The sequence below is a fragment of the Pantoea sp. SGAir0430 genome, from assembly GCF_043549295.1.
In genome coordinates this window covers 3,612,103-3,727,445 of record NZ_CP039427.1, presented here as the reverse complement: position 1 = coordinate 3,727,445, position 115,343 = coordinate 3,612,103, and the positions used below count along the sequence as shown (strand labels likewise).

Annotated in this window: 98 protein-coding genes and 4 tRNA genes (1 of these 102 running past the window's edge); 32 read left to right on the top strand and 70 right to left on the bottom strand. The window is 56.7% G+C overall.

The features are described from left to right. Positions 1–317 precede the first annotated feature (317 nt). The 38 genes from E7738_RS17500 to E7738_RS17315 form a co-directional block, all read right to left on the bottom strand. A complete protein-coding gene (locus E7738_RS17500) occupies positions 318–524 on the bottom strand; it encodes a hypothetical protein (RefSeq protein WP_238561540.1) in 207 nt (68 codons plus the stop codon). 5 nt (positions 525–529) lie between these two features. Continuing rightward, the gene (locus E7738_RS17495; RefSeq protein ID WP_394515881.1) at positions 530–4,936 is read right to left on the bottom strand and encodes an RHS repeat-associated core domain-containing protein; all 4,407 of its coding nucleotides are present in this window, start codon (positions 4,934–4,936) and stop codon (positions 530–532) included. 2 nt (positions 4,937–4,938) lie between these two features. Beyond that, positions 4,939–5,379 carry a DcrB-related protein gene (locus tag E7738_RS17490; protein ID WP_058771505.1) on the bottom strand — a complete coding sequence of 147 codons (441 nt, stop codon included), beginning with the start codon at positions 5,377–5,379 and terminating at the stop codon, positions 4,939–4,941. A 134-nt stretch (positions 5,380–5,513) separates the two neighbouring features. Beyond that, positions 5,514–6,440 (bottom strand): hypothetical protein, encoded by a 927-nt coding sequence (locus E7738_RS17485; RefSeq protein ID WP_394515880.1) that lies wholly within the window; start codon positions 6,438–6,440, stop codon positions 5,514–5,516. Positions 6,441–6,533: 93 nt separating this feature from the next. After that, positions 6,534–6,935 (bottom strand): hypothetical protein, encoded by a 402-nt coding sequence (locus tag E7738_RS17480; RefSeq protein WP_394515879.1) that lies wholly within the window; start codon positions 6,933–6,935, stop codon positions 6,534–6,536. Then, entirely contained in the window at positions 6,926–7,615 is a 690-nt protein-coding gene (locus E7738_RS17475) for a hypothetical protein (RefSeq protein WP_394515878.1), read from the bottom strand. The genes E7738_RS17480 and E7738_RS17475 overlap by 10 nt, the downstream gene beginning before the upstream one ends. A gap of 276 nt (positions 7,616–7,891) precedes the next feature. Then, entirely contained in the window at positions 7,892–8,254 is a 363-nt protein-coding gene (locus E7738_RS17470; RefSeq protein ID WP_394515877.1) for a hypothetical protein, read from the bottom strand. Further along, the gene (gene tssI, locus E7738_RS17465; RefSeq protein ID WP_394515876.1) at positions 8,251–10,731 is read right to left on the bottom strand and encodes a type VI secretion system tip protein TssI/VgrG; all 2,481 of its coding nucleotides are present in this window, start codon (positions 10,729–10,731) and stop codon (positions 8,251–8,253) included. Before tssI ends, E7738_RS17470 begins: the two co-directional genes overlap by 4 nt. A gap of 1,035 nt (positions 10,732–11,766) precedes the next feature. Next, a complete protein-coding gene (locus E7738_RS17460; RefSeq protein ID WP_394515875.1) occupies positions 11,767–12,840 on the bottom strand; it encodes a hypothetical protein in 1,074 nt (357 codons plus the stop codon). A gap of 15 nt (positions 12,841–12,855) precedes the next feature. Continuing rightward, complete coding sequence (locus E7738_RS17455) at positions 12,856–13,302, bottom strand: hypothetical protein (RefSeq protein ID WP_394515874.1); 447 nt, start codon at positions 13,300–13,302, stop codon at positions 12,856–12,858. A gap of 22 nt (positions 13,303–13,324) precedes the next feature. Continuing rightward, complete coding sequence (locus E7738_RS17450; RefSeq protein ID WP_394515873.1) at positions 13,325–14,392, bottom strand: PAAR domain-containing protein; 1,068 nt, start codon at positions 14,390–14,392, stop codon at positions 13,325–13,327. Between the two features lie 22 nt (positions 14,393–14,414). Further along, complete coding sequence (locus E7738_RS17445) at positions 14,415–16,373, bottom strand: type VI secretion system Vgr family protein (protein WP_394515872.1); 1,959 nt, start codon at positions 16,371–16,373, stop codon at positions 14,415–14,417. Between the two features lie 16 nt (positions 16,374–16,389). Next, positions 16,390–17,847 (bottom strand): serine/threonine protein kinase, encoded by a 1,458-nt coding sequence (locus tag E7738_RS17440; RefSeq protein ID WP_394515871.1) that lies wholly within the window; start codon positions 17,845–17,847, stop codon positions 16,390–16,392. Positions 17,848–17,876: 29 nt separating this feature from the next. Beyond that, on the bottom strand, positions 17,877–20,486 hold the full coding sequence (gene tssH / locus E7738_RS17435; RefSeq protein ID WP_394515870.1) for a type VI secretion system ATPase TssH: 2,610 nt from the start codon (positions 20,484–20,486) through the stop codon (positions 17,877–17,879). A 54-nt stretch (positions 20,487–20,540) separates the two neighbouring features. Then, positions 20,541–21,587 (bottom strand): type VI secretion system baseplate subunit TssG, encoded by a 1,047-nt coding sequence (gene tssG / locus E7738_RS17430; protein WP_058771453.1) that lies wholly within the window; start codon positions 21,585–21,587, stop codon positions 20,541–20,543. Then, complete coding sequence (gene tssF / locus E7738_RS17425; protein ID WP_166711078.1) at positions 21,584–23,458, bottom strand: type VI secretion system baseplate subunit TssF; 1,875 nt, start codon at positions 23,456–23,458, stop codon at positions 21,584–21,586. The genes tssG and tssF overlap by 4 nt, the downstream gene beginning before the upstream one ends. 2 nt (positions 23,459–23,460) lie before the next feature. Then, positions 23,461–24,036 carry a type VI secretion system baseplate subunit TssE gene (tssE, locus tag E7738_RS17420; protein WP_021506795.1) on the bottom strand — a complete coding sequence of 192 codons (576 nt, stop codon included), beginning with the start codon at positions 24,034–24,036 and terminating at the stop codon, positions 23,461–23,463. Then, positions 24,026–24,850 (bottom strand): type VI secretion system accessory protein TagJ, encoded by an 825-nt coding sequence (locus E7738_RS17415; RefSeq protein ID WP_166711080.1) that lies wholly within the window; start codon positions 24,848–24,850, stop codon positions 24,026–24,028. Before E7738_RS17415 ends, tssE begins: the two co-directional genes overlap by 11 nt. Positions 24,851–24,866: 16 nt before the next feature. Continuing rightward, a complete protein-coding gene (locus E7738_RS17410; RefSeq protein ID WP_058771450.1) occupies positions 24,867–25,844 on the bottom strand; it encodes a hypothetical protein in 978 nt (325 codons plus the stop codon). A 10-nt stretch (positions 25,845–25,854) separates the two neighbouring features. Next, positions 25,855–26,646: a PP2C family protein-serine/threonine phosphatase gene (locus tag E7738_RS17405; RefSeq protein ID WP_021506792.1), complete on the bottom strand. Its 792-nt coding sequence runs from the start codon at positions 26,644–26,646 to the stop codon at positions 25,855–25,857. Further along, entirely contained in the window at positions 26,643–28,463 is a 1,821-nt protein-coding gene (gene tagH, locus E7738_RS17400; RefSeq protein WP_215481524.1) for a type VI secretion system-associated FHA domain protein TagH, read from the bottom strand. Before tagH ends, E7738_RS17405 begins: the two co-directional genes overlap by 4 nt. A gap of 309 nt (positions 28,464–28,772) precedes the next feature. Beyond that, the gene (locus tag E7738_RS17395) at positions 28,773–29,285 is read right to left on the bottom strand and encodes a lysozyme inhibitor LprI family protein (protein ID WP_247656276.1); all 513 of its coding nucleotides are present in this window, start codon (positions 29,283–29,285) and stop codon (positions 28,773–28,775) included. Between the two features lies 1 nt (position 29,286). Continuing rightward, entirely contained in the window at positions 29,287–29,661 is a 375-nt protein-coding gene (locus E7738_RS17390) for a hypothetical protein (protein WP_132464419.1), read from the bottom strand. A gap of 58 nt (positions 29,662–29,719) precedes the next feature. Then, on the bottom strand, positions 29,720–30,277 hold the full coding sequence (locus E7738_RS17385) for a hypothetical protein (protein WP_125311665.1): 558 nt from the start codon (positions 30,275–30,277) through the stop codon (positions 29,720–29,722). Between the two features lie 11 nt (positions 30,278–30,288). Continuing rightward, positions 30,289–31,146 carry an N-acetylmuramidase domain-containing protein gene (locus tag E7738_RS17380; protein WP_132464416.1) on the bottom strand — a complete coding sequence of 286 codons (858 nt, stop codon included), beginning with the start codon at positions 31,144–31,146 and terminating at the stop codon, positions 30,289–30,291. 63 nt (positions 31,147–31,209) lie between these two features. Then, on the bottom strand, positions 31,210–31,692 hold the full coding sequence (locus tag E7738_RS17375; protein ID WP_125311693.1) for an Hcp family type VI secretion system effector: 483 nt from the start codon (positions 31,690–31,692) through the stop codon (positions 31,210–31,212). A gap of 314 nt (positions 31,693–32,006) precedes the next feature. Beyond that, the gene (tssC, locus tag E7738_RS17370) at positions 32,007–33,503 is read right to left on the bottom strand and encodes a type VI secretion system contractile sheath large subunit (protein ID WP_058757164.1); all 1,497 of its coding nucleotides are present in this window, start codon (positions 33,501–33,503) and stop codon (positions 32,007–32,009) included. A gap of 2 nt (positions 33,504–33,505) precedes the next feature. Continuing rightward, positions 33,506–34,033 carry a type VI secretion system contractile sheath small subunit gene (gene tssB / locus E7738_RS17365; protein ID WP_021506786.1) on the bottom strand — a complete coding sequence of 176 codons (528 nt, stop codon included), beginning with the start codon at positions 34,031–34,033 and terminating at the stop codon, positions 33,506–33,508. 79 nt (positions 34,034–34,112) lie between these two features. After that, positions 34,113–35,123 carry a type VI secretion system protein TssA gene (gene tssA, locus E7738_RS17360; RefSeq protein WP_058780967.1) on the bottom strand — a complete coding sequence of 337 codons (1,011 nt, stop codon included), beginning with the start codon at positions 35,121–35,123 and terminating at the stop codon, positions 34,113–34,115. Between the two features lie 17 nt (positions 35,124–35,140). Then, positions 35,141–35,854: a type VI secretion system-associated protein TagF gene (tagF, locus tag E7738_RS17355; protein WP_021506784.1), complete on the bottom strand. Its 714-nt coding sequence runs from the start codon at positions 35,852–35,854 to the stop codon at positions 35,141–35,143. Positions 35,855–35,868: 14 nt separating this feature from the next. Further along, the gene (gene tssM, locus E7738_RS17350) at positions 35,869–39,498 is read right to left on the bottom strand and encodes a type VI secretion system membrane subunit TssM (protein ID WP_058780940.1); all 3,630 of its coding nucleotides are present in this window, start codon (positions 39,496–39,498) and stop codon (positions 35,869–35,871) included. Between the two features lie 3 nt (positions 39,499–39,501). After that, a complete protein-coding gene (locus E7738_RS17345; RefSeq protein WP_021506782.1) occupies positions 39,502–40,743 on the bottom strand; it encodes a DotU family type VI secretion system protein in 1,242 nt (413 codons plus the stop codon). Positions 40,744–40,762: 19 nt separating this feature from the next. After that, a complete protein-coding gene (tssK, locus tag E7738_RS17340) occupies positions 40,763–42,103 on the bottom strand; it encodes a type VI secretion system baseplate subunit TssK (protein ID WP_058771443.1) in 1,341 nt (446 codons plus the stop codon). Positions 42,104–42,111: 8 nt separating this feature from the next. Continuing rightward, on the bottom strand, positions 42,112–42,606 hold the full coding sequence (tssJ, locus tag E7738_RS17335; RefSeq protein ID WP_394515868.1) for a type VI secretion system lipoprotein TssJ: 495 nt from the start codon (positions 42,604–42,606) through the stop codon (positions 42,112–42,114). Positions 42,607–42,628: 22 nt separating this feature from the next. Next, positions 42,629–43,225, bottom strand: coding sequence for an SH3 domain-containing protein (locus E7738_RS17330; protein WP_088516709.1), 597 nt, complete (start codon positions 43,223–43,225; stop codon positions 42,629–42,631). 865 nt (positions 43,226–44,090) lie between these two features. After that, on the bottom strand, positions 44,091–44,771 hold the full coding sequence (gene yjjG / locus E7738_RS17325; RefSeq protein ID WP_021506777.1) for a pyrimidine 5'-nucleotidase: 681 nt from the start codon (positions 44,769–44,771) through the stop codon (positions 44,091–44,093). 20 nt (positions 44,772–44,791) lie between these two features. After that, the gene (gene rimI / locus E7738_RS17320; protein WP_058776442.1) at positions 44,792–45,232 is read right to left on the bottom strand and encodes a ribosomal protein S18-alanine N-acetyltransferase; all 441 of its coding nucleotides are present in this window, start codon (positions 45,230–45,232) and stop codon (positions 44,792–44,794) included. Then, positions 45,204–45,614 (bottom strand): DNA polymerase III subunit psi, encoded by a 411-nt coding sequence (locus tag E7738_RS17315; RefSeq protein ID WP_031279565.1) that lies wholly within the window; start codon positions 45,612–45,614, stop codon positions 45,204–45,206. The genes rimI and E7738_RS17315 overlap by 29 nt, the downstream gene beginning before the upstream one ends. 106 nt (positions 45,615–45,720) lie before the next feature. On the opposite strand from E7738_RS17315, the gene rsmC reads away from it, so the two are divergent. The 4 genes from rsmC to E7738_RS17295 all read left to right on the top strand — a co-directional run bounded on the left by rsmC (position 45,721) and on the right by E7738_RS17295 (position 47,216). Then, complete coding sequence (gene rsmC / locus E7738_RS17310; RefSeq protein WP_058776440.1) at positions 45,721–46,752, top strand: 16S rRNA (guanine(1207)-N(2))-methyltransferase RsmC; 1,032 nt, start codon at positions 45,721–45,723, stop codon at positions 46,750–46,752. A 144-nt stretch (positions 46,753–46,896) separates the two neighbouring features. Beyond that, positions 46,897–46,983, top strand: a tRNA-Leu gene (locus tag E7738_RS17305). A 31-nt stretch (positions 46,984–47,014) separates the two neighbouring features. Continuing rightward, positions 47,015–47,101 (top strand) — tRNA-Leu (locus E7738_RS17300). Between the two features lie 28 nt (positions 47,102–47,129). Continuing rightward, positions 47,130–47,216: transfer RNA gene (locus tag E7738_RS17295), tRNA-Leu, on the top strand. Positions 47,217–47,305: 89 nt separating this feature from the next. Here E7738_RS17295 and E7738_RS17290 read toward each other — a convergent pair. Continuing rightward, positions 47,306–47,590: a DUF1435 domain-containing protein gene (locus tag E7738_RS17290; protein WP_058780936.1), complete on the bottom strand. Its 285-nt coding sequence runs from the start codon at positions 47,588–47,590 to the stop codon at positions 47,306–47,308. Between the two features lie 229 nt (positions 47,591–47,819). Here E7738_RS17290 and E7738_RS17285 point away from each other — a divergent pair, with 229 nt between their 5' ends. The 3 genes from E7738_RS17285 (at position 47,820) to E7738_RS17275 (ending at position 50,416) form a co-directional block, all read left to right on the top strand. After that, positions 47,820–48,914 carry a GGDEF domain-containing protein gene (locus E7738_RS17285; RefSeq protein WP_021506772.1) on the top strand — a complete coding sequence of 365 codons (1,095 nt, stop codon included), beginning with the start codon at positions 47,820–47,822 and terminating at the stop codon, positions 48,912–48,914. A gap of 147 nt (positions 48,915–49,061) precedes the next feature. Then, the gene (gene fhuF / locus E7738_RS17280) at positions 49,062–49,856 is read left to right on the top strand and encodes a siderophore-iron reductase FhuF (protein WP_088516711.1); all 795 of its coding nucleotides are present in this window, start codon (positions 49,062–49,064) and stop codon (positions 49,854–49,856) included. A gap of 95 nt (positions 49,857–49,951) precedes the next feature. Beyond that, positions 49,952–50,416, top strand: a complete 465-nt coding sequence (locus tag E7738_RS17275; RefSeq protein ID WP_058757173.1) for a YbaK/EbsC family protein — start codon at positions 49,952–49,954, stop codon at positions 50,414–50,416. Here the strand turns inward: E7738_RS17275 and E7738_RS17270 are convergent. From E7738_RS17270 to E7738_RS17255, 4 genes are all read right to left on the bottom strand, one after another. Continuing rightward, positions 50,413–51,633, bottom strand: a complete 1,221-nt coding sequence (locus tag E7738_RS17270; RefSeq protein WP_021506769.1) for an MFS transporter — start codon at positions 51,631–51,633, stop codon at positions 50,413–50,415. The two genes, E7738_RS17275 and E7738_RS17270, sit on opposite strands and share 4 nt — an antisense overlap. Positions 51,634–51,862: 229 nt before the next feature. Continuing rightward, complete coding sequence (locus tag E7738_RS17265; RefSeq protein WP_021506768.1) at positions 51,863–52,846, bottom strand: nucleoside hydrolase; 984 nt, start codon at positions 52,844–52,846, stop codon at positions 51,863–51,865. 12 nt (positions 52,847–52,858) lie between these two features. After that, positions 52,859–53,881 (bottom strand): LacI family DNA-binding transcriptional regulator, encoded by a 1,023-nt coding sequence (locus E7738_RS17260; protein WP_394515867.1) that lies wholly within the window; start codon positions 53,879–53,881, stop codon positions 52,859–52,861. A gap of 75 nt (positions 53,882–53,956) precedes the next feature. Then, a complete protein-coding gene (locus E7738_RS17255; RefSeq protein ID WP_125310877.1) occupies positions 53,957–55,345 on the bottom strand; it encodes an MFS transporter in 1,389 nt (462 codons plus the stop codon). Positions 55,346–55,930: 585 nt separating this feature from the next. Between E7738_RS17255 and E7738_RS17250 the strand changes: the two genes are divergently transcribed. Continuing rightward, entirely contained in the window at positions 55,931–56,485 is a 555-nt protein-coding gene (locus tag E7738_RS17250; RefSeq protein ID WP_021506764.1) for a histidine phosphatase family protein, read from the top strand. Positions 56,486–56,500: 15 nt separating this feature from the next. On the opposite strand, the gene E7738_RS17245 is transcribed toward E7738_RS17250, so the two are convergent. Next, entirely contained in the window at positions 56,501–57,454 is a 954-nt protein-coding gene (locus tag E7738_RS17245) for a YncE family protein (protein WP_394515866.1), read from the bottom strand. Positions 57,455–57,869: 415 nt separating this feature from the next. Here E7738_RS17245 and E7738_RS17240 point away from each other — a divergent pair, with 415 nt between their 5' ends. Then, positions 57,870–58,889, top strand: coding sequence for a glycosyltransferase family 32 protein (locus tag E7738_RS17240; protein WP_058771435.1), 1,020 nt, complete (start codon positions 57,870–57,872; stop codon positions 58,887–58,889). Here the strand turns inward: E7738_RS17240 and E7738_RS17235 are convergent. Continuing rightward, positions 58,863–59,786, bottom strand: coding sequence for a LysR family transcriptional regulator (locus tag E7738_RS17235; RefSeq protein ID WP_394515865.1), 924 nt, complete (start codon positions 59,784–59,786; stop codon positions 58,863–58,865). The genes E7738_RS17240 and E7738_RS17235 overlap by 27 nt on opposite strands. Positions 59,787–59,906: 120 nt before the next feature. Between E7738_RS17235 and E7738_RS17230 the strand changes: the two genes are divergently transcribed. The 3 genes from E7738_RS17230 to E7738_RS17220 all read left to right on the top strand — a co-directional run bounded on the left by E7738_RS17230 (position 59,907) and on the right by E7738_RS17220 (position 63,768). Further along, positions 59,907–60,296: a tautomerase family protein gene (locus E7738_RS17230; protein WP_021506760.1), complete on the top strand. Its 390-nt coding sequence runs from the start codon at positions 59,907–59,909 to the stop codon at positions 60,294–60,296. 210 nt (positions 60,297–60,506) lie between these two features. Next, positions 60,507–62,807, top strand: a complete 2,301-nt coding sequence (opgB, locus tag E7738_RS17225) for a phosphatidylglycerol--membrane-oligosaccharide glycerophosphotransferase (protein ID WP_127834570.1) — start codon at positions 60,507–60,509, stop codon at positions 62,805–62,807. A 196-nt stretch (positions 62,808–63,003) separates the two neighbouring features. Beyond that, positions 63,004–63,768, top strand: a complete 765-nt coding sequence (locus E7738_RS17220) for a hypothetical protein (RefSeq protein WP_394515864.1) — start codon at positions 63,004–63,006, stop codon at positions 63,766–63,768. Positions 63,769–63,793: 25 nt separating this feature from the next. Here E7738_RS17220 and E7738_RS17215 read toward each other — a convergent pair whose 3' ends face one another. Further along, a complete protein-coding gene (locus E7738_RS17215) occupies positions 63,794–64,504 on the bottom strand; it encodes a GNAT family N-acetyltransferase (RefSeq protein ID WP_021506757.1) in 711 nt (236 codons plus the stop codon). Positions 64,505–64,609: 105 nt separating this feature from the next. On the opposite strand from E7738_RS17215, the gene E7738_RS17210 reads away from it, so the two are divergent. Beyond that, positions 64,610–66,061, top strand: coding sequence for a MocR-like pyridoxine biosynthesis transcription factor PdxR (locus E7738_RS17210; RefSeq protein ID WP_058771431.1), 1,452 nt, complete (start codon positions 64,610–64,612; stop codon positions 66,059–66,061). Here E7738_RS17210 and E7738_RS17205 read toward each other — a convergent pair. From E7738_RS17205 to E7738_RS17190, 4 genes are all read right to left on the bottom strand, one after another. Continuing rightward, complete coding sequence (locus E7738_RS17205) at positions 66,051–66,545, bottom strand: RcnB family protein (RefSeq protein WP_058771430.1); 495 nt, start codon at positions 66,543–66,545, stop codon at positions 66,051–66,053. The genes E7738_RS17210 and E7738_RS17205 overlap by 11 nt on opposite strands. A 39-nt stretch (positions 66,546–66,584) precedes the next feature. Further along, positions 66,585–67,922, bottom strand: coding sequence for a serine hydrolase domain-containing protein (locus E7738_RS17200; RefSeq protein WP_241493868.1), 1,338 nt, complete (start codon positions 67,920–67,922; stop codon positions 66,585–66,587). A gap of 111 nt (positions 67,923–68,033) precedes the next feature. Beyond that, positions 68,034–68,816 carry a MetQ/NlpA family ABC transporter substrate-binding protein gene (locus tag E7738_RS17195; RefSeq protein ID WP_152390451.1) on the bottom strand — a complete coding sequence of 261 codons (783 nt, stop codon included), beginning with the start codon at positions 68,814–68,816 and terminating at the stop codon, positions 68,034–68,036. 18 nt (positions 68,817–68,834) lie between these two features. Continuing rightward, entirely contained in the window at positions 68,835–69,854 is a 1,020-nt protein-coding gene (locus tag E7738_RS17190) for an isopenicillin N synthase family dioxygenase (RefSeq protein WP_394516351.1), read from the bottom strand. A 206-nt stretch (positions 69,855–70,060) separates the two neighbouring features. On the opposite strand from E7738_RS17190, the gene E7738_RS17185 reads away from it, so the two are divergent. Next, positions 70,061–70,744 carry a YecA/YgfB family protein gene (locus tag E7738_RS17185; protein ID WP_058771427.1) on the top strand — a complete coding sequence of 228 codons (684 nt, stop codon included), beginning with the start codon at positions 70,061–70,063 and terminating at the stop codon, positions 70,742–70,744. A 49-nt stretch (positions 70,745–70,793) separates the two neighbouring features. Here the strand turns inward: E7738_RS17185 and E7738_RS17180 are convergent, their stop codons facing one another. Both E7738_RS17180 and E7738_RS17175 read right to left on the bottom strand, forming a co-directional pair. Then, a complete protein-coding gene (locus E7738_RS17180; protein ID WP_283342706.1) occupies positions 70,794–71,747 on the bottom strand; it encodes an alpha/beta fold hydrolase in 954 nt (317 codons plus the stop codon). Positions 71,748–71,817: 70 nt separating this feature from the next. Next, entirely contained in the window at positions 71,818–72,957 is a 1,140-nt protein-coding gene (locus tag E7738_RS17175) for an MFS transporter (RefSeq protein ID WP_223815712.1), read from the bottom strand. A 323-nt stretch (positions 72,958–73,280) separates the two neighbouring features. Between E7738_RS17175 and E7738_RS17170 the strand changes: the two genes are divergently transcribed. Next, complete coding sequence (locus E7738_RS17170; RefSeq protein ID WP_058757190.1) at positions 73,281–73,901, top strand: TetR/AcrR family transcriptional regulator; 621 nt, start codon at positions 73,281–73,283, stop codon at positions 73,899–73,901. Positions 73,902–73,934: 33 nt separating this feature from the next. On the opposite strand, the gene E7738_RS17165 is transcribed toward E7738_RS17170, so the two are convergent. From E7738_RS17165 to E7738_RS17155, 3 genes are all read right to left on the bottom strand, one after another. Then, complete coding sequence (locus tag E7738_RS17165; RefSeq protein ID WP_058776427.1) at positions 73,935–74,981, bottom strand: DUF1176 domain-containing protein; 1,047 nt, start codon at positions 74,979–74,981, stop codon at positions 73,935–73,937. A gap of 79 nt (positions 74,982–75,060) precedes the next feature. Further along, a complete protein-coding gene (locus tag E7738_RS17160; RefSeq protein ID WP_283342707.1) occupies positions 75,061–76,239 on the bottom strand; it encodes an arabinose transporter in 1,179 nt (392 codons plus the stop codon). A gap of 44 nt (positions 76,240–76,283) precedes the next feature. Further along, a complete protein-coding gene (locus tag E7738_RS17155; protein ID WP_125310897.1) occupies positions 76,284–77,153 on the bottom strand; it encodes an SDR family oxidoreductase in 870 nt (289 codons plus the stop codon). Positions 77,154–77,481: 328 nt separating this feature from the next. Between E7738_RS17155 and E7738_RS17150 the strand changes: the two genes are divergently transcribed. Then, positions 77,482–78,564 carry an ImmA/IrrE family metallo-endopeptidase gene (locus tag E7738_RS17150; RefSeq protein ID WP_215800646.1) on the top strand — a complete coding sequence of 361 codons (1,083 nt, stop codon included), beginning with the start codon at positions 77,482–77,484 and terminating at the stop codon, positions 78,562–78,564. Further along, positions 78,561–79,052 carry a DUF4411 family protein gene (locus E7738_RS17145; RefSeq protein ID WP_283342709.1) on the top strand — a complete coding sequence of 164 codons (492 nt, stop codon included), beginning with the start codon at positions 78,561–78,563 and terminating at the stop codon, positions 79,050–79,052. The genes E7738_RS17150 and E7738_RS17145 overlap by 4 nt, the downstream gene beginning before the upstream one ends. Positions 79,053–79,066: 14 nt before the next feature. Here E7738_RS17145 and E7738_RS17140 read toward each other — a convergent pair whose 3' ends face one another. Beyond that, entirely contained in the window at positions 79,067–79,957 is an 891-nt protein-coding gene (locus tag E7738_RS17140; protein ID WP_283342710.1) for a LysR family transcriptional regulator, read from the bottom strand. A 90-nt stretch (positions 79,958–80,047) separates the two neighbouring features. Here E7738_RS17140 and E7738_RS17135 point away from each other — a divergent pair, with 90 nt between their 5' ends. After that, positions 80,048–80,827 carry an NAD(P)H-dependent oxidoreductase gene (locus E7738_RS17135; RefSeq protein WP_283342711.1) on the top strand — a complete coding sequence of 260 codons (780 nt, stop codon included), beginning with the start codon at positions 80,048–80,050 and terminating at the stop codon, positions 80,825–80,827. 37 nt (positions 80,828–80,864) lie between these two features. Here the strand turns inward: E7738_RS17135 and E7738_RS17130 are convergent, their stop codons facing one another. Next, a complete protein-coding gene (locus E7738_RS17130) occupies positions 80,865–81,194 on the bottom strand; it encodes a DUF1493 family protein (RefSeq protein WP_031279551.1) in 330 nt (109 codons plus the stop codon). Between the two features lie 143 nt (positions 81,195–81,337). Beyond that, the gene (locus tag E7738_RS17125; protein ID WP_394515863.1) at positions 81,338–82,216 is read right to left on the bottom strand and encodes an AraC family transcriptional regulator; all 879 of its coding nucleotides are present in this window, start codon (positions 82,214–82,216) and stop codon (positions 81,338–81,340) included. Positions 82,217–82,402: 186 nt separating this feature from the next. On the opposite strand from E7738_RS17125, the gene E7738_RS17120 reads away from it, so the two are divergent. Together E7738_RS17120 and E7738_RS17115 are read left to right on the top strand one after the other, a co-directional pair. Beyond that, on the top strand, positions 82,403–83,176 hold the full coding sequence (locus E7738_RS17120; RefSeq protein WP_394515862.1) for a type IV toxin-antitoxin system AbiEi family antitoxin: 774 nt from the start codon (positions 82,403–82,405) through the stop codon (positions 83,174–83,176). Beyond that, positions 83,169–84,086 carry a nucleotidyl transferase AbiEii/AbiGii toxin family protein gene (locus E7738_RS17115; RefSeq protein WP_394515861.1) on the top strand — a complete coding sequence of 306 codons (918 nt, stop codon included), beginning with the start codon at positions 83,169–83,171 and terminating at the stop codon, positions 84,084–84,086. Before E7738_RS17120 ends, E7738_RS17115 begins: the two co-directional genes overlap by 8 nt. A 200-nt stretch (positions 84,087–84,286) precedes the next feature. Here E7738_RS17115 and E7738_RS17110 read toward each other — a convergent pair whose 3' ends face one another. The 6 genes from E7738_RS17110 to E7738_RS17085 all read right to left on the bottom strand — a co-directional run bounded on the left by E7738_RS17110 (position 84,287) and on the right by E7738_RS17085 (position 93,500). Next, complete coding sequence (locus E7738_RS17110) at positions 84,287–85,813, bottom strand: DUF2235 domain-containing protein (protein WP_394515860.1); 1,527 nt, start codon at positions 85,811–85,813, stop codon at positions 84,287–84,289. Between the two features lie 138 nt (positions 85,814–85,951). Beyond that, positions 85,952–86,284 carry an endoribonuclease SymE gene (symE, locus tag E7738_RS17105; RefSeq protein WP_031279549.1) on the bottom strand — a complete coding sequence of 111 codons (333 nt, stop codon included), beginning with the start codon at positions 86,282–86,284 and terminating at the stop codon, positions 85,952–85,954. A 235-nt stretch (positions 86,285–86,519) separates the two neighbouring features. Next, on the bottom strand, positions 86,520–87,908 hold the full coding sequence (locus E7738_RS17100) for a restriction endonuclease subunit S (RefSeq protein ID WP_021506736.1): 1,389 nt from the start codon (positions 87,906–87,908) through the stop codon (positions 86,520–86,522). Beyond that, entirely contained in the window at positions 87,905–89,494 is a 1,590-nt protein-coding gene (locus E7738_RS17095) for an N-6 DNA methylase (protein WP_021506735.1), read from the bottom strand. The genes E7738_RS17100 and E7738_RS17095 overlap by 4 nt, the downstream gene beginning before the upstream one ends. Before the next feature lie 72 nt (positions 89,495–89,566). Then, positions 89,567–93,079 (bottom strand): type I restriction-modification system endonuclease, encoded by a 3,513-nt coding sequence (hsdR, locus tag E7738_RS17090; protein ID WP_282954849.1) that lies wholly within the window; start codon positions 93,077–93,079, stop codon positions 89,567–89,569. Between the two features lie 336 nt (positions 93,080–93,415). Continuing rightward, a tRNA-Leu gene (locus tag E7738_RS17085) sits at positions 93,416–93,500 on the bottom strand. 249 nt (positions 93,501–93,749) lie between these two features. Between E7738_RS17085 and E7738_RS17080 the strand changes: the two genes are divergently transcribed. Beyond that, positions 93,750–94,265 carry a DUF2501 domain-containing protein gene (locus E7738_RS17080; RefSeq protein ID WP_262257119.1) on the top strand — a complete coding sequence of 172 codons (516 nt, stop codon included), beginning with the start codon at positions 93,750–93,752 and terminating at the stop codon, positions 94,263–94,265. A 114-nt stretch (positions 94,266–94,379) separates the two neighbouring features. On the opposite strand, the gene E7738_RS17075 is transcribed toward E7738_RS17080, so the two are convergent. Continuing rightward, positions 94,380–95,759, bottom strand: a complete 1,380-nt coding sequence (locus tag E7738_RS17075) for a MocR-like pyridoxine biosynthesis transcription factor PdxR (protein ID WP_262257118.1) — start codon at positions 95,757–95,759, stop codon at positions 94,380–94,382. 120 nt (positions 95,760–95,879) lie between these two features. On the opposite strand from E7738_RS17075, the gene E7738_RS17070 reads away from it, so the two are divergent. From E7738_RS17070 to E7738_RS17050, 5 genes are all read left to right on the top strand, one after another. Further along, positions 95,880–96,305 (top strand): GNAT family N-acetyltransferase, encoded by a 426-nt coding sequence (locus tag E7738_RS17070; protein WP_262257117.1) that lies wholly within the window; start codon positions 95,880–95,882, stop codon positions 96,303–96,305. Positions 96,306–96,316: 11 nt separating this feature from the next. Next, positions 96,317–96,922: an FMN-dependent NADH-azoreductase gene (locus tag E7738_RS17065; protein WP_058771403.1), complete on the top strand. Its 606-nt coding sequence runs from the start codon at positions 96,317–96,319 to the stop codon at positions 96,920–96,922. Positions 96,923–96,934: 12 nt separating this feature from the next. Further along, the gene (locus tag E7738_RS17060) at positions 96,935–97,414 is read left to right on the top strand and encodes a carboxymuconolactone decarboxylase family protein (RefSeq protein ID WP_021506730.1); all 480 of its coding nucleotides are present in this window, start codon (positions 96,935–96,937) and stop codon (positions 97,412–97,414) included. A gap of 95 nt (positions 97,415–97,509) precedes the next feature. Further along, positions 97,510–98,145 (top strand): hypothetical protein, encoded by a 636-nt coding sequence (locus tag E7738_RS17055; protein WP_166720531.1) that lies wholly within the window; start codon positions 97,510–97,512, stop codon positions 98,143–98,145. A gap of 385 nt (positions 98,146–98,530) precedes the next feature. Further along, positions 98,531–99,208 carry a MarC family NAAT transporter gene (locus E7738_RS17050; protein WP_021506728.1) on the top strand — a complete coding sequence of 226 codons (678 nt, stop codon included), beginning with the start codon at positions 98,531–98,533 and terminating at the stop codon, positions 99,206–99,208. Positions 99,209–99,320: 112 nt separating this feature from the next. On the opposite strand, the gene E7738_RS17045 is transcribed toward E7738_RS17050, so the two are convergent. From E7738_RS17045 to E7738_RS17035, 3 genes are read right to left on the bottom strand one after another with little or no spacing between them, the layout of a single operon-like run. Continuing rightward, entirely contained in the window at positions 99,321–100,571 is a 1,251-nt protein-coding gene (locus tag E7738_RS17045; protein ID WP_058776587.1) for a c-type cytochrome, read from the bottom strand. A gap of 4 nt (positions 100,572–100,575) precedes the next feature. Further along, the gene (locus tag E7738_RS17040; protein WP_021506726.1) at positions 100,576–102,345 is read right to left on the bottom strand and encodes a GMC family oxidoreductase; all 1,770 of its coding nucleotides are present in this window, start codon (positions 102,343–102,345) and stop codon (positions 100,576–100,578) included. Between the two features lie 32 nt (positions 102,346–102,377). Further along, on the bottom strand, positions 102,378–103,109 hold the full coding sequence (locus tag E7738_RS17035; RefSeq protein WP_031279537.1) for a gluconate 2-dehydrogenase subunit 3 family protein: 732 nt from the start codon (positions 103,107–103,109) through the stop codon (positions 102,378–102,380). A 525-nt stretch (positions 103,110–103,634) separates the two neighbouring features. On the opposite strand from E7738_RS17035, the gene E7738_RS17030 reads away from it, so the two are divergent. The 3 genes from E7738_RS17030 (at position 103,635) to E7738_RS17020 (ending at position 108,180) form a co-directional block, all read left to right on the top strand. After that, positions 103,635–105,209, top strand: a complete 1,575-nt coding sequence (locus E7738_RS17030) for an ABC transporter substrate-binding protein (RefSeq protein ID WP_376738788.1) — start codon at positions 103,635–103,637, stop codon at positions 105,207–105,209. Between the two features lie 167 nt (positions 105,210–105,376). After that, positions 105,377–106,879 carry a helicase HerA-like C-terminal domain-containing protein gene (locus tag E7738_RS17025; protein ID WP_211727369.1) on the top strand — a complete coding sequence of 501 codons (1,503 nt, stop codon included), beginning with the start codon at positions 105,377–105,379 and terminating at the stop codon, positions 106,877–106,879. 23 nt (positions 106,880–106,902) lie between these two features. Next, positions 106,903–108,180: a DUF445 domain-containing protein gene (locus E7738_RS17020; protein ID WP_141496420.1), complete on the top strand. Its 1,278-nt coding sequence runs from the start codon at positions 106,903–106,905 to the stop codon at positions 108,178–108,180. A 116-nt stretch (positions 108,181–108,296) separates the two neighbouring features. Here the strand turns inward: E7738_RS17020 and lptG are convergent, their stop codons facing one another. Both lptG and lptF read right to left on the bottom strand, forming a co-directional pair. Continuing rightward, positions 108,297–109,373: an LPS export ABC transporter permease LptG gene (gene lptG, locus E7738_RS17015; protein ID WP_021506721.1), complete on the bottom strand. Its 1,077-nt coding sequence runs from the start codon at positions 109,371–109,373 to the stop codon at positions 108,297–108,299. Next, a complete protein-coding gene (gene lptF / locus E7738_RS17010) occupies positions 109,373–110,473 on the bottom strand; it encodes an LPS export ABC transporter permease LptF (protein ID WP_031279533.1) in 1,101 nt (366 codons plus the stop codon). The genes lptG and lptF overlap by 1 nt, the downstream gene beginning before the upstream one ends. Positions 110,474–110,740: 267 nt before the next feature. Here lptF and pepA point away from each other — a divergent pair, with 267 nt between their 5' ends. From pepA to E7738_RS16995, 3 genes are all read left to right on the top strand, one after another. After that, entirely contained in the window at positions 110,741–112,252 is a 1,512-nt protein-coding gene (gene pepA, locus E7738_RS17005) for a leucyl aminopeptidase (RefSeq protein WP_021506719.1), read from the top strand. Positions 112,253–112,678: 426 nt separating this feature from the next. Beyond that, positions 112,679–113,137 carry a DNA polymerase III subunit chi gene (locus tag E7738_RS17000; protein ID WP_021506718.1) on the top strand — a complete coding sequence of 153 codons (459 nt, stop codon included), beginning with the start codon at positions 112,679–112,681 and terminating at the stop codon, positions 113,135–113,137. A gap of 5 nt (positions 113,138–113,142) precedes the next feature. Further along, positions 113,143–115,343, top strand: the 5' portion of a protein-coding gene (locus E7738_RS16995; RefSeq protein WP_058757216.1) for a valine--tRNA ligase. 655 nt of this gene lie beyond the right edge of the window; 2,201 of the gene's 2,856 nt are visible here — the first part of the coding sequence; its start codon is at positions 113,143–113,145; its stop codon lies off the right edge, out of view.

Below are 115,343 nucleotides of genomic sequence, written 5' to 3'. Positions count from 1 at the left end.
AACATGGACGCGTGCTTTTGCCCTGCCCACGCGACCGCCCAGCCATGACCTTCCCTATCTGTACTCCTAAATACTACCAGCCACGCTTTGAACGGCAACCCGTGCACGGCAGCTTGCTGTTCGCCGGGCACGGCCGGCACAGAGCCCACTGGTGATGCCACTACCACTTGGATTTACCGGGGGTAGCGGCTGCATGTGGCGAAGTTCGGGGTCAGTAAGAAGTTAACCATGCAGGTTGAACAGGGCTGTCTGATCCTGACGGCAGGCAGCTAAAATAAAAAGCCGGAAGGATCTTTAGGATCGCTTCCGGCTTTTTCTCAGCAATAGTGGAAATATATATCACTTATTAAATCGCCATCTGCCTGTTCGACAGTGACTGCTTTAACTTTATTAAAGTCGGCTAAAATCCCTTTTACTGGAACATCATCTCTGGATATATATTCATAGAAAGGTTCTCTTTCATTCTCAGGTACATATTTATTTATCAAATAAATAAGATTTTCTCTTAACTCTTTATCTGTCATAGCATTTACTCTGGAAGAATACTGACTTTATCAAAGAAAACAGAATAGCCTTTTTCTGTCGGCAATAATTGTAATGCACCACCTCTACCATATTCTGGATATGCGCTAGTGAAAAGCTCATACCCGGGCCCTTTATCGCCGTTGGCAAGTGGAACCTTAACTTGTGGAACGCCATTCTTGTAAAGCTGTAGCGTATCAAACTCTCCCAATAATCGGGCATCACTCCACGAATCAGGATTACCTTTTTCATAGAAAATTTGATAAGCATCTCTGGCCTCACTACCAGTTTTATATTTTGTATAACCAAAATAGCTTAATGGTGCCGACTTATTTTCTATCGTTTGTTTAGCAAATTTACTGTTCATATAACGATATGCAGTTGAAGGCATCGTCGCACTTGGTCCATCAGGCCCGACATAAAAATCAGGTTTACACTTATTCAGCCCCAGCGGATCTATCCAGCTGAACGCATTCGGCGCATAAGCATACAGGTTTATCCCACCCGCCAGCCCTATCGGGTCCTGCTGCGTAAACCGCGCACTGTCCGGATCGTAGTAACGAAACAGATTGTAGTGCAGTCCGGTTTCACGGTCCAGGTACTGGCCCTGCATACGCAGGTTCTGGTCGTAGCCGGGCAGTTGCTGATGAGTTTCGCGCAGCAGTTTGCCCCATGCGTTATTGATGCCTTCCCAGCTGATGCGGCCTTCGCTGTCTGTCAGGCGTTCCGGCATACCGTTAGCGGCATTGTGGAACCAGAAAATCTCCGCGCCCTCATTGCCGTCAATACGCGCCAGCGGTTCATAGCTGTTTGCGTCGCTGTATACGTAGGTCAGTGGCACTTCGTCGTGTATTTCCTGCAGCAGACGAAAACCGTCCCAGACGAAGCGGGTGAGGGTCGCTGCTCCGGCCGGCTTGCCGTGCAGCAAACGCTGCACGCGCTTGTTGATGCGGCGCCCGAGCGGATCGTAGCGGAAATTCACCTGCACCTGAGGCTTGTTGCGATCGCGCGGTTCGCTGACAACTTCGATCAGGCGATGCTCGTCATCATAGCGGTAGCGCCAGCGCGTCTGACCGTCATCCTTTTCACTGGTGCGACCGTGCACGTCGTAGCGCCAGCGGATGCCGTTCAGCTGCGTAACACGGTTATGCGTTACCGCTGCTGCCGCGCTGCGGTCCAGCGGATTACCCGCGCCATCCCAGCGCCACGTATCATTACCAGGCTGAGCACCTTCCTGCGCCAGCAGGCGGCCCGCGCTGTCGTAGTGCCAGAGCGTCTGGCTGAAAGGATTGTCGTCGCGCTGTTCGCGGATCAGGTTGTTGCCGTAATCGAAATCACGCCGGCGTGACCAGCGGCGCGGTGCCGGGCGCTGTGCCTCACCGTCGAACACATCGCGACGCACCAGCCGACCCAGCCGATCATAATCGCTGCGCGTGGTCAGTCCGCCCTGACTGCGGCTCAGCTCGCGGTGCAGCGTATCACGCGTAAATTCGCTGACCGGCAGGTTATCCAGCGCGATGCTCAGCAGATGGCCGCTGCCGTAATACAACTGTTTCAGCTGGCGGCCATCCGGCAGCGTCAGCGCAGTGCAGTTGCCCAGCGCGTCGTACTGCCACGCCAGACTGCCCTGATCGCCCTGCTCCGCAATCACGCGACCAGCTTTGTCATACGCGAAGGTAATCGCCTGCTCGGCTTCACGGCTCCACTGGTTTTCCCCCAGTGGCAGATGCTGCGCCACGCTTGCCAGCTGGCCCGCCTCGGTATAGTCATAGCGCGTCTGGCCTTCCGGGGTGATGCGCGCCATGAGTTGCCCTGCCGGGCTGAAGGCAAAGCGGTGCGTAATCGCCTGCGGGTGACCGGCGGCGAAAGTGCGGGCAACTGCGCGTCCGGCGGCATCGTAGTCGTAGCGAGTTGCCACACCGTCCAGCCCGATCTGCGCCAGCAGCAGCGAATCTGCGCCCCATTCGAAGTGGTAGCTTTCACCGTTTTGATTTTGCAGCGAGATTAAACGTCCACGGCTGTCCCAGCGGCGCTGCACCTCTTCGCCCTGCGCGTTTCGCGAGAGAGTCAGTCTGCCGGCCTGGTCGTAAGCGAATTCGCTGCGTTTACCGTCTGCCGAGGCATACGCCACTGGCAGACCACGTTCGCTCCACTCCAGACGTTCTTCCCAGCCTTCAGCACGTTCCATCTGCCGGGGCCGCCCGGCGGCATCATAGTAGTATCGCGTTTCTTCGCCATCGGCTGCTGTAACACAACTAATCCAGCCCAGCGGATGATAACGGTAACGCGTAGTCTGGCCGGAGCAGTCCGTCTCGCGAATGACCTGCCCGGCATCGTTATATTCACGGCGATAGCGATTGCCCGCCGCATCAATCTCTTCAGTGATCAGCCCAAACTCATCGCGCAGATAACGCGTGCTGTGCCCGAGCGCATCGACCACCCGTTCCAGTCCGTGATGGATATCGTAGTAATAACGGATGGCAGCGCCGCCAGGCTGGGTGATGACGCTGGGCAGGGCACGATGCGTTAACCACTCTGTGGTCTGCGCATTGCCATCAGCATCCTGCTCTTCAATGCGGTTACCGAGCTCGTCGTAGGTAAAGTTCACCGCATGGCCGAGCGGGTCAATACGGCGCGTCAGCAGTTCATTGTCATCCCACTCGTAGCGCCATTGCTCGCCGCGCTCGTCGATGTAGCAGGTAATCAATCCCTGTGCATTCCAGTGATGCTCGCGCTGCTGACCATCGTAGGTAGAAACGCGGGTAATGCCCGCCGTGAGATCGTACTGCATACGGCAGCCATCGCCGCTGCTGGTGCGACTTTCTATCACCCGCCAGTGATCAAACAGCTGCCAGCAATACTCGCTCTCCAGCCCGCCCGGCAGGCGGTGCCACACCATCAGGCCATCCACGTTATAACGGAAACGGCGCGTTTCAATGCCTGCCGCATCGGTGACGCTGGCAAGCTGGCCATTATCATCAAAGCTCCAGTGCATCAGCGGCCAGTGCTGTTCACCGTCAAAGTGACTGGCAGCGGTAACGCGTTGCGGATGGCGTTCGTCGTTGTAGTGCAGCGTCACGTCAATCGCCAGCGGTTCATCATGGATGCGCACCAGCCGGCTCTGCTCATCCCAGCCCATCTCCAGCGCGTTGCCGTACTCGTCGCTCAGCGAGGCGAGACGCAAGAGCTGCGGGTTTCTGGCGGTGGGTTTGTACAAGCGCCAGACCGCGCCGTCATCGTCAGCGATTGCCACGTCACCGTGCGCATTGCGTCGCACCATCAGTCCTTCGCTGATGCTGTAAAGCACCTCTTTTTCACCGGGCAAGGCAAAACGCAGTTCGCGGCCGTTGTCATCAAACCAGGTGGCCTGATTGCCTTCCAGCGTCAGATAGCTGTCGAACACCGTCGACCAGCCACGGCCAAACAGGCCGACGCGCTGCGTCAGACTGTTATAGCTGCGCTGCCAGCGCAGGGGAAAACGTCCCGGCAGCGAGAAATCACGCTCGGCATCATCATTCAGCACTTTCACGCCGGTAGCGGCATGTACCGGGTGTAGCGCGGAAAATATCGCGTTGATAGACATATCGGCCAGCATGCCGCCGCCCGCCATTGCCAGCGCACACGGCATATTTTTCAGGATCTGACCAGGGCGACCGCGGATCAGCGACAGGCCGATCATCGCCAGCGCCAGTCCCGGCTGTTTGCCGCTTTTGATATCCCGCACCGTTAGCGTTTCACCGCCAATGATGACGTTGGCTGAAACATCATCGCTGATGGTCGCGCCACAGGTGGTGCGATCTTTAGCACGTGCCGCCGGCTGGCCGTTGATGAATACGCTTTTAGATCCTTCGGCGAGATACTGTGGCCCGCTGTGTTTCTCGCACGCAACTTTATCCTGTTCCAGCGGCGAGGTACCTGCGGCAGCGGAGGCAATCGTCGGCTGCCACATCGCCCCGGCGAACTGGTCGGCAACCGCCAGCAGTTTGCCGGCATAGTCGGCAAAAAATCCGGCCGACTGCGCTTCCGGTGGCGGCGTATCGCCTGCCGTCAGTTCACCTGCCGCGCGAGCCGCCGCTAAGCCATTGATGATCACATTATCCGAACCGCTGGCAATGACACCCGCAGGCGACGGCGGGAACAGCATGTCGCCAATGCCATCCGCAGCCGCGCTGATGTCGTCCGTGATACCTGCCACATTCGCCACCGCACCCGCGATGATACCGCTCAGCAGACAGCTACTGCCTACCGCCGCCAGTGCACCCACGCCAACCAGCGGAGCGGCTACGGTAGCCACACCGGCAACAATCGCGCCCATCGCGGCGTAGACCGCACCTTCAGCGACGATACTGGTGATATCGGCGAAAATACTGGAATGAATGATGTCATCGCCCTGGCGGGCCGCGTGCTTATCCATAATTATCCCTTCCGTGGGGCGTTAAGCGTCAGGCTCTGTTTGAAGGCATGCCAGCGTGCCCCGTCTTCTTCATCAAAAGGCCGCATGGCTGAAAAAGTAAATATCATCAACGTATTGGTTTCAGGCACGTTTACTGCCAGCTGACGTTGCCACAGTGCCTGCCCGTTGCGATCAAAAGCCGTTTCCACTTCGATGGCGCGCAACGTGTTGTCGGCTCCCGCCAGCACGCGTGTAAATTCGCTCTGCTCTACATGGCCCATCTGGCTGCGCAACGTATCCCACTGACGGTGAAACTCCTGCTCAAAATCGCTGCCTTCAGCGATTGGCCCACGGCTGACGATCAGCGCCAGCCCGGTAGCTTCATCGCGCAGAATATTCATGCTGGTGTCCTGCCAGCCAGCCGGAAACAGGGCGAACGCGCCCTCGTTGAATTGGTAGTGCATGTTGGATATCCGTTAGAGGAATAAATGAGGATGGATCTATGTGGAATCACTTTAGCGAAACGAACTTAATTAAACCGCTCCATCGCCAGCAGATAATTTCATTTGCATATGAGCTAGTAATTAATATTGACACACTACGCATCATTAAAAACCATCATAATATGACTTATGCGATGTTCTTCAATCTGAAATAAGAGACGCTTTCCATCACCCTCGTAATAAATCCAGTATTGATCATCACTGTCATCAACAGCGCCTTTGCCATAACGACGCTGCAGAGCGCTTTCGCTGTCACCAACTGAAACACCTCTGTACGTTTTGATTCCCGGCGAATTAAGGGTGATTTGCGCTATGATATAGCTATCACTGTCGCGATGCTCTTTTTCCCAGTTCAAATTGGAAGAGTAAATATCAAAACCTGGATATTTATACTGATAATAATGATAATTTCCGGCTTCTGAAGGTCTGTCGCCAGCGTAGCTTTCAGCAATCGGCACTCCAGCGTGCTGCTTTGTCAGATTATCCCATTCGTCTCCCAGTGAGACACGATAATGATTGATTTCCACACTGAAGTCGGAGGCTGAAAGAGGTTTACTGGTACAGTTTACTTGTAAGTTACCTGCAGAGTCCCCCGCAGGGTCGCTATTGAAACGCTTTGCCCAGGCAGCAATATCCGATTGCAAATTTTTCTCAGTATTGTCATTACATCGATAACTTATTTTGCCCGTATTAGCATCTGTCCATGCAGCATAGGTCCTGCCATCAGGTTGTATTACAACGGCTGAAGCCTGTTCCAGGTAGAGATCTCTTAACCAGCCTTCCACAAACAATCCGCCTGCTGATGTCAGGTGCGGTTCACCATACACATCAAAGTTTTGACTGAAGGTATCGTAATCAGGACCCAAAATGCTCTTTAGCTTCAGCAGTACATCTTTGTTGCTAAAAACGGATGAAACTTTATCAAGGCTATTATAATCAGACATCACTACGTCTGCTCTGGCTGACATCATGCCGAAAGCCATAACTGCCACAACACTAAATAAAGCTAATTTTATACGCATCAACTTACCCGACAAGCCGAATTTTAATAACACTCACAGATGTTCGTTCCGGATGATAAAGCCGACTAAAAGAGCAATAAAACCCCGTAGGAATTACTTTTTAACTGGATGAAAAACTCCGTTATCAGATCCTGCATCAGTTAACAAAGAATAATTTTTCTTATCGACTTTAAAACGAAAAAGATGTACAGAAGTATTTGGGTCTCCACCACAAATAGCATAGCGTTTATCCTCTCGAACATCGATAATGAAATATTTACTGTCAGAGACATCATCATAATCATATGCTAAACAATGATCGCGTAATAACGATAGCTTATTATCCCTGATAGCTTTATGTACCGTCAGGACAGTAATATCTTCATCAGTTTGAAGTACATTTTTAGTTTCATAATGGATATTACTTTTAGCTGAAAGAACAGAATAACTAAAAACGGCACAAGAAAAAAACAAGATACACTTTAAGAAATACGATCTGGACATTTTTATTCCCACTTACCATCCTGTGATAGCAATACCTTTTTGCCTCTTGATACCGTCAGCGTCAACGGCTCAAAATTAATGCCATACTCTATATTTCCATTATTGAAAATCATACCAACTGCTTTGGCTGCATCAGGGGAATCAATTGTGTGGCCGGTAAGTGAAATCTGGCTACCATCGCTATTTCTCATGCCATAATACTTTAATTTTTTACAACTGGTATAAAAATTCCCACAGTTATTTACAAGAGTCACGGTGAATCCTGATGTCGAAAAAACCCTACTTTTTAACATTACATTTCTATTTGGCTCTATCTTTTTAAGGGAAAAATCCTTGGGAGCATAAAACTCACCATGGCTCGGCAGTACAATTAAATGCCAAAGCATGGCGTTATTATTTAATGTCAACTCAGCCTCTCCATTTTTACCACCAAAGACAGAGTCAAATTTCACATTAGCTTTATTATTCTTCACAATGCCATGTAAGTTATTCTCATCACCATCAGGGCAATCAATACGATTACCACTATTCGTAATGTAGCAGTAGCGCCCAACCACCTTCCCATCAACTTGCCTGAGCTTGATATTTAACGTGGAATAATCGGAGCTATTTTCATTACCCACAGCACCAGACCACTCACCGTTGAAATCTACCGCAGCCCATACAGGAGCCGCAAAAGAAAGCAATATCATTGAGAAAAAACAGGCCTTTTTTTTTGGAAAATATATTTATTAATCATATTCGGAAACGATATTAATATGGGATCCAGCTAACCTTGCCTTCGAAATTTAATCTGTACGCTGTTCTCCAACACATAGAGAAGTTTATATTTCAGTAATTATCGGGCTTATTGTAGCTATATAATCCACCCAAAATAGAAAACCCCTATGATTGCCAGCGCACTTTATTGTATATAAAAGCGATTCCCTGACCCTCCCCCTGGCAGCCCAGGAGGTTGAGCAAAATAATTAATTGGGATTGTTATAGTCAGGAGCCAAACCCTTGTGGGTTGCAAGCAATCTGTCTTTTTTAACCCAGCCCATGACTTGATCACCATCGTTAGTGAGGTACATAACCCGATAAAATCCATTCTGCTCAACATATGCATAAAGATCATCATTTGGCACAACAAATGTCCCTTTTAATAAACACTTTTCATCAGGCGCTGAATAAAACTGCAAATGTCCTTTCCCTCCGACTTTGTACAGATTATCAGTATTATCAAACCGGACCCCGTTAGAAATCCCTGATTTATCTAATTTTGCACAAAAATCATTAGCTGAAGCTGCCAGGGGCAAGGCAATAATCATCGCCACTAAAAACTTAATCATATCATCCCTCTACCTTTCATAATCCCGATGAGTTTTTTAGCATACTCCGGATCTGTTGCATAGCCTTTCTCTTGTAGCCCCTTCGCCCATTCAACAGGATCTGAAGATTTGAAAAGACTACTGTAACGTTTATTATCCATCAAAAACTGACCATGTTGTTCAATACTCTCTTCAACCGAGCCATAAGTTGCAAAGCTATCAACAATTTTGATTTTCTTACCGTTGACATACTCGTGCGTTACGGTTTCCGCAGCATTTTTAGAACCAAATGATTTTATTCCAAAGATATTGTTACTACTTGTATTCGTTTTCTTATCAAATGGAACCAAATCTCCCCAGCTTGATTCAAGGATCGCCTGCGCCGTAGTGACTTCTGCCGGAACGCCCGTTTTCTTTTCACTGATCTTAGCTGCAGCGTAGACCTTATCAAAAAAAGCTTGTTTATCTGCTGGTAACGGGCGTGCTTTGCGAGCCGGGTGATTTGCTACAGGTGCAGCGGTCGGCTTAGCGGCAGCAGAGACTGCAGCTTTCGGCGCAGCCGGAGCCGCCTGTCCTTTCTGTTTAGGGGGGAACAGGTTCTCAACCGCTTTACTGATATTCTGTTTGTGATCGGCACCAGGCGCACCGGTGCCGGGCTTTGCACCGTCAGTATTCAGGTTCAGCTTGCCGCCGGACGTTGTAATGTGGCCATCGCCCTGCACGAAAATATTGAAGCCTTTACCGACAATATTAATGTGACCGTTAGCGTTGAGTTCAATGGCGCTTTCACCGCACTCCAGACGCAGTTTGGTGCCGGATCCCAGAACATAGGTATCAACTGCTGCATCCATCTTGCCTTGTCCGGTCAGGAGCTCCTCGCCGCCTTTGATACCGTGTACACGGTTGGTCTCAACGCGGTACAGCTCATTGCCGCCAGCATAATGGCTGTGGTTATTGGCAACTGAGTGGCTGGCATCGTTTTTAACGTGCGTATCCATGTTTTTCTGCGCCTGGATCCAAAGATGCTCCTCGCCCGCCTTGTCCTCGAAGCGCAGCGCGTTTGCCGTGTCCGCCGTGCCGTCCTTCGAACGGCTTAAAAAGCCCATCTGCGTCGCCGCCGCCGGCAGCGCCCACGGCGGCATGCTCGCCTCGTTGTACACGCGACCGATGATCAGCGGCCGGTCCGGGTCGCCGTTGATGAAGTCCACCACCACCTCGTCGTTCACCCGCGGGATCTGCACCCCGCCGAAGCCCTGGCCCGCCCACGCGCTCGACACCCGCACCCAGCACGAGCTCGTGTCGTCGCCCTTCGCCAGGCGGTCCCAGTGGAACTTCACCTTCACCCGGCCGTAGCGGTCCGTCCAGATTGACTCTCCCGCCGGGCCCACCACCTTCGCCGTCTGCGGCCCGTGCGTCTTCGGCCACGCCGTCGCCGGTTCCGCCCGGTACGTCACCGACGACGGCAGCACCGTGAACGCGATGTTGTGCCGCGCCCCGCCGCCGCCGCTCGCGTACCCGTTCTCCTCAAAGTCGTACCGCGCCGACGTCACCAGGTACTCTCCGTTGTCGCTGAAGTGCGGCGCGTTCACGATGCCGAACCGGTACCCCGGCGCGATGCCCGTCGCCGTCCCCGTTCCGCTCACGCTGTGGTGCGCAACCTGCCACACCTCCTGGCGGATGCGCGTGTAAAACTCCCCGTGGCTGTGGTCGACAAAATGGCCCGGCCAGTCGTACACGTCCACCGCCCCCGGCACCGGCGACACCGGGTTCTGCCGCGCCTGCAGCATCCACGCGTTCGGCTTGCGGAAGTCGTAGTCGTCCGTGCTGTACATCCCCGGCGTCACGCTCTCGCACAGCGACCACTGGCTGATGCCCTCCTCCGTCACGCTCCCCCCCGACGCCGTCACGTGGTACGGTATCGTCTCATAGCCCGCGAACGCCTCGTGCTGGTCCGCCCCGTCGCACAGCACCATCACGTGACGCTCCGCCTCGTGGCGGAACCAGTAGTAAATCCCCTCCAGCTCCATCAGCCGGCTGATGAAGTCGAAGCTGCTCTCCTGGTACTGCACGCAGTACTCCCACACCCGGTAGCTGCTGCCCAGCCGCGTCTCCACGTTCACCCCGTTCTCCTGCAGCAGCGTCTGCACTATCTGCGGCACCGTCTGACCCTGGAATATCCGCAGGTTGCGGTCCCGGCGCATCGGCCACAGGTCCGGCTCCACCCGCAGCTGGTACACCGCGTAGCGCGTCCCGCTCAGCTCCTCGCTGCGCACCGCCACCCGCGTGATTTTGCCGTTGAGGTAGCGCGGCGACAGCAGGCTCTGCGTCGGCAGCGTGAACGTGACCGGCTGCCCCAGCAGCGCGTGCCGGTCGATGCGCGCGTCCGTGGCCAGCAGCTCGGCGTTCAGCTCAAACGACTGCGACAGCGCCTCGGCGCCGGTGAGTTTCCAGAACAGCAGGCCGTCCATCGGCAGCTGCGCGGTGATGCGTGAGAACATAAGCAGATTCCGTAACTTATTTAAGTGATTGAGTCATCGGGGGAGGTTAAACACCGGGGAGTGAAATGCAGCATATAAGTATTACGCTAAAAATTAACGAGCGGTCTTATAGTGCTTTTTTCTTATTTCATTTTGAGGATATGCCCGGTGAGACAGGGTAATGTTCCGCCCACGGTCAAATGTAGAGGCGATATAATTTCCACTGGACAGATATCTGACGAGCTCTGACTCTGTAGTTTCAAATTCTTTAGATGTCAGATGGACAGGATTACAAAATCAACTCCGGCGCACTGACAATTTACAGTGTCGGCGAAAAAAAATTCTTTAGCGAGCCGCTCTAAATTATAATTTCCCAACGTACTCAGGGCCCACCATCGCCGGCGATACACTAACGCATCATATATGAAATAGATGAAAACCAACCTGATCATCATTAAAACACATGCTCACCAACCTAAGGAGAATGCTTTTAGAATTATGGCAATACATTTATCCTTAAGCATTACTATCTTCCAGGAGAAAAAATTCTTGCTTATTTTTCTTTGTGGTAACTTGTCTAACCATTTTTAATGAACTCTAGAACAACCATTTAAAGACACTACTATTTCCCCTGCTGTAGCAGCAACGCTATCAGCATCATCATATGGTGCCACCTCTGATTTTAAGCTTTATTGTTTTACTCAGATCATCACCAACAGCTAATTCCAGAAAAGCGCCCCATTGTCCGATATAATGCATCAGCGCTTGTATTTAACTGAGGGTGCTTTTATATTAATCAGATTGATTTAGAGCATCCTGTCCTTTCAGAGAAAGAGGGCTCATCTTTTAATTACAGGTAGGAGGTGATGATATCGATTGATGTACTGATTAATACCATCATCAGACTAATGTAAGTCAATCATTATTCCATCAACAAATTCACTGTCAAATCTGAAATTTACTTATAGCTACATGTAAATTAAGCTTGATGAAGATCCATATTCTTTCATAACATTAAACTCCATTTCAAATAAGCTTGATAAAATATAGTTTTAATCAAGCATTATCGATGCGCAAAGAAGAAAGGATAATCTCAAGGCAACGCTTATTAACTTCGAAGTGATAATCAGAGTGATTACGACGTTTCCCTACCAGCTCAACATAGCACCATAAATTCCCTAGCTCAAAAATATAACTCTGATAAAAAGCACGTACTTTTTCCTCAGAACTCAAAATTTCTCCCTTACAGGTTGACAAGCTCGTACCAAGTAAAGGATTGATTTCATTTGGTATAATAATTAACTCATCTGCTTTAAATGTTACTTCGGATATATTATCTTCAAAGCGAGCAGTTGAAACTCTGAAAACATCCTGCTCAGTGAATACCATTTCTCGCGAATAAAAACAAAGATTTATCACTCCAAAATTAATATCTCCAAATGTATGCTCAACCACCAAACGTGTTTCTGTTAACATCCTAACTTGCCAGGAATCTGGTATTTTAAAAAAACTTTTTTTAGAATTACTAAGATTGACTGTCTTAAGGAGCTCAGCTAAGTCCAGGTTACTGCGATCCATCAAATCCCAGTTCACTACTGTAAAATAAATATCATTAGCAAGTGCCTTATAATCATGCGCTGCACATGCTGCTTTGATAAGAAAATAATTACCTCCGCCGAGCTCAGGATTGTAATCTTTCTGCACTGTAAAACGGGAAATAACCTTATCTCCAGAAGAGTGGATTTTGAGTGTTAACACATCTGCAAAAATCCCACTACCTGATGGGTTTGTAATTAATCGTTGATTTAATATTTCCTCCCCCATTAACTCAAGCTTATTAAATAACCAATCTGCAGGATTCATCTCCCATTGATAGTGTTCATATGCCGCCCATACTTCCATGTAAGGACGTGAGTCGGTTGATACATAGCGTCCGAGATTTGTCAGGCCAACTTCTGTAATATATTTTGGCGATAGTTCTGCGGGTTTCATACGCTTCGGCAAAACAACCCAGTATTGAAGCATTTTCTTTTCAGCCGAAGTATATAAACACTTCCAATAGTCCGCTTCTATATTCTCTAAACTCAAAGTCGAGACCGTTGGAAAAATATAGTCATGTTCAATGTTCATAAAACCCCTTTCATATCAGCTAATATCGCCAAACCAAATACCGTAAAACATAAGAATGCATCCTAAAGATGCAAGTGCTTTGATCAGCATTTGTACTTTAGACCAAACCCTCTCAAAAAAAACTGTTATCCTGAAATAATTCTCAGAAGTATTGTTTTTTTTATGGAAATTAAGAATGATTGAAAACATTGCATTGAGCATAACAACCAAAAATTTACATAACAGCATGGTAATAAATGATGCGGGAATAATTACAGCTAAAGAGCGTGCCGTTTCCCTTTCCATTAAAGGGGTGAACTTTGAGATTCCGACCAAAACAAAAACCAACAAAAAAGCCCCGATCAGCACACTGAAAAACATCCCAATGAAATTACGCCACTCTTTTTTATTAAAGTGATCTTTTCCATTCCAAAGATAGAGCAATGTTAATATTAAGAACATTAAAAAACCTATCCATTTCATTACTAAACCACCCTTTTAAAACTTAGCCACCAATCAAAACTGTAACACAACCTGTAGTAATTGTCCCGTCAGCCTTATCAGTTGCATTAGGATCTTTGATTTCCTCATCATCACCATATAAATAGTCAAAGAAATCAATTATAGGTTTGAATGCTACTTTTACACTCGCATCACCTTTTAAACCAATTAGTGCTGCAACCCCACCAGTTACCCTTACGTTAGCTGAATAGTCGGTATTGTCCCAGAAAGCACTACCACCTAATGCTCCACCAGCTGACCCTACGCTTCCGTCAATTTTCGCTTCACCGGAAACGATACCCAATATGTCAATGTTACCTGACGCTTCACCCTTTACGCCTTTTGCTTCTGCGCCAACATCAAAAGTAAAACCGAGTCTACCATTATTACCAGTATATACTTCGCCAACAGCCTTAGCTTCCGCCGTTGCAATTGTTACATCCCCTGCAATACCGCCATATAATGTTCCTTCTTTTCCTGCAGCAACAGATCCGCCGTATTGTACACCTGTTGCAGTTGCGCTAGTATTCAGGCCATAAATGTTATTACCTCCACCGTACAGTGAACCACTAGCATTAGCGACCGCTAGCTTATTTCGCATCTCACCTCGTAGCATATTATGACTTTTCATATTACCTATTGTAATATCGGATAGTGCAAATCCTGTCGAGGCGGTGTCAAAATCACCGTTGAGATTTTTGTCCTCTATACTGGCATAAATTCCAAAAGCACGGATATCGTAAAGTTCGCCATGTATCACACCATCTTTTACGGCTTCTTTCGCTAGAGTTCCTCCCCAATATTGAGGAGGTATAGCTTTAGAAGTAATTTTCACCGGCGAATTATTGGTGCTGCATTGCGTCCCATCCCCTTCTCGAGCGAGCGGCATACCATTCACAAAAACTGTACTTGAACCCCCGATAATTACGCCACTTCCGTGAATAGAACATGATACAACATCGTTTTTCCGGGCGGCAGGAAAACCACCAATGATTACATCTGGGCTTCCGGATTGAATCTTCCCCGTATGAGCACTAGTATCTATGGTAGCTCTGGCGGCAGGTTGCCCCATAACAATTATCCTTTCGTCAAAATTAGCTATTTATTTTAACCACAGCACCTTTAATATCTGTTAGGTTAACACCACTAATATTCAACGTGTCACTAGCTTTCATATTCACATTTTCACCGCCACCCAAACTGGTTGTTTTTTCACCTTTAAAATGAGCGCTTGAATTACTTTCAGCCTTTAGCTCACCATTGGAAACTATTATTTCCATTACCGATTCCGTAATGAGGATGTAGTTTTCACCAACCTTCAATTTTATCGATTTTGCTGCTTCCAGGAGCGCATTACCTTCTGCATCCATAGTGAAAATTGTTTGGTTTTTACCGACATTAATATTATATTCGCTTCCTGTGTTATTAGTTGAAATTTCGCCTACGTTAATCTCTCTGTTACGTTTAACTGCAATATATTCATCCTGACCAACAGTTTTTTTACGATTCACACCTACATCATGTGTCTCACTGTGTTCAATCTCGGTATCCATATTCTTTTCAGCATGGATCCAAATTTGCTCATGACCTGCCTTATCCTCAAAACGAAGCACATTTGCATTATCTTTATGTCCATCCTTGCTTCTGCTATAAAACCCCATCTGCGTCGCCGCCGCCGGCAGCGCCCACGGCGGCATGTTCGCCTCGTTGTACACGCGACCGATGATCAGCGGCCGGTCCGGGTCACCGTTGATGAAATCAACAACAACTTCATCACCAACGCGCGGGATCTGCACCCCGCCGAACCCCTGGCCCGCCCACGCGCTCGATACCCGCACCCAGCACGAGCTCGTGTCGTCGCCCTTCGCCAGTCGGTCCCAGTGGAACTTCACCTTCACCCGGCCGTAGCGGTCCGTCCAGATTGACTCACCCGCCGGGCCCACCACCTTCGCCGTCTGCGGACCGTGCGTCTTCGGCCACGCCGTCGCCGGCTCCGCCCGGTACGTCACCGACGACGGCAGCACCGTGAATGCGATGTTGTGCCGCGCCCCGCCGCCGCCGCTCGCGTACCCGTTCTCCTCGAAGTCGTACCGCGCCGACGTCACCAGGTACTCTCCGTTGTCGCTGAAGTGCGGCGCGTTCACGATGCCGAACCGGTACCCCGGCGCGATGCCCGTCGCCGTCCCCGTTCCGCTCACGCTGTGGTGCGCAACCTGCCACACCTCCTGGCGGATGCGCGTGTAAAACTCCCCGTGGCTGTGGTCGACAAAATGGCCCGGCCAGTCGTACACGTCCACCACCCCCGGCACCGGCGACACCGGGTTCTGCCGCGCCTGCAGCATCCACGCGTTCGGCTTGCGGAAGTCGTAGTCGTCCGTGCTGTACATCCCCGGCGTCACGCTCTCGCACAGCGACCACTGGCTGATGCCCTCCTCCGTCACGCTCCCCCCCGACGCCGTCACGTGGTACGGTATCGTCTCATAGCCCGCGAACGCCTCGTGCTGGTCCGCCCCGTCGCACAGCACCATCACGTGACGCTCCGCCTCGTGGCGGAACCAGTAGTAAATCCCCTCCAGCTCCATCAGCCGGCTGATGAAGTCGAAGCTGCTCTCCTGGTACTGCACGCAGTACTCCCACACCCGGTAGCTGCTGCCCAGCCGCGTCTCCACGTTCACCCCGTTCTCCTGCAGCAGCGTCTGCACTATCTGCGGCACCGTCTGACCCTGGAATATCCGCAGGTTGCGGTCCCGGCGCATCGGCCACAGGTCCGGCTCCACCCGCAGCTGGTACACCGCGTAGCGCGTCCCGCTCAGCTCCTCGCTGCGCACCGCCACCCGCGTGATTTTGCCGTTGAGGTAGCGCGGCGACAGCAGGCTCTGCGTCGGCAGCGTGAACGTGACCGGCTGCCCCAGCAGCGCGTGCCGGTCGATGCGCGCGTCCGTGGCCAGCAGTTCGGCGTTCAGCTCAAACGACTGCGACAGCGCCTCGGCGCCGGTGAGTTTCCAGAACAGCAGGCCGTCCATCGGCAGCTGCGCGGTGATGCGTGAGAACATAATAAATCCCTGATGATTAACTGTGTGGATCGAGCAACCAGACGCCTTCTTCGCTGATGGTCAGCGTTTGCTCGCGCGTGCCGCCCTGGCCGCTGATGGCAAAGGTATAATTGCCTGGCGCCAGTTGCAGCGCGGCAAAACCGTTGGCGGCAGGCACCAGCGCCTGCGGTTTGCCATTCACCTGGACGCGTTCGCCCTGCTGCAGCTTGATGTAAACCTGCGCTACCGGCTCCGGCGGCGGAGCAGGTTGCGGCTCCGCTTCGCGCGGTTTTTCCGGCGTTACCGCTGCCGTTGCGGCTGGCGCTGACGGCGCTGAAGGTGAAACTGCCGGATCAGCAGCTGGCGCGCTGTTTTGCACCGTCTCTGCCGGCGCCGCAGGCTCATCGCCTCCGGACATCAGCAGCCCCACGCACAATCCCACCAGCACGCCCGCGGCCACCAGCCCCGGCAGCGCAAAGCGATGGCGCAGCAGCGATTTCACCGGCGAAAGCGTTTCGGCTTCGTTCGCGTCTTCCACCGGCACCAGCATGGTGCCCGGTCCGCTGATTTTGGCGCTCAGCAGCGGTTCCGGTTCGCGCTCTGGCAGCGCCATCAGCCCGGCAAAAGCATCAATATCCTGCGGCCGATCTTCCGGTTTGAGCGCCAGCGCGCTGTCTACCGCCGTCAGCAATGCCTGGGAGTAGCCCGGCAGGCGGCGCGCGGCCAGCGGCTGGTAGTTATCTTCGATGCTGCGCACCACGCTCACCGGCGGTGGCGCCCCGGTGATCAGCGTATGCAGCACCGCGCCCAGCGCGTAGATATCCGTCCACGCGCCCTGTTCGCTTTCGTCGTTATCGCTGTATTGCTCGATGGGCGCATAGCCCGGACGCAGCATGGTTTCGCTCTCATCCGAGAGGTTGCCAATGGTTTTACGCGCGGAGCCAAAGTCCAGCAGCACCGGCTCGCCGCTGCTCTGAATCTGGATGTTATCCAGCGAGATATCGCGGTGCAGGTAACCGGCGTCGTGGATGGTTTTGATCGCACCCAGCAGCGGCGGCAGCAGGCGACGAATCCAGGCTTCATCCACCAGCTGCGGATTGCGCTCGCGCAGGTTCGATAAGGTGGTGCCGCTGTAAAACACCGTGCCCATATAAGCGGTGTCGTTCTGCACCCAGAAACGCAGCACGTGCAGCAGATTTGGATGGTTGAAGCGGGCCAGCAGGCGCGCCTCCTGAATAAAGCTGTTCAGCCCGGCATGAAAGGTTTTACTAAAGCGTTCGCTGCGCAGCACCAGATTCAGATCGTCGCTGCGCACTGCCAGCGAAGCAGGCATAAACTCTTTGATGGCGATATCACGCTCCAGCTGATGATCCCAGGCACGATAAACAATGCCAAAGCCGCCACCACCGATCACTTCTTTAATTTCAAACTCATTGAAACGGTAACCCACCGGCAGAGCGTTGGGTACGTTGAGGGGATTATCGTGTTCCGACATTTTCGAAAACTCTCTGATCACTAACGGCTTTAGACATCGAACTGGCAAACAAACTCGCCCTGCTCACAGCGTACCTGCACGCGACGATAGCGTTCATCGCGGGCGTGGGCGCTGAGCAGCATCTGGCTCATCTGCGGCAACAGGGTATTGGTAAGGATGGCGTCGACCATGCGGCCACCGGACTCCACTTCCGTGCAGCGCTGCACGATCTGGCTGATGACCGAATCGTCAATCTGCGCGCTGATGCCGTGGTTGTCGGCGAGGCGCTGAACGATACGGCCCAGCTGCAGCCGGACGATTTCCGCCAGCATCGCGTCGCTCAGCGGGTAATACGGCACCACCAGCAGGCGACCCAGCAGCGCTGGCGGGAAGACCTCCAGCAGCGGTTTGCGCAGTGCGGTGCTCAGCGCTTCCGGATCCGGCATCAGCTCCGGATCGGCACACATCGCACTGATCAGCTGCGTACCGACGTTGGAGGTCAGGATAATGATGGTGTTACGGAAGTCGATGTGGCGCCCTTCGCCATCCTCCATCCAGCCTTTATCGAACACCTGGAAGAACAGTTCGTGCACATCCGGATGCGCCTTCTCGATCTCATCCAGCAGCACCACGCTGTAGGGACGACGCCGCACCGCTTCGGTCAGCACGCCGCCTTCGCCATAGCCCACGTAGCCCGGCGGTGCGCCTTTCAGGGTGGAAACGGTGTGGGCTTCCTGAAACTCGCTCATGTTGATGGTGATGATGTTCTGCTCGCCGCCGTACAGCGACTCGGCCAGCGCCAGCGCGGTTTCGGTTTTGCCGACGCCGGAGGGACCGCACAGCATAAAGACGCCGACCGGTTTGTTCGGATTGTCGAGGCGCGCGCGTGAGGTGCGCACGCGTTTGGCGATCAGATCGAGACCGTGCCGCTGGCCAATCACGCGCTGGTTGAGCGTATCGGCGAGATTGAGCACCGCGTCGATTTCGTTTTTCACCATGCGCCCCAGCGGAATCCCGGTCCAGTCTGCGACCACGGCGGCCACCACGCTGGCATCCACGGCGGCAAACAGCAGCGGCGCTTCGCCCTGCACCTGCTGCAGCTGCCGTTGCGTCGCGTCCAGCTCATCGCGCAGCGCGGCTTCACCCTCCGTCACGCAGCGCGCCCGCAGGGCAATCAGCTGATCGACCAGTTCACGCTCCTGCTGCCAGCGCTGCTGCAGCGCATCGCGCTCGGTTTCCAGCGTCGCGCGCTGGGCGGCAACCGCCTGCGAACGCGCCGCATCGCCCAGCCCGACTTTGCTTTCGCGCTCAATGATCTCCGCTTCAATCTCCAGCGCGGCCAGACGATGCAGGCAATCTTCCAGTGCCGCAGGCTGTGCGCCCTGGCTCACCGCAACGCGTGCGCAGGCGGTGTCCAGCAGCGCCACCGCTTTGTCCGGCAGCTGGCGCGCCGGAATGTAACGATGCGACAGCTTCACCGCCGCGCTGACTGCCTCATCCAGCAGCAGTACCTGATGGTGCTTCTCCAGCGCGCTGACGGTGCTGCGCAGCATCAGAATCGCTTTGGCTTCATCCGGCTCCTGCACCTGCACGGTCTGGAAACGACGCGTCAGCGCCGGATCTTTCTCAATGTACTTCTTGTATTCGGCCCAGGTGGTGGCACCGATGGTGCGCAGCTGGCCGCGTGCCAGTGCCGGTTTCAGCAGGTTGGCGGCATCGCCGGTGCCCTGCTGGCCGCCGGCACCGACCAGCGTGTGGATCTCGTCGACGAACAGCACAATCGGCGTCGGGCTGGACTGCACTTCATTAATCAGCGCCTGCAGGCGCGCTTCAAATTCGCCTTTCATGCCGGCACCGGCCTGCAGCATGCCGATATCCAGCAGCCACAGCTGCACATCCCGCAGCGGGGCCGGTACGTCGCCAGCGGCAATACGCAGCGCCAGGCCTTCAACCACCGCGGTTTTGCCAACGCCCGCTTCGCCGGTCAGCAGCGGGTTGTTCTGCCGGCGACGCATCAGAATATCCACCATCTGGCGGATCTCTTCATCACGGCCGGTGACCGGATCGATGCGTCCTTCGCGTGCGCGTGCGGTGAGATCCTGCGCGTACTGCGCCAGCGTGCTGGTGCTGGCTGCCGGTGCGGCACTCTCGGTGCCCGGCTGTGCCACCAGCGCCTGCTGTGCCTCTTTACTGCTGGCGAGCAGCGTGTCGAACTGCTCCAGCAGCGCATCAGCATTGATACGGCCAAACTGGCCGGAGATGCCTTTCAGCACGCTGGCGAGGTTGAAGGTTTTGAGCATGCCAATCAGCAGATGGCCGCCGCGAATGCGCGTCGCACCGTACTTCAGCGAGGCGTAGACCCAGGCGCGCTCGACGGCGCTGTCGATGTGTTCGGCGAGATCGGAAACCGCGCTCGCACCTCGCGGCAGGCGGTCGAGCGCCGCGACGATATCCCGCGTCAGCGCGTTTTCATCCAGTGAAAAATGGCTGATCACCCGCTGTAAGTCGCCATCCTGCTGCTGCATCAGCTGGTGCAGCCAGTGCACCAGCTCAACATAAGGATTGCCGCGCAGTTTACAAAAGGCGGTGGCGCTTTCCAGCGAGGTAAATAACAGCGTATCCAGTTTGCCGAATAACACGGCACGGCTGATTTCTGACATATCGGGTCTCTTTAATGAAAGAAGCAGGCTGTGTAACAGGGAAAAGCGATTGGGCTAGCTTGCGGCTGCCTCAACCTCAAACATGAAATCTTCGCGATCCTGCGGCTGTGGCGCGTGTCCCAGCCAGCTGGTGTAGCCCAGCCGGGCATTGCCTCCCAGCGTGACGCTTTGCACCTCTTCCGCCGCCAGGATCAGGCTGAGGTCCCACTGCATCTCGATGCCGAGATAGTGACGCACCCAGTCGCGCACTTCGCGTGCGCCCGGCGCATCTGGCAGAAAGTGGGCATACTGCTGCGCGCTCAGCGGACCGAGCCGCAGGCGAAAACGGTGCTGCACATCGCGCACCGCCACGCCAAGGAACGCCGATTCGCCCAGCCGCGGCATCTGGCGTCCGGCCCCCAGCCGCGCCTGATCGCGCGCGTCCAGCGTCAGCCACTGCGGCACGTTCTGTGCCAGCTGCACCGGTACACCAAAGTAGTGACGCAGAATGCGCACCAGCCCTTCAGCGTCGTGACCGTGGCGGCTAAGATGGCCGACCAGCATCAGCCGCGCATGCAGGCTGAGCGAACTGGCCTGCTGCTGCGCCGGTAAACCGATGCCAGCCAGACAGGCAAGGTAATCGACAAAGCGGCGGTTATCGGCGCGATCCAGCGAGACGGCCGGCTGCGCATCGGCCCAGGCGCGATAAAACAGCAGCGTGGCGCGATGGTGAAAGATGTCGGCAAACGCCGCCAGGCTGTGATCCTGATGGTGCACGATGCGCTCGTGCACATATTCCGTCAGGTGGGTCGGCAGCGGACCGTTGGGGCCAAACAGCCCAAAGCTGTAAATCGCCACGTCATGGCGCGCGTCCTCTGCGCGCGGCTGCACGCTGGCCAGCGTTGCCGGGGCAAACGCCAGCGACGGTTGCTGACCAATGCGCAGCGCTTCGAACTTCGGCAGCGGCGCACGTCCCAGCGGATAGCGCTGGCCGCCCTGCGCATCCAGCCGGCGCAGCAGCTGAAACAGATCGTAGCGCCACGGTGCCGCCATCACTGCCTGCCAGAAATCGTCCGGCAGCCGCTGGGCGCGCTGCAGCGGAATGATCTGCGCCTCGCTCATAGCAGCGCCTTCCTGCCCATGCGCGGCGGCCAGTAGCCCACCTCGCCGCGCTGCTGGCTGTTGAGGGTGAATTCGGTAAAACTATTCAGCGCCACCAGCCGGCTGCACACGCGTTCCAGCACGCTGCCGAGCAGCCACGGGCTGGCACCGGAGAATGCCTGTTCGTCGACCTCCAGCGTGATGCTGACGCCGCGCGCAAACACCACCGGGCCCGGTTCCGGCACCCGGCGATTGACCGCGCTAAGCTGGCAGTGGCGAATACCGTCAATCTGGCGCGCCACCGCCGCTTCGGCGAGATTAGCGTACAGGCTCAGCAGCTGGCGCAGCGCGGCGGCGCCCTGGCCGTCGCTGCTGTCCATCAGGCTCAGGTAGTTCATCTGCAGGTGACTGATCAGACGCCACGCGGAGAGCCCTTCGGCTAGCGCCGGACGCGGCGGCGTCGGGCCTTTACACAACTTCAGCTGACCGACCGGGATCGAATCCGGCATGACGAAATTGCCCTGCTCCTGCTGCAACAGCATCAGCGGCAGATCGCGGCTGGTGCAGAGCACGTCTGCCGACAGGTAGCGCATGTCGTCGCGCCACGGCGTGTGATGCTCATCCACCAGCGACAAAAACACTTCCGAGCCGATATAGCCGGTGCGCGTGCCGTAACGCTGCGCCTGCTCAGACAGCGTGCGCTGCTCACGGCGCAGCGAGAAATAGGCACCGTAATCGCCGTCGTCGCCGCTGAAGGTGCTCCAGAACGGGCGGAATAACTGCTCTTCGCGCTTGCCCTCAACGGTGGCGAACAGCCGCTGCACCGAGTGCACTTCGTAGTCCAGCGGCCGGATGTTATCCACTACCAGATGATATTCGTGCTGGCTGTCGCTGACCTTCAGGCGCTCGGCCGTTTTGGGAAACAGGTTGATCACCGGCGTGCAGTGCAGTGCCAGATGGCTGCTGTCCACCACGCTTTCCAGCGCGCTGTCAGCCTTATCCAGCAGGATGATAATGTCGAATTCCTGCGCGTTATCGCAGCGGCGCAGAAACGGTGCCAGCTGGCTCAGGCTGATGAACTGGAAGCGCGCCGGAAAGGCAAAATACTCCTGCAGCAGCCGGTAGCCGTCGAAGTTACGCAGATCGTCCGGCAGCAGCGCCTGCTCTGGCGCAAAGCCCTCCTGCTGTAGCGCCTCATCCGGCAGCACCTGACGCAGCGGCTTGTGTTCGACTGATTGCAGCACGATGCTGACGCGGTGCTGCATCAGCAGCTCCAGCAGTTTCTGTGCCTGAATGTCCGGGCCGCTGAGATACAGCATTAAATCGGCGACATTCAGCTGGCTGAGCGACGAGATGCCTTCGCAGGCGATACGCACGCGCAGCGCGCTGGCGGCACCGCGACCGCTGAGCTTCAGTTCGCCCAGCGGCAGATCGCCCGGCACGCCGCCGAGTGAAACGTCGCTGATGCGCAGCGGATGCAGCGTGACATCGTGCGCCGTGGTGTAGCTGCAGGTGACGCCGCTTTTTTTCAGGTGCTGGCTCTCCATCATGGTGCCGCGCGGCACGTGGAAGCCATTACTGATGTCGCCTTTGCGGCTGTCCGGCGTGAGCTGTGCAATCGCCATTGACGGCGTAGGTGACAGATAAGACGGTGCAATCATCTCCAGCAGCCGCTGCGAGAAGCGCGGGAACTCGGCGTCCATTTTGAGCTGCACGCGCGAAGTCAGGAAGGCAAAGCCCTCCATCAGCCGCTCAACGTAAGGATCGGCAACTTCGATGCCGCGCATCCCCAGCCGCCCGGCGACTTTCGGATAGCGCGCAGCGAACTCCGCGCCCAGCTCACGCAGATAGGCCAGTTCGCGGTTGTAGTAGTCGAGCAGTTTGCTGTCCATGATTAACCTGCATCCAGTAGTTCAAAATGACCGCTTTCCAGATCAACCTGGGTGCGGAACAGAAACTCCAGCGGATAAGGCACGCACCACAGGCGGCCTTTGATCTCAATCGATAACACGTTGTGCAGGCTGAGCGACTTCAGATCGCTGACGCAGCGTACCTGCAGCCCCTGCGGCAGAATGCGCGGCTCAAAGTGCAGAATGGCATCGGTCATTTTGCGCTGCATATCCTGCCATTCGATGTCGGAGATGTTCTGTCCGGCCAGCGGCGCCACGCCAAAATTCCACACCGAGCGCTGCACTTCACCAAAGGCGCTGAGATCCTGCTGGGCTTCGTTGTTGATGGTGTTAAACAGCCACTGCAGATCGCGCAGCACGTGGCGGCGCAGCGTGCTGTGGGAAATCAGCGTGGTGTTGCTGGCTTCGCTCTGCTTGTCCGGCGCGTTGTCAGTCAGACGATCGAGTAACGAGGATTGCAGCTTGTCGCGCGCGGTTAGCGCGTCGCGATTTTTACGCGCGCGGAAACCGCCATGCAGCTGGGCATAGCCGTCGTTGTGCGAGCTGTTATCACGGCTCATCGCTGCCGCCTGGCTGGAACGTCAGCTGCTGCAGCGTCAGCAGCGGATACTCGCCGCTGTCGCTCAGCCACAGCTTCTGCCCATGGCCGGTAAACTGACTGTCATCGTGGCCCAGCGGCTGCCATTCCGTGACGCTGGCGCGCAGATAACGCTCATCCGCCCCCGGCAGCAGCGGATAGCGCACCGGGATCTGGCAAATCTGCTCGCTGCCATCCACCAGCTGCACGCGCGTATGGCGCCAGACCAAATCGGTCACGCTGGCAGGCGCCTGAAATTCCATCTCGCGGATCGCGGCGAACGGAATCCAGTAGTAGCGGCCGTTGGCGATGGCTTCGCACACCGGCCCGAAGCGGCTGTCGCCGTCCATCAGCCACGCGAAGTCTGCCGTCTGTTCCTGCTGCTGCAGCTGACCCGGATTGGCTTCGGCCTGCGCCAGCGCGGCGGCACGTTGCTCAGCCCCCTGCGCGAAGTCACCGCGGATGTCGGCGCTCAGCGCAGCCAGCAGGGTTTCACACCACGCCCACGCGCTGCCCGGCAGTTGCGGCTGCGCCTCGCCGCGCAGTACCGCTTCACGCTGCTGCTCACCGGCAATGGCCTGCTGCAGTAAGGTAACGGTCGGCTGGGCCTGGGGCGTCAGCGCCAGCCATGATTGCAGCTGGGTTTGCGCGCGCGTCCAGTTACCCGCCAGGCACAACAGCTGCACAAACGCCGCGCGCAGGTCGGCATTGGCCGGGCTGGCCTGAATCTGGCGGGTGATATCGGCGAGGTTATCGGCCAGTGAGGCACTGGCCAGGCGCGATTGTAACGACTCCATGCAAGCTCCTTTTGCGTTAGTTGATGGTGCGGTAAACCGCGGCGGCGGGATCTTTCAGCTCCGGATGCAGCTGCTCTACCAGCTGGACTTTCAGCGGTGCGCTGGCGCTCAGCCACGGCGACCACACTTTGCGCACTTCCTGCAGTCGTGCGCGTAGTGCGCTCTCATCGGCGGCATCGCTGGCGGGCATCTGCACCACCACCTGATCCGGTGCCTGCCAGCCGTTGAACTGGCTGCTGAACGGCAGCACCAGCCAGCTGTCTGGCGACTTCTCGTTGCTCAGCACCATGCGTTCGCTGTTGACGGTGGTGATGCTGAGCTCGGCGCTCTGCTGTTTGTTATTCAGGCCGGCAATCGGGAAGCCCTGCAGGAACGTCACCACTACGCTTTTCGCCGCACCGTTGCCCATCTGCGTCAGGCTGCTGCGGCCGCTCAGCCAGCCATCCTGACCGCAGCTCAGCCCCTGTTTGGACGGCACGAACAGCGCGCTGGTCTGCGCCGGATGCTGCCACCAGGTGCGGAAGTGACAGCCGTCGAGCAGGCTGAACTGCAGCCACGGCGTGGTATCGGCCTGCGGCGAGTTGAGCACCGGCGCGGCAGGGGCAACCGCAGCGGTTTCTGGCTGCTGCACGGGCGCGGGCGGCGGCGTTACCACCGTTTGCCACTGCTGCGCTTTGGCAGCGCTGCCGCTGGCGATCGGGTTGCCGTCATCATCATTGAGCGCCCAGTTGAGCTGCTGCAGCGCTTTACACTGCGATGCCATCAGCCCGGCGACGCGCGGCAGAAAATCCTCCAGCGCCGCGACGTTTTTCGCGCCGTGGGTGACGATGCGCAGATCAACATTGCGCTTACACCAGCTCGCCAGCTGGTTATCTTTCACGTCATCAATCCAGACATCCAGTTTCTGTGCCGGGGACTGCACGATGCGATAGTTCTCAGCAAATGCGTGCGTGCTGAGCAGCAGCGCAGCCAGACCCAGTAATCCATGTTTCATGTTGGCGTTCTCAATCTCGAAGAGGGAAAAACTGCGCCGCTTCGGACAGCGAGTGCAGTAAGGTGGTGTCCTGCGGTGAGCCAATCCAGACGGCCAGCGCGCTGAAGTTATCCTGCTGACCGTTATCCGGCTGACCGTTGCGAATGATTTGCTGCATCAGCGTCAGCCACTCTTCCGGTGTATTGACCATGTGCAGCGACTGCTGCATCTGCTCCAGCGTCACGCCGTGCCAGAAGCCATCGGTGCACAGTAAAAAGGCGTCGCCGTCTTCTATTTCCACCACATCGCTGTAGCTGGCGTCGCGCTGCTCATCGCCCATGCCGAGGGCAAAATAGAGCAGGTTACTGTTGATACCTTCGGTCTGGTGGCCGGCATCTTTCATCTGCTGCACCAGGCTGTGGTCGGTAGTCACGTGATAGAGGTAGCCGCGGCGAAACAGATACAGCCGGCTATCGCCCGCGTGCGCCCAGTAGGCCAGCTCGTAGTCGCGGTCGACAAACAGGCTGACCAGCGTGGTGCCCATGCGGCTGTGCTCGCTGCTGGCTTTCTGCTGCTGGCGAATCGCGTGATTCGCGTGGTTGACGTAGTTGCGAATCGACTGCGCATCCAGGTGCGCGTTACCGTCGAACGCCTCCATCAGGCTGCTGCGCGCGATGCGGGCGGCCACGTCGCCGCCGGGAAATCCTGCTACGCCGTCACACACCACGAAGCAGGCTGAGCGTTCACCGATTACCTCACCGGTTTGATCCTGATTGCTGGCGCGGTCGCCCTGATTCGACGTGGAAGCAATGGTGATATTCATGCGTCATCCGTGTGGGTTTGTGAATCTTTGTACTGATTAACTTCCAGGTCGTAGGCATGCAGGAAAGCTTCGCCGAACAGGGTATGGAAATCGTCCTCAATCTCGCCCGCCGTCTCGCCGTAGCGCTCAACAAAATGCTCCCACAGCGCGGCTTTGCGGCTGCCCGGCAGGCCGAGGCGCGACAGCGATCCCGCCTGGCGGGCTTCCTCTTCCAGCTGATCCGGATTAAAGGATTGCAGCATCGAAGCGATAATGGCGCGGATCCCGGCGATCATGCCGAGCTGATGCGCCTGCAGATCGATCAGCGCATCACGCACCGCCTGACGCGGCGGCATGAAGCCCGGCATGCGGCTGCCAAACATCTGCATCAGCACGGTTTTGCCGGACGGCAGCAGTTTGAACGGGTTGTTGGCGTCGTCGAGGATCACCGTCATATCCGCTTTAACGCCACGCTTAAGAATCGAACGTGACGACAGCAGCGCAACGGTGCCCTGCGAGAACATGCTCAGCATCTGGCCAAACTGCAGCATCTGCTCGCGGTCGAACTGCGGCGTGGGCTGCAGATCGCGCAACCCCATGCCTTCCAGCAATGCATCCAGCAGTTCGCCTTTCAGCGCGTCGCCGCTGCTGTGGCTGGCTGTCGCCTGGCTGGCGGGTGCCGCGTTCTGATGGCTGGAAGCCACCGGATCGATACGCAGCCGCCCTTTCGGCGTCGGCGACGGTACACGTTGCACCGCCTGCGGCGTGGGCAGCGTAATGCCACCGTAATCCATCTGCGGCGCGACCGTCTCTGGCTGCTCCGCCTGCGGTTCGATCAGCGACGACGTGGCCTGGGTTTCGGTGTCATCAAACAGTGGCGAACTGCTGAGATCCGCCAGCTCGACCGGTGCCGTCTCCGGCGAGGGTTCACTGGGCGTTTCCGGCTGGGCGACGGGCTGCGGTTGAACCGTCTTTGCCGGCGCGATCTCCGGCTGCGCCAGCGGAACCGCATTGCCCATCATCAGGCCGAGCGGATCGTCGTGGTTGCGCACGTCGCTGCTGCTCTGGCTGCCAAACAGGCTGAGCGGATCGAGCTCGGTGGCACTCTCGACCTGCGGCTGCGCGGCGGCATTCTGCTGCGCCGACAGCGTGCTGGGGGTGCGATCGTCGAAGATACTTTCCTGCGCGAACAGCGCATCGCCTTCATCGAACAGGCTGGTGTTTTTCGGCTGCTGGCCAATATCCAGCGGCGCATCGTTCACCAGCTGAGCCAGCGGATCCTCCGGGTTGCGATCGAGGCTGGCCGGCGCGGTGAGCGGATTGGCCTCCGGCAGCACCTCGGCCGCTGCTTTGCGCTTCGACAGATCGTCGGAGATCGAAAACTCTTTGGCGAGACTGTCCCAGATCTCGCTGGGGATCGCGGCGGTGCTGGCATCTTTTTCCGCCGGTGGCGCATCAGCCATTACCGCCGCCTGTACCACCGGCTGCGGTGCCAGCGTGGCGGCCTGCGGCTGCTGCGCGCCGTTAAGATCGTTGACCAGCAGCTGGTAATCATCGATGCCCAGCACGTCGCCATCCTGTAATTCCACCTGACGCCCGCGCTCCAGCGGGATGTCATTGAGCAGCACGCGCGTCACGTTGCCCCGGTTGGTGAGGCGGCATTCGCCAGCGGCGGTGATGTGCACAATCGCCTGCAGGCGAGAAATGGTGCGATCGTCATCCGGCAGCACCAGATTGTTGTCCACTCCGCGGCCAATGGTGCCGCCGGGCGGCATAAAATCACAGCGGGTTTGCGGCGGCTGGTGGCCGGGTTTAGTCGTTATTATCGTAAAGCGCATAACGGGTTCCTGCGGTTAGCGGTTCGGCATCTATATTGCGCGGCTCTCCGGGAAAGACGCGGAATATAGGAAGCGGGTAATACGATGCTGTGTGCGATATCAGGTGATTGAGGCTGTGCGTTAAAGCGCGATGCGTTGTTTCATATTTGCTATTTAGTTTGTCGGTGGCTTTGAAATGATTGCAATTTTGTAGCGGCACCATTTATTGCGCGATGAATCGCGCCGCTACAATATGTGCGTGGCACTGTAATTAATAGAGTTGTTCACTAAGCCAATTAGCGGATAAGAAGCAGAGAAGAGTGTTCTTCTTTAATAAGGAATCTGCCTCAATGATTCCAGGCGTTCTTTATTGATGCGCACAATGCAGATATTAGTCGCTACTTCGTGAGCGATACTCCCTTCCTCTGCATCAAAAGCTTCCAGCTTACACTGTCCATCACGGTACTTTAGCCAGCCACGTTGGGTATTTGTTAATGTGCTAAGGTAATCATCCGCCAGTTTTTTATCCGCGCGGTATGATGATGCAATCCGTTTTTTTGCCGCCGTGTATTCCTGATTCAACGCGTCTTCAGCTAACTGCTTCTCATGAAGCGTGCACTGATAAACGGCGCTATCTGAGGGTTCGCTGGAGCAGAGGGCTGCAGCGAAAGCTGATTGACTTACGTATAAATACAAACAGATCAGAATCGAGGTTCTTTTCAACGTAAGTCTATCCAATTTAATTAACGATTTCAATTTTAACCTCGAGTAACCATCATGATCATTGGAATTAAAAGCCTTATTTATTAATAACGTCGCTGCCTCATTCGGTTTTATGCGCATGCTATTTCATTGTACCTACATCCTGAGCAATGACCTTATCTTTGTAAGTCACAATATAATCCCAGAGATTAACCTCCTTAACACTGGGATAAAATGAATATTCATATTCCCCGTTTTTAAACTGATAGCCCTGAAAGTCGCAAATATCAGGGCAGTGAGTGTTAATCGTTTCGCCTTTAAGGGTAATAGAAGAATTATTTTTCAGACTTGAAGATTTGAGTAAAATATCATTACAGGTCAGGTTACCCTCTTTGCAATTATATTCAATTTTGGCATTGAAAGCCTTACCCTGAAAATGAAAAGTTGATTTAGCTAGCGCGAAGCAGGGAATATTTAAAAGAACACAACATATATATAGAGCATATTTATTTTTCATGATTTGACATCAGGAGAATCCGGTTTGAATTTTCGCGGCTCGAAAGAGCCGCATTGAATTATTGCTGATAAGCCTTACGTAATGCTGCAATGTTCTTTAGGTATGAATTCTGAAACTTCACGGTCGTTTTTTCATCATAAATAAGATTATCATCTGAAGGTTCAACACCTACGATAAAATAAGCATTGCTATAACGTCCAGGAGCCTCAGTGGTGTAAACTACTGCAACCTTCACATTAGCATCATCTTTTTTCGATATTAATCCCACTGAATCAACTTTATGACAACCTACCGTTTCCCAGTCGCCCTGACCGACGGTTGGAATGAATGCATCGATTTTTTTACCATCTTTGCTCCAGCCTATAAAGCATACAGGTTGCACTTCTCTTATCCACCCTTTCCCCTGGATAAGCGTTCCTAAAACTGTACCATCTCTGGTTAAGCGGAAGGTCTGACTTTCATCTAACTGAACTCGACTCAAACCGTGCTGTTCCGCTTCATTCAAAATATTCTCTTTATAAGAAGATTCTTTAGAAGACGATAACGCCGTCGAAGCAGCAGCAATGTGGCTAGTCATAAGCAATACTATAAATGACATGAAGAAACGTTTTTTCATACATACCTCAATCAATGATGCAATGCGTAGTCATAATTCCTGGATAATTTAACATCATAATCGTTCTGTTTATAGTTTTTCCCATTATAATGCCTTGCGAAACTGGCCCAGTTTTTGGTGCGGATAGCATTAAGTAATACAGGAGTATGTGAAACGTGATTTACGAAAGCATATACCTGACCAGAAATGGTGTTCATTCCCTGGACAAAAGCTTCAACATTGGCATAACCCGAAGTCGCATAATTACTTCCCATAATCTGAAAAGCTCCCCAGGACGCTGACTGTAATGCCGCGGTGCGATCAAGCGCGATAGCTTTGTTGAGCTTGTCATATTGTTCACTAAACTTTCCATAGACTTCATAAGGCTCCCCTGAAATATCCGGATGACTTTTATCATACTTTTTATTAGTCAAACGACTAAAATAGTGTCTCTCATATAAAATAGTGGGACGTCCCGAAGCATCGAAAGGACTCTGCTTTGTTTCCGACATCACGACAGCCTTAATGGCTGCTGGCTCACAATTTAATGCTTTTGCCATACTGATATACATTTCATCAGTAACCTGAGAAGCAGTAGTATCTAAATTAATTTTAATATTTTTTGCAGGTGTAATATTTCCATGTAATCTCCGCATAGTCGGCCCATGAGGTGAAATAATGCCATCGGGATTATTAAGCTTGACAACTTTTTCCTGAAAATCTTTTATCTTCGCGATCGTCTTTTCGCCGATATAACCATCTACTTTAAGCTCATTACCTGGCGTTGTTATAACACTGTTAGCATTTAGTAGTGACTGAACGGTTTTAACATCACGATATTTGTTAGGTTGCCTGATACCAACACCCTGACTTATTCTTATCGTACTCATGTAAAATCCCTCTTAATTCAGCTTTGAATCACATGGAAATACGCCCCCGCAGGGGCGTACTTATCAAGCTTCTTTATTGCTCTTGATATCCCAACCAGCACTGCTTTCTGCGCCTTTACCACCAGAGGTACTCTGCTCCCAATACTGCTGTTTAACTTTAGCAGCCTGGAATGCATAAGTTACGCCTACAGTATCACCATTATCAGAACCGGTGTACTGAACAGATGTCACCAGAACATCTTCAAGTGTAATACGTGTATATTCAACCTGCTGACCACCAGCTTTGCAAACAGACACTTCTACTTTGTTTAAGTGTTTTCCGCTTGCACACGTTTTTAAAATAGCAGTGGTAGATTTGTCGATTAATGCTGTAATGTGCAGATCGTTAAAATTCACTTTACCTGCACCACCGCCGCCGCCAACAGACATATTACCCGGCTGGTTAGCACCCCAGTTGAAAGAGGTAATATCAGTCCAGCCGGTGTGGTTAGAGTCTTTAGACTCGCCGGTCACACCATCAACTTTTAAAAACATATCAATAGCCATAATTATCTTCTCTTGCTTGATTTACGTTCTGCTTTGATAAAGCATCGTTATGGCAAACAGGAAAGCATGGGGCTGAATAAAACAGTCCATATTTTACCTCTGCCTCGTTTTCTGAATATCGCTACATGGTTTATTCAGAGAGTGTTTTTATTGCCCCACTGGATGGAGCAATAAAAAATAGTGAATCCTTTAGTTCCTCGATATTAATATCGAAACGTGGAGCCGGCTCGCAAATAAGCGTTTTGCGTCTGCACATTAACTGCAAAGCTCTGTGAGCATTCTGGCCGCCATACATGACGGCCTGATACAGTTAATCAATTCTCATTCGATTTGAGTGAAGGCAGTTTCGATACCAGACGCAGTGACACCGTCAGGCCTTCCAGCTGGTAGTGCGGACGCAGGAAGAATTTCGCGGCGTAGTAGCCCGGATTATCTTCCTGCTCTTCCACGCTCACCTCGGCGGCAGCCAGCGGCTTACGCGATTTGGTTTCCTGTGACGAGTTCGCCGGGTCACCGTCGACATAGCTCATCACCCAATCGTTCAGCCAGCGCTCCATTTCATCACGCTCGCGGAATGAACCGATCTTGTCGCGCACGATGCACTTGAGGTAGTGCGCGAAGCGGCAGCAGGCAAACAGATACGGCAGGCGTGCAGCCAGACGTGCGTTGGCGGTCGCATCGGCATCATGGTATTCCGCAGGCTTTTGCAGCGACTGCGCACCAATAAAGGCAGCAAAGTCGGAGTTTTTGCGGTGCACCAGTGGCATGAAGCCGTTTTTCGCCAGCTCGGCTTCACGACGATCGCTGATGGCAATCTCCGTCGGGCATTTCATGTCTACGCCGCCGTCATCACTCGGGAAGGTGTGGCACGGCAGGTTTTCAACCGCACCGCCAGACTCGACGCCGCGGATCGCGGTGCACCAGCCGTACTCTTTGAACGAGCGGTTGATGTTGGCTGCCATGGCGTAGGCGGCGTTGCTCCAGGTGTAGCCGTTGTGATTTGAGCCATCGGTCTGCTCTTCAAAATCAAAGCTATCCACCGGATTGGTGCGAATGCCATACGGCAGGCGCGCCAGGAAGCGCGGCATGACCAGGCCGAGATAACGGGCATCTTCCGATTCACGCAGGCTGCGCCAGGCGGCATATTCGGTGTTCTGGAAGATTTTGGTCAGATCGCGCGGGTTCGCCAGCTCCTGCCATGATTCCATCTGCATGACGGTTGGCGCGGTACCGGTGATGAACGGGCAGTGTGCCGCCGCGCTGATACGCGCCATTTCGCCCAGCAGCTCCACGTCCTGCGGGCTGTGATCGAAATAGTAATCGCCCACCAGGCAGCCAAACGGTTCACCACCGAACTGACCGTACTCCTGCTCATAAATTTTCTTAAACAGCGGACTCTGATCCCAGCCAGCGCCTTTAAAACGCTTCAGGCTGCGTCCCAGCTCCTGCTTGGAGATGCTCATGAAACGGATTTTCAGCATCTCGTCGGTTTCGGTATTGTTCACCAGGTAGCTCAGACCGCGCCACGCGCTCTCCAGCTGCTGAAACTCTTCATGATGAATAATCTGGTTGATCTGCTGTGACAGCTTGTCGTCAATCTCAGCGATCAGCGCCTGGATGGTGCGATAGGTATCATTCGAGATGGTGACGGTGTTTTCCAGCGCCTGCTGCGCCAGCGTCTTCACAGCACTTTCGACGGCTGCACGCGCCTGATCGCTGGTTGGACGAAATTCTTTGTTCAGCAGGGCGCTGAGTTCATTCTCGCTGTAGTGCGCGGCGCCCTGTTGCTGCTGATGCGAAGACTGGGTCATGATTACTCCTCCTTACCTTCAGCGCTTTCATCCTGCTTCGGCAGATGGGTCAGCGCTTTCAACAGCGTTGGATCCTGCAGAATCTTACCGATCAGCTCTTCCGCACCGTTTTTGCCGTCCATGTAGGTCAGCAGATTCGAAAGCTGGGTACGCGCTTCCAGCAGGTTGCTCAGCGGTTCAACTTTGCGGGCAATCGCATCCGGTGAGAAATCGTCCATGCTCTCAAAGGTCAGTTCGACGTTAAGTTTGCCTTCGCCGTTGAGCGTGTTATCCACCTGAAACGCCGCACGCGGCTTCAGCGCTTTCATGCGCTCATCGAAGTTATCGATATCAATTTCCAGGAATTTACGCTCATCAAGGCTCGCCTGCGGCTCGAGTGGTTTACCGACCAGGTCTGCCATGACGCCCATCACAAACGGCAGCTGAATTTTGCGTTCCGCGCCATAAATTTCCACGTCATATTCAATCTGAACGCGAGGCGCGCGATTGCGGGCAATGAACTTCTGCCCACTGGATTTCGTTGGTGCCATGGTTTTCTCCATTAAGGGTGCGCGGGTAAAGTTTCGCAGGAGGCGCGCAGGTCTCGCTGCGTTGAGTTGTTACGCTCGCTTAGTCGCGGCGTCCAAAGATATTTTCCAGCTGATGCACGCCGTCTGGCGCCAGATCGCGAATGATGTCCATAAAATCGAGTTCAATAAGCCGCTGTACGCGGTCGATCATTAGCGGTGCCGGATGGCTGGGTTCGTGCTGAGCAAAGTAGTGCTTCACCTTCTCCAGCATCAGTTGCGCATCGGCGCGCGAACTGAGCTGCACGCTGCGCCAGTCAGCCGTGCGAACCGCTGCGGCGGGCGCGGCGACGCTCGGTTCCGGCGGCGGCTCTGTTACCACGGCCGGCTGCAGCGTGCTGAGGTCAGTGGCCTGACAGCGTTCGGCGATCATGGCGATCTGCCTGCGCAGCTGCGACAGCTCCGGCACCGCCGCTTCACCCAGCTGTTCGGTCAGGGTTTCGGTAATGGTTTGCAAACGCTCACTTATCTGTAGCACCGCTTCAATACCGGGCTGCTCGCCGCGCGCCAGCTCATCGGTCAGGCGCGGCAGACCGCCAGGATAGTCCGCGACTTCGGTCTTGCTGCCGTCGCACAGCGCTGCGGCATCGCGCAGCGTGATGCCATCCGAGGCGTAGCGCAGCAGCCAGCTCTGGCGTACTGCGCTGCTCAGCGCCGATTTATCGCCCAGCAGCGCCACCGCGTTGATGCGGTAAAACGGATCCTGTTCGCCGTACTCTTCCAGTCGCGGCCACAGCGGCTCCCAGTACAGCAGCAGCGCCTGCTCAATCAGCTTCAGTCCCTGCGCATAGCCCGGCAGCCCTTTCAACTCGGTCCAGGCGTGAGTAAGCGCTAACATCACTCGCAGGTCTTTGCTGCGGCTGAGCAAGTCAATCGCCAGCTTTTCGACTTTATTCCAGTCGGCTGATTCAGCCGGGATAATGGTCTCGCCAAATTGCTGTTCGGCTTTACCGGTACTGGCCTGCTCCATCGCCTGGTAATCCGCGTGATACTCCAGGTTGTCGCCGCAGGGGTTATCACTGCTGACCGGCGCCAGCAGCGCGTCAATATTCATCGTCATAGCGGTTGGCCTCAGGATTCAAACATCGGAGGATAAAGTCCGTTTCGTCCGGGTTTTGCCCCGCCGGCCGGGTCGAACAGCAGTGAGAACAGCTGTGCGGTGAAGTTGCCGCTGTGCACCTGGGTGTAAAGCGGGAAACCGTCGCTCTGATTTGTCCACCAGAAGCTGGTGTAAAACTGCGGGTCGAAGCTGTCACCCGGCAGTTTCCAGTTGAGCGTTGACGGCTCGCCGTCGCCAATCACCTGTAAAATGTCCGATTGTTCGCCGTCAGTTTGCGGCTGCTGGGGCTGCGGAATGCTTAGCAGCGCCTGGTCAAGCTGCTCTGGCGTACCGCCGTTTTGCACCACGCGCAGCAGCATATTGCCGACCTGCTGATACCACTCGCCCGAGCGGGCCAGCAGCGCCGGTGACCACTCGGCGGGTGTAAAATGGCGCAGCGCACACAGCGGATAGTTGCGGCCGACGCTGTCGCGGGCGGCAATCAGGCAGCCCATCTGGATCAGCTGACTGCCGAGCATCGGCGGCACGACAAAATTCCACACCGGCGCTTTGAGAAAGGCGCGCGACGGGGCGTTTTTACTCTCTTCACTGGTTTGCCAGTGATGCAGTCCGACCTGAAACCAGTTCGACCACTGCCGGTACAGCACATCGGGGAAGCGTCGCTTCACAAAGTCACCCGAGCTGGGCAATTTGCCGTACCAGCCGGGTGCTGCGTAATGAGTCATTATCAGGTCCTGTTTCAGGGGCAGCTAAAGCCGGGAAGCTGGAACGGGTTACGAATACTGCCAGGGGTGAACGACAGCGTGACCTGATGGCCATCGACGTTAAAACTGGCCTCGCGGGTCAGGCCACCGACCGCGGTTACACGAGCGCGATCGAAGAAGCGGTTCAGCGCCCACGGACCGCTGGTCACCAGCGTTGAGGTGGTGCCGTTGGTCAGGCCAAGCTGCATGCGCACCTGACTGGTGCCGCCCGGTCCGGGCCAGCTCACCATCTGCACCGCCTGCGGGCCGTGGCTGTAACGCAGAATCTGGCCATCGACGTCGAGCGTCAGGTTGAGAATGTCGTTATCCATTTTCACCGTACGCAGCGTGACGCGGAACGACGGCGTGGTCGCCCCGTTAGCAAAGAAGGCGTCACGAATCGACTGCGCCTGCTGGAACGGACGCAGCAGCGCCTCACCGCCCGGCAGCGTTTTGCCGTCGATACCAGGCGTGAAACGCCACGCCGCGTTGGTGGTATCCACTTTGCTGGCCAGATTGTCGCGGAAGAAGCTGTCCATCAGCCCGCTGCCCGGCGCGAACATGCGCGCCAGATCGTCAGGCGTTACTTCGCTGCGCGCATTGCGCACCAGCGGATAACGGCCGGCAATCGCCTGGCGGCAGAAGCTGCCCACTTCCATGGTGATGCGCTTGCGCACGTTATCCATATCGCGGCGCTGTGCATCGCTGCTGGCGCCCACGGCCATGCTGGAAACCATATTCTGCAGCGAACCCGGTAAGCGACCGGCGCTGGCCTGCAGGCGACTGATGGCATCGCCGGACGGCGGCGGCATGCCGCTATTGGCGGCGTCCTGCACCGCCGTCAGATAGCGGTAGAGATCGTCGATCTGATGCAGAAAATCATCCACCGCCAGCACTTTACTGCCCTGCTGCAGCGGCTGTGCCAGCTCCAGCACAGGCGCAAAGTGCACCGCCACCGCCTGCTCCGGTGCCTGCTGGGCTGCGCCCTGGCCCGGCGCCGCGCTGGCTTTGGAGGAACTGAACAGCGCTTCTAAAGTGCGCGTGGCGCTGTTGCCCGTCGCCGGCTGTGCCTGGGTACTTTGCTCATCCGGCTGTGCGCGGTTCAGCGTCAGCAGCTTACTAAGGTTAACCACCAGCTGGCGCAGTGGCGAGTGGTTGCCCGACAGAAGACGTGCGGTGTTGATGCGCTGCGACAAATCCGCGCTGCTGTTGAGCTGAATATCGCTGAGGAACTGCTCCCACTGGCGGATGTAATCCTGCACGTAGAGCTGGCGTACCGCGAGATCGGTCTGCTGACTGTTCTCCGGCGACGCAACGCCGCCCAGCACCCAGACATCATCCTGGAATAGCGCCTGCGTGACCGGTGCGATTTGTTTATCGACGTGCTGCCAGTAACCGTCTGGCGTGAACAGGCCGGCCACGCCGTCATTGACCGATTTGCCGCTTTTGCGTGAAAACACCAGCTCACTCTGCGGCCCGCCCAGCGCCGCGAGGGTGACCGGTTGCAGGCTGCCGTCACGCTGCAGCAGGCGCTTCAGACGTCCGTAGACGCGCTGCGACAGCGGCATTTGATTAATCAGCGCCTGCTCGCGCTTTACCAGCGCGTCATCCTTCGCGTACGGCGAGGACTGAATCTGTGTCTCCAGCAGCTGCTGCAGATGCCACGCCAGCTGTTTCACTTCCTGCTGCGTCACGTTTTGCGGCAGTTCGCGGCTAATATTCAGCATCAGCCAGGCATGCAGGAATTTGCCGTCATAATGTTTTGGCTGATACAGCATCTGGTAAGCTTTCAGCGCTTCGTAGCTGTAATCCGCATCGCTGCCGTTGTCGTTGCGCAGCCAGCGGGTGATGTTTTGCGCCACCTGCGGCAGCAGCAGCTGTTTCAGCGCTTTGTCATACAGGGTGCGCGTGGCGTCGCTGACTTCGGTACCGCGATACAGCCCCATGCGGCGCGTCAGCGGGGGATCTTCCAGCGAGAAGTCGGCGCTTTTCGGCAGCTGCAGCAGCGTGTTGAGATACGGCACCAGCGCAAACAGATCGCCATTGCCCTGGCGTTCCAGCTGTTGTCCCAGCTGTTCCACCTGCGGCGTTTTACCCGCCATCTCCTGCAAATAGGCTTTGTTTTTACTGTAGCTGGTGAGCCACAGCGCTCCGGCAATCAGTACCAGCACCAGCAGCGCCAGATAGCCGGACCACAATCCGGCGCGATTGCGCAGCTCCCACCAGCGGTTACTGCCCGCCAGGCCCGACTCCTGGAAGATGACATTTTCCAGCACGCCTTTCAGGAAGAAGCTCTGGCCTTTGTTCGGTGGGATCGGTGACTCTTTGTCGACCTGGTCCCAGCTGCCGGACTCGCCGCTGCGCTGTCCCGGCAGATGCAGGGCGCGGCTCAGCTCGCCCATCACGCGGTCAAACGGCAGCCCTTCCTGAGTACCGCTGGCGAAATAGATACCGCGCGGCGCGAACTGGGTTTCGAAATCAGAGCGGGCAAACAGCGTATCCAGCGCCTCCGCCAGCAGCGGGCGCAGCGCGGCGAACTCCTGCGGGAACAGATAGCTCTCCGCCCGTGCCTGCGCATCGCTTTCCGCCAGCAGCGTATCGGCCATACCGGCATCCAGACGCTGCTGCAGCAGTGAATACTCCTGCTGAAACTGGCTGTTGAGCTCAAACTCTGCGGTCGATGCCTGCGCCCACGGGAAGGTAAAGCCCCAGATTTGCTCGCGCTGGGTTTTATCCAGCGAAGCGAAGTAGCTGCGGAAACCTTTGAGCAGGTCGGTTTTGGTGACCAGCACATAAACCGGGAAGCGAATGCCAAGGCGATCGTGCAGCTCCATCAGCCGCTGACGCAGTGCGATCGCCTGATTGCGCTGCGCTTCCGGCGATTGCGTCAGTAAATCGGAGACGCTGAGCGTGACAATCACGCCATTGACGGGCTGACGGCCGCGATATTTGCGCAGCAGGTCGAGAAAGTGATGCCACTCGCTGGCGTCGCGCTCCTGCTGGCTCTCCTGGGTGGTATAGCGACCGGCGGTATCCAGCAGCACCGCTTCGTTGGTGAACCACCAGTCGCAGTTGCGCGTGCCGCCAATGCCGCGCAGCGCCGCTTTGCCGAACTTGTCCGCCAGCGGGAACTGCAGCCCGGAATTGACCAGCGCGGTGGTTTTACCGGCACCCGGAGCGCCAATGATCATGTACCACGGCAGCTGGTAGAGGTATTGATGGCTGAAGCGCTGCGCCCAGAAAGGCGCGCCCTTGCTGCTGGCGCGCTGGAAGTGCGCTTTTTTCAGCATGTCGGTGGCTTCGGAGAAACGGCTCGCCAGCACCTGTTCTTCATTGGTCAGGCGTTTGCGGTCCTGCTCCGGCGCATCGCTTTTGCTGGTTTCGAGGCTCGACATCAGTTTGCGGTTGAGCCAGAAGTTATACAGGCGCGGAATCGCCTGGCTCAGCCCCCAGACCAGATAGAGCAGCGCAATACTGATGATGCGGTTCTGCTCTGGCTCCAGCGGCCGCGAGTCGACAATGGAAAACACCGGGCCAATCACCCAGATGATAAAGGAGAGCGCGGTAATGCCGACAAAACCCCAGGCGAGGCGGCTGGTCAGCACCGCAAAAAGCATATTCAGCATGGATTAGTTCCCTCTCGCCAGGCCGTTGAGTTCCGCTTGCGTCGCATCCGGCGCGACCAGCAGAGTAATTTCTACGCGACGGTTGCGGGCGCGATTCTCAGCGCTGGTGTTCGGCACCAGCGGATGGCTTTCGCCACGCCCTTCGGCTTTAACCCGCGACGGTTGTGCCAGCTGCTGCTGCAGCAGGGTTTGCACCGACTGCGCGCGCGCCAGGGAGAGTTCATAGTTGGAGGCGAAGCGGGCGCTGCGAATCGGCACGTTGTCGCTGTAGCCAATCACCAGAATCTTCCCGCTGACGTTATTCATCGCGGCGGCAATGCGCTGAATCACCGCATCGTAGCGGCCACGCACTTCGGTGGATGCCGAGGCGAACAGGCCATCGCCCTTCAGGGTGACCACGCTCTGGTCGGCTTCATCGCGCACCGCCACCAGGCCGGCATCAATTTCCGGCTTGAGGAACGCTTTCAGGTTCAGCGTGGCGGGCGGCGGCGGTGCCGGATTGCTGATTTTGACTTCCGGCAGCGCGGTCTGATAGATGCTGGCCAGCACCGGCGAGGTGTAGTCGCCGAGACGCCAGTTCAGGACGATGTAGAACAGGCAGGCAGCAAAGCCGGCCACCGCCGCACAGGCCCACAGTGGAATCATCGGCCGCCACAGCTTGCGCAGCACCGGCTGATCGGTGGGATGCGGTGACAGCGCCGCCGGGTAACTGCCGCGCACGCTTTTGATCATCTGCAGCAGACGCTGTTTGATGGTTTCCAGCTGCGAACGCCCGTTATCCAGCACGCGGTAGCGCCCTTCAAAGCCGAGCAGCAGGCAGAAATAGATCAGCTCCAGCAGCAGGATGTGCTGACGCGGGTTTTGCGACAGCTTGGCCAGCAGCTGAAAGAACTTCTCACCGCCCCAGGTTTCATTGTGAAACGTCACCAGCAGGCCGTTGCTGGTCCACACGCCGCGGCTGCCCCACGGCGTCAGCGCCGCCGCTTCATCCAGCGCGGTGCACAGGCAGTAGCGCGCGCCGACGATCACTTCATAACTCAGCCCCGACTGCTGGCAGCTAAGCTCAAAGCGACGGATCTGATCGATCAGCTGCTGGCGCAGTCGCGCCGGATCGTCGTGCGAGACGGAGTGGCGAATCTGCGGGATCGCGTTAATCAGCGGATTCGCCGCGGCGACCAGCACATTCTGATGGCTGACATCCTGCTGTGTGACGTCACTGTTCGGTTTCTGTTGTTCCTGCATCATGCGGCGTGCTCAGTTTTGATTATTCTGACTGACTACGAATGGCCCAGAACTCCATGTTCAGGCCCGGAAACTCACCGGCCAGATGCAGCGCAAAGGCACCTGAGCGCTCCATCTCCTGCCACAGCTCGCTGTTCTTATCGAGCTCAAAATAGCTGTAGCCGGCATGCCACGGGATTTGCGGCGGCGCGCCCGGCATGGCTTTCAGCGCCAGTCCCGGCAGCTGCAGCTGCACCAGATCGCGGATTTTGGTGACGGGCGCGACTTTCATCTGCGCCGGGAAGTGGGTTTTCAGCGCTTCGGCTGGCACGCTGGCTTTGACCGCCAGCACAAAGCCGAACTCGCGTACCATACTGCTTTCCGGCACCGTGGCCACGTTGAGGCCGTGCGAGCGCTGCGTCAGCGGCAGCTGGATGGCGCTCTCTTCCATCACCTGCGACAGTCCCTGGCGCAGCAGCAGCGTTAAGCGGGTAAAGCAGCTGTACAGATCGTCATGGTCATACAGCGGCAGCGCGTCCGGGGTGCGCGCCGGCATCCAGCTGCTCAATTCAGCAGCCAGCTGCAGCCAGTGACTGTAGAGCGTTTCCGGGTGCAGCAGCGGCAGATGCTGTAAGTGCGCGTGCAGGCCAAGCTGACGGTTGAGTAAGGTCAGCAGCATAAAATCGACCATGTCGGCACTGTTAAAACGGCCGGTACCCGGCGTGCGCTGGCTCAGCTGCTGGCTGCGCTGCTGAATCAGGCCGTGCAGGTCATTGAGCATGCTTTGCAGCGGCCGGCTGGCGTTGAGCGTCAGCATCGGCGGAATGTAATCGGTGTCGAGGCGCACGTGGTTATCGCTGCGTTTTTCAATCACCTGCGCCACGCCCATCGCCGTCCACTCCGCGGTGAGATCCTGTTCCAGCATCAGGCGCAGGCGCAGTTTGCCGAACTGAACGGTGGCAGCGCCGACCGCCTGAGCATTGTCATCTTCGACTTCGGCTTCCCACGCCAGATAGCGCGCCAGTGAATCCTGCGTCTCCTGAAACGCCACCGCTTCACGCCCGTTGCGCCGGGCCGGGATCGCCAGTACCACTTTGCTGCGATCGACATTCGCCGGCAGATCCAGCGGGGCCGGACCGTGCTGTGGCTGGCTGAAAGAGAAAAAGGTACCGTCAGGCAGACATCCGCTGGCGGCACTCAGCGCCAGTTTTCCCTGGCGCAGCAGCGCTTCATCAAATTCGAGATCAAAAAAACCCCAGGTGTAGGCGCGCTGCGACTGCCCCCACTCGCGCAGGGTGCTGTGTAGAAAATTTTCCGACTGCTGGAAATGGTGAGGGCGCAGGAACATCCCCTCGGTCCAGACAACCTTTTCGGCTCGGTTCATAGGCATCCTTACTGCTTAACCACGCGTAGGCCGTTGATATCCGCCACGACGCGGGCATTCAACTCACCATCGTTATTTTTCCAGAACTGCCAGAATGCGCTGTCGTCGCCATCCGGGAAGGGCAGCGCGAGACGCCAGACTTTACCGTCCAGCGCCTGATACTCGGCCATGATGCCGATGAAGCGCGCTTCCGGCAGGCTTTTCGCGCTGAGGGTTTTACTCAGCTGACCTGACATCAGGAAGAACTGCTGATTGTTGAGCAGCGTGCTGCCCAACGCGGTGGCGGGCTGGTTCTGCAGGGAGTAGAAATCAGCGGACATGAATTCCGCATCGGAGGTCAGCAACATCACCCGGACTTTGAGCGGCGCACCCGCGTTGATCTGCGGATGCGCCTGAAAGTCGAGATTGTAGCGTGCAACCGGCGACGGACTGTTGCTGCAGGCGGCCAGCAGGCAAGCCAGTAGCAGTAATCCGGCGCGGCGGAGAGAAATCATCGTCATCATTCAGCCCTCCCTGCTTACCGTGTTAGTTGATGATCCAGGTGCCGCTGTTGCTGTTCTGGCACGCTTTGCTGTCGCCATCCACCGCGACGCAGGTCTTTTTCTTGCTGCTGGCGCGGGCGCGACGCTTCGGCTGGTCCGCTTTGATGGTCTGCTCATACAGCGCGCTTTTCACCACCGCGCGGAACGGGACATAACCGATCAGCTGCACCGCAGGCTGAGCCGCCGGCTGCTGCGCTTTTTTGTCATCGGCCGTTGCAGTCTCAGGCTGCGCTTCGTCTGCCGCCTGCGCCGACTCGCCAAGTGCCAGCCAGTTGTTTTCAACCTGGCCAATCACGGTGTAGGTTTCACCGCTTTTCAGCGTATCCACCACTTTGCCGCCGAAGCTGGGGCGGGTCATGATCGAAGCCGGATAGAGCGCGCGATAAGCCTCGTTCACCGGGCTGAACTGTGCCGGCGGCTGGACGGCATAACGGTGCGACAGCGTGACGCCGTCAACGGTGCTGCTGACAATCGTGTCGTCTGTCATCTTTGGCGGTGCTTTACAGCCAGCCACTGCGAAAACAAACATCAGGCCCAACGCCATACGGAGATTCACCATTTTCTTCATGTTTAGTTCCATTAACGCCTAAAAAGTGGCCAGAGGCCGGTTAAGAGCAAAATGAACCGTGCGCACGGCTGGAGCCGGCGTCGATTCAGTACCAGTTAAAAAGTTGACCCTTTAATGAGTGTGGCTAACGCATCGCGCCAGCGAGGTAAAAATTGATCAGTCTGAATTAAGTATTAAAAATGCAACATTAGTGACAGGGATGATGTCGGAAGAATTCTGATCGTTTCACAAACGATCAGCAACATGATCAATTTTTGCTAAGCGAAGGGGTCGGCCACAGCCAAACCTCGGTTTCTCTTATGCCATCCCTGGGTTAAAAACTATCACGTTCAATGAATCTGGTTAATCGGTAACGATTAAGAGGATAACAGCAACAACTTACGGCATTCGCTGACAGTATTGCTATTTATTGAGATATATCAACAACATATAAAAGACTGGAAACATCATAGCTACCGCACGAGCCAGGTAAAACCTGCCCGTGAGCATGCAATCACAATCCATTTGTTAATGTCTGACGGAAGTTTACAGAAGCCTGACAAAATTTCAACGCGCCGCTAGCAGAGGAAATTAGTTCAGTAAAGGTTAACAAATATTTTTAATGCAAATTTGCGTCACTTTTGCCCGTAAACCTAAGACTATTCTTAGCAATCCATTAAAACTGTGAAAGATTGTAAATGAAAGATGAAATTTTGCTCGCGCGATCATTAAAAATTGTCATAAAAAAAATGGCGCTGAGCGGCACGCATTTTGTCTGCGCGCGATAAAACCCAGGCAGGCGGTGAAAAAGGGGTGATAAAGACAAACTGGCAGTGAAAAAAACCAGCCAGGCGGACCAGGCTGGTTTAATTCGCTAAAATAGCAGGTGTCGGGATTGTTAAGCAGTCAGAATAGATTGCAGCTCAGGCAAGGTTTTCACCTGCCAGGTGGGCGTGATGTGCGCCGGCAGCGGACGCGTGCCGTGATCGATCCAGCAGGTTTTCACGCCGGCATTCATACCACCGAGAATATCCGATTCCGGCGTGTCGCCGACCATTAATACCCGGCGGCGATCGGGATTGCCCAGCAGCTGCAGCGTATGGTCAAAAATCGCCGCGTCCGGCTTGGGTACGCCCACCTGTTCGGAGATCACCAGCGCGTCAAAGTAGTCACGGAAACCGGTGCGTTCAAGGCGCGCCTGCTGCAGCGCCGTAAAACCGTTGGTGATGATGGCGATTTTTACCTTGCCCTTGAGCGTATCCAGCAGGCGGGCTGCGCCATCCAGCGGCAGGCAGATCTCGGCCATCGCATTAAGAAAGTCGCTGTTAAGCACTTCCGGCGCCACGCGCAGTTTTTCGCCCCACAGCGTGAAGCGGCGCGTCTGGAGCTGTAACGCTGAAATAGTGCCGTTCTGGTAATCGACCCACAGCGGTTTGTTGACGGCCTGATAATCAGCGTAATCCTGATCGCTGAAGTGCACGTCGTAGCTGGCAAACATGCGCTGCAGGCCGGCGAAGGCGTCAAAGTGGAAAAGTGTGTCATCCGCATCGAACAGGATGCAGTCCCAGTCGTTTAACATAGTGCCCCTTTTGAATAACGTTAGAGCGTGAGCGCCATGATGATGGCATCCTCGCGCCCGCTGGCGGTGGGATAGTAGTTTGGCCGCACGCTGACCTGATGAAAATCCAGCTGCTGATACAGCGCAATGGCGGGCTGATTGGAGGCGCGTACCTCCAGCCACAGCGTCATCACCGCACGCTGCTCCAGTTCGGCAATCAGCTGCTGTAGCAGCTGACGCGCATAGCCGCGGCGCTGGAACGCGGGATCGACCGCGATGTTGAACAGCGACGCTTCATCCAGCACCACCTGGGTGATGGCGAAGCCGGCCAGCTGGCCGTCCGCGTGCAGGCAAAGATTGACGTAACGTTCGCCCTGATTGCTGGCAAAGGTCTGCTCGCTCCACGGAAACGCATGCGCGCGGCGCTCGATCTCCAGCAGCCGCGGCTGTAAATCAGGGGTGATGAAAGAGATGGCTGTCATGGTTACACATCTGTTGCCACAGCGCGCGTTTGGCCGCGCCGCTGCTGATTAACTCATTGAAAACGGCGCTGGTGAACGTGATGCCGTTAAAAGGATGATCGCTGGTCACGCCCAGCAGCCAGCCGGCACAGTCGACCTGCTCCGGCAGCATCGGCAGCTGTTCTGGCGTCAGCGTCATTACCTGCCCCGGCTGAATGCTCAGCGTCCGCAGTACGTCACGCACCAGCGGCTCCTGCAGATCCGGCGCCTGCTCAGCGACCAGCACCAGCCGCGTGTCCGGCGTTAGCGTGACGGCAATTTCACCTTGCAGCACGCGCGGACGTCGCAGCTGATACTGCGTAATCCCCATTTGCTGTAGAAGCCAGTCGCGCCTTGTGCTCATGCTGTTACCTGTAATCCTGCCAGAATGCGACGCTATGCTAGCAAACCCATCGAACATGCGCCAACAAAGCACTATAATCGCCGCTCTGATTTAACAGGAGCGTTCCATGTCTGCTTTTACCCCGGCCAGCGAAGTGATTCTGCGCCACAGTGATGAATTTACCGCCCGCCACGTACTGTTCGCCGGCGACCTGCAGGATGACCTGCCCGCCCAGCTGGAGACCGCGTCGAGCCGCGTGCACACTCAGCAGTACCATCACTGGCAGAACCTCAGCCGCCGCCTCGGTGAACGGGCAGTGTACGGGCTGGTAGCCGGTGCGGCCGACGTAGCCGGTTGCGACACGCTGGTCTATTTCTGGCCGAAGAACAAACCGGAAGCGCAATTCCAGCTGCAAAACCTGCTGTCGCTGCTGCCGCTGGGCTGCGATATTTTTGTCGTCGGTGAAAACCGCAGCGGCGTGCGCAGCGCCGAAGGCATGCTGGAGAGCTGGGCCACGCTGGAGAAGATCGACAGCGCGCGCCGTTGCGGGCTGTATCACGGCCAGCTGACGCAGCAGGCCAGCTTTGACGCCAGCGCGTTCGGCAATCGCTATCAGCTGGACGATCTCACCATTCATACCCTGCCGGGCGTGTTCAGCCGCGACGGGCTGGATATCGGCAGCGATCTGCTGCTTTCCACCCTGACGCCGCATACCAAAGGCAAAGTGCTGGATATCGGCTGTGGCAGTGGCGTATTAGCCGCCGCGCTGGCGCAGCATTCGCCGAAAGTCCGGCTGTGGCTGTGCGATGTGCACGCCGCCGCCATCGAGGCGAGTAAAGCCACGCTGGCCGCTAACGGTCTGGAAGGCGAAGTGTTTGCCAGTAACGTGTTCTCAGACGTCAGCGGCCGTTTTGATCTGATCATCTCTAACCCGCCGTTCCATGACGGGCTGCAAACCAGCCTTGATGCCGCCCACACGCTGATTCGCGGTGCGGTGAAACATCTTAACAGCGGCGGCGAGCTGCGCATCGTGGCCAACGCCTTCCTGCCTTATCCGCAGGTGCTGGATGAAACCTTCGGTAACCATGAAGTGCTGGCACAGACCGGCCGCTTCAAAGTGTATCGCGCCGTATATGGCCGTGGCGCGAAAGCGCGCTAAGCGTAGTAAAATCCGCGATGCGACGGGGAAAACGTTGCTTTTTGCAGCAGTCGTTTCACCGTCGCAAAATATGTGTTGACGCAATGAGTAAAATCTCTAAAATGCGCCTCCGTGGTTAGCAATACTGTAATGTATTGCAGGTATGCGAAGGTGGCGGAATTGGTAGACGCGCTAGCTTCAGGTGTTAGTGTCCTTACGGACGTGAGGGTTCAAGTCCCTCTCTTCGCACCAATAATCACAGAGTTTATATCGCGTGCACTGCGCGAAGGTGGCGGAATTGGTAGACGCGCTAGCTTCAGGTGTTAGTGTTCTTACGGACGTGAGGGTTCAAGTCCCTCTCTTCGCACCATGCGGTGATATAAACAGACAACTACGATGCGAAGGTGGCGGAATTGGTAGACGCGCTAGCTTCAGGTGTTAGTGTTCTTACGGACGTGAGGGTTCAAGTCCCTCTCTTCGCACCAACGTTGTCACACTTCTTCTGCAGTACGTCCCCACTGATTGTTGCCGCTGCTATCACGCCTTTGCGTGATATTGTCGTTTCTGCTCGCCGTTAAATGATGTGAAAATTCACCGAGATAGCCGCCAGACCGCCAGCCAGCGCCAGGCAGGAAGGCAGCAGCAGATAATGACGCAGACGATGGTGGAACAGCATCACCACGGTAAGCAGCAGCGCGACAATCATCACTAAGCGCCACTGGCTGAAACTCGGCTCCCACAGCGCAAACACCGGCATGGCCGCGCAGGGCAGCAATACGCCCCAGCCGCTATCCAGACGTTTACCCATCACCCAGCTTACGCCCCACAAGCCGCAGGCGGCCATCATCGCCATGATCATCGCGCAACCCTTCAAATGATAAATATTCCCATTATCATATGACAATATTTCTCATCTTGCAGCGAATTTTTTGCCCTGCCCGCGCCGGATGACAGAATTACTGGAAAATGATAGATTGCCGCCGATAACTATTTTGATAACACAGCAAAAACGTGCTCACTATCCGCGTTGTGGGATTATTTCCTGCGGGTAGCGCTTTGATATTTCAGGGCTGTCACGAGTAATAATAATGAAATTACAATCTTATGATGAGTTGAAACACAGCAAGTATCGGCTGTCGCTGATGCTATTTTTGTTTTTGAATGTCGCCGTTTCGCTTTTTTGTCTGCTGCCGTTTTTCGGCACGGATAATCCCATCAATTCGCTGCCGGTAACACTGGTGGCGGGCTTTAGCACCACGCTGCTGGCGCTATGTTTAATCGCGCCAAATCTAAAATTCCCGTTATTAAATCCTGTCGCATTGCTATTAGGCGCGCTGTGGGCCTGGCATATCAATCATCGTTACCATCTGGTGTTTTATTTTGACGGTAGCTTTTTAATAATCAGTCTGCTGAGCGTATTTTTTATCAGCGCGATTGCCCTGAGTGATTATTTGCTTGCGTTCTGTTTACATATTACGCCACCGGTATTAACCGTACTGTTACTGGACGATGGTCAGCATTTAATGACCATTCTGTTCACCATTACGCTGCCGCTGATCGGCTTCTCGCTGCACCATTTGATGCGCCGCCGCTTCGACACCTTCACTCTGCGGCTGGTGCGCCAGCTGTATGAGGAGAAGCAAAGTTTCAGCGATTTGAGCATGCTTGATCCGCTCACCGGCCTGTATAACCGGCGCGGGCTGAAGAACCGGCTGGATACCATCATGGAAAATCATGCCGGCAGCCACTTTGTGCTGCTGCTGGATATTGATCACTTCAAGGCCTACAACGATAACTACGGTCATGCCATGGGCGATCAGGCGCTGGCGCGGGTGTCGGTTGCCATTCGCGATGCGGTGCGCTCGCGCGATGTGGTGACGCGCTACGGCGGCGAAGAGTTTCTGGTGCTGATGACCAACGTTAATGCCTCGATTGCCATGAAGCTGGCCGAACGCATTCGTCAGTACGTGGTTGATCTGGAAATTCCCCACCGCTTCAATGATAAAGTCTCGACCCACGTGACCATCAGCGCCGGTATCGCGCCGATTTTCGCAGAAGACTTCGACCAGGCGGTGGCCAACGCCGACCGCGCGCTGTACGTGGCGAAGAATCAGGGACGTAACACCATTCTGGCGTGGGAGGATTTACCGAAGCTGGCGCCGGTAAGCAGCGATCTGGTGTAAGCGGTGCGGCGACAATGCCGCACCCTCTCCGGGGGATTTCACGCAAAATGCGCGGTGGCCAGGCAGTGAGCGTTGCTGGCATCTTGCTCAGTGAATCGGGAACGATTATCATTTGTTTTTCGCTTCCCGTTTTCACTCAGGAGCCGCATGGCCATCATCACGCGTCAGGATCACCGCTTTAGCGCGCATCCGTTGATCTTTATGCAGAGCGATCGCAGCTTAGCCAGCGCGCTGGAAGATCTGATGTGCGACCAGCGCAGCTACATGCGGGAAAACGTGAAGCTGGGCCAGCCGGCCCCCGCAGGCACCCTGACGCTGGCCGAATGGTCCACGCCGTTTCACTATCGCCGCCTGACGCAGCGCTACAGCGACTATCTCTATCGCCACCATCCCGATGTTCCGCAGGAAGCCAAACCGCTGCAGTCGCTGTGGGCCCAGTGGTATTTTGGCCTGCTGCTGCCGCCATTAATGCTGGCGCTGCTGCAGGAGCCGCGCGCGCTCGACTGCTCGCCGCAGCGCATTCACGTTGAGTTCCACGAAAACGGCCATCCGTGCGCCTTCTGGATTGATGTGCAGGAGGATGAGGATGCGCGCTATCTCAATCCGCAGCAGCGTATCGAACGCCTGATTCAGCACGGCCTGATCCCCGCCGTTAACGGCATGGCGCAGCACGGTGACATCAACGCGCGGCTGATCTGGAATAACTTAGGCTTCTCGTTTTACTGGTTCCTCGGCGAACTGCAGCAGCAGCTGCCTGCGGCCACCCGGCATCAACTGGAACAAGCGCTGTTTTTCAGCAAATCCCTGTCCGACGGCAGTGATAATCCGCTGTATCGCACCATGATCCCGCGCAACGGCGCGATGGAGCGGCGCAGCTGCTGCCAGCGCTATCGCATTCCGGACGTCGAACGCTGCGGTAACTGCACGTTAAATGCCGTGTAAGCGCGGCGTATTCTGTTACAGATTCTCCGTTTCTCCCGTTTACAGCTTTCCCGCCTTATGGCAGCTTTTACGCTCTGTTTTTACCGGAGAAAAAAATGAGCCTGGAGTCGGTACGGCACTTCTTTGCCGAACACGCACCGGATATCGACATCATCGAGATGCCGGAAAGCACTGCCACCGTAGAACTGGCCGCACGCGTACATGGCGTGACGCCGGGGCAAATCGCCAAAACCCTGTCGCTGAAAGTGAAAGAAAGCGTGGTGCTGATTGTCACACGCGGCGACGCCCGGCTGGACAATCGCAAGCTGAAGGCGGCGCTCGGGGCAAAAGCGCGCATGCTGAGCGTGGATGAAGTGGTGAACTGGACCGGCCATCCGGTCGGCGGCGTGTGCCCGTTCGGGCTGGAAAATCCGCTGACCGTCTATTGCGATGTGTCGCTGCGCAGTTTCGATGAAGTGTTACCTGCGGCCGGTTCGATTCACAGCGCGGTGCGCATTTCGCCGCAGCGCATGGCTGAACTCACGGCGGCGAAATGGATTGACGTCTGCGAGGCGCGTTAACGCGTCTCTTTCGCCACCGCCCCGGATATTTCGATGCCGCGCGTCTCGCGGCCAAACGCCACGAACACGCAAATCAGCACTGCCACCGTGCCGGCGACAATCGCCATGCCCAGCCCGTAGTTACCGCCGTGGGCTTCGGCGATGCGTGACTGCAGCGTGGCGTTGACCGAAGCAATTAAATTCCCCAGCTGGTAAACGAAGCCCGGCAGTACCGCACGCGCATTGGCCGGCACCAGCTCGGTCAGGTAGGTCGGTACCACGCCCCATGCGCCCTGCACCATAAACTGCATCAGGAACGCGCCGATACCAATCGCCCAGGAACCGCTGGAGAATGCCCACAGCGGCAGCACCGGCAGCGCCAGAAACGACGCCAGCATAATGGCTTTTTTACGCCCGATACGCTCGGACAGCGAGCCGAACGTAATGCCGCCGAGCATCGCCGCGATGTTATAGCCGATGGCGATAATACTCACCGTGTGGGCGTCAAACTGGTGCTGCACTTTCAGGAACGTCGGGTAGAGATCCTGCGTGCCGTGGCTGAAGAAGTTAAAACAGGCCATCAGCAGCACCATGTAAATACAGATTTTCCAGTGCTGGCGGATGATGGGCAGCAGCGCGTGATTCTCTTTACGCTCGCGCGCCGCCAGCCATACCGGCGATTCCGGCACTTTAAAATAGATAAACGGCAGCAGCAGAATCGGCAACGCGCCAATCAGGAACATGCCACGCCAGCCCACCTGTTCGAAGAACAGGCCAAACACTATCGACGCCAGCAGATAGCCGCACGGATAACCGGCCTGGAAGATGCCGGACATCAGGCCGCGCGAACGGTCGGGAATGGTTTCCATCGCCAGCGAAGAGGCCACGCCCCAGATGCCACCCATCGCCACGCCGTAAATCACGCGGAAGGTCAGGAAGGCAGCAAAGTTGGGCGACCATGCCGACAGCAACTCAAACAGCGAAAACAGCACAATGTTGAGCATCAGGATCGGCCGGCGGCCATATTTTTCCGCCAGCCGGCCAAAGATCAATGCGCCTACCGGCCGTACGGCCAGCGTCAGCATAATGGCAATGGAAACATCGGAGACGCTGGTGTTGAAGTAGCGCGCAAGATCGCTGAGCACAAACACCAGAATAAAGAAGTCGAACGCATCCAGCGTCCAGCTGGCGAAACTGGCGAAAGCCACGTTGCGCTGGGTCGCAGTCCAGTTAAACATAAGGGTATCCTGTCTGATTGCTTCCGGCTCGCGGCCAGATTTTTATTGGAACGTTATCCAGCGAATGGTTGCACTGGTTATTATTGTGTTAACCATTTGTATATAGCATGTCAGAAAGGCGCCGCGCGGCGGGGAATTGTCAGCGAGTGATTCGCGATGTAAGGAAGCGTGTCGGCAGGGAAGCGGCGCACGATACTCCGGCCGGGAGACCGCGCGCCGCAGCAAAATCTCAGCGTTTCAATCCGTTGAACGTCTGCTCAATCACTTCCAGCAGCAGCGGATTGTTTACGTTCTGCATCACATGCACCAGCGCGCCCGCGTCCGCCGGCACGCCAACGTCCAGCCGCAGCGGCGTGCGGTAGCGCCAGGTCTTGCCGCGCGTGGCACCGGGACGCAGCTCGATATCGACGTGATAATCCACGCCGTCCGCCACGCGCTGGTTGAGCAGCCAGGCAATGACCAGCGCATCGTGGATCCAGCAGCCCGGCAGATGGCGGGTGCGGATGGAGTAATCAATCCATGGTCGCAGCGTTTCGCGCACAAACTGCGGCAGTGGATGATCGCAGGCGGTCAGGCGCGTCAGATCCTGATGGGTCAGCAGCGTCTGCGTGGTGGCATCCATCGGCACCAGCGTGATGGTGGCGCCGCTGTGCAGCACCTGATGCGCCGCTTCCGGATCGAGGCCAAAATTGGTGTCTTTGATGTAGTCATCCAGCGCGAACACGCCGCCCATGATGACGATCTCCGCTACGGAATCCGCCATCTGCGGATAGCGCTGCAGCGCCTGCGCCACATTGGTCAGCGGGCCGATCGCCACCAGCGTAAACTCGCCGGGATTGTCGCAAATCAGCTGGCCCATCACGCCCGCCGCATCGTTGCCGTCCGCTGCCACCGTCTGCGGCTGACGCACGCCGCGCCACAGTTCGCCCAGCGCCGGGTCGGCGACGTTATCCAGCCGCGCGCGCCACGGCGCCGGATCTTCGCGCAGCGCCTGTAGCGCGCCCTGCACCACCGGAATGTTCAGTCCGAGCCGCTGCAGCAGATCTTTAGCCACCCGCGCTCCCACCGCGCTCGGCGTGTTGCCGCTCACGGTGGTGATTAGCTCAACGGCCAGCGCGCGTGACGCCAGCGCTAAGGCCAGCGCCAGCCCGTCATCGGTGTTAGCGCCAGCAATACCATTCCCCGGATCACAATCAATAATTAGTCTTTTCATGGTGTTATATATTTATTTTTGTTGAGGGTGCGGGCAGCCACAAGACTCACCGATCTCCAGATGGTGAGGAAATTCGGCCAGCTGCGCCTCGCCATGACCGTTTTTCAGCATGGCGATGGCGCTGCGTGCCATTTCGCGCAGCGGCTGGCGCACGGTGGTGAGCGTGGGCACATGAAAGGCCGACTGCTCGGTACCGTTGAAACACACCAGCGCGACATCGTGCGGCACGCGCAGGCCATGTTCGGACAGCGCGCGGATACAGCCAATCGCCTGCCCTTCGTTACTGGTAAACAGCGCGCGCGGCACCCGGCCGCTGGCAACCATGCGTTGCCCGGCGTCGTAACCGCCCTGGCGCGAATAGCTGGCCGGAAAAATCAGCGCTTCATCTACCGTCAGCCCGTACTGCGCCATGGCGTCGCGCCAGCCCTGAATACGATCCTGCGCGTTAAGCATCTCGCGCGGACCGCTGATCATGCCGACCTGCTGATAGCCGTGGCTGAGCAGATGCGCCGTGACCTGGCGCGCCGCTTCACGTTCGTTCACGCACAGCATGCTGACGCCGGGGCGCGGTTCGATGCGGTCCAGCATCACCAGCGGCGTTCCGCTCGCCTGGATGACATCAATATAGGGATGGCGATCGACGCTGGTGTAAAACAGGCCATCCACCTGACGATTCAGCAAACCCTGAATCAGCTCCAGCTCGCGCTGGCGATCGTCGCCGGCATCGCCCAGCAGCATTACGTGGCCGTGGTTCAGCGACTCCTGCAGCAGCACGTGCGCCATTGAGGCGACAAACGGGTTTGCGATATTCGGCACGATCAGGCCAAAGGTTTTGGTACTGCCGGAGGCCAGTGCGCGCGCCACCGCATTCGGGCGATAGCCGGTTTGCTGGATGGCGGCCAGCACGCGCTGACGCGTGGCTTCGGCCACCGGACGCGGTCCGTTGTTGATCACATAGCTGACCACCGCCACCGAGGTTCCGGCGGCTTTGGCGACGTCACTGCGTGTCACATTTCCGGTTGGGGATTTCGCCAATATTGCCTCTGCGTTAATGCCGCTGGCCGGGAGTACCGGCCAGCGTAATCAAAGAATGTTGCACGATCCTGCGCGTCAGATAGCATCCTCCGGCAGATTCAGATCGCGTCCGCGCGTTTCCGGTGCCACAAAGGTGGTGAGGAAACCGATGGTCGCCATGGCCGAGAAGTACACGGCAATCGGCCACCAGTGGCCGGTAAACGACAGCAGCGCCGCAGCCACCAGCGGTGCGGTGCCTCCTGAAAGAATAGACCCCAGCTCTTTGGCAACCGCCATTTTGGTGTAACGGTGTTTAACGCCAAACATCTCCACGCCCCATGCCGCCTGCACGCCAAAGATGCCCAGCGACGCCAGCGCCATCCCCACCACAATCACCGGAATCACGATGGCCGGCTCGCGGCTGTCCATCAGGCTAAAGGCGGGCCAGGCGTAAACCATCAGTAACAGGCAGAAGCCGCGATAGGTGATGCGTCGGCCAAAGCGGTCCGACAGCCAGCCGGCAAACGGGATGATCAGGAAACCGAGCAGCGAGGCGATGAATACCGCGGTGGTCGGCACCGATTTGTCCAGCATCAGCACTTTGGCGACGTAGCCGACGATAAAGCCCTGTGCCAGATAGGACGGGCCGTTCTCACCGATGCGCAGCCCCACCATGGTCCAGAAGGCGCGGCTGCGCTGCCAGAAGCTGCGGCTGTCGGGTTGCGTCGCGCTTTGCGCCAGCGTTTCATGGCGCTGCGCCTGCAGTTCCGCCTGCTGACGCTCAAACACCGGCGTTTCACGCAGATGACGGCGAATCCACAGCGCGACAGCAGCAATCAACACGCTGCTGAGGAACGGAATACGCCAGCCCCAGTCGAGCAGCGTGGCTTTATCCATCTGAATCACCGCCAGCCACACCAGCGACGCAATCAGCGTGCCGCTGTTGGAACCAAGCGCAATCACCGACGACACCAGGCCACGGCGCTCAACCGGCGCGTATTCACCCAGCATCACCGTGCCGCCCGAGAGCTCAGCGCCGGCGCCCAGCCCCTGCGTGAAACGCAGCAGCACCAGGCAGGCCGGCGCCCACAGGCCAATCGTTGCATAGGAAGGAATCAGGCCGATCAGCGTGGTCGAAGCGCCCATCAGAATGATGGTGCTGATCATCACTACCTTGCGGCCCTTGCGATCGCCAATCCAGCCAAACAGCAGCGCCCCGATCGGGCGCGCAATAAAGCCGACCGACCAGGTGGCAAAGCTGGAGAGCAGCGCCATTGCCGGGGTGGCTTCGGGGAAGAATACATCGCCAAAAATGATGCCGGCAGCGAGGCCATACAGGGCGAAATCCGCGTATTCCATCGCAGTGCCCAGCCAGCAGGAGAAGGTGGCGCGCCAGAAATCTTTGCGCCCGGAGGTGGTTTCCAGCCGCGCATCGGCGGCGGAAGCATGTGAACCTTGTTGCGTAACGGAGTGATGTACCGTCATAACCATTTCCCTGAAAGAGGTGAAAACAGTAAACGCCCATCCGTGGGTCGGTTCCCTGGCAACAAGCGGAACTCCCCGGTGGCGACGTTCAGTAGGCAAACCTGGATGAAAGGTCAGTAAAGAATCCCCTGGTGTTGGAATTCATCTATTTGCCTGATTTCGCCGATGTTTTTTTCATCGATCGCATTAGCACGGCAAATGTAACTGGGTCATCTCAAGGCCAACTTCGTCTCTGGCACCGTGAGTTGTCACTGTGAATACAGTCTATCTACGCGCGTAGATAAATCAAGTGATCAACAGGAAAATAATTAACTTATCTTCACAATGGTGCAGGAGAAAAAGATAAAATTGGCGTTAATTCATGACATTACATTACAGCCAGCGTCATTAAAAAATCCACGCACGCTGCGTGATTAACGACTATTGCTTATCATTGGCAAAAACGGCGACCAAACTTTCACCGCGCCGTTTTCGCACATTTCAGTTAAGTTTTGATGACACCCGGGCATTATTCTTAAAACCGCCCGGGCCGCGCGAAATCCTGCGCGCCAGCAGTAGACTGGATGACCTTCACTCAGGAGCATTATGACCATTATCCTCATGCGACACGGCAAGCCAGACCATCCGGTAAGCGGGCGCTTTACGGCGCGGGCGCTGGCGGACTGGTGTGAAGGCTACGACCAGGCGGTGATTTGTGATGCGCCGCCGCCGCGCAGTATGGCGATTGCGCGCATGGCCAGCGTGATTGCCTGCAGTCCGTTGCCGCGTGCGCGTTCGTCGCTGGCGCGGCTCGGTCTGCAGGCGCAGGACGTGGATGAGGTGTTCAGTGAAGTGGCGATGCCGCTGCTGCCGTTTGCGCGCCTGCATCTGCCACTGACGCTGTGGCTGGCGCTGCTGCGCCTGCTGTGGCTGTGCGGTTATGCCGGGCGCGTGGAATCAGTGCAGCATGCCCGGCAGCGCGCGCAGCGGGCGGCAGACAAACTGATTGCCCTGTCGCAACAGGGCACGGTGCTGCTGGTGGGCCACGGTATTATGAACAAACTCATTGCGCGCCAACTGCGCAAACGCGGCTGGCAGGCAGAAAAACACGCCAGCAGCCGCCACTGGAGCAGCGCGATTTATCACCGGCCATTTATTTGATGGCGGCCGTCGCACTCAGGACGACAGCTGAAAGTAGCTCAGGACTTCGCAGCCGGTGCCAGCCTGCGGCGTGGCGATGACCTTCATCTGCGTCAGATCGATCAGGCTAAGCGAACCGTCACCCTGATTAGCGATCAGCAGGCTGCGGTTATCGGCGCTAAAACAGCCATCCATCGGCTGATTGCCGACCGCAACGTCACCCAATGGATTAAGCAAGTCGTCAAACAGCGTCACCACTCCTTCCCCGTCGCCAATCGCCACCAGCCGCTCACCGCTGGCGCTGAAGCGCACCACCTGGCACGGCTGCTGATGGCCGGGCAGCGTGATGCGCTGGCGGATACGATGGCTCTGACGATCCACCACGTACAGCAGCGGCGCGTCTGCCGCGCTGGCCACCAGATAGGGGTGCTTTGGCGAGGCGGCAATGCCGGCAATCGGTCCCGGCAGCAGGATGTTGTCAATGATGCGCCCTTCCGCCTCGCACAGATCCACCACCGTGATGCTGGCGTCCTCTTCGTTTTCAGTAAACAGCTTGCGGCCGCTGGGCGACAGCGTCAGCCGGTGCGCGTTGTGCGACGGCAGCCGGATGGTTTTCTCCAGCGTGTCGCTGTGCGGATCGATCACTGCCACCGCGGCACTGTGTTCACAGCACAGATACACTTTGCCATCGCACCCCAGCTGGCCGCTGTGCGGCGCCTTAAGCGGTGACAGATCGATAAAGCCGCGAATCTGCCGCCGGCGCAAATCGATAATCGCCACCTTGTGCCCCGGATGCGGATTGTCGCCGTGGACGCCATCACCGTAGATCGGCACATACGCCTTATCCAGCGCGGGCAGCATCAGCAGCTCATGCGGTCGCGGCGGTAAGGCATTCAGCTCCTGCTCAACGGCGAAGCTGTCGGGATTGAGAAACAGCACGCGGTTGCCCTGCTTATCAACCGCCAGTAACCCACGCTTGTGTGGCTGCATAGTGCCTCCTTTTTTTCGTTGCCTGCTCTAAGCGTAGCTAACCTGCCTCCGCGTTGGGCAAGCGGCGGCCAGGCCAGGGGAAAATACAGCGCCGTTAACGGACCGCCGATCGCTCATTTTTATTCCGCGCCGCGGCCTGTGCCTGCAGAGGGTTATTTTATTAGGAATAGTCTTAATCGAGCAAAAATAAAAAACGCATTCCCTCATCATTTTATTGATACCTCTTTTTAGCCATCCCGGATCCCGGCGTTTCCGGTAAATCTGAAAGCGAAAAAAATTCGTAGCCTTGCCGCTGCGGATCGATTATTAAGCAAGGGTAGTCTTTTTACACACAGCCGTCAGGACACATAAGCGCGCTCAAGCCGCCAGCATCAGGGAATCCTTGCTCCCCATAATCACAATAATCAGGTGCATCATGACAAAAAAACGTCTCCAGCCAGCCCTTACGCTCTGGCAACACTGGCAGAGAATCGCCTTTACCGGCCAGACATTACTGCAGAAAAAACAGCATACTGCGCTCTGCGCGCCGGAATATGATCCCAGCGAAGAGGACAATATCGTGTTGCTTTCGGGTGAGAAAGCGCTGCCGGAAATACCCAAAAAAATCTGGATGTACTGGGACAATGAATATTTACCGAAATCGATGGCGTTAAATATCCAGCAGCTGCGTCAGGATAATCCCGACCATCAGGTGTATGTATTAAACCGTTTAACGCTTAAAGAAGTCCTGCCAGATTTTATTTTTACCTCGACACAATTAAGTGAGCAGCAAAAAAGTGAAGTCATTCGCCTCGAATTATTATTACGCTACGGCGGTATTGCGATTGACTGCAGCACGCTGTTATTTGAAGACCTGAGCTGGGTGCACCGTGCGCATCAGGAACGCCGCATGGATGTGATTGGCTATTACCGCGAAATTGCCACCGTCAACTATCTGGCACCGGTGATTGAAAACTGGTTTCTCGCCGCTGCGCCCAATAATCCTTTTATACGCGAGTGGCAAAAACAGTACGCGCCGATCAAGCATCTGGGGGCGCACAACTATTTCAATGAGCTGGCAAAGCGCGATGATTTTGCCCTGCTGACGCAGAAAATCGCCGAGCCGGCACAGCAGCTGGGTTCGCTGGCGCAGCAGGCGGCGATGCGCGAACATCGCCGCGTGAACCTGTATCTGCGTAAATGTGAAGCCAACGCCTATTACTATCAGCGGCTGAGCAACTGGCAAAGTGATGCCTTTGCGCACACGGTACTGTTCCATCAGCGCCCGCATACGCCGCCGCCGGTGATCAAGCTGAGCGGCATTGAGCAGCTGCATCTCGACTTCAATCTGCGTCTCGGTAACTATAACCGTCGCAGCCTGCTGGGAGCGATGATGCAGCCTAGTACACCGCTCAGCGCGCCGCTGGCCTCACCCATCAACAAAGCGCGTGCGTAGCCAGTGGATAAAGGTGGTGACGGCACGCGGCACCTGCGCTGCGTAGGGCCGCACCACCCACAGGCGGTCGGCAAAGGCATCGACCGCCTGCCACTCCGGCAGCACCTGCTGCAGCGTGCCGCTGGCCAGCGCCGCGCTGGAGCTAAAGTCTGGCAGCATAGCAATGCCCAGCCCCTGCAGCGCAGCGTCACGAATCGACTCGCTGTTATTAGTGGCGAAATTACCCTGAATCTTCACCTGCACCGTTTCGCTGTCATCGCTGTGCAGACGAAAGCGCCACTGCGGCGACTCCAGCCCGCGCGGATAATAGAGGCAGTTATGCTGCTGCAGCACCTGCGGCGTATCTGGCGTGCCGTGACGGGTCAGATAATCCGGCGCGGCCACCAGCAGCGTGCGCGTTTCACACAGCGGCAGCGCGACGTGCGTTTCCGGCAGCTGCTGGCTGTGGCGAATGGCGAGATCGAATCCTTCGCTGCCCAGCGACACCAGCCGATCGCTGACGTTGAGCTGCAACCGCACCTGCGGATAGTCGCGCAAAAAGTCGCCGATAATCGGCACCAGTTGCTGCCGGGCAAACGCCACCGGCGCGCTGATGCGCACCAGACCGCGCACCGGCCCGGCTTCGTCACGCACGCTAAAGAAGCTCTGCGCGATGCGCGCAAACGGCTCACGCAGGTCGTCCACCAGCTTTTCACCGGCCGACGTCAGCCGCACGCTGCGCGTGGTGCGCTGCACCAGCGCCACGCCCGCCATCTGCTCCAGCTCTTTGATTTTCTGGCTCATCGCCGCTTTACTGACATCCAGGCGTTCAGCCGCGCGGGTAAAACTGCCCTGTTCCGCCAGCACCGTCAGCCAGTGCAAATGCACCCAGAGTGCATCGGTTTTAATTTCTTTCATCAGGATTGTTCAAAATAATAAATAATCATTTTAATCAGCGCGCTTTTTCTTTCCGGCAGCAAGCGGCAGCATAGCGTTTCATCCTACTCTTTCCGCGTGGGCAAAAACGAGGATTTATTGATGCCGTTACTGACTTTTGATGTTATTCAGGGCCGTTCTGAAGCAGAGATTCGCACCTTACTCGACGCCGCGCATCGCGCGGTACTCACGGCATTTAAGGTTCCGGCGCGCGATCGTTACCAGATTGTTCATGAAAACAAGCGTTATCAGATGGTCTTTCAGGATACCGGGCTGGGTTTTGCGCGCAGCGACAATCTGGTGATGGTGCGCGTGTACACCAGCCCAAGAAGTGAAGAACAGAAAACGCACTTCATGGCAGAGTTAGCGCGCGAGTTGCGGGAGAATTGTGGCGTGCAGGGCAACGATCTGATGATCAGTTTTATCACCAACAGCAAAGGTGACTGGAGCTTTGCCGACGGCGAAGCGCAGTATCTCACCGGTAAGCTGTAACACCCGCGCCCGCCCTGGCTGGCAGCAGCGCGCCGGTTGCTGCCAGACTAAATCAGACTCCGCCTAAACCCGCCTTAAACGATTCGCAATGCATCGCACAAATCTGGTTGGATGTGTTGCAGCTCTGTGACAGCCAATATAGATTGACGCAAAACCCCCGCAGAGGGCCGCAGACGCAGGTAACGCGTTCTTTTTACTTAATGTGAGGATCTGCCGTTGGAGTTGCTTTCAATAGTGCTCTTTTTGGCTGCGATCGCAGTCTATTCGTATAAAGCCGGGCGAAATAAATTCTGGTTTATCCTGATCTTGCTGCTGCTCACCCTGTTCATCGTGCTCAACGCCACGCTGTATGCCAGCAACTATTTTACCGGCGATGGCATCAACGATGCGGTGCTCTATACCCTGACCAACAGCCTGACCGGCGCGGGCGTGAGCAAATATGTGGTACCGGCGCTTGGCTTGATCATCGGCCTGTTTTTACTGTTTTGTTTTCTCTCCTGGGTGCTGCGCCGGCATAAACGTCCGCATCATCTCGGCTGGAGCCTGCTGGCGATCGCCTGTGCTGCCGGCTCGGTGCAAACCACGCCGGCGTTTCGCCAGGTAAAAGAGCTGATCGCTTCTCACGCGCGTCAGGCTGACTCGGATTTCGAAACCTATTACAAAACGCCGAACAAGCAGATTAACGCGCCGAAGCTCAACCTGGTGTATATCTACGGCGAAAGCCTTGAGCGCACCTACTTCGATCAACAGGCTTTTCCTGGCCTGGCACCGGAGCTGAGCCGCGAAAAAGATCACAGCATTGACTTCAGCAACACCGAGCAACTGCCCGGCACCGATTACACCATCGCCGGCATGGTAGCGTCGCAGTGCGGTATTCCGCTATTTGCGCCGTTCGACGGCAACGCCTCGGCTTCGCTTTCCAGCTTCTATCCGCAAAATATCTGCCTCGGCGATATCCTCAAACACTCCGGCTATGAGAACTGGTTTATTCAGGGCGCAGACCTGCGCTTTGCCGGTAAAGACACTTTTTTGCTGTCACACGGTTTTGACGCCGCCAACATGTACGGCTCGCAGGAGCTGAAGAGCCGCGTCGCCGACCCCAGCTACCGTAACAACTGGGGCTTTTACGACGATACGGTGATGGATGAAGTGTTTGAAAAGTATGAGGAGCTGTCGCGTCAGCAGAAACGCTTTGCGCTGTTTACGCTCACCGTGGACACCCACCATCCGGACGGCTTTATTTCGCGCAGCTGTCAGCGCAAAAGTTACAGCTATGATGGTAAACCCAACCAGTCGTTTAGCGCGGTGGCCTGTTCCCAGGAGCACGTGGCGCGCCTGATTGCCCGCATCAAAGCCTCGCCGTGGTTTAAAAACACCGTGATTGTGGTGAGTTCCGATCATCTGGCGATGAATAACACGGCGCATCAGTATCTGATCAAGCAGCCGCGCCGCGATCTGTTTATGGTGATCCGTGGCGATCAGCCGCAGGCCGAGGTGCTGGACGGCAAGCGCAGCACGCTGGATAACGGCGCCACGGTGCTGGATATTCTCGGCGGGGATAACGCGATTGGCCTTGGCCGCAGCGGGCTGTCTTCGGCCTCGCTCTCCAGCCAGTTCGATGACATGGCGAAGAAGGTCACGGCGTGGAAAGCCGATATCATTCAGCTGTGGAATTTCCCCAGCCAGATGAAGACGTTCACCATCGACCAGCCCAAAAATACCTTTAGCTTCTCGGGTGCGACGTTCAGGCTGCCGATCCTGTTCCGCGTATCCGATCATCAGGTAGAGCCGCTGCCGGAAGGCGAATACGCCGCGCCGCTGCGCTTCCAGCTGGCCGATTTTGCTGCCAGCGATAAGTTTGTCTGGGTCGATCGCTGCTTCAAAATGGGCCGGCTGTGGCAGCCGGCGCTGGCGCTGTCGACCGATCTCTGTCTGGCGATGGGCCAGACCGGCGGACAGCCCACGGTGACGCGCATTGACCAGCCGGTGTGGCAGGGCAAAGCGCAGTTCCCGCAGGTGAAGGTCAGCGCGGCGACCTATCAGCTCAACGAACAGCAAATGCGCATCGAGGATAATGCCATTCGCTACCAGGCGGACAGCTTCCTTCTGACCGTGCCGGGCGCGCCGGCCAGCGTGAAGCGCTTTAGCGGTATTTCACGGCCGGAAAGCTGGGGACGCTGGTCAAACGCCAACCTCGCGCCGGAGGTGAACATTGAATATGTCGATCCGCTGCCGGCGCGTTTTGACGTAGTGATCACCGCACGCGCCTATGGGGCTAACGCCCATCGACCGATTCCGGTGCGCGTCGGCGAGCAAGTGCAGCAGCTTAATCTGGGTGACGCGTTCTCCACGCAGACGCTGCATTTCACCAACCCCGGCGCCAGCCGCAACCTGATCATCACGCCGCCAGAACCACAGCTGTCTAATCTCGGCAACATTACCGGTCAGGATCCACGCAAACTCGGTATCGGCATGGCGGAGATAAAAATAATTCCGCAGCCCGAAAAGTGATAAAAATGCGTGCCAGACCAGGGCCTGCCAGCGTGCAGGCCCTTTTTATTGCCGCTTAGCGTTACTCATTGTACGAATTGATATTTTTCGAGACGTCGCGCAAAATCCACATCATCACATGGTGCAACTATCACCACCTGGATAACCTTGCAGGCAACAGGAAAGGCGACCAGGAGCAACAGGGATGATACCGACGATGATGAACACCCATAAGGCATTCAAAGCGCTGCAGCAGGCGGGCGTGGCCGATCACCAGGCCGAAGTGATGGTCGACATTTTTGCCGAAATGCAGCAGGAAAACAGCCTGACCAAGACGCACCTTTCGCAGGCCATGGAAGGCGTGATGCGGGCAAATCACGCCACCGCGCAACGTGTCGATAAACTGGCACAGAGCCTCAGGCATTTTGAAAATGAGGTCCGCCATACGTTTAAAGCCATTGAGCTACGGTTTGATAACGTCGATGAGCAATTCCGGAAAATTGATCAACGCTTTGAACAAATCGATCAACGCTTCGAAAAGATGGATGCGCAATTCAGGCAAATCGATAAACGCTTAGAAAAAGTGGATGCGCAATTCAGGACAATCGATCAGCGTTTTGAACAAATCGATGAACAATTCAGGAAAATTGATCAACGCTTTGAAAAGATGGATGAGCAATTCAGGAAAATCGATCAACGCTTTGAAAAGATGGATGAGCAATTCAGGAAAATCGATCAACGTTTTGAACAAATCGATGAACAATTCAGGAAAATCGATCAGCGTTTTGAACAAATCGATGAGCGATTCAGGCAAATTGATAAACGCTTTGAAAAAGTGGATGAGCGCCTGCTGGATCTCGACCATCGCATGCAGCTCGGTTTCAATGAGCTCAAACGCGATAATCTCTGGCATCGGCGGCTGATGATGGCGATGGCCAGCGCCTTTGTGTTGTCAGCCGCCAAATATATTTTTGCCGGTTAGCCGGGTAGCCAGCCCGGCGCGCGCGTCAGGCCTGACGTAATGTCTCCAGCCTGGCGCGTTGCTGCCCACGGGCGTCGAAATTGTCTGCCGCCAGCCAGCGCTCAAAGCCCAGCTTCACCTGCGGCCATTCGCTGTCGATGATAGAGAACCAGGCGGTATCCCGGCTGCGATTTTTATACACCACCACCTGACGAAACGTGCCTTCATAACGGAAGCCCAGCCGCAGGGCGGCGTTGTACGACGGCTGGTTACAGCTATCGCATTTCCACTCGTAGCGACGATAGCCGAGTTGTTCGAAGGCGTAACGCATCAGCAGATAATGGGCTTCGGTGGCCATGCGGGTTTGCTTCAGCAGCGGAGAGAACACCACAAAGCCGACCTCCATCACGCCGTGCTGCGGTTCAATGCGCATCAGCGCCAGCGAGCCGACCGCCCGCCCGCTCTGCCGGTCAATAACCGCGAAGTGCAGGTAATCCGGACTCTGCTGGCACTGCTGCGCAAATGCCAGATAAGACGCTTCATCGTCAAAGCGCCCGACCGGCAGCCAGGTCCAGTCGCGGTCATCTTCCGCCAGCGCATAAGCCGCATACAGCTCGCGACCATGACGTGCGGCATCCAGCGGCTCCAGCCGGCAATACTGGCCGGTGAAAATCTGCCCCTGCGGCAGCGGGCGCGGCTGCCACGCCTCCAGCGCCGGGCCGATGGGTTGTCCATAACGATTGGTCTGCGATGACATACGGCGATTCCTTCTGTGTGAGAGTGACAGCGTGCAGCGTGCCACTTTGCTGGTTCAGGAAAAAGCGCCACAATGTGACAAATCGATAGATCCACGGAGGCGCTGATGCGCATACTGAACCGGCATTCGCTGCTGTTGGCACCGCTAGAGGCCGACGGCAGCCTGACGCTGCAACAGCAGCTATATCAGCGGCTGCGCCAGGCGATACTGAATGGTCAGCTGGCGGCGGGCACGCGTCTACCGGCGACCCGCCAGCTGGCGGCTGAACTGCAGGTGTCGCGCAATACGGTGATCGCCGTCTGGTCACAGCTACAGGCGGAAGGATTTATCCTCAGCGACCGCCAGGGGAGCCGCGTCAGCCGGCTGGCGCACACGCCGCTGCCAGTGCAGGCGTCCGACGACAGCGCCGACTGGCCGGTTTCCGCGCGCGCTGCCGGGTTGCACTCGCTGCATCGCCTCTCCAGCCAGGAGCTGGCGCTGCGCCCGAGCACGCCGGCGCTGGCGCATTTCCCGCTGGCGCAGTGGCGTCGCGCGCTCAATCAAACCGCGCAGCAGGCACAGCTGCTGGGCTACGGCGATCCGCTGGGTGAGCTGGCGCTGCGTGAGGCGCTGGCGCAGCATCTGGCACTGGCGCGCGGCGTACGCTGTGCGCCGCAGCAGATTGTGATTACCGAAGGCGCGCAGCAGGCGCTGACGCTGTGCGTCGCGCTGCTCACCAATCGTGGCGACACCGGCTGGGTGGAGGAGCCGGGCTATCGCGGCGCCAAAGCGGCGATGCGCCTCGGCGATCTGCAGATCGAACCGATTGCGGTGGATGCGCAGGGACTGGCACCGACGGCGCAGGACTGGCAGCAGCGCCCGCCGCGGCTGATTTACACCACGCCGACGCATCAGTATCCCACCGGCGCGATCATGAGCGCCGCGCGCCGGCTGGCGCTGCTGGCGGCGGCACAGCGGCATCAGGCGTGGATTATTGAAGATGATTACGACAGCGATTTTCGCTACAGCGGCGAGCCCATTGCCGCGATGCAGGGTATGGCGCAGCCGACGCCGGTGATTTACATCGGCTCCTTCAGCAAGACCCTGTTTCCGGCGCTGCGCATCGGCTACATGGTGCTGCCCGCCCCGCTGCTGCCGCGGCTGCGGCCGGCCTTGCATGAGCTGTTACGCGGCGGTAACCGGCCGGAACAGCAGGCGCTGGCGCTGTTTTTACGCAGCGGGGATTTCAATCGCCACCTGAGCAAAATGCGCCGTCTGTATCGTCAGCGGCAGGCCACACTGCGGGCTGCGCTACAGGAGACATTTGGTACTCAGGTGCCGCTGCTGGGCGGTGAGTGCGGTATGCATCTGGTGTTGCCGCTGGCGGATACGGTGGATGATGTGGCGCTGACGGCGCAGCTGTTTCGCCATGGCTATGCGCCTGGCGCGCTGTCCGGCTTTTATCTGGGCGGGCAAAAACAGCAGGGACTGGTGCTGGGATACGGTAATACCAGCACCAGTCAGATAATGGCAGGCGTGGCGCAGTTGGCGCGCCTGCTGCCGGGCATCAACCCTTGAAGAAAATGTCGCCGGATTTGCCCATCACGATCTTGCCGCTGTCGTCAGTGATCAGGATGTAGTTGGCGTTGATATAAGCCCAGTGCGTGCCTTCCTGCGGCGCAGGCAGGTGGCGCGGCTGCCACTCAACGATGGTGTACTGCTTTTTACGGTACTCATCCGGCACGACGTCACCGACTTTATACTCTTTGTAATCGATGATGATAGTGTGCAGATCGTAATTATTGGCGGCGGATGGCGCTTCACCCGGACCGTTTTGTGACGGGCGAATCGGCGCGACATCGCCACTGGATTCTGCCGGTTCACTGCTGGCGGGCGCATCGCTGGTGGCCGCTGGCGCTGTGGCGTCAGGTGCGGTTTGCTGCACCTGCGGCGGCATCGGTACGCTATCGGTTTGCTCACCTTCTGCCAGCGCTGCTGGCGTCAGGCTTAAAGCGCCCAGAAAAATTCCTGCTGAAAGAAGGGTGACGTGTGTCCTGCGCATTGGTGATTTCCACTCTGGTTAATTATTTAACTGTCCCATTTACTGACAAGCGCCACGTGCGGAAGGTTCCCGCGCCGCGCTTTGCGCGTCAAATTTCGCTCCACAGCATACCTCAGGCGGCGCGCTTTGCTGAGCAGCAAAATTGCAAGCAACCGTGTTCAGCACCCGGCGATCTTTACGCGCCAAATCACGCAGCAGCGCAATGCCGAGATAGTTGCTCCAGTTGAAGGCGTTTTGCAGCACCACGATGGCATTGCCGTGGGCGCGATCGTAGCCAATAAAGCTGGCATAACCGCCAATATACCCCACCTGATAAGTGATCTGCTGCTGACCATAGGTATCGGTTACCCAGGCGATATTCTGCGCCTGATTGCCATGCTGCTCATAAGGATGATTGACCTGCGCCAGCGCCTGGCCGAGCGCGCCGTGCGCATCGCTGTGCAGATGCGCATCGAGGTAGCGAATCAGATCGCGCGCGTTGCTGTACAGGCTGGCGGCCGCCACCATATTGCCGCGAAAGGCCCAGTCCGGCGTCAGCTGACCACGCGCGATCAGTTTCGGCTGATCGCCGGCGTGGCCCAGCGCGCGCCACGGATAGCCGCGCAGGGTTTGCGGATGGAAGCTGCTGCTGGTCATGCCGAGCGGACCAAACAGCTGATGCTGCGCCAGCGTTTCAATGTCCTGATGCAGGCGATGCTGCAGAATATAGCCCAGCAGCGCATAGCCGAGATTGGAGTACTGCGCCGCCGGGTGCGCGGGGGCGCTGAAATCGGCCAGATAACTCAGCACGGCATCGCTATCCAGATTGCCGTAAAAATTTTCGCCGCTGCGCAGGTAAGCCATAAATTTCAGGAACATCGGCAGATCCATATCCTGGCGCGGCAGCCCCGAGGTGTGCGTGACCAGCTGCAGCAGCGTGATACGTTTTGCATCCTCACTCAACGGCACGCCGCGCGGCAGCAGCGTGGCCAGCGTGTCGTTCCAGTGCAGCTCCCCGCGATCCACCAGCCCGATAATGACCTCCGCGGTAATGCCTTTGCTCAGCGAGCCCAGCGCAAACAGCGTATCCGGCGTGATGGGATAGCGCTGGCGCGCATCGGTGACGCCATAGCTGTAAAACTGCGGCGCGCCGCGCTGGTGAATGATGGCGATGCTGATGCCCGTCACCTGCTTCTGCTGCATGTAGTGGCGCACAATGTCATCGACGTTTTCATGGAAGGTGGCGTGGGACAGGTACACGCGATCGCTCACCGGTGCGGACGTTTGCGACAGTGTCCCGCAGCCGCTGAGCAGCAGACACAGGGCTGGCAGTAACAGGCGATACAGCGCGCGGGAAAGCGTCAGTCGCTGAAGTCTGACGAAGCGGGAAATAGCCATCAATTGATAAGTTATTTTTTATGTTATGCAGCAGGTGCCACTGGTGTTGGTGGCGAAATATACCACAGAACAGCGGGTGCGCCACCTGTCAGCCGCAGGTGGCGCCGGGCATTATTGATTAACCGGGATAACCGATCCTTTGTAGTGCTGGTTGATAAATTCAGCAGTTTGTTTTGATTCGAGATCTTTCGCTAACGCGAGAATGCGCGGGTCGCTGGCCAGCTTTGGCGTGGTGACCAGCACGTTGGCATACGGATTATCCTTTGCCTGTTCCAGCGCCAGCGCGTCTTTTGACGGCACCAGCCCGGCCTGCAGGGCATAGTTACCGTTAATAATCGCCAGCTGCGCATCATCCAGCGCGCGCGGCAGCTGCGGCGCTTCAACTTCAATAATCTTCAGATGGTGCGGATTGTCGCTGATGTCCGCCGTGGTCACCAGCGTACTGGCGCTGCGGCTTTTCAGCGTAATCAGGCCGTTGGCCTGCAGCAGATAGAGCGCGCGGCTCAGGTTAGTGACATTGTTGGGCACCGCCACCTGCGCGCCATCCGGCAGATCTTTCAGAGATTTCACTTTGTGCGAATAAATCCCGAGTGGCTCAATATGCACGGTCGCCACCACGGCAAATTTTTCGCCCAGCGCTTTTTCCTGATCGCGCAGATAAGGCACATGCTGGAAATAGTTGGCATCGACGTCGCCACGCGCCAGCAGCTCGTTGGCGTTTAAATTGCCGTTAAGCTCGATGACCTTCAGGTCGAGCTGTTTGTCGGTTTGTTTGATGTAGTTGAGAATCTCACTGTGCGGCACCGGATCGGCGGCCACGCGCAGTGCCGCGGCGGACGCCACGCTGCTGAACAGGGCCATCAGGGCCAGTGACGCTATCATCGTTTTCTGCATGGGCTTTCCTTACGTTTTTTATGATTTCACTGTGCTTAATGCATCAGCGTAATAGCGCTGCGCCACATCGCGATGGGAACGCAGACGCCCTTTGAGGTAGTTCCAGCCCACTTCGCGCAGCAGCGGATTGGCAGGATCGCTGGTCGGGCCGTGGGCTTCTGCCGCCAGCTGCGGCGGCAGCTGATACAGCGGTACTTCGGCGTCCAGCTGCGCACCGAGGAAAAAAGCGATCGACACGCGTTCACAATTAGCCGGCGGCGACACCACGCGGTGCACGGTGGCGCGCAGATACCCATTGCTGGCAATCTCCAGCAGTTCACCGATGTTGACCACAAACGCGCCCGGCTTCGGCAGCGCATCCACCCAGTGACCGGGTGACACTTCCACCTGCAAACCGGGCTGATCGTCCTGCAGCAAAAAAGTGAGGAAGCCGGAGTCTTTGTGCGCGCCTACGCCCTGCTGGCTGGCTTCTGCTGCCTGACCGGGATAACGAATCAGTTTGATGTGCTCATTGGGCTGGGTGCCATACAGCGCGTCGAACGCATCCGGCGGCAGCGCCAGCGCTTTGGCAAAGGCCCGCAGCAGGCGCAGCGCGATGGCGGTCATCGCCTGCTGCCAGGCGTGCATCACCGGACGCAATTGCGGTAACGCCTCCGGCCATAAGTTAGGCCCCTGCAGCCGTTTCCATGCCGGATCGCCCGGCTGCAGCGTCAGCGCCACGCGTTCGGCACCGATATCAAACTGTTCACGCTGATCGCGCTGGTCGCGGGTGTATTCCACGCCGGCATGGTTGTAGCCGCGAAAATGCGGCGAGTGGATCATCGCCACGCGCTGCTTCTCCGCCTGCGGCAGGGCAAAAAACGCCCGCGTGATACTCTGCACGTTGTGCAGCAGTTGCGGGTTGATGCCGTGATTAACCAGATAGAAGAAACCGACGTCACGCGCGGTCTCGCGCAGCTGCGCCAGGTAAGCTGTTTGCTCTGCGTCCGGTAGTTCCAGCAGGGCCAGATCCAGTACTGGCAGGGTATCCGCCATGATGTTGTCTCCTCGCTATCGGTAAATCCTGCGTTTACGCTGACATTCGCCGCCGTTTCCCGCCAATACTGTTGCGCGATAAGTTATGGCGATTCCTTTTTAGGCGCACTTCGGCTATCGATATGCAAAAAGCGGTAAATCAGGCGCGCTGCCGCTATAATCGCGCCCAGCAATTTTTGCCCACCAATGCACACCGCAGGAGACGCCGGATGAATCAGGGTCCGTTAACCGAAAAAGAGCTGAACTGGCTTGATGACATGCTGGAAAAATATGGCAACGAACACTCCGTGGTGGACACCGCCGAACTGGACGGCATGCTGACTGCCCTGCTCTCCGGCCCGAACGATATCGAACCAAGCGAATGGCTGGTGGCAATCTGGGGCGGTGAGAAGAAGATTCCTCAGTGGGCGAACGCGCGCGAAATGGACCGCTTCATGGCGCTGACTTTCCAGCACTTCAACGACATCGCCGAGCGGCTGGCGGAGTATCCGGAGCAGTTCGATCCGCTGTTCGGCGAGCAGGAGATGGAAGGCCAGCTGTTTACCGTGGTGGAAGACTGGTGCTATGGCTATATGCGTGGCGTGGCGCTGGATGCAGACTGGGCGCAGCTGCCGGCGGCACAGCAACCGGCGCTGCAGGCGATTGCGCTGCACGGCAGTGAAGAACAGCTGGCACAGCGTGAAGCCTTCACCCCGGACGCGTTTGAGGCCAGCATCGAGGCGATTCGCCCGGCGGCGCTGGAACTGCACGAATACTGGCAGGAACAGCGCATGGCGCAGCCCGATCCGGCCCCGCAGCTGCCGCATTTTGCCGGTGAAAAAACCGGCCGCAACGATCCCTGCCCGTGCGGCAGCGGCAAAAAGTTTAAGCAGTGCTGCCTGAATAAAGCCTGAGGCGCTCACCTCAACGCAGGCCAGCGCTAAAACTGGCCTGCGCACCGCGTTAATTCCCGGACGCGAGAAACTCCATCACCGCCGCATTAAGCGGCGCGGGGCACTCTTCAGGTAACCAGTGACCGCAGCCAGGTAACACTTTGCCGGTGACCTGCGAGGCGTAGCGGCTGACCACCTGCTGCTCATAGGCACCCAGTCCGCCGTGACCGCCACCGCCAATCGCCAGCATCGGCACAGCAATTTTCTCGCGGGAGAGCACTTTATTGTCCGCCACTCCCTGATTCAGCACCCGGTAATATTCAAAGGCGGCGTTCAGGCTGTGCGGTTTTGCATAGGATTTGCTGTAAAGATCCAGCAGCGCCGGCGTGAACACCGCTTTGTTGGCGGCATGTTCTTTGATGAAATGCTCGAAGAACAGGCGCTCTTTACCGGCGATCAGCTGTTCAGCGAGCTGTCCCTGCGCCGCAAAGAAGCTGAAGTGCCACACCAGGGATTCGCCTTCAGGCGTAAAGGCCGGGAACTGATAGATGCTTTCATCCGGGATCGGCGCTTCCATAAAGATGGCGCGGCGGATGCTGTCCTGATGTTTCACCAGCAGCGGATAGGTATTCCAGATGCCAATATCGTGCGCCACCAGATCGAACTTTTTGCCGCCGGCGAACTGTTGTGCCAGCTGATAAAGCAGCGGCGCGACATCGGTGGCGCGATACGAATGCGGCACGTCAGACTGCCCCAGCCCCGGCAGATCCACCGCCACGACGGTGTGGTTTTTTGCCAGTTCCGGCATCAGCTGGTGCCACTCATACCACGTCTGTCCGAAACCGTGCACCAGATAAACCAGCGGTCCGCTGCCGCCCTTCACATAATGCAGGCGCACGCCATCCACAGTTTGATAGCTGCTGGTAAAACCGGCGGGCAGCGGGAATTCATCCGCGGCGGTGCCGGCGGCGGAAAACAGCGCGGCCGAGGCGAGCAGCAGGGTTAACAGTAATTTTTTGAACACGTGATTGATCTCCATTTTGTGATAATGCCATTTAAAACAGTGAATTAAATTTTCATGTACGCACGGCAGGTCAGTGACCTTGTACGCGCTGGTGCCGCGCGCCGGCCTGGAAACCGTGCTGACGCGCCTGCAGTGCGATGAGGAAGCCAACCGCCAGCAGCAACAGCAGCGCCAGCGGGAAGGACGCCACGCCCCAGTGAGTAAGCAACACGCCACCGGCCAGACCGCCGCCGGCAATCGCGCTGTTCCACACCACCACGTTCATCGACAGCGCCACATCCGCGCCCTCGCCCGCCGCATCCGCCAGTGCCGTTTGCAGCAGCGTGGCCGCCCCGCCAAACGTCAGCCCCCACAGCGCCACGCCGACATAAACCAGCAGCGGCAAGCGCGCCAGCCAGATGAACAGCAGCGAGACCAGCGCAAACAGCGCCAGACTGCCGAGCACGGCGACGCGCAGGTGGTGATCGACGAGGCGACCGGCCAGGCCGATAGCCGCCAGCGCCGCGATGCCAAACACCAGCAGCACGCTGTCTACCTGCCCGGCGAGACCCGCCTGGCTAACGAACGGCGCAATGTAGGTGTAGAGAATGTTGTGCGCCGTCATCCACGCCAGCACCACGCCCAGCACCGGACGCACGCCTGGCGTCATGAACACCGTGCGCAGCGGCAGACGCTGATCGCTGCTTTGTCCCGGATAGTCAGGCACCCGCAGCAGCACCCAGCCGATCAGCAGCAGCGTCAGCGCCGACATGATGCCGAACGCCGTGCGCCAGCCCACCGCCGTGCCCAGCCAGGTGCCGACGGGAACGCCCAGCGCCAGCGCAATCGGTGTGCCGACCATCGCCACGGCGAGCGCTTTGCCCTGCTGATGGACCGGCACCATGCGCCGCGCATAGCCGGCCAGCAGGCTCCAGGCGAGTCCCGCCGCTGCGCCGGCGAAAAAGCGCGCCACCAGCGTCAGTGCGAAGTGGGTCGAGAACGTGGTGATGGAGTTGAAAATCAGGAAACCGACGATAGCCAGCAACAGCACGTTACGGCGGCGCCAGCCCTGGGTGGCGATGGTCAGCGGAATCGCCGCCAGCAGCGAGCCAAGCGCATAAACGGTCACGGTCTGCCCGGCCAGCGCGGTGGAAATGCCAAGGCCCGCCGCCATCTGCGGCAGCAGTCCGGCCGGTAAGGTCTCGGTGATGATGCAGATAAAACCGGTCATGGCCAGCGCCAGCAGCGCGCCCAGCGGTAGCGGCCGGGTTTTATCCGCGGCGGTATTCAAAGTCGTCACAATCAGCGTTCCCGATGTCATCAGCGTGCAGGTGAGGCGCGCGCCTGTCGTTGAAATTATATGTACCGATCAGTATATAAATTGGCGAAGTGCGATAACCTGTTACGGCTTAACAACAAACTACCGCGGATGCGCTATCCGCCGCCCGCCGGCACAAATATATACTGATCGATACATTAGTTGACGCGCGAGACCGTTGTCAACGACTTATGTATCGATTAGTATTTAAGCATTGAGATTAATGGAGCACTGAGATGGCCACTATGGGACGGCCGCGTACGTTCGATCGTGATGCGGCCATTGAACAGGCGATGAAGATTTTCTGGCAGCACGGCTATGAGTCGACATCGTTAACGCAGCTGAAGGCGGGAATTGCTGGCGGTATTTCCGCACCGAGCTTTTACGCGGCCTTTGGCTCGAAGCAGGCGCTGTTTCAGGAGTGTGTGCAGCGCTATCTGTCGACTTACGCGCAGGTGGTGGAGCCGCTGTGGGATAACAGCCTGCCGCCCCGTACCGCAATGGAGACCGCGCTGCGGCGCTCTGCCAGCATGCAGTGTGAGTCCGGTCATCCGCTGGGATGTATGGTCGGCCTGGGCGTGATGAGTGCGCCTTCCGCCGAACACGCGGATGTCACCCAGCCGCTGGCGCGCTCACGCGCCCGCACGCTGGCAGGCATGACGGCCTGCGTGCAGCGCGGCATCGATAGCGGCGAACTGCGCGCCGACACTGATGCCGCCGCCCTCGCCATCGCCCTCGACGCTTTTCTGCTGGGCGTGTCGGTGCTGGTGCGCGATGGCGTCAACGGCGCGCAGATCGATAACGCCATCGCCCACGTCATGGCCGTGTGGGACGCGGCAAAATCCGTGACGGATTAAGCGCCCCAGCCGCCTGGCGACGCACGCTGAACATTACCCCGCCGGTTTGACTTCGGTGACCAGCGTTGGCAGCTGCCATGCGCCGCCGGCGCGGATGGCACGACACATGCCGGTGGTGGCCTCGCTGCTCTGGACAAACTGGCGGCCATCCCACACCCATGCAGCGGTGCTCCAGCAGTCACCAATGCCGCGCCCTTTCTGCGCTTCGCTGATCACGCCGTCGTGATAATCAGATCCGGAATCGGTGATCAGCTGCGGCGTGCCCTGCAGCGCGTTATCCAGCAGCCAGAAACCATAGCCTTCGTTGTAAGCCCCGCGCCAGCACAGCGCGGCAATCAGCACGTGCTGCGCATCCACCGGCGTCAGCGTAGGCGGTTCTGCGCCCTCTTCTGGCTGATCGTCGGACGGCGCGAGATTGTCACAGCTGTCGTCGTCAGTCAGCGAGGCAATCAGCTTTGGCTTGACCTGCGCCAGTTCGTCCGGCGTCAGCGGGCGCGGCGCGGCTTTCAGCACATGGACCTGCTGGATCACCGGCATCGCCACTGCCGCCGGTACGCTGGCTTCCGGCTGATTACCCTTGCGCACCAGCGCGCCCGGCGTGTTCAGCCGTCCCTGCGCCTCATCCATTTTTAATAGTGTGGCAAAGGCCCCGTTGCCGGAGAGTTCAAACGGCTCGGCCGCACCACGAAACTCCACTCTGGCGCTGCCTTTGATGGCGGCGATCAGCGCCTGGGTCTGCGCGTCGCTTAGCGTCCACTCATCGTTCTCCGCTTTGCTGACTTCGCCCAGCGCGCGATCGTCAATCCACAGCGCCAGCGCATTTACCTGCTGCGCATCATCGTCGCCGGTATCGGCCAGCACCACGCGCCCGTGCGTCAGGCTGTCTGGCCCGCCGGCGCGCGTCAGCAGAACCGATCCGCCCGCGCCTTCTTCGGCGCTGTAGCCGGCGGCGCGGCAGGTCAGCGTATTATCACAAGCCAGCTCCCAGTCTTTATGGCTAAACGAGACGCCTTCGTCGGCCCACAACGGCGTACTCAGGCTGGCGAACAGCGTCAGCGCCAGCAGCAATCGGCTTTTCATGCCATCTCTCCCTAATGGTAAAGGTGGCTAGTGTGATGATTTTTGCGGCGCGGGAGAAGTGAATTTTTTGCGGCGGGTCTTATTCCATCGCTGCCTGTGGTTGTGGCTGACGCGCCATCAGGCTCAGCGCCACCAGCATCGCCAGCGCCACGGCAATTGCGCCAGCGAGATACACCGAAGCCACGCCGCGGTGGGCGGCCAGCGCGCCCGCCAGCGGACTGGTGACTGCCAGCGCGATATCGAGAAACGCCACGTAAGCCCCCATCGCCAGGCTGCGGGTGTGCGGCGGCGCACGCCGCACCGCTTCCACGCCGAACGCCGGAAAGGCCAGCGAATAGCCAAAACCGGTCAGCGCCGCGCCGAGATAAACCAGCGTCGCGCTATCAGCGCCCCAAATCAGCAACTGACCGCAGGCCTCAATCAGCACGCATACCAGCGCGACGCGCGCGCCGCCCAGCTTATCCGGCAGATGGGCAAAGAACAGGCGCGCCGCGATAAACGCCACGCCAAACGCGGTGAACGCCAGCGACGCGTTGCCCCAGGCCCTGGCCGCAAACAGCAGCGCGATAAACGCGGTGATCATGCCAAAGCCGACGCTGGCGAGCGCCAGACCCAGTCCCGGCCGCCACACCGCGCCCATGACTTTGTAGAACGGTGTCCGTTTAGTCGAGGTCGGCGCGACGGCGCGCACCTGGGTGATAAACATCAGCGGCAGCAGCGGTACCACGATGATCGCCATGGCGATGCCGGTGAAGTGCCAGCCGTGATAAATCGCCACGCCCAGCGGCGCACCCAGCGCCCAGGCGCCGTAAATCGCGATACCGATCCACGCCATCACTTTACCGGCATTGGCCGGTCCCACCAGCCCGAGTCCCCAGCCGAGCGCGCCGGTGGCCAGCAGGCTCTCGCCCAGCGCCAGCACCACACGCCCCAGCAGCAGGATGGCCACCGAGCTGGCAGGCCGATCAACGAACAGCAGCGAAATCAGGTAGATCACGCCGGAACTCGCCACCACTAACAGCCCGGCCAGCACCGCGCGTTTCGCGCCGCGCATATCGGCGAAGTTGCCCGCCCACGAACGCGTCAGCAGCGACGCGATAAACTGCGCGCCGATGACCGTGCCGATCGCCAGCGTATCCATGCCGAGGTTCTGCTGCAGATGCAGCGGCAGCACCGGCAGCTGCATCCCCATGGTGAGAAAAGCGATAAACACCGCCAGCGTCACCGGCAGCAAGGTGATAAATACATTATTTTTCATCGATATAATCCAGAAAAACTGCCGCACGCAGCGGCAGCGTGATATCAGAGATGGGTGTAATAGGCAGGCGTATCGAGCTCGCTCAGCAGGTCCGGGCGGGTTGCAGACCAGTTCAGCAGCGTGCGCGTGCGCTGGCTGGAGACCGCCATGTTGCCCGCCGCCATATTGGCGAACCAGCCAAAATGAGCCCGGTCGCGCTCGCCGCTGGGCAATCCGAGCTGGCGACCAATCGTCTCCGCGATTGCGCGGAACGGCACCGCCTCATCGGCCACCGCGTGATAAACGCGTTCGGTGACGCCCTGCTCCAGCGCCAGCCGATAGACGCGCGCCGCATCGCGACGGTGCACGCCGGACCAGCAGTTCTCACCGCTGCCGCACCAGGCGGAAATCCCGCTCTCACGCGCCAGCCGCACCAGAATCGGCACAAAACCGTGGTCGCCGAGGCCATGTACCGACGGCGCCAGCCGCACTGTCGCCACGTGCACGCCGCGCTGCGACAGCGTCTGCGCCGCCGCTTCCGACTGACGCGGTGACACCGGCTGCGGCTGATCCAGCTCCGTCGCCCCGCGCGCCATACCGGACAGGCCGGACGTCACCAGCAGCATGCGATCCGATCCGGCAATCGCCTCGCCGAGCAGCTCGATTACCTGGCGATCCTGCTCGCAGTTCTGTACGAAGCGCGAGAAATCGTGGTTGAACGCGGTATGAATGATGGCGTCCGCGGATTGCGCGGCGTCACGCAGCACGTCAGCATCTTCCAGCGAACCGCGAATAACCTGTGCGCCAGTGACGGCCAGCGCCACGGCTTTTTCCGCCGAACGCGCCAGCCCTGTCACCTGATGGCCCGCCGCGATCAACTCTTCCACCACCGCTGAACCTACCCAGCCGGTGGCCCCGGTGACAAATATCTGCATGATCTTCTCTCCTGCACGTTAAAACGCGAGTGTTTCGTCGTGTTGATATGATGCGTGCTGTGGAGCGGTGGCGCTAATCGCATTCATTTTTCATCGTGAAGCAACAGCCTGGAGCGCATGAATACTGATTCGCAGGCAACACACCTGCATTGAACCCGTTACAGAGTTCAGGTTTTACTGGCTTTTTTGCGTTAATTGCTCAGCTATTGAACAGATGCAGGCTTGCACACATACTTTGCGCCAGAACCGATACGATTAGGTGATTATGACAACTGCCGCGATTAACCCAGACATGCTTCGCTGGTCCCGTGAACGGGCCGGTTTTAGCATGGAAAAATTTGCACAAAAGTGCGGCATTGCGCCTGAACGCCTGCAGGCATGGGAAGAGGGGCAAAAGCCGCTGACCTTTCATCAGGCCATGAATTTTGCCGAAAAGGCACATGTCCCTTTTGGCTATCTGTTTTTGACTACACCACCTGTGGAGTCTTTGCCTATCCCTGATTTGCGCACGGTGGAGGGAAAACGTCCGCAACGTCCGAGCGCTGAACTGCTCGATGTGTTGAAAATTATGCTGATGCGTCAGGAGTGGTATCGCGACTATCTGCAACAGCAACTGGCACATCCACTCACCATTGCTGGCCGTTTTAATGCAACCAGTTCCACAGAATCCATCGTGGCGGATATGCGTCACAGGCTTAACATGGCCGTCAATCCCGTGCGCGGGAGTTGGGAAAACTATTACAACGATCTGGTGAAACGTATTGAGAGCCTGGGAATTTTAGTCATGCGGTCTCCTTACCTGTATCACCATACCCGTCCGTTTAACGTGGATGAGTTCCGCGGATTTGCCATTGCCGACGATTACGCACCTATTATTTTCGTCAACCATGCGGATGCACCAGGCGCACGACTGTTTACCTTAATTCATGAACTTTGCCACATCTGGATTGGCCAGTCTGGCGTCTCCGATGGCGCCACAACCGCACATCGCCAGGAAGAGATATTGTGTAACGCCGTCGCAGCGGAATTTCTGGTGCCAGCCGAAGAGTTTTTATCGCTTTGGGACAGCAATGCCCCAGACTGGCGGCAAAATATTGCGCCACTGGAGAGTCATTTTCATGTCAGCGGATGGGTAATTGCGCGCCGCGCCCTTACGCTGCATCTGATTGAAAACGACGACTATCAGCGTTTTATTCAGGCGCAAAAGCTGGCCTACCAGCAGCGTAGTAAAAACGAGAACGGTGGCCCCGGCTATTTCAGGACTAAAAAAGCACAAATCAGCGTCTCCTTCTCCCGGGCGGTGCTGAGTCAGGCGCTGAGCGGGCAAATGCTGCTTCGTGAAGCCAGTGATTTGCTGGATGGCATCCAGCCTTCCGGATTGTCTAAATTTGCACAGGAGTTGGGGCTTTGAAATATTTGCTGGACGCGAACACTTATATCACGGCGAAAAACTTTTATTACGCGATGGATATTTGCCCCGGCTACTGGGAATGGCTGGACAAACAGTTCACCTTACATGTTGCTGGCAGTGTTGACATGATCGCGCGCGAATTACGTGCCGGAAATGACGAATTATCCGCCTGGGTAAAAGCGCGACCGCAGTATTTCATTGCCAATGATGATCATGATACGCAGATAATTTTCCAGCAAATCGTGGAAAGCATCATGCGGGCGGACTTTAATCCCGGCTCACGTGATGCGTTCCTGGCTAAAGCCGATCCCTGGATTATCGCCAAAAGTAAAAGTATTGGTGCGACTGTGATTACTCATGAATTAACGCTTCCCGCACAGACGCGCAAAGTCAAAGTCCCCAATATTTGTCATCAGTTTGATGTGCCCTGCATGACCACCTTTGAGTTTCTGCGAAAACTCAACGCCCGCTTTATTCTTGAACGCTAAAAGCACGCTCAGGTTTACAGCGCCGCGACAATCTGCTGGCGCAGCCATTGCTGGGCGGGATCGCGATGCAGGCGCTCGTGCCACAGCATCAGGATGTCAAACCCTTCAATCTGCAGCGGCGGTGCAAGCACGCGAAGCTGCGGCGCGTTTCGCACAAGGCGCTCCGGCAGTACGGCGACCAAATCACTGCTGGCCAGCGTGTCGAGCATAAACAGAAAATGCGGCACTGAGAGCGCGACGCGGCGCGTGCGGCCGAGCGTTGCCAGCGCGCGATCGGTGGCCGCACTGAAGCCGCCGCCATCCGGCGAAACCATCACAAACTCCAGCTGGCAAAAGCGATCCAGCGTCAGGGGCTGCTGCAGCTGCGGATGATCGTGCCGGCCGGCCAGCACGTAGCGCTCGCTGAACAAGCGGCGCTGATGCAGCGTCGGCGGCGCGTTGTCGCCGGTGTGAAACACCACATCCAGCTCGCCCTTCTCCAGCTGCTGCGCCACCTGCGGCGGATTGAGTGCAAACACCGCCATGCGGCTGCGCGGTGCCGCTTCACGAATGAGTTTCAGCGCCGGCAGGATCAGTGCCGATGACATGTAATCGGTGGCGGCAATGCGCCAGGTGAGCTCCGCGCGCGCCGGATCGAACGCTGCCGGCGGTGCCACCGCGCGCTCCAGCGCTTCCAGCGCCAGACGCAGCGGTTCGCGCAGGGCCTCGGCGCGGGCGGTGGGCAGCATGCCGCGCGGGCCGGGCAACAGCAGCGGATCGTCAAACAGCACCCGCAGGCGCGCCAGCTGAGCACTTACCGACGGCTGCGACAGATTGAGGCGCTGCGCCGCACGCGTCACGTTCTGTTCCACCAGCAGCACGTCTAAGGTGTGCAGCAGGTTCAAATCCAGCGAGTGCATATTCATTTCATCTATACCTGAGATATCAGCAATTGATTTCTACTATATCCAGCGCTGGCTTAACCTGCAGCGGTTTTCATCTCACAGGATACCGCCATGAATGTTTTGATTGTGTATGCCCATCCGGAACCGCGCTCGCTGAACGGATCGCTGAAAGACTTTGCCGTGAATCATCTGCAGCAGGCGGGCCATCAGGTGCAGGTGTCAGACCTGTACGCCATGCAGTGGAAAGCACAGCTGGATGCCGCCGACACGCTGGCACCTCCGGTGGGCGCACATTTTGATGCCACGCTGGATTCGCGTTTCGCCTACGACAACCAGCTGCAGGCAGCGGACATTGCCGCCGAGCAGGAGAAGCTGCGCTGGGCCGACACGGTGATTTTTCAGTTTCCGCTGTGGTGGTTTTCGATGCCGGCGATCATGAAAGGCTGGTTTGACCGCGTGTATGCCAACGGTTTCGCCTATGGCGTCGGCGAGCACAACGATCACCACTGGGGCGATCGCTACGGCGAAGGCACACTCGCTGGCAAGCGCGCCATGCTGGTGGTGACCACCGGCGGCTGGGAGTCGCACTACGCGCCGCGCGGCATCAACGGCCCGATTGAGGATCTGCTGTTCCCGATCCAGCACGGCATGCTGTTCTATCCCGGCTTCAGCGTGTTGCCACCGCTGGTGTTGTATCGCGTGCAGAAGTCGGCGCAGGAACGCTTTGATGGCTGGTGCGCCGCGCTGGCGCAACGACTGGATCGCTTAGCGCAGGATCAACCGATTGCCTTCCGTCGTCAGAACGGCGGTGAGTATGAGATTCCGGCGCTGACGCTGCGCGAGGATCTTGCGGAAGGCGAGCGCGGATTTGGCGTGCACGTGGCGCGCTGAGCCGCAGGCCGCCAAACCGCAGCGGCGCGCTGCCGCATTATTCAAACAGCCAGCGCCCCGCCTGCGCCGACGCAATCAGCATGCCCAGCGTGAAATCCGGCACCACCGGCACTTCACGCTTATTGAACGGGTTGAGGATTTGCGCCAGCGACGGTTCGTCCGGGTAGTAGGTTTCAATAGCGAAATTCGCGCGATCGACCGCGAACTCGCTGAAAAACTCCTCCATCAGCGCGGCGGCTTCGTCGCGCTCGAAGTTGAGATCGGTGTCGATATCAATCTGCGGCGTGAGCGTTTTCTGCTTGAACAGATACACGCCGTCATAGCGCCGCACCAGTTCATAGATACGCTGTTCGAGTTGCTCTGTCATCGTCGCCTCTTCGCCTGTGCTGATTGGATCGCAGTGCATTTTGCCATGCCTTGCCGCGAGGCAGGAGGAAAAAAATGCCAGCCGTGAATACGTATCGCAATCCTGCATAAAAATCCCAGTAGCCATTGCTACCGGGACCCTTATCACTTAAGCGGCAGATAAATATCCGTCAGCAATTCGTGTTCCGCCACTTCATGCACGAAGTTGTGATAGTGGAAGAACAGCGGGAAATCGCGCAGCTCTTCGCCGCTGGCCGGCAGCCATTCGCTGTAGAGCGATCGCGCCAGTTCGGTCAACGCGCTGTGCGAGCCGTGATGACGCAGCACCGCGCAGCGTCCGCCGGGAATGGTGCTGTTGACGACGCCAAAGGCGTTGTCTTCGTTAACCGGCGCCGTCACCGAACCGCAAAGGTGATAATGAAAATCCCCGGCTGGCGTGCTGGCCGGATCGTGCGGCGCGACGCCGAACGTCTGGCTGCTGCGCACCGGCGATGCGCCGCTGCTTTTGCGCCAGGCAATAAACTGCGCCGCCGTTTCGTTGATGCGCTGCGGATCGCCGTGATGCGTGAGCATCGCCACCGGCGTGGTGGGAAACATTTTAATCTCGACTGACATACTCTCTCTCCGATTGACGGGTGGCTGAGGCATGCGCTGATGCCAGGTCATCCACACCGGCTGCTGACGAAACTCACTCGGCGTCACGTCAAATACCTGCTTAAAGGCGCGACTGAATGATTCGGCATGCTGAAAACCGGCATCGAGCGCAATCTCAATGATTTTCTCGTGCGGATTGAATGCCAGCCGGTACGACGCCCGTTTGAGCCGCATCAACTGGATGTAACGCCCCGGCGGCATGCCGCACCAGGCGCTGAACTGGCGGTGAAAGTGGTACGGCGAAAAGTGCGCCACTTCACTCAGTTGCTCCAGCAGCAGCGCTTCATCAAGATGGCGTTCGATGTAGTCGAACACGTTGTCAAAGCGCTTGCGGTAGGTCTCGCGGTGATCGTTTTTGTTTACTGGCATAGCATCCTCTCTGGGGAATGAGTATGCCCTTGTGGCTGGGAGTGGGCCTGATGGATCTTGCGGAGTTTTGAGGGAAAGTCTTTATTTTTTGTTGACGATGCTTAAGTTGCGATCAACACCGTACATTGACTTTTTACTCGCAGGGCGGTTTACTTTTTTAATCATAGTCACACCATTAGTGAATGTATGACCTCAAAAATAAACTGGCTGTTGCAGAACACCGCTCCAGGAAGCCTGGTTTTACAAAACTGGCTAACCCGAAACAACATATCGCCTTCACTGGCATTTAAATACGCGCAAAATGGCTGGCTGAAAAAACTGCGTGCTGGTGTTTATGTCCGCGCTGGCCGGGAACCTGACTGGAGCGATGCGCTATGGTGTCTGCAGAACCAGCTTGAAGCATCGGTCTATCTGGCTGGACTGAGTAGCCTCTCCTGGCAGGGACGATCCCATTACCTGCAGCTTAAACAGAGCCAATGCTGGATTAGTGTTGAAAATAAAACCATATTGCCCAAATGGTTTAAGGAATTTCCCCATGTTGAGTGGCTTACGTTATCGGCCTTAAAACTTCCTCAATTGGATGAGAAGTTCCGAACCCAGCTTGAGATCAAAGGGAAAAAAATAACTGCAAGCGTGCCAGAACTGGCCGCCTACGAGCTATTAAGCGCGGTGCCTAAAGAAATCTCATTTGAGCACGCTGCCGAGCTTTTTCAGGGGCTGGTCAATCTCAACCCACGTAAAGTGGAAAACCTCCTCACGCTTAGCCAGTCTGTGCGAACCAAGCGCCTGTATCTTTTTTTCGCCAGCTTCTATGAACATGCATGGTTCAAACGTGTGGATACCAGCAAAATCGACCTGGGATCGGGCAACCGACAAATCGTTGTTAATGGCAAACTGGACACGCAATACCTGATTACTGTGCCCGAAAATTTTACTAAGAAGGGAATAAGCCATGGATAAAACCTCACCTTACTACCGCCAGGTCGCGCTGCTGGTGCGGGCATTACCCTATGTCGCTAACGAGACCTGTTTTGCGCTGAAAGGTGGAACTGCGATCAATTTATTCATCCGTGATTTTCCCCGATTATCCGTTGATATCGATCTGGCTTATATCCCACTGGAAAGCAGAGAGGTTGCGTTACCTAACGTGCGGGAAGCGCTTGCCCGCATCGCTGCCGAACTGGAAGCGCAAGCCGGGATCAGCGCAGTGCTGCAAACCAATAACCCCGATGAGATGCGCATCATTGTCACCACGAATGACGCGCAAATTAAAATTGAAGTTTCACCCGTTGCCCGTGGAACATTGTATCCACCGCAAGAACGCGATGTCGTGGAAGCAGTGGAGGAAGAATTTGGTTTTGCCGCGATCCCGGTTGTCTCGTTGCCTGACTTATACGGTGGCAAGCTATGTGCTGCGTTAGATCGCCAGCATCCCAGAGATTTTTACGACGTTAAAATGCTCCTTGATACCCAGGGAATCGACCGGGCGATTTTCAATGGCTTTATTACTTATTTGCTTAGCCATAAGCGTCCATTGTCCGAAGTGCTTAGCCCGCGCTGGAAGGATATTACCGCGCCCTTTCAAAATGAATTCAGCGGCATGACCTTTGAGGATGTCTCACTGGAAGCGCTGAGAGAGGTTCCGGAAAGCATGCTCAGGGCGCTGAAGGCGCATTTTACTCAGCAGGACTTCGATTTCCTGATGTCATTCAAACGCGGCGAGCCTGACTGGAATTTAGCACCAGAAACCCACATTCAAAATTTGCCAGCCGTTCAATGGAAGCTCAGCAACATCGTAAAAATGTCGGAGGAAAAGCGCGCGCAATCACTGGGTAAACTGGAAAAGGTCATGACTGAATGGCTAAGTTAGTTTATTAAAATTGCTATAGTGAAACTGATAGTGAAACTATCTGAGTTTTTATAAACCAGAGAAGCCCTTTCGGGGCCAAATACCTTCTTGAAATTAAAATATAAAATCGGTGTTGGCCTCACTAGAGATCAGGCTTGTTGAAACCTGCTGCCGCGGACTCCAGACTTCCATTCAAATTAATCATGCTCTCTCGCTGCTTTTTAGTTGGGGTTCAAAATCATAGCCCTGATAGGCGAGCGGAACGTGCCATCCAACTGTTTAACACAATTTTGATGTGGAGCTTTAGAAACAGCTTCTGAGCTAACTGTCATAGGAGTTAATTCGATAAGCCGATTATCTACCCAAGTAGCCATGTAACTGTCTGGCGGTGATTCCAAAAAGCCAAAAGCAATTTTAGAGCCTTCGAATTTTATACGCCTGGTAACTTTCGGTTTAAGAAGTAAACTATTTTCACTTTTCCCCATAGTTAATTTAAAACGGAGCCGTATAGCATTGCCTTCAGGTGATAGTGTTAATGATTCTGGTTTTATGTTATTCGATACACTGACAGGTACAATACCTTCTATTGATTTTCGTAATGTGATAGTTGCTAGCGACGTCTCAGACTGAGCGACATACATTCCCGCCATGCGCCTGAAATTGGCTACCCACATCTCATTCAGGCGGAGAGCGATATTTTTACGCTGTATAATTGTCAGCGGCTTAGTCTCTTTAATAACTGCAGGCCGATCAACAACCATCACAGTGTTTGGATTCTGACTACCAAATAAAATATCCAGCCCTCCTCGTGAATCATGTTTCCCTGCTAACAATGGATCATCCTGGTTTTCCCAACAATTTGTCTGAGCCAGGCCCATCATGTATAAAAACTGCTCAGTTAATGTAATATATAAATCCCCAATACCTTTAGAGTATGAAGCGCCTATATCAGAGTGAGATCCAGGCAAATAGATAGTATTAATACGATTTGTAGGGAAAAACTGCACACCTCGAAGTAACGGTGTTTTATCCTCATCAATAGTTGGAATAAAAAGCCAGTTTCTGGCCTCGTCTATTGCAACAAAGTGCACAAGATAATCAACGTCCTGAGGTATGTTCAGAATAAGGCGATCTTGCTGACCTGTTGCTACGGTATCGTAGAGCAGCGCATAAAATCGTGGACTATTAATATCCGAATTGAAATACTGGCCCCAATGATTACTGACTATATTAATAAAGTGCCTGGCAGTTGCCGCTCCCCGACTGAATCCGGTAACAAAAACACGAATATCAGTTTCAGGATTTTGCTTTAGCCAAATCCTGGCTTGAGCATAGAATTTTTTTTCCGCATCTGCTGCAATTGCCATACTACTTCTACCAGTAGCAGCGTCGAAATAATCGATACTACTGCCCTGCATTCCAGCTCCGGGATAGTAAATATCAGCTTGTATAAGCTCTGCTATCCTGGCAACAAGAGTCCCCCGCTCACCAGATGGTATCCTGGCATGATCGTTGAGCGTCCCATCAAAAGCAACTTTGTATATTCTCACAGGTCGATTTCCAATGGGGGCAGTGATCAATGGCGCGTCTAAGACTGTAGACGTAATCTTATGGATTTCTTCATAATCTGTCACTTTTACAGGTATAGAGCGGCTACCCGAAACTAATTCCGTACAAGCACTTAAAAAACCACTCATCAAAATACATACAAGAATAGTGCACAGTTGACGAACCCAATTTCCAGCCATCTTTCCCTCGCATGCCGTTCTAATATCACTGCCAATGATGCTAAAGTTTCCGAAGCTTACACATATTACTTAGAATAGCTCTGTACTGACCTCTGAAAGTTAACCGCTCCCGATGCGATGCCGGGAGCGGTTTATCATTCAGACGACTTTCTGTTTACCGACAATGACCCGAATAAACTCCTGCACCTGCTTTTGTTTCCGCGCCGACAGTTTGCACACCTGGCGCAGCGACTGCATCAATTCGCTCTCTTCATGCCGGGCGGTGAGCACAATGCAGCCTTTCATTACCTTCACTTCAACCGCCGTACCACTGGCAAAACCAGCCTCTTCCAGCCATTGTCCTTTCATAGTGATGGCAGGAGTCCGACGATAATCCGGATAGCGGCTCGCATAGCCAACGGTTATTTGGCGATTATTTGCCGCGAGGACTTCTGGTTCAGCAGGTTGTGCAATAGAATGCGTGTCAGTCATGATTACTATTCCTTCTAAATAGTAGTTGTGATTAGCGGCGCGGGTGTGTTGGCGCACATCCGCACCGCGCTAAATACCTGTATATATCATCAGGAAAGAGAGGAAAAGTCCAGCTTAAAACAGCCTTGAATAAGGTATTTATAAAATCATTTGAATATAACGCGTAAGTTTTAGCTGGCAGAAAATAATAATAAGCGCACCAGTAAGGTGCGCAATAAAATAAGGCTCAGGATTTTTAACGCGTGGCTTTTTTACCTGTACTGGCCGCACGCTGGGCTTTAATTTTTTCCAGTAATGCAGCAGCGCTGTTTTCACCGCTGATTAGTTCCGGGTTTTCTGCCCGCCACTGGGCGGTGAGTTCACCACGGAACGCTTTCGCCAGGATGGATTGAGTGAGGTTGTTAACGCGGGCCAGCGCGTTATTGACCTGTTTTTCAATGGTGTCTGCGTATGAGAAGAGTTGTTCGACACGGCGGACAATTTCGTGCTGTTCCGAGAGAGGAGGGACTGGTACTGGGATCTCACTCAAACCTTTCTGATTTATTTTCGGGAGTACGGTTCGGCTTTCTGCGTTCGATACCCAATCGGTAAAGGTTGTGGTTAGCATCCAGCGGAAAAGAAAATAAGTATCTATTTTGCTATTAATCGGATACATGTCAGCACTACACAGACCGTCAAAACTCGCAATAGCCACTTTACATAAATATGGTCGGATTTTAGAGTAAATTATTTGACCTTTGTAAAACTCATGCTTAGCGCTTGTTACACCATCTTCGGATATTGTCTGATAACCAAATACTTTACCAGTCCATGATTCAATATGATTTGGAGCTATATGAGTAGTATTAGGAAAATGAAGCGGTGATTTTAAGTTTGATGCAATTTCTGCAATCTGATCGAAACGCAGCCATTGCCAAATTTTAGGGATTTTTGGTAACTCAGCATTTCGAAAATATTTTATATTATCAAAGTTTTCAGAAAATTTTGGCACATTTAAATTTACACTTCGCCACTCTTCAGTTAATTTTCCGTTCATCGCTGCAGCTAATACAGCCTGACGAAAACGTTTCAGAATTTTTGGGATTTGTTCAAGACGTGCTTTGGTGCTGTCTACCTGCTCCACCAGCGTATCGAGTTTTTCAGCGATGATTTTTTGTTCGGCAAGTGGTGGAAGATCCATTGCAAGCGAATCTAATACCTCTAGCCGAATCCCTTTAACAGTTGTTCCCGTTCCTAAACTTTCAATTAGTTGAGCCTGTGCTCGGTACCAATGTAGGAAAAAATTACGCTCTATACCGTTGGCTAGAAATAATGCTTTTAAATCTTGATTTATTGCTGAATCAAAAGATGCAGTTACAACTTTGCCTAAACTCATACGGGTAGCTATGATTGGTATGCCCGCCGGTATAATGTTGGTACTACTGTTTTTAACTGCATCTGGAGTAATGTGATCGACAGTATCTATAAGGGTATGTTTATTCATATCCTTGACACTCATCCACGGAATATCACCCCGGTAATATTCGGGAATCGCTTTACTGGGCGTTCCCCCTCCTACAATTTTTAACAGGGTATCACCGAGTTTGCACGGTACCCACCCCTCCGGCAATTTCCCCTCACTCATTCCTTCACCTCACCAAACGCTTCCTGCAGCAACTGACGCTGCGCATCGGCTTCATCGCTCGCCCCCAGTTCACGCATCAGCGCATCCAGTTCACCCAGCGCCTGCACCAGTTCGCCCATGGCTTCTGCCGCTAAAATATCCGGCTCCGGCAGGCTGTCGGCATCAATGCTGTCTTTATCTTTCAGCCAGGCGATATCCAGTGAATCGGATTTCGCCGTGCGGATCCACTCGCGACTGAATTTGCGCCAGCGGCTGGTCGCCAGATGCTGATCGGTGTTTTTGTTCTCTTCGCTGTCGGCTACTTCCGTCTCTTCTGCGTTAAAGCTCCACTCACCTTCACTACGCGGGCTTAAGCCGTGCGGGTCTTCACCATACACGCGCTCAAACGGTTGTAAATGCTCGTCGGTAAACGGCGTGCGTTTACCAAAGCTCGGCATATTGGTTCGCAGATCGTACACCCACACGTCATCGGTGCAGTTCTTATCCTGAGTCGGCTTCGTCACGGTGCCTTTGGTGAAGAACAGCACGTTGGTCTTCACGCCCTGAGCGTAAAAAATACCGGTTGGCAGGCGCAGAATAGTATGTAGATGGCACTTGTCCATCAGGTCGCGACGAATGTCGGTCCCTTTGCCGCCTTCGAATAACACGTTATCCGGCACCACCACCGCCGCACGGCCGCCAGGGAGCAGAGTTTCAACGATATGCTGCATAAAGCAGAGCTGTTTATTGCTGGTCGGGTGAACGAAGGTACGGGTAATGTTGGTGCCTGCTGCGCTGCCAAACGGAGGGTTGGTCGCAACCACATGCGCCATCGGCAAGGTTTCACCATCGCTACCCAACGTATTACCCAGGCGGATCGCGCCACCGTGGTCGAGATTGCCTTCGATGTCGTGCAACAGGCAATTCATCAGCGCCAGACGACGGGTGCCCGGCACCAGTTCCAGGCCAACAAAGGCACGATGGATCTGGAAATCCTGAGTATCGTTATCCAGGTCATCGAGATCATTAGTCTGCGACTTCACATAACGGTCGGCTTCAATCAGAAAGCCCGCCGTCCCGGCTGCAGGATCCTGTACCACTTCACGCGGCTGCGGTTTCAGCAGGTGGATAATGGTTTTGATCAGCGGACGCGGGGTGAAGTACTGACCGGCACCTGACTTGGTTTCGTTGGCGTTTTTCTGCAACAGCCCTTCGTACATATCCCCGAAGTCATCGCGGGATTTGCCGTGCGTGCCGTTGTACCAGTCCAGCGCGTCCATATAGCTGACCAGTTCAGTCAGCTGTTTAGGGTGCTCAATGGTGGTGCTGACATTATGGAATATCGCCTGCACCAGTTTTTGACTGTCTGCTCCCAGATGCACCAGCAGATTCCGGTAGAACTGCATCTGATCCTGGCCGATGCGGGATTTCAGATCATCCCAGCGATAGCCTTCCGGCAGGTAGTCCGCTTCCTGACCGGTCTCTTTACACATTTTCAGAAACAGCAGCGAGGCGAGTTCGTTAACGTAGTTTTGATAGGAGACGCCGCCGTCGCGCAGGTTGTCACAGAGCTTCCACAGCTTCGCGACCAGATCGTTATTGTTCATTGCGTATTCCGTAAATAAACAGCGGCCCTGTTCAGGGCCGCAGAAGAAGACATTGCCGGGGATGATAACGCGTTAAGCAGGCTCGTCCCAGATGTAATCGCTGAACTTATCGAGCAGGTTGTCGAGGTCATCGTCGAACGTTTTTTGCAGCATCGCCTTTCCGCCACGCCGATGGAAATTGCCCGTTTTGAAAACGTCGTCGTCAAGCACCACCTTCTCTTTCAGCGCCGTAGCTAAACGGTCGAGCCAGGTGACCTGCTCGCTGCTCCAGTCATTTTCGCCTTTGATGCGCTCCAGCGCATGATCGACACGATCATCAAACGGCTTCAGCGCATCACCCACCGCCGCACGGCGGATATGGCCAATCAGCCGGGCTGCGATATCTTCGTTGCGCGTCTCTTTCCACGCTTTGCGCAGGGAAGATTCCTCAAAGTGCTGGCGATCAAACCACTCCTGCAATTCGACCAGTCCTTTACGGGTAAGGTCGCGCGGACGATTGATCACCGCCTGTAAGGCTGGCTGCGCATTCGGTGAACGTTGCACCAGCGAATCAAAGGCTTCAAGGAAATCCTGCGGCGTGTCGTACTCACCATAGAGCGACTTAACGCTTACCACTTCATCGTCAATATCGAGGAAGATTGGCGCATCATTCAGGCTATTGATATCGGCTTTCAGCTTCTCAAGACGGGCAATGAAGCCTGGCAGTTTATTGAAGACTTCGGCACTCCAGTGCGCTCCTTTATCCCGCAAACGCGAAGCGAAACCGTTAAAATTAACGCCCGCTGCGTCCTGACAGAGCTCATCAAGACGACGCACCTGCTTATCTACGGTTTCGCTGCGGTCACGGTTAAACGTGGCCAGGCCGATAATACGCTGGAGCTTAGCAATCAGCTGTTCATGGCTGTGCTCGGCAAAGCTGCGACCATCCGCCTCCATGGTTTTGTAAGTCTCGGAGTCGGTGATTTCATTGACCAGCGTTTGCAGTTCGACCTGAGGACGGACAACTACCGGGCGCATGGTATCGACACTCTCCAGCGAGCTATAAATATCGACACAGTCAAAAATCTTAAAGCTGGTTTTAGCCACCGCCGGACACAGACGCGTCGCACGGCCTTTCATTTGCTCATACAGAATGCGGCTGCGTACCTTACGCAGGAAAACGATGTTACAAATCGACGGGATATCCACGCCGGTGGTCAGCAGATCGACGGTGACGACGATATTCGGCAGCCGCTCTTTGTTAAAGCGGGTGATCATGGTCTGCACTTTACGCGCGTCTTTATCGGCATCACCGGTAATCTTGATGATCGCGTCGTGTTCCAGCTGCGGATACTTTTTCTTAAACGCGGCACGTAGCTCTTCCACCACCATATCGGCATGGGCGTTAGTGACGCAGAATACCAGCGTTTTTTGCAGCCCGGTCGGATCGAGATACTCAGTCAGTTCATTACAGACGGCGCGGTTAAACGCGGGAATAATCAGCTTGCGGTTAAAGTCGGCGACCTCAAAATCCTGCTCGTCTTCCAGGGTATCGTTAATCACTTCACCCTGCGAACTAATACGCTCTACCTGCTCACCCTGAGCAAGATAAACGCCATCCTGCGCGTTGCGGGTCGTGATCTGAATCGGCGGATCCTGATCGATCAGATAACCGTCGGTCACCGCAGTACGATAGGTGTAGCGGTAAACCGGATCGCCGAAAATCTGCACCGTATGCAGCGCAGGCGTCGCGGTTAGTGCAACCTTCACTGCATCAAAGTGATCGAGAATACGGCGATAGGCTGAGACGTAATCCAACTGGCTGCGGAATTGCAGTTCACCTTCGGTCTGCTCTTTATCAAGAATGTAACCGCGATGTGCTTCATCCACCACGATACAGTCGTAACGACCAACCGGCATGGGTTCGTCAGATTGCAGGGTGCGTTTAACCAGCGACTGAACCGTAGCAACGTGAATTTTAGTGCTGTCTTCCGGGAATTTATCCGTCAGCCCTTTAATATCGAAAATGCTATTAAAGGTGTCGCCATTAATACGCGTATCGTCAAACGCGCCCAGCGCCTGCTCACCCAGAGAACGTCGATCAACCAGGAAGAGAATGCGCTTAAAACGCTGAGACTGGATTAGGCGGAACATCAGAGCTATCGCGGTACGGGTTTTACCGGTACCGGTCGCCATCGCCAGCAGGATCTCCTGCTGCCCATTGACGATGGCATTTTCTACCGCCCGCACAGCATCTTCCTGGTAGTAGCGCAGTCCCAGTTCGCTCATCCCTGAATTATCAGCAAACCACTGATTTTGTCTCTGCGGATCGCTGCCGAGCATGTCCAGCAGCTCTTCCGGGCGATGCCACTCCGGCAAGGCTTTTGACATGTTGGTGGTGTAGCGGACGTCACGATACCAGATGCCGCTTTTGGTCTTCATCGCCGCGCGATATTCACGCCCGTTGGTGGAGTAGCAGAAGGGAATTTTAAAGCGCTGTTCGCCGCTGGTATCCTGCCAGCTGATTTCATAGAGCGGTACCGCTTCGTGCACATCTTCTGCCGCGTACTCTTCCAGCAACGTATCGCGTAAGAACGCATTATCGAAGTATTTACTGTAGCGATAGGACTCATTGAGCTTAGTGGGAACGTCGATGTTCTTACGCTTCGCTTCTACTACTGCGATAGGCTTAAGACCAACAAATAAAACGTAGTCCGCAAACCCCTGCTTGCCCGTTTCATCTTTACCGGTTGGCCATTCAGCAATAGCTTTGTTGACTCCCGGCTCCGGGCGCGCGCCTTCAGAGAAGCGCAACGCTTTGCTATCGGCCTGCCAGCCTGCTTTACGCAGCTGTGCATCAATCAGGAAGCGACTCTCTTCTTCACTCAGATCGAGTGTACGCTTGATGGCCTGATCGGTGATTTCATTCTGGTATGCCTTACGTTCCTGTTCAGTCTGCTTCGCCAGTTCTGCATTTTTCTCAGCTAACTGGGCTTCCAGCGCCGCAAGCCTTGCTTGTGTTTGCGCTTCAGTTTCCTGCTGCTTACCTTCCAGAATAGCGATATAGCCGTTCAGGCTTATCAGCTTCTGCTGCTGTAATGCCAGCTCAGACTGACTCTGCGCTTTTTCGCGTGACTGCTGCTCCAGCTGTTGTTTCAGCGTCAGCACCTCCTGGTAGTAGAGGTTTTCGCCACGTTCAGGCAACGCAAAAACAGGCACTGCGAAATCATAATTTTTCGTGACCAGACGGTAATACCAGACACCCAGACGGAAGCCGAGCCGAAGGCACATCTGGGCATCATCAAGATCGTTATGGTATTCATGCACCGCCTGGTTACCTACACGGCGCAATTTGTGGAATACAGAAAGAATAGTGTCATCAACAAAGGCAATTTTGCCTAACTCGCGGAGGAGATCATGTTGATTCTCGCAGGAAGGGACGCCCAGTAGCAGGCCAAGGTGTTTAGCCGTCGCCTCACCAAACATACGCATTTTAACCAGCGTAGTGTTGGGATCATCCGGATAATTGTTTTCCGCCGCACAGGCGATGGTATAAGTGAAATCGTTAACGCCCTTCAGAAACTCAAAATTAGATTTATTCATCATTGGTTTTGGTCTGTCGCTGTGCAGCCTATCCATATGTTTATGGCTTATAAGCTTTTATCTTAGCTTGCTGCATCTTTACGGGCAACGAACAACGTCACATCAACTAATTAACTCTTAAGGATTCGTTGATTTTAATGTGCCGTACTAAACACAAAAATCCTAAACTTTTTCAGCAAAGACATTTTGATCTGCCCCAATGTCAGATACAAAGATCATTAAACCGATTTAACTCAAACCAGGTCGGTTTAAGCCAAGAGAAAAATCAAAGAAAGCCTTGCAGCTACTGAATCCCAGACACAAAAAAAGCCGCTCGTAAGCGACTTAAGTTGCATCAGATGGTGCCGAAGGCCGGACTCGAACCGGCACGTATTTCTACGGTTGATTTTGAATCAACTGCGTCTACCGATTTCGCCACTTCGGCACTGAAGAGGATGCGGAAAACGTGGGCGATTATACCGTTACGCGCTTGCGGCGCAACCGGAATCGACGGGGATGTGCGCTAAGCGTCGAAAAAAGCAGCGCTGCCAAAAACGCTGCGCAAAACCCCGGCAATCGCCTCCGGAACTCTCCCAAACTCGCGCCCGGCGGCCACTTCTCCGGAACTTTCTGCCGCCGCATGCCTCTTAACCACAACTGACGCAGTCAGACGTATAAGCACAACGAGGTTGAGATGAAAAAAGCAACACAACGGTTAGTTTGGGGATGGGGTATCGCGGCGGCACTGGTGGCCGGTAGCGCATCGGCGGCGAGCTGGCAGGATCAGCTGAGCAGCGCCGCATCGCAGCTGTCGCAGCAGAACAGCGGCAACACCGCCACCAGCAACACACAGAACGGCGGACTGTCGCTCTCTTCGCTTAGCGGCCTGCTGAACGGCGGCGATAAAGCGGTGAGCGCCAACAGCATGACCAACGCCGCCGGCGTGATGGAATATTGCGTGCAGCACAACGTGGTGGATAACAACGTGAAGTCGGTGAAAGATCAGGTGCTGAGCAAGCTGGGCCTGAGCAGCAGCACCGCGCAGCAGCAGAAAACCGATTACCAGCAGGGGATTCAGGGCCTGCTGAACACCGGCAACGGTCAGCAGCTGAATCTGCAGAGCCTGAGCAACTCGCCGATGGGTGAGAAGCTGAAAACCAAAGCCTGCGATGTGGTGCTGAAGCAGGGCAAAAAATACATCGGCATGTGATTCCTTCGCGTGGGTTCAGAGGCCGCCTTCCTGCCGTCTGAATCCCCCGCTGAGTCACCTTATGCCAGCCGGCGCGGGCTGTCCCCCGCGCCCTCTTCTCTCGCCACGCTGCCGCTATATCGCCAGCAACGCCCGCGTCGCATCCGCCACGCGCGCCAGCAGCGCCCTTGCCTGTTCAAACGACTGGATATTGGTGTAGCCAATCACCAGGCCATAGCGCTTTTGCGTCTGCGCGTACCAGCCCGACAGCGGCCGCACGTACAACGCCTGCTGCGCCCACAGCGTCGCCAGCGCCACGTCCTGGGTGCCGCGCCGCAGAAACGCCACGATGTGCATACCGCCGTCGGTCAGCTCAAAGGTAAACAGCCCCGGAAAGCTGGCTTCGATGGCCTCCAGCATCATGCGGCGCCGCTGCTGATACAGGATGCGCATCTTCTTGATGTGGCGATAAAAATGCCCTTCGCTGAGAAACTGCGCGAGGATTTTCTGCGGCAGCAGCGGCAGGCCGGTTTCCAGAATCTCGCCCAGCTCGCCGAACTGCGCCAGCGTGTGCTGCGGCATCACCAGATAGCCGATGCGCATCGCCGGCATCATGGTTTTGCTGAAGGTGCCGGTGTAGATCACCCGGTCGTGCACATCCAGGCTTTTCAGCGCCGGAATCACCTTACGCGTGTAGTGAAATTCGCCGTCGTAATCATCCTCAATAATCCAGCTATCATGCTGCTGCGCCCATGCCAGCAGCTGATGTTTGCGCGGCAGCGACAGACTCACCGCCAGCGGGCTCTGGTGCGTCGGCGTCACCACCGCAAAGCGCGCGTCGGCGTGATAGCGCAGCAGATACTCCACGTCCACGCCCTGCCCATCCACCGGCACATAGTGCAGATTGGGTGCGATGCGCTTCAGCAGCTGCTGGCCGAAGAAGTAGCCGGGATCTTCGAACAGCACTTTGTCGCCCGGCTGCGCCAGCACCGCCAGAATCAGTCGCAGGTTAGCGCGGTAGCCACTGGTGATGAAGATCTGCTCCGGCTGGCAGTTGAGGCCGCGCGAAATGTTCAGGTAGCTGGCGATGGCCGCCCGCAGCGGCGCATATCCCATCACCGGCGGTATCATCATCTCGTCCGGTCGCAGGCTGCGCGCCGCTTTCGCCGACAGCAGCCGCCACTTCTTGTGCGGAAACTCGTCCAGCGCCGGGATGCCGAGCCGCAGCTCGCCTTTGCCCTCGGTCACCGGCAGCAGCGCGGGCGTCGTCGCCGGTGCGCGCGGTGGCGTAGCTGCGCTCGCCAGCTTCAGCTGCGGATTGACGCGCGTACCCTTCGCGCCCTGGCTGACAAAATAGCCTTCGCCGATGAGGATCTCATAGGCGGCCTCCACCGTTTTGCGCGCCACCTGCAGCTCGCCCGCCAGCATGCGGATCGCCGGTACGCGATCGCCCGGCCGGAGCTGTCCGGCAAGAATCTGCTGCCGGAAGCGCTGGTAAATCTCTTTGTAACCCACGCGTCACTCCTTTCTCAGCCACTGTGCTATGTCCTACCTGTTTTCACGCGTAATGGCCCTGTTCGCTCAGACATAGCAGTTTAAGATGCAGGCATTTCCCCCGCAATACGGATGACAGCCATGAAGATTGTGCATTACGCCACCGCAGAACAACTCGCGCGCTGCTACCCGCTGATGCGTGCGCTGCGCGGGCGGCTGGCGGATGAGGCGCAGTTTATCGCCCAGGCGCAGCGTCAGCAGGCGCAGGGTTATCACCTCGCCGGTATCGAACATCAGGGAGAGCCAGCGGTGCTGGCCGGTTATCGCCTGCTGGAGAATTTTATCCACGGCAGCTTCTGCTACGTCGATGACCTGGTGAGCGATCCCGCGCTGCGCGGTCAGGGCTTCGGCGCCGCGCTGCTCGACGGCTTAGCGGTGCTGGCGCGTGAGTACGGCTGCAGCCGCATGGTGCTGGATACCGCAATCAGTAACACCCGGGCGCAGGCGTTTTATCAGCGCTGCGGCTATCAGGCGCTCGGCCTGCATTTTTATCGCTCTATCGTATGAGGAATCACTGCATGAATGTGCTGCACATTAAAGTCAGCCCGGATCTGGCGGGATCGGCATCGCGCATCGCCTCGGCGCGTCTGATCGAAAAGCTGCGCAGCCGCCATCACGATCTGCACGAGACAGTGCTGGATCTGGCGCAACAGCCGCTGCCGCATCTGGATGCTTTCACCATCAGGGCTTTTTTTACCCCACCGGAGGCGCGTGATGAAGCGCAGCGTAACGCCATTCGCACCTCGGAACAGCTGGTGGATCAGCTGTTTGCCTGCGACACCCTGGTTATCTCATCGCCGATGTGGAACCTCGGGCTGCCGTCGGTGCTGAAAGCCTGGTTCGACCATATTACCCGCGCCGGCCGCACCTTCGCCTTTACGCCCGAAGGCACCAAAGTCGGGCTGGTGAGCGACAGGAAAGTTTACTGCGTGATGGCCAGCGGCAGCGTGTTTGCCCACGGGCCCTTTATGCAGGATGACCAGTTCACGCCGTACGTGCGCGCGGCGCTGGCGTACATCGGCATCAGCGATGTGCAGTTTATCCGCGTCGACGGCACGCACGACCCGCTCAGCCGTGCCCGCGCGTTACCCGAAGCACTCGAAACCATTGAACGTCTGTTCTGACGGAGGAAAATCATGACTCAACGCGTTAACCATTTCAAAACCACCCCGGCGCTGGCCAAAGCGATGTCGGATCTGTCGAACAGCGTCGCCAGCGCGTCGCTGGAGAAGTCGCTCAGGCATCTGGTGGATATCCGCGCCTCGCAGCTCAACCACTGCGCGTTCTGCCTCGATATGCACATCAAGCAGGCGGCGATTGACGGCGAGCACGAGCTGCGGCTGCACCATGTGGCGATCTGGCGTGAATCGCCGCTGTTCAGCGCGCGCGAGAAAACCGCCTTTGCCCTGACTGAAGCGCTGACGCGCATTGGCGAGCACGGCGTTGACGAGGCGCTGTATGGCGAGCTGCGCGCGCACTTCTCCGAGGTGGAGATCAGCGAGCTGACCTTTAAGATCGCGGTGATCAATACCTGGAACCGGCTGATGATCCTATCGCAGATGGCACCCGGCGCGCTCGACAGCGCTTACGGGCTGGATCGTGCTGATTTGCGGTAATTTTTATCGCCAGTGGCTGCGGCTGCTGGCGATAGCATGTTTTTCTGCGCGCCCTGACGCTATAGTGAAGTTTTGCACCACACAGGACACCGCGCATGAAAGGCATCAACATTGCGATTTACTTCGATCCCGACCTGATTCGCATCTGCGTTCACCAGCCGGATGACAGCTACCTCAGCCAGACGTTTCATTACGCCGACAGCGTGATTGAGGAGATTTATCAGTGGCTGGAGCAGTTCACGCCGGGTCGCACCCACATTTGCCTGATTGAGCACGACACCGCCGATATCCTCGCCGATGAGCTGGTGGACAACGGTTATCACGTGCATCAGGTGAGCCAGCATGCGCTGCTCAGCTGGTTCGCCAGTGAACCGCCCACCACGCCGGACGGCTCGCCGGTGCGCGCGCTGCTGCGCTATCTGGAGAACGAGAAGCCGGCAGAGTATCAGTCACGCACGCCGCAGATTGAAGCGCTGATGGAGTTGCTGGATGAGCTGGACGATCTGGAAGGTGTAGAGAGTGAGGAAGATGAGGATAACCTGCCGGATAACGTGCTGCGCCTGATGAAGCAGAAGAAAATCAGCGCCAGCGACGCCGCCCAGCGCCTGTTGCCAGACGTGAATGAACGCATTCGCGAGCATTTGATTCATTACCCCGAGCTGATGACGCCGGATCTGCTGGAAGATTTTTTCCCCGAGCTGCTGGAAGCGATGGAAACGCCGAAGCATTGATGCTGTCCAGGTGCGCATAAATGCGCACCCTACGAAAAAAATCGGTGCACAGGATACTGTAGGGTCGCCATTCATGGCGACCGTTGTGCTGGCAGCTGCGCGCATAAATGCGCACCCTACGAAAAAATCGGTGCACAGGATACTGTAGGGTCGCCATTCATGGCGACCGTTGCGCTGGCAGCTGCGCGCATAAATGCGCACCCTACGAAAAAAACGGTGCACAGGATACTGTAGGGTCGCCATTCATGGCGACCGTTGCGCTGGCAGCTGCGCGCATAAATGCGCACCCTACGAAAAAATCGGTGCACAGGATACTGTAGGGTCGCCATTCATGGCGACCGTTGCGCTGGCAGCTGCGCGCCTGATATTAACCAGGGAATAAATCATGCTGGAACTGTTCAAAGCCATTGGGCTCGGCCTGGTGGTGATTTTGCCGCTTGCTAACCCGTTAACCACCGTGGCGCTGTTTCTCGGCCTCGCGGGTGACATGAACTTTCAGGAACGCAATCGCCAGGCGCTGCAGGCGTCGATCTACGTGTTCCTGATTATGATGGTCGCCTGGTACGCCGGTAACGCGGTGCTGCACACCTTTGGCATCTCGATTCCCGGCCTGCGCATGGCCGGCGGGCTGATTGTCGCCTTTATCGGCTTTCGCATGCTGTTTCCCGCCAAACCGGTCGGGCATTCGGTGGAGGCCAAACACAAGCTGGATGAACTCGACGCCAGCGACGATCCGCGCGAAACGGTGAATATCGCCTTTGTGCCGCTGGCAATGCCGAGCACCGCCGGACCGGGCACCATAGCGATGATCATCAGTTCAGCCTCGACGGTGAAAGCCGGCGTCGATTTCCCCGCGTGGGTGGTGGCCATCGCGCCGGTGCTGACGTTCCTGGCGGTGGCAGTGATTTTATGGATTTCGCTGCGCAGCTCCGGCGCCATCATGAAGCTGGTCGGCAAAGGCGGCATCGAAGCGATTTCGCGCCTGATGGGGTTTTTACTGGTGTGTATGGGCGTGCAGTTTGTCATCAACGGCGTGCTGGAAGTGGCGCACACCTTTCATTAAACAATAAAAAATCGCACCGTACGCTAGCGGCGCGATTCATCGCGCAATGCCCGCCATCACGTGACGCCGGGCATTGCCATCAGGACAGCGCGATAAGTCGCGCCGCTACGTTTTAGTGCAGCGTTTTCCGCACATCCGCCACCTGTTCTTTCGTCACTGCCGGCGCGTGGTTGCTCCAGCCCTGACGAATAAAGGTGGCCAGCTGCGCCACTTCATCATCGGTCAGACGATACGCAAACGGCGGCATCGCCAGCGTCGACGGCGCTTTCTCCGTTGAGGGCTGCTGCGCACCGGCCAGAATGGTGTGAATCAACCCGCTGGGATCCTGCGCATTAACGATAGTGGCCTGATCCAATTCCGGGAAGATCCCCGGTGCGCCTTTGCCGGTGACAAAGTGACAGGCACCGCAGTTGTCGAGATACAGACGCTCGCCTTCGCTTAGATTCTTCGCCGCCGTCAGCTTCGCTTCGGTCTTCTGCTGCGCCTGCACGTCATACGCCTGCAGCGGCGGATTGCCGCCGAGGAACTTCAGGTAAGCGGCAATTGCTTGCAGATCGGCATCCGTCATGTGCGAGCTGGAGTGCTCCACCACTGACGTCATCTCGCCGCCCACCGCGGCTTTATCGTTACGTCCGGTTTGCAGATAATCGACAATCTCCTGCTCGCTCCAGCGTGGCACGCCGCGCAGCGACGGCACCTCCCAGTTATTCAGGCTGCCGCCGGCGAGGAAGCGATCGTCGCTGCTGTCCAGCGCCTTCTCGTTCATGCCGAGGCCGCGCGGCGTGTGGCAGCTGCCGCAGTGGCCGAGGCTTTCCACGATGTAAGCACCGCGATTAACCTCCGCTGACGCGCCGCCAATCGGCTGGAACGGCTTGTCCGAAGTAAACGCCCAGTTCCAGAAACGCATGCCCCAGCGCTGGCTGAACGGGAAGCTCAGCTTTGTTTCCGGCGGCTGTTCGCTGTCCGGCTTCACGCCCTGCATGAAGTAGACGTACAGCGCGTGCAGGTCTTCATCGCTGATTTTGGCGTAATCCGGGTACGGCATCGCCGGGTAGAGGCGCGAGCCGTCCGGCAGCACGCCTTTGCGCACCGCGTCCGAGAACTGCTGCTCGCTGTAGTTGCCGATGCCGTGCTGTTTATCCGGCGTGATGTTGGTGGAGTAAATGGTGCCGAGGTTCGACTCAATCGCCAGCCCGCCGGCATAATCCGCTTTGCCGGCCACGGTATGGCACGCCATACAGTCGCCAAGGCGCGCCAGATACTCGCCCTTTTTAATCAATGATGCGTCATCTGCTGCCTGCGCCTGCACCGCACAGCTGCCCAGCAGCACCGCGTGAGCGATTAACAATGATTTTAATTTCATGTGCTTATGCCTGTACCAGTGGGCCGGGATTCTGCAAATAGTGCTCTTTAATAGCCTGCGCCGCCATCAGGGTAATCGCGCCGATGGTGTCGGTCGGGTTCGCCTGGAAGTTCTGCGGGAAGGCGTTACCGCCCGGCACAAACACGTTGTGCACATCCCAGCTTTGCAGGTACTTGTTCAGCGCCGAGGTTTTCGGGTTGTCGCCCATCACCGCGCCGCCCACGTTGTGGGTAGAGACGTATTTGGTCAGGTCAAAGTCAGCGCCCATCGGCAGGAAGCTCATGCTCATGCTGTCCGGATTCAGCTCTTTGGCGATGTCGCCAACGATGCCTTTCAGGTGTTGCTGCAGCTTGAGCTCGTTCTGTTTCCAGTTAAAGGTCATGCGCAGCAACGGCTGACCGCGATGGTCGGTGTAGTGCGGATCCAGATCCAGATAGATATCGCGGTACGACTGGCAGGTGGTGGTAATACTGATCTTCATCGAATGGTTGTACCACTGCTCCAGCCCCTCTTTGTACCCCATGCCCCAGCTCGGTGTGCCTTTCGGCAGCGCGGTGCCAATCGGCGTACCGGTTGCCTGCGAACTGTGGATTTTGGCGCCGCCGAGGAATCCGAGTCCCGGACCGTCGAAGTTGCCAGGCGAGATGTCATTAAACATCTGACCGGTCGCGCCAGCGGTGGCGAAGGCGTTGAAGTTCTTGTCTTTGAAGAACAGCGTGGCGCCGCCGTTGGAGAGAAACGCATAGTTACGCCCGACGACACCCTCTTCGGTGATCGGGTTGTAGGGCTTGCCGATGCCGGACAGCAGCATCAGGCGCACGTTATACAGCTGGAAGCTGGAGAGCACTACAATCTTCGCCGGCTGGAACACTTCGTTGCCGTCGGCATCGAAATAGAGCACGCCCTTCGCGGTTTTGCCGTCGTCGTGCAGCACCACTTTGTACACTTCCGCGTGCACTTCATAGGAGAAGTTCGGCATGCGCTTCAGCGCGTCCATCACCGCCGTCTGCGGCGAGGCTTTTGAGTAGTTCAGGCACGGATATTTCGAGCAGTAGCCGCAGTAGTTGCAGGGAGCGATCTGGTTGCCGTACGGGTTTTTCCACGCGCGTGAAACGCAGGCTGACGGGTTCGGGAACGGATGATAGCCCAGCTTCTTCGCCGCCTCTTTGAACATCACATTATTCAGCGTATCGTCCAGCGCCGGCAGCGGATACGGCTCAGAACGCGGGCCTTCAAACGGGTCGCCGCCTTCCAGAATCTGCCCGCGCAGGTTGCCGGTGGTGCCCGACTGGCCGCAAATCAGCTCAAACTTGTAGAAATACGGCTCGATCTCATCCCAGGTGAACGGGAAGTCCATCACGCGCATGTCATCCTGCAGGATGCCGGGCTTATAGGCCTGATCAACGTAGGTTTTCAGTTTGATATCGGTGGGCGTGGGGCGAATCAGTACCGCCGTCCAGTGCATGCCCGCGCCGCCGACGCCAGTACCTGGAGCAAATGCGCCCCACTTGCGGGTTGGCAGCGCCGTCTGGTCCATGTTGTAACGCACGGTGACCGCCACTTCTTTTGGCGTGGCGAACACTTTGTTGCGCACGTTATAGGCGTACTCATCGGCCGGTTTCGGGTAAGCGAAATCCGGGTAGTCGCGCTCGCCGCCGCGCTCAAGGGCGCGCACGTCCAGTCCGGCCATTGCCAGTTCAATACTCATCAGCGAGCCGGCCCAGCCGAGGCCGCACACCACGACGTCGACTTCTTTCTTTGTAATCTGTGCCATGTTTTTCTGTCTCACATACCAAATACGGGGATTCAGGCGCGTTCGCCCATCAGGCTGACCGGTCCGAGCGGATACGGCACGTTGTGCTGCTTCACCCACTCGGTGAAGCTGGCGCGTGCCCCCGGGAAGCCGATGGCGATCCAGGCTTTCATGCCTTTGTTGCCGCCGTACATCGGGTCAGCGAGGTAGCCGTGTTTGGTATCGGAAAGCAGCTGGCTGAAGAACTGCGAGGCTTTCAGGTTCGGTTCGCCCAGCGCGGCGAAGTCGATACCGTCGTTTTTATTCACTTTGGTCAGCACCGCGTCTTTCTCTGCCAGCGTCAGCTGCGAGAACGCTTTGTGGTAGGTGCTTTGCGTCCACTGCTCCACCAGTTTGATGCCGGTGCGATACATCTGCTGCGGCGTGAACGGGATCTGATAGCCCATGGTGGCGGGCGCGTGCACGTCAAACGGCCCCTGCAGGTAGATCTCTGCGCCGAACTCCGGGCTGTGCAGCTGCTGGTCAATGAAGATCGGCACATTGGTTTCCAGCGCACCCGGCGCTTTGCCGTTGCCACCGGCAGGGATCAGGCGATCGGTCGCGGCCAGAATAAATTGCCACTCCTCAGCGCTAAAAAAGATCGGTTTATAGTCGGCAAGGTCCGGTGCTGCCATTTCCGCAGCCTGGGCTGCAGTCAGTCCTTTTAAAACCAGGTCGCTTAATGGCAAAGCCAGCAACGACCCAAGTAAAAACTTACGTCTGGTGGTCGGTTTTTCTAAAAGCATGGCGCGACGACTCTCACTTGCTAAGAAAGGGAATTATTTTTGTTAATAGATTTATAAATCGGCAAACAAGCTGGCAATCTTATGGATACAGATATTTCAGGATGTAAGCATTAAATTAGAAATGTGTTTTGATGAGAAACCATCAACCTGACGAAAAGTCGCCAGGCGCTGTGGACGCGCTTTCGCAACGGGAATTGCGCTTTTAACCGTACAAATGCCAGGAGATTAGCGCCAGAGACTGGGCAAATGACTGAAACAAATCGGCGTGAGAAATAGTCGCTCAGCTTAATTAATCAGAAAAAATCATACTTCCATACCAGAGCTTATTCTTATCAATAACCGCTTATTGGCTCAATGCGCAACGTCTGAGCGGTTTATTTCCTGAATATGACAGCGCGCGCACAAAATAACCAATTAGTTAATTGCCGGTATTAATTGTTATTTCCGGCACAGCTCAGAACAAACCGGCATTTAGCCAGCAGCGCGACAGCGATAAAGTCGTCGCATCAATTACTCAGGATAATCATGATGCGAGCACTCTTATTGTTCTTCACCTTATTCAGCAGCGCCTTTGCCCTGCAGGCCGCCACGCCAAAAGACACATTGGTGGTAGCCGTGCCGCTCGACGGCATTATCAGCTTCGACCCGGCAGAAAGTTTTGAGACCGTCAGCAATAGCGTGCAGCGCAACATTTATCAGACGCTGGTAGAGGCCGATCGCGATGCGCCACAAAAACTCGCGCCGCTGCTCGCCACCTCATGGCAGCCCGGCAGCACGCCGCACAGCCTGGTGTTTAACCTGAAACCGGATGCGCATTTCGTCAGCGGTAACCCGGTGACCGCGCAGGACGTGGTGTTTTCGCTGACGCGCGCGGTACAGCTCAACAAAGCCCCGTCGTTTATTCTCGCTGAGTTTGGCTGGACGGCGGAGAACATCGCCAGCCAGCTGCGGGTTGTGAACGATCATCAGCTGGAGATTCAGTGGCCGGCGCAAATTGGTCAGGATCTGGCGCTGCGCCTGCTGACCGCGCCGGTGGCCTCGGTGGTGGACAGCAAAACCGTGCAGCAGCACATCACCGCCAACGACAGCGGCAACGGCTGGCTGCACACTCACTCCGCGGGCAGCGGCGCATTCAGCATCCAGCAATACGTGCCGCAACAGGCGCTGGTGCTGAGCGCAAATCCGCACGCCAGCCCGCAGCCGCAGCTGAAACGCATCCTGCTGAAAGGCGTGGCCGATGCCGGTGCGCGCCGCCTGCTGATTCAGCAGGGCGATGTCGATGTGGCTTACCAGCTGGGCCCGGACCAGATCGATGCGCTGAAAAACGACCAGCAGCTGCGCATTGAAGCCTTCCCGTCGAGCCTGGTCTATTACCTGGCGTTTAATACGCAAAACAAAGCGCAGCCGGCGCTGGGTAATCCGGCGCTGTGGCAGGCGGCGCGCTGGCTGGTGGATTACAACGCCATTTCACGCGATCTGCTGAAAGGCCAGTACCGTATTCATCAGAGCTTCCTGCCGCAGGGCTTTGACGGCGCGCTGGAGAATCAGCCGTTCCATTACGATGTGGCCAAAGCCAAAGCGATCCTGGCGCAGGGCGGTATCAGGCCCGGCAGCAAATTCTCGCTGACGGTGATCAACCAGCCGCCGTACATCGACGTGGCGCAGGCGCTGCAGGCCAGCTTTGCCAAAGCCGACGTGCAGATTGAGCTGCAGCCGGTGGCGGAATCGGAACTGTGGGGCAAAATGCGCGGCCGTGATTTCCAGTCGATCTTTATTTACTGGGGCGCGGACTATGTGGATCCGAATACCAACGCCAGCGCCTTTGCCTATAACGTGCCGGGCGGTTCTAAAACGCTGGCGTGGCGCGTCGGCTGGGAGATTCCCGAACTGAGTGCGCAGACGCGCACCGCAGCCGGTGAGAGCGATGCCAGCCAGCGCCGCGCGCTGTATACCGCTCTGCAACAGCGCGTACAGCAGGATTCGCCGTTCGTGGTGATGCTGCAGGGCGCACAGCAGGTGGCGGTACGTAATAACGTCAGCCACGTGCAGCAGGGCATCGGCGTGAGCCTGCTGTTTTTCGATGCGGTAGAGAAGAAGTAGGTGCGCGCTGCCCCTCATCACAGCCTTCTCCCGCCCGCGGGAGAAGGAGCCGATCGCGCAGGCAGCAACCGGAACTCCCCTTATTTTTCACCCAAATATCCCTCTCTCTCCCGCGCACCGCTTGCTATTCTTTGAGTCATTACGCAATGCCGGAGAGCGCAACCATTATGACTACCCCACTGCTGATCGCCCAGACGCCTGACCTTCAACTGCATCTGCTGCCCGCCATGGCTAACCGTCACGGACTGATAACCGGTGCGACCGGCACCGGTAAAACCGTGACGCTGCAAAAGCTGGCTGAATCCTTCTCCGCCATCGGCGTGCCGGTGTTTATGGCCGATGTCAAAGGCGATCTTTCCGGCATTGCGGCCGCGGGCGACGGCTCGGAAAAGCTGCTGGCGCGGCTGGCGAAGATTGGCGTCACCGACTGGCAGGCGCAGAAAAATCCGGTGATGCTGTGGGATATTTTCGGCCAGCAGGGCCATCCGGTGCGCGCGACGGTGTCCGATCTCGGTCCGCTGCTGCTGGCGCGGCTGCTCAGCCTTAACGAGGTGCAGTCCGGCGTGCTGCAAATTATCTTCCGTATTGCCGACGATCAGGGCCTGCTGCTGCTGGACTTCAAAGATTTGCGCGCCATGACGCAATACATCGGTGATAACGCCAAAGCATTTCAGACGCAGTACGGCAATATCAGCAGCGCCTCGGTGGGCGCCATTCAGCGCGGCCTGCTGGCGCTGGAGCAGCAAGGGGCTGAACACTTCTTTGGCGAGCCAATGCTGGATATCCGTGACTGGATGCGCTGCGACGCTGACGGCAAAGGCTTCATCAATATCCTGGCGGCGGAAAAGCTTTATCAGCAGCCGAAACTCTACGCCACCAGCCTGCTGTGGCTGCTGGCGGAACTGTATGAACAGCTGCCGGAAGCCGGCGATCTGGAAAAACCAAAGATGGTGTTCTTCTTTGACGAAGCGCATCTGCTATTTAACGACGCGCCGCCGGTGCTGCTGGAAAAAGTGGAACAGGTAATTCGCCTGATTCGCTCGAAAGGCGTTGGCGTGTACTTTGTCACGCAGAATCCGGCAGACATTCCGGATAATGTGCTGGGGCAGCTGGGTAACCGCGTGCAGCATGCGCTGCGTGCCTTCACGCCGAAAGACCAGAAAGCGGTAAAAAGCGCCGCCGAAACCATGCGCGCCAACCCGGCGTTTAATACCGTGGAGGCGATTCAGGCGCTGGGCACCGGCGAGGCGCTGATCTCTTTCCTCGATGAGAAAGGCAGCCCGTCGATGGTGCAGCGCGCCATGGTGATCGCGCCGGGCTCGCGCATGGGGCCGGCCACTCCTGATGAACGCAACAGCCTGATCAACCATTCGCCGCTGTACGGCAAATACGACAGTGCCGTCGATCGCGAATCGGCGTTCGAAATGTTACAGCAGGGCGTACAGGCCGCGCCGCAGCAGGCCGATGCGCCGCCCAACAAAGGCAATAGCGTGGCGGTGGATGACGGCATTCTGGGTGGGCTGAAAGAGATTCTGTTCGGCAGCACCGGGCCGCGCGGCGGCAAGCGCGACGGCGTAGTGCAGAGCGTGGCGAAAAGCGCGGCGCGCCAGGTGACCAATCAGATCATCCGCGGCGTGCTGGGCAGTCTGCTCGGTGGACGCCGCCGTTAATCGCCCTCTGCTATGATCGTGGTATGGATAAATATCAACAATTAAAACGGAGCAAGCGTCTGGCCCTGTCGCTGCTGCTGATTGCCGCCGCGACCTTTGTCGTGACGCTGTTTCTGCCGCCCACGTTCTGGGTGCTGGGGCTGAAGGCGATTGCCGAAGCGGCGATGGTCGGCGCGCTGGCCGACTGGTTTGCGGTGGTGGCGCTGTTTCGTCGCGTGCCGGTACCGTTCATCTCGCGCCATACGGCAATCATTCCACGCAACAAAGATCGCATCGGCGAGAATCTTGGCCGCTTCGTGCAGGAGAAGTTTCTCGATACCGATTCGCTGCTGGCACTGATTCGCCGCCACGATCCGTCACAGCTGCTGGCGCAGTGGCTCAACACGCCGGGCAACGCCGATCGCATTGGTCGCCATCTGCTGCAGGTGATGCGCGGTTTCCTCGATCTTACTGACGATCAGCGTATTCAGCGCTTTTTGCGCCGCGCGGTGCATCGCGCACTGGATAAGGTCGATCTGACCCAGTCCAGCGCGCTGCTGCTGGACAGCCTGACCAAAAACAATCGCCACCAGGAGCTGCTGGACGCTGCTGTGCAACAACTGCTGCGTCTGCTGCACAAACCCGGCACGCGCGAGTTTATCGCGCTGCAGATTGTGCGCTGGCTGAAACGCGAACATCCGATCAAGGCCAAAGTGCTGCCGACCGAATGGCTGGGCGAACACAGCGCCGAGCTGGTCGCCAACGCGGTGGATTCGATTCTGGATGAAGTGGCGCGCGACCAGGGCCACGAATTCCGCCTCGGTTTTAACCGCGCGGTACAGCGCCTGATAGAGCGACTGAAAAGCGATCCGGAGATGGCCGAACGGGCTGAGACCATCAAATACTGGCTGAAAGAGGATGAGTCGTTTAACCGTTATATCGGCGAGCTGTGGCAGGACCTGCGCCGCTGGCTGAAGAGCGACCTCAACAGTGACGATTCGCGCGTGCAGGAGCGGGTGCGGCTGGCGGCGCTGTGGCTGGGCGAAACGCTGGCCGCCGATGAAGCACTGCGTACTTCAATGAATCAGCATCTGGAAGACGCTGCGCGCAGTGTCGCGCCGGAGTTTGCGGCGTTTCTCACCCGCCATATCAGCGATACGGTGAAGAGCTGGGATGCGCGCGAGATGTCGCAACAGATTGAGCTGAACATTGGTCGTGATTTGCAGTTTATCCGCATCAACGGCACGCTGGTGGGCGGTACCATTGGCCTGGTGCTGTTTTTGCTGTCGCAGCTGCCGGGCTGGGTGCAGACGTTGCGCTAACGGTGCGGGCATCGACCTGGTCGCCATGAATAAAAAAAGGTCGCCATGAATGGCGACCCTACGGTAACGGTGCGGGAATGACAGGGGCGCCCTGAATCGCGCCCCTGCAACCCTCACTACCGCCGTTTCAGCAACAGGTACAAACTGATGGCGAAGAATGCGCCGCTCGGTAGAATCGCGCCCAGCACCGGCGGTAAACCGTACACCAGACTCAGCGGCCCGAAGATCTGATCCAGCACGTAGAACAGGAAGCCAAAGCTGATGCCGGTCACCACGCGCACGCCCATCGATACGCTTCGCAGCGGACCAAAGATAAACGACAGCGCCATCAGCATCATCACCGCCACCGACAGCGGCTGGAAGATTTTGCCCCACATATTCAGCAGATAGCGCCCGGATTCCTGGCCGCTCTGTTTGAGATATTTACTGTAGTTATACAGACCGCTGATCGACAGCGCGTCCGGGTCCAGCGCCACCACGCCCAGCTTGTCTGGCGTCAGATTGGTTTTCCATTCGCCGCTCAGGCTCTGTGAACCGGTAATCTGCTTCGGATCTTTCAGGTCCGACTCATCCACCTGCGACAGCTCCCACAGTTTGCGATCTTTATTCCAGACCGCGGTGGCGGCATAGCGCACGCTCAGCAGACGCCGCTGGTCGGTAAAGCGATAGATACTGACGCCGTCGATCTCGTTGTCGCCTTTAATGCGCTCAATGTAGATAAAGTCGTTGCCGTCTTTCGCCCACAGGCCGTTTTGCGTCGAGACCAGCGACCCGCCGTACAGCTGCTGCGCCCGGTAGTTACGCGCCATCTGCTCGCCCTGCGGTGCGACAAACTCGCCCACCGCCATGGTCAGCAGCACCAGCGGAATCGCGGTTTTCATTACCGCCAGCGCCACCTGCAAACGGGTAAAGCCGGAGGCCTGCATCACCACCAGTTCGCTGCGCTGCGCCAGCGTGCCCAGCCCCAGCAGCGCGCCCAGCAGCGCCGCCATCGGGAAGAAGATCTCGATATCTTTCGGCACGCTGAGCAGCGTGTAGTAACCGGCATCCAGCGCGGTATACGCCCCCTGCCCGGTTTTACGCAGCTGATCGACGAACTTAATGATGCCCGACAGCGACACCAGCATGAACAGCGTCATCATGATGGTGTTGAAGATGGTTTTGCCGATATAGCGGTCAAGGACCTTAAACATCACACGGATCCTCCACGGCTAAAGCGTGCGCGGAAACGGCGCATCGGCACGGTATCCCATACGTTGAGCGCCACCGCCAGCGCCAGATACGCCAGGTTGACCACCCACATCCAGATCGCCGGATCAAACCGGCCTTTCGCCGCGTTGGAGCGCAGTGAGCTCTGCAGCAGGAAGAAGATCAGGTAGAGCAGCATGGCTGGCAACATTGACAGCACGCGGCCCTGACGCGGGTTAACCACGCTGAGCGGCACCACCATCAGCGCCATCACCAGCACAGCGAACACCAGCGTCAGACGCCAGTGCAGCTCCGCCTGGAACTGCGGCGTTTTGGTTTTGATCAGCGTGCTGATATCGGCCTGATCGGCATCGTTAGGATCGAGCACCGCCTCTTTGTATCCCACCAGCGCCTGATAATTGACGAAGTCGGTTATGCGGAAGTCACGCAGCAATGCCGTGCCTTCGAAGCGCGTGCCTTTATCCAGCGTCACCGTCTGCGAGCCATCTTTGTGCTGCTCCATGTGACCGCTGTCTGCCAGCACCACCGATGGCCGTGCATTGCCCTTCGGCCGCAGCTGCGCCAGGAACACGCTGCCGAACTTGTTGCCTTTCACGTCTTCGACGAACAGCACGGTATTGCCGTCGCTGGAGGTCTGGAACTGCCCCGCCGCCAGCGCCGCCGCTCCCGGGTTGGCTTTGGCATTTTGTGTCACTTCATCCTGATAGCGCGAGGACCACGGGCCAAGCCAGATCACGTTGACCGCCGCCACCAGCGAGGTGAACAGCATCAGGATCATCGCCGCTTTAATCAGGACACCTTTACCCAGCCCGCAGGCGTGCATCACCGTAATTTCACTTTCGGTGTACAGCCGCCCAAGGGTCATTAAAATCGCCAGAAACAAGCTTAGGGGCAGGATAAGTTGTGCCATTTCAGGCACGCCAAGTCCTAACAATGTCAGAACCAGATTTGTTGGGATTTCGCCATCCACCGCCGCACCCAAAATCCTGACTAACTTCTGGCAAAAGAAGATAAGTAGCAGGATGAACAGGATAGCCAGCTGGCTTTTGAGCGTTTCCCGAACCAGATATCTAATGATGATCACGCTTAGTACGCCTGTGAAAACTTGTCTTTTTGCAGGAAAATCGCTAGTTTCAACGCTTATCAGCCATTTTTCTTCATCAATGGCCGTCTTGGTAGCTAAAATAGTATGACGAACGCGTTAGGGTGGTGAAAAAACAACACATTGTCACCCCACTCATTATGGCCGCCGGCGTTAAATTGTCATGGCGTCGCAACAAATTAATGGGTTACGAACGCGCTACATTCTAACGACAGCTAAGGCCGTTGTCTTTAAGATTCAGGAGAGTGCATGGAGTTCAGTGTAAAAAGCGGTAGCCCGGAAAAACAGCGCAGCGCCTGCATTGTGGTTGGCGTTTTCGAACCGCGTCGTCTGTCACCGATTGCCGAGCAGCTGGATAAGATCAGCGATGGCTACATCAGCGCGCTGCTGCGCCGCGGTGAGCTGGAGGGCAAAGTGGGCCAGACGCTGCTGCTGCACCATGTGCCAAATATTCTGTCCGAACGTATCCTGCTGATCGGCTGTGGTAAAGAGCGTGAGCTGGATGAGCGCCAGTACAAACAGGTGATTCAGAAAACCATCAATACCCTGAACGATACCGGTTCGATGGAAGCGGTGTGCTTCCTGACCGAGCTGCACGTTAAAGGGCGTAATACCTACTGGAAAGTGCGCCAGGCGGTAGAAACCTCTAAAGAGGCGCTGTACAACTTCGACCAGCTGAAGAGCAACAAAGTTGAGCCGCGCCGTCCGCTGCGCAAGCTGGTGTTCAACGTGCCGACCCGCCGTGAGCTGACCAGCGGTGAGCGCGCTATTCAACACGGTCTGGCCGTTGCCGCCGGCGTCAAAGCGGCGAAAGACCTGAGCAATATGCCGCCGAATATTTGTAACGCCGCGTATCTGGCGTCGCAGGCACGTCAGCTGGCCGATGCGTACAGCAAAAACGTTACCACCCGCGTGATTGGCGAACAGCAGATGAAAGAGCTGGGTATGAACGCCTATCTGGCGGTCGGTGCCGGTTCGCACAATGAGTCGCTGATGTCGGTGATTGAGTACAAAGGCAGCAGCGACGCCGATGCGCGCCCTATCGTGCTGGTAGGTAAAGGGCTGACCTTTGACTCCGGCGGCATCTCCATCAAGCCTGCCGAGGCGATGGATGAGATGAAATATGACATGTGCGGCGCGGCGTCGGTGTACGGCGTGATGCGCATGGTGGCGGAACTGAATCTGCCGCTGAACGTGGTCGGCGTGCTGGTGGGCTGTGAGAATATGCCGGACGGGCGCGCGATGCGTCCGGGCGACGTGCTGACCACCATGTCCGGCCAGACGGTTGAAGTGCTGAATACCGATGCCGAGGGCCGTCTGGTGCTGTGCGATGCGCTGACCTACGTTGAGCGCTTCGATCCGGAAGTGGTGATTGACGTCGCTACCCTGACCGGCGCCTGCGTGATCGCGCTGGGCCATCACGTCAGCGGGTTGATGTCGAACCACAATCCGCTGGCGCACGAACTGATCAGCGCGTCAGAGCAGTCGGGCGACCGCGCGTGGCGTCTGCCGATGGCCGATGAGTATCAGGAGCAGCTGGAATCCAACTTTGCTGATATGGCCAACATTGGTGGCCGTCCGGGCGGCGCAATTACCGCCGCCTGCTTCCTGGCACGCTTTGCGCGCAAGTTTAACTGGGCGCATTTGGATATCGCCGGCACCGCCTGGCGCTCCGGCAAAGCCAAAGGCGCGACCGGCCGTCCGGTGCCGCTGCTGTCGCAGTTCCTGCTGAACCGCGCTGGCCTGAACGGCGACGATTAAGAGCCGGGGCGAATGCTGCAACGGTGCGTATGAATGCGTTTGAAAGCGTGCGGCCATTGGAACGGTGCGCATGAATGCGCACCCTACGGGTGTGATGGTGCGTATAAATACGTTAAATACCGTGCGGCCATTGATACGGTGCGCATGAATGCGTTTGACGCCGTGCGGCCATTGAAACGGTGCGCATGAATGCGTTAAATACCGTGCGGCCATTAATACGGTGCGCATGAATGCGTTTGACACCCTGCGGCCATTGAAACGGTGCGCATGAATGCGCACCCTACGGGTGTAGGGTCGCCGTTCACGGCGACCTGATTATCAGCCGCACGGTTTACAGGGTCGCCATTGATGGCGACCTTATTATTGGACGCCGCAATCTTACTGTCGCACAATGCGCCCCACTGTCATTGATGGAAATAACCTGCCATGAAAAACGCCACCTTCTTCGTCATGGAGTCTGAAAGCGCCAGCGACGGCTTAAGCGCCATCGAAGCGCTGGTGTGCGATTTGGCCGCCAGCCGCTGGCGAGACGGTAAGCGCATCCTGATTGCCTGCGAAGATGAACAGCAGGCTAATCGGCTGGATGAAGCACTGTGGCAGCGTCCGGCCAACGCCTTTGTGCCGCACAACCTGGCCGGCGAAGGCCCGCGCTACGGCGCGCCGGTTGAGCTGGCCTGGCCGCAGCGACGCGGCAGTGCGCCGCGCGATCTGCTGATCAGCCTGCTGCCGCAGTTCGCAGATTTTGCTACCGGTTTCCATGAAGTGATAGACTTCGTACCTTATGAAGAATCCCTGAAACAACTGGCGCGCGACCGCTACAAAGCGTATCGCAGCGTTGGTTTCCAATTGAATACGGCGACGCCACCCCCGCCGCAAACGACATAGCAGATATGGAAAAGACATATAACCCGCAAGATATCGAGCAGCCGCTCTACGAGCACTGGGAACAGCAGGGCTACTTCAAACCGAATGGCGATACCAGCCAGGAAAGCTTTTGCATCATGATCCCGCCGCCGAACGTCACCGGTAGCTTGCATATGGGTCACGCCTTCCAGCAAACCATCATGGATACCATGATCCGCTACCAGCGCATGCAGGGTAAAAACACCCTGTGGCAGGCAGGAACGGACCACGCCGGTATCGCCACGCAGATGGTGGTTGAGCGCAAGATCGCCGCTGAAGAGGGCAAAACGCGTCAGGATTACGGTCGTGACGCCTTTATCGAAAAAATCTGGCAGTGGAAGGCTGAATCCGGCGGCACCATCACCCGCCAGATGCGTCGACTTGGCAACTCGGTTGACTGGGAGCGCGAGCGCTTCACCATGGATGAAGGCTTGTCCAACGCGGTGAAAGAAGTCTTCGTCCGTCTGTACAAAGAAAACCTGATTTACCGTGGCAAGCGCCTGGTGAACTGGGATCCGAAACTGCGCACGGCGATCTCTGATCTCGAAGTGGAAAACCGCGAGAGCAAAGGCTCAATGTGGCACATTCGCTATCCGCTGGCGGACGGCGTGAAAACTGCCGAAGGCAAAGATTACCTGGTGGTGGCCACTACCCGTCCGGAAACCCTGCTGGGCGATACCGGCGTGGCGGTCAACCCGGAAGATCCACGTTACAAAGATCTGATCGGCAAAGAGGTGATCCTGCCGCTGGTGAACCGTCGTATTCCGATCGTCGGCGACGAACACGCCGATATGGAGAAAGGCACCGGCTGCGTGAAGATCACCCCGGCGCATGACTTCAACGACTACGAAGTGGGCCGTCGTCACAAGCTGCCGATGATCAACATCCTGACCTTTGATGGCGACATCCGCGAGCGTGCGGAAGTGTTCGACACCAACGGTGAAGTCAGCGATGCCTGTTCCGATGAAATTCCGCCGCAGTTCCAGAAGATGGAGCGTTTTGCCGCGCGTAAAGCGATTGTCGCCGCCGTTGACGAGCTCGGCCTGCTCGACGAAATCAAACCACACGATCTGACGGTACCGTACGGCGACCGCGGCGGCGTGGTGATCGAGCCGATGCTGACCGATCAGTGGTACGTGCGTACGGCCCCGCTGGCGAAAGTCGCGGTGGAAGCGGTAGAAAACGGCGACATTCAGTTTGTGCCGAAGCAGTATGAAAACATGTACTTCTCGTGGATGCGCGACATCCAGGACTGGTGCATTTCGCGTCAGCTGTGGTGGGGCCACCGCATTCCGGCCTGGTACGACAACAACGGTAACGTCTATGTCGGCCGCAGCGAAGAAGAAGTGCGCCAGGAAAACAATCTGGCCGCCGACGTGACGCTGCGCCAGGATGACGACGTGCTTGATACCTGGTTCTCTTCCGGCCTGTGGACGTTCTCTACGCTGGGCTGGCCGGAGAATACCGAAGCGCTGCGCACCTTCCATCCTACCAGCGTGCTGGTGAGCGGCTTCGACATCATCTTCTTCTGGATTGCGCGCATGATCATGCTGACCATGCACTTCATCAAAGATGAAAACGGCAAACCGCAGGTACCGTTTAAAACCGTCTACATGACCGGTTTGATCCGCGATGAAGAAGGCCAGAAGATGTCCAAGTCGAAAGGCAACGTCATCGATCCACTGGATATGGTGGACGGTATTTCGCTGGAAGATCTGCTGGAGAAACGCACCGGCAACATGATGCAGCCGCAGCTGGCTGAGAAGATTCGCAAACGCACCGAGAAGCAGTTCCCGGACGGTATCGTGCCTTCCGGCACCGATGCGCTGCGCTTCACCCTCGCCGCGCTGGCGTCCACCGGTCGTGACATCAACTGGGATATGAAGCGCCTGGAAGGCTACCGCAACTTCTGTAACAAGCTGTGGAACGCCAGCCGCTTCGTGCTGATGAACACCGAAGATCAGGATTGCGGCCAGAACGGCGGCGAGCTGAAGCTGTCACTGGCGGATCGCTGGATCCTGACGGAATTCAACAGCACCGTGAAAGCGTACCGCGAAGCGCTGGATAGCTATCGCTTTGATATCGCTGCCAACATTCTGTACGACTTCACCTGGAACCAGTTCTGTGACTGGTATCTGGAGCTGACCAAGCCGGTGATGAACAGCGGCAGCGAAGCGGAGCTGCGCGG

Coding starts and splice junctions, on each gene's coding strand:
- E7738_RS17500 (WP_238561540.1), bottom strand. CDS start 524: ATGACAGATAAAGAGTTAAGAGAAAATCTTATTTATTTGATAAATAAA.
- E7738_RS17495 (WP_394515881.1), bottom strand. CDS start 4,936: ATGGATAAGCACGCGGCCCGCCAGGGCGATGACATCATTCATTCCAGT.
- E7738_RS17490 (WP_058771505.1), bottom strand. CDS start 5,379: ATGCACTACCAATTCAACGAGGGCGCGTTCGCCCTGTTTCCGGCTGGC.
- E7738_RS17485 (WP_394515880.1), bottom strand. CDS start 6,440: ATGCGTATAAAATTAGCTTTATTTAGTGTTGTGGCAGTTATGGCTTTC.
- E7738_RS17475 (WP_394515878.1), bottom strand. CDS start 7,615: ATGATATTGCTTTCTTTTGCGGCTCCTGTATGGGCTGCGGTAGATTTC.
- E7738_RS17470 (WP_394515877.1), bottom strand. CDS start 8,254: ATGATTAAGTTTTTAGTGGCGATGATTATTGCCTTGCCCCTGGCAGCT.
- tssI (WP_394515876.1), bottom strand. CDS start 10,731: ATGTTCTCACGCATCACCGCGCAGCTGCCGATGGACGGCCTGCTGTTC.
- E7738_RS17460 (WP_394515875.1), bottom strand. CDS start 12,840: ATGAACATTGAACATGACTATATTTTTCCAACGGTCTCGACTTTGAGT.
- E7738_RS17455 (WP_394515874.1), bottom strand. CDS start 13,302: ATGAAATGGATAGGTTTTTTAATGTTCTTAATATTAACATTGCTCTAT.
- E7738_RS17450 (WP_394515873.1), bottom strand. CDS start 14,392: ATGGGGCAACCTGCCGCCAGAGCTACCATAGATACTAGTGCTCATACG.
- E7738_RS17445 (WP_394515872.1), bottom strand. CDS start 16,373: ATGTTCTCACGCATCACCGCGCAGCTGCCGATGGACGGCCTGCTGTTC.
- E7738_RS17440 (WP_394515871.1), bottom strand. CDS start 17,847: ATGTCGGAACACGATAATCCCCTCAACGTACCCAACGCTCTGCCGGTG.
- tssH (WP_394515870.1), bottom strand. CDS start 20,486: ATGTCAGAAATCAGCCGTGCCGTGTTATTCGGCAAACTGGATACGCTG.
- tssG (WP_058771453.1), bottom strand. CDS start 21,587: ATGAGCGAGGCGCAGATCATTCCGCTGCAGCGCGCCCAGCGGCTGCCG.
- tssF (WP_166711078.1), bottom strand. CDS start 23,458: ATGGACAGCAAACTGCTCGACTACTACAACCGCGAACTGGCCTATCTG.
- tssE (WP_021506795.1), bottom strand. CDS start 24,036: ATGAGCCGTGATAACAGCTCGCACAACGACGGCTATGCCCAGCTGCAT.
- E7738_RS17415 (WP_166711080.1), bottom strand. CDS start 24,850: ATGGAGTCGTTACAATCGCGCCTGGCCAGTGCCTCACTGGCCGATAAC.
- E7738_RS17410 (WP_058771450.1), bottom strand. CDS start 25,844: ATGAAACATGGATTACTGGGTCTGGCTGCGCTGCTGCTCAGCACGCAC.
- E7738_RS17405 (WP_021506792.1), bottom strand. CDS start 26,646: ATGAATATCACCATTGCTTCCACGTCGAATCAGGGCGACCGCGCCAGC.
- tagH (WP_215481524.1), bottom strand. CDS start 28,463: ATGCGCTTTACGATAATAACGACTAAACCCGGCCACCAGCCGCCGCAA.
- E7738_RS17395 (WP_247656276.1), bottom strand. CDS start 29,285: ATGCGCATAAAACCGAATGAGGCAGCGACGTTATTAATAAATAAGGCT.
- E7738_RS17390 (WP_132464419.1), bottom strand. CDS start 29,661: ATGAAAAATAAATATGCTCTATATATATGTTGTGTTCTTTTAAATATT.
- E7738_RS17385 (WP_125311665.1), bottom strand. CDS start 30,277: ATGAAAAAACGTTTCTTCATGTCATTTATAGTATTGCTTATGACTAGC.
- E7738_RS17380 (WP_132464416.1), bottom strand. CDS start 31,146: ATGAGTACGATAAGAATAAGTCAGGGTGTTGGTATCAGGCAACCTAAC.
- E7738_RS17375 (WP_125311693.1), bottom strand. CDS start 31,692: ATGGCTATTGATATGTTTTTAAAAGTTGATGGTGTGACCGGCGAGTCT.
- tssC (WP_058757164.1), bottom strand. CDS start 33,503: ATGACCCAGTCTTCGCATCAGCAGCAACAGGGCGCCGCGCACTACAGC.
- tssB (WP_021506786.1), bottom strand. CDS start 34,033: ATGGCACCAACGAAATCCAGTGGGCAGAAGTTCATTGCCCGCAATCGC.
- tssA (WP_058780967.1), bottom strand. CDS start 35,123: ATGAATATTGACGCGCTGCTGGCGCCGGTCAGCAGTGATAACCCCTGC.
- tagF (WP_021506784.1), bottom strand. CDS start 35,854: ATGACTCATTACGCAGCACCCGGCTGGTACGGCAAATTGCCCAGCTCG.
- tssM (WP_058780940.1), bottom strand. CDS start 39,498: ATGCTGAATATGCTTTTTGCGGTGCTGACCAGCCGCCTCGCCTGGGGT.
- E7738_RS17345 (WP_021506782.1), bottom strand. CDS start 40,743: ATGATGCAGGAACAACAGAAACCGAACAGTGACGTCACACAGCAGGAT.
- tssK (WP_058771443.1), bottom strand. CDS start 42,103: ATGAACCGAGCCGAAAAGGTTGTCTGGACCGAGGGGATGTTCCTGCGC.
- tssJ (WP_394515868.1), bottom strand. CDS start 42,606: ATGATGACGATGATTTCTCTCCGCCGCGCCGGATTACTGCTACTGGCT.
- E7738_RS17330 (WP_088516709.1), bottom strand. CDS start 43,225: ATGGAACTAAACATGAAGAAAATGGTGAATCTCCGTATGGCGTTGGGC.
- yjjG (WP_021506777.1), bottom strand. CDS start 44,771: ATGTTAAACGACTGGGACTGCATCCTGTTCGATGCGGATGACACACTT.
- rimI (WP_058776442.1), bottom strand. CDS start 45,232: ATGACAGCCATCTCTTTCATCACCCCTGATTTACAGCCGCGGCTGCTG.
- E7738_RS17315 (WP_031279565.1), bottom strand. CDS start 45,614: ATGAGCACAAGGCGCGACTGGCTTCTACAGCAAATGGGGATTACGCAG.
- rsmC (WP_058776440.1), top strand. CDS start 45,721: ATGTCTGCTTTTACCCCGGCCAGCGAAGTGATTCTGCGCCACAGTGAT.
- E7738_RS17290 (WP_058780936.1), bottom strand. CDS start 47,590: ATGATCATGGCGATGATGGCCGCCTGCGGCTTGTGGGGCGTAAGCTGG.
- E7738_RS17285 (WP_021506772.1), top strand. CDS start 47,820: ATGAAATTACAATCTTATGATGAGTTGAAACACAGCAAGTATCGGCTG.
- fhuF (WP_088516711.1), top strand. CDS start 49,062: ATGGCCATCATCACGCGTCAGGATCACCGCTTTAGCGCGCATCCGTTG.
- E7738_RS17275 (WP_058757173.1), top strand. CDS start 49,952: ATGAGCCTGGAGTCGGTACGGCACTTCTTTGCCGAACACGCACCGGAT.
- E7738_RS17270 (WP_021506769.1), bottom strand. CDS start 51,633: ATGTTTAACTGGACTGCGACCCAGCGCAACGTGGCTTTCGCCAGTTTC.
- E7738_RS17265 (WP_021506768.1), bottom strand. CDS start 52,846: ATGAAAAGACTAATTATTGATTGTGATCCGGGGAATGGTATTGCTGGC.
- E7738_RS17255 (WP_125310877.1), bottom strand. CDS start 55,345: ATGACGGTACATCACTCCGTTACGCAACAAGGTTCACATGCTTCCGCC.
- E7738_RS17250 (WP_021506764.1), top strand. CDS start 55,931: ATGACCATTATCCTCATGCGACACGGCAAGCCAGACCATCCGGTAAGC.
- E7738_RS17245 (WP_394515866.1), bottom strand. CDS start 57,454: ATGCAGCCACACAAGCGTGGGTTACTGGCGGTTGATAAGCAGGGCAAC.
- E7738_RS17240 (WP_058771435.1), top strand. CDS start 57,870: ATGACAAAAAAACGTCTCCAGCCAGCCCTTACGCTCTGGCAACACTGG.
- E7738_RS17235 (WP_394515865.1), bottom strand. CDS start 59,786: ATGAAAGAAATTAAAACCGATGCACTCTGGGTGCATTTGCACTGGCTG.
- E7738_RS17230 (WP_021506760.1), top strand. CDS start 59,907: ATGCCGTTACTGACTTTTGATGTTATTCAGGGCCGTTCTGAAGCAGAG.
- E7738_RS17220 (WP_394515864.1), top strand. CDS start 63,004: ATGATGAACACCCATAAGGCATTCAAAGCGCTGCAGCAGGCGGGCGTG.
- E7738_RS17215 (WP_021506757.1), bottom strand. CDS start 64,504: ATGTCATCGCAGACCAATCGTTATGGACAACCCATCGGCCCGGCGCTG.
- E7738_RS17210 (WP_058771431.1), top strand. CDS start 64,610: ATGCGCATACTGAACCGGCATTCGCTGCTGTTGGCACCGCTAGAGGCC.
- E7738_RS17205 (WP_058771430.1), bottom strand. CDS start 66,545: ATGCGCAGGACACACGTCACCCTTCTTTCAGCAGGAATTTTTCTGGGC.
- E7738_RS17200 (WP_241493868.1), bottom strand. CDS start 67,922: ATGGCTATTTCCCGCTTCGTCAGACTTCAGCGACTGACGCTTTCCCGC.
- E7738_RS17195 (WP_152390451.1), bottom strand. CDS start 68,816: ATGCAGAAAACGATGATAGCGTCACTGGCCCTGATGGCCCTGTTCAGC.
- E7738_RS17185 (WP_058771427.1), top strand. CDS start 70,061: ATGAATCAGGGTCCGTTAACCGAAAAAGAGCTGAACTGGCTTGATGAC.
- E7738_RS17175 (WP_223815712.1), bottom strand. CDS start 72,957: ATGACCGGTTTTATCTGCATCATCACCGAGACCTTACCGGCCGGACTG.
- E7738_RS17170 (WP_058757190.1), top strand. CDS start 73,281: ATGGCCACTATGGGACGGCCGCGTACGTTCGATCGTGATGCGGCCATT.
- E7738_RS17165 (WP_058776427.1), bottom strand. CDS start 74,981: ATGAAAAGCCGATTGCTGCTGGCGCTGACGCTGTTCGCCAGCCTGAGT.
- E7738_RS17160 (WP_283342707.1), bottom strand. CDS start 76,239: ATGAAAAATAATGTATTTATCACCTTGCTGCCGGTGACGCTGGCGGTG.
- E7738_RS17155 (WP_125310897.1), bottom strand. CDS start 77,153: ATGCAGATATTTGTCACCGGGGCCACCGGCTGGGTAGGTTCAGCGGTG.
- E7738_RS17150 (WP_215800646.1), top strand. CDS start 77,482: ATGGAAAAATTTGCACAAAAGTGCGGCATTGCGCCTGAACGCCTGCAG.
- E7738_RS17140 (WP_283342710.1), bottom strand. CDS start 79,957: ATGAATATGCACTCGCTGGATTTGAACCTGCTGCACACCTTAGACGTG.
- E7738_RS17135 (WP_283342711.1), top strand. CDS start 80,048: ATGAATGTTTTGATTGTGTATGCCCATCCGGAACCGCGCTCGCTGAAC.
- E7738_RS17130 (WP_031279551.1), bottom strand. CDS start 81,194: ATGACAGAGCAACTCGAACAGCGTATCTATGAACTGGTGCGGCGCTAT.
- E7738_RS17125 (WP_394515863.1), bottom strand. CDS start 82,216: ATGCCAGTAAACAAAAACGATCACCGCGAGACCTACCGCAAGCGCTTT.
- E7738_RS17120 (WP_394515862.1), top strand. CDS start 82,403: ATGACCTCAAAAATAAACTGGCTGTTGCAGAACACCGCTCCAGGAAGC.
- E7738_RS17115 (WP_394515861.1), top strand. CDS start 83,169: ATGGATAAAACCTCACCTTACTACCGCCAGGTCGCGCTGCTGGTGCGG.
- E7738_RS17110 (WP_394515860.1), bottom strand. CDS start 85,813: ATGGCTGGAAATTGGGTTCGTCAACTGTGCACTATTCTTGTATGTATT.
- symE (WP_031279549.1), bottom strand. CDS start 86,284: ATGACTGACACGCATTCTATTGCACAACCTGCTGAACCAGAAGTCCTC.
- E7738_RS17100 (WP_021506736.1), bottom strand. CDS start 87,908: ATGAGTGAGGGGAAATTGCCGGAGGGGTGGGTACCGTGCAAACTCGGT.
- E7738_RS17095 (WP_021506735.1), bottom strand. CDS start 89,494: ATGAACAATAACGATCTGGTCGCGAAGCTGTGGAAGCTCTGTGACAAC.
- hsdR (WP_282954849.1), bottom strand. CDS start 93,079: ATGATGAATAAATCTAATTTTGAGTTTCTGAAGGGCGTTAACGATTTC.
- E7738_RS17080 (WP_262257119.1), top strand. CDS start 93,750: ATGAAAAAAGCAACACAACGGTTAGTTTGGGGATGGGGTATCGCGGCG.
- E7738_RS17070 (WP_262257117.1), top strand. CDS start 95,880: ATGAAGATTGTGCATTACGCCACCGCAGAACAACTCGCGCGCTGCTAC.
- E7738_RS17065 (WP_058771403.1), top strand. CDS start 96,317: ATGAATGTGCTGCACATTAAAGTCAGCCCGGATCTGGCGGGATCGGCA.
- E7738_RS17060 (WP_021506730.1), top strand. CDS start 96,935: ATGACTCAACGCGTTAACCATTTCAAAACCACCCCGGCGCTGGCCAAA.
- E7738_RS17055 (WP_166720531.1), top strand. CDS start 97,510: ATGAAAGGCATCAACATTGCGATTTACTTCGATCCCGACCTGATTCGC.
- E7738_RS17050 (WP_021506728.1), top strand. CDS start 98,531: ATGCTGGAACTGTTCAAAGCCATTGGGCTCGGCCTGGTGGTGATTTTG.
- E7738_RS17045 (WP_058776587.1), bottom strand. CDS start 100,571: ATGAAATTAAAATCATTGTTAATCGCTCACGCGGTGCTGCTGGGCAGC.
- E7738_RS17040 (WP_021506726.1), bottom strand. CDS start 102,345: ATGGCACAGATTACAAAGAAAGAAGTCGACGTCGTGGTGTGCGGCCTC.
- E7738_RS17035 (WP_031279537.1), bottom strand. CDS start 103,109: ATGCTTTTAGAAAAACCGACCACCAGACGTAAGTTTTTACTTGGGTCG.
- E7738_RS17030 (WP_376738788.1), top strand. CDS start 103,635: ATGATGCGAGCACTCTTATTGTTCTTCACCTTATTCAGCAGCGCCTTT.
- E7738_RS17025 (WP_211727369.1), top strand. CDS start 105,377: ATGACTACCCCACTGCTGATCGCCCAGACGCCTGACCTTCAACTGCAT.
- E7738_RS17020 (WP_141496420.1), top strand. CDS start 106,903: ATGGATAAATATCAACAATTAAAACGGAGCAAGCGTCTGGCCCTGTCG.
- lptG (WP_021506721.1), bottom strand. CDS start 109,373: ATGTTTAAGGTCCTTGACCGCTATATCGGCAAAACCATCTTCAACACC.
- pepA (WP_021506719.1), top strand. CDS start 110,741: ATGGAGTTCAGTGTAAAAAGCGGTAGCCCGGAAAAACAGCGCAGCGCC.
- E7738_RS17000 (WP_021506718.1), top strand. CDS start 112,679: ATGAAAAACGCCACCTTCTTCGTCATGGAGTCTGAAAGCGCCAGCGAC.